Annotated in this window: 92 protein-coding genes and 2 pseudogenes (2 of these 94 running past the window's edge); 39 read left to right on the forward strand and 55 right to left on the reverse strand. The window is 72.4% G+C overall.

What is annotated here, in order from left to right:
- The 3 genes in view from B4N89_RS31110 to B4N89_RS31120 are tightly spaced (each overlapping or abutting the next) and all read right to left on the reverse strand, a layout consistent with a single transcriptional unit that may run on beyond the window.
- On the reverse strand, positions 1 to 3,175 hold the 5' portion of the coding sequence (locus B4N89_RS31110) for a non-ribosomal peptide synthetase (RefSeq protein WP_078979827.1). It extends 149 nt beyond the left edge of the window; only the first 3,175 of its 3,324 coding nucleotides appear in the window; the start codon lies at positions 3,173 to 3,175; the stop codon falls past the left edge of the window.
- On the reverse strand, positions 3,172 to 6,381 hold the full coding sequence (locus B4N89_RS31115) for a non-ribosomal peptide synthetase (RefSeq protein ID WP_078979828.1): 3,210 nt from the start codon (positions 6,379 to 6,381) through the stop codon (positions 3,172 to 3,174). The genes B4N89_RS31110 and B4N89_RS31115 overlap by 4 nt, the downstream gene beginning before the upstream one ends.
- A complete protein-coding gene (locus B4N89_RS31120; protein WP_235619013.1) occupies positions 6,381 to 9,605 on the reverse strand; it encodes a class I adenylate-forming enzyme family protein in 3,225 nt (1,074 codons plus the stop codon). The genes B4N89_RS31115 and B4N89_RS31120 overlap by 1 nt, the downstream gene beginning before the upstream one ends.
- Before the next feature lie 554 nt (positions 9,606 to 10,159).
- Between B4N89_RS31120 and B4N89_RS31130 the strand changes: the two genes are divergently transcribed.
- Both B4N89_RS31130 and B4N89_RS31135 read left to right on the forward strand, forming a co-directional pair.
- Positions 10,160 to 10,363 carry a DUF6229 family protein gene (locus B4N89_RS31130; RefSeq protein WP_078979831.1) on the forward strand — a complete coding sequence of 68 codons (204 nt, stop codon included), beginning with the start codon at positions 10,160 to 10,162 and terminating at the stop codon, positions 10,361 to 10,363.
- Positions 10,364 to 10,452: 89 nt separating this feature from the next.
- Positions 10,453 to 13,365 carry a type 2 lanthipeptide synthetase LanM family protein gene (locus tag B4N89_RS31135; RefSeq protein ID WP_078980626.1) on the forward strand — a complete coding sequence of 971 codons (2,913 nt, stop codon included), beginning with the start codon at positions 10,453 to 10,455 and terminating at the stop codon, positions 13,363 to 13,365.
- A gap of 28 nt (positions 13,366 to 13,393) precedes the next feature.
- Here the strand turns inward: B4N89_RS31135 and B4N89_RS31140 are convergent, their stop codons facing one another.
- The 5 genes from B4N89_RS31140 to B4N89_RS31160 form a co-directional block, all read right to left on the reverse strand.
- Positions 13,394 to 15,283 carry an ABC transporter ATP-binding protein gene (locus tag B4N89_RS31140; RefSeq protein ID WP_101897384.1) on the reverse strand — a complete coding sequence of 630 codons (1,890 nt, stop codon included), beginning with the start codon at positions 15,281 to 15,283 and terminating at the stop codon, positions 13,394 to 13,396.
- A 152-nt stretch (positions 15,284 to 15,435) separates the two neighbouring features.
- On the reverse strand, positions 15,436 to 18,381 hold the full coding sequence (locus B4N89_RS31145) for a helix-turn-helix transcriptional regulator (RefSeq protein ID WP_414646435.1): 2,946 nt from the start codon (positions 18,379 to 18,381) through the stop codon (positions 15,436 to 15,438).
- 332 nt (positions 18,382 to 18,713) lie between these two features.
- Positions 18,714 to 19,529 (reverse strand): chitosanase, encoded by an 816-nt coding sequence (locus B4N89_RS31150; protein WP_201261071.1) that lies wholly within the window; start codon positions 19,527 to 19,529, stop codon positions 18,714 to 18,716.
- Positions 19,530 to 19,740: 211 nt separating this feature from the next.
- Positions 19,741 to 20,034, reverse strand: a complete 294-nt coding sequence (locus tag B4N89_RS48070) for a hypothetical protein (protein WP_101897385.1) — start codon at positions 20,032 to 20,034, stop codon at positions 19,741 to 19,743.
- Entirely contained in the window at positions 20,031 to 20,336 is a 306-nt protein-coding gene (locus tag B4N89_RS31160; RefSeq protein WP_078979836.1) for a hypothetical protein, read from the reverse strand. Before B4N89_RS31160 ends, B4N89_RS48070 begins: the two co-directional genes overlap by 4 nt.
- Positions 20,337 to 20,623: 287 nt before the next feature.
- Here B4N89_RS31160 and B4N89_RS50105 point away from each other — a divergent pair, with 287 nt between their 5' ends.
- Positions 20,624 to 20,791: a hypothetical protein gene (locus B4N89_RS50105; protein ID WP_161500886.1), complete on the forward strand. Its 168-nt coding sequence runs from the start codon at positions 20,624 to 20,626 to the stop codon at positions 20,789 to 20,791.
- A 127-nt stretch (positions 20,792 to 20,918) separates the two neighbouring features.
- On the opposite strand, the gene B4N89_RS31165 is transcribed toward B4N89_RS50105, so the two are convergent.
- Positions 20,919 to 22,142, reverse strand: coding sequence for a cytochrome P450 (locus B4N89_RS31165; RefSeq protein ID WP_078979837.1), 1,224 nt, complete (start codon positions 22,140 to 22,142; stop codon positions 20,919 to 20,921).
- 317 nt (positions 22,143 to 22,459) lie between these two features.
- On the opposite strand from B4N89_RS31165, the gene B4N89_RS31170 reads away from it, so the two are divergent.
- Positions 22,460 to 23,017 carry a hypothetical protein gene (locus B4N89_RS31170; protein WP_078979838.1) on the forward strand — a complete coding sequence of 186 codons (558 nt, stop codon included), beginning with the start codon at positions 22,460 to 22,462 and terminating at the stop codon, positions 23,015 to 23,017.
- A 53-nt stretch (positions 23,018 to 23,070) separates the two neighbouring features.
- Here the strand turns inward: B4N89_RS31170 and B4N89_RS51790 are convergent, their stop codons facing one another.
- The 6 genes from B4N89_RS51790 to B4N89_RS31195 all read right to left on the reverse strand — a co-directional run bounded on the left by B4N89_RS51790 (position 23,071) and on the right by B4N89_RS31195 (position 29,567).
- Positions 23,071 to 23,406: a hypothetical protein gene (locus B4N89_RS51790; protein ID WP_235619014.1), complete on the reverse strand. Its 336-nt coding sequence runs from the start codon at positions 23,404 to 23,406 to the stop codon at positions 23,071 to 23,073.
- 60 nt (positions 23,407 to 23,466) lie between these two features.
- On the reverse strand, positions 23,467 to 24,054 hold the full coding sequence (locus tag B4N89_RS51795) for a hypothetical protein (RefSeq protein WP_235619015.1): 588 nt from the start codon (positions 24,052 to 24,054) through the stop codon (positions 23,467 to 23,469).
- A 413-nt stretch (positions 24,055 to 24,467) separates the two neighbouring features.
- Entirely contained in the window at positions 24,468 to 25,553 is a 1,086-nt protein-coding gene (locus B4N89_RS31180; RefSeq protein ID WP_078979839.1) for a helix-turn-helix domain-containing protein, read from the reverse strand.
- A gap of 80 nt (positions 25,554 to 25,633) precedes the next feature.
- The gene (locus B4N89_RS31185; RefSeq protein ID WP_078979840.1) at positions 25,634 to 26,626 is read right to left on the reverse strand and encodes a quinone oxidoreductase family protein; all 993 of its coding nucleotides are present in this window, start codon (positions 26,624 to 26,626) and stop codon (positions 25,634 to 25,636) included.
- Positions 26,627 to 26,726: 100 nt separating this feature from the next.
- Entirely contained in the window at positions 26,727 to 27,815 is a 1,089-nt protein-coding gene (locus B4N89_RS31190) for a winged helix DNA-binding domain-containing protein (protein ID WP_235619016.1), read from the reverse strand.
- Between the two features lie 477 nt (positions 27,816 to 28,292).
- Positions 28,293 to 29,567: an ROK family transcriptional regulator gene (locus B4N89_RS31195; protein ID WP_235619017.1), complete on the reverse strand. Its 1,275-nt coding sequence runs from the start codon at positions 29,565 to 29,567 to the stop codon at positions 28,293 to 28,295.
- A 200-nt stretch (positions 29,568 to 29,767) separates the two neighbouring features.
- On the opposite strand from B4N89_RS31195, the pseudogene B4N89_RS31200 reads away from it, so the two are divergent.
- Positions 29,768 to 31,200, forward strand: a pseudogene (locus B4N89_RS31200) (carboxylesterase/lipase family protein).
- 155 nt (positions 31,201 to 31,355) lie between these two features.
- Here the strand turns inward: B4N89_RS31200 and B4N89_RS31205 are convergent.
- A complete protein-coding gene (locus B4N89_RS31205) occupies positions 31,356 to 32,135 on the reverse strand; it encodes an SDR family oxidoreductase (protein WP_078979841.1) in 780 nt (259 codons plus the stop codon).
- Between the two features lie 174 nt (positions 32,136 to 32,309).
- On the opposite strand from B4N89_RS31205, the gene B4N89_RS31210 reads away from it, so the two are divergent.
- On the forward strand, positions 32,310 to 32,921 hold the full coding sequence (locus B4N89_RS31210; protein ID WP_078979842.1) for an isochorismatase family protein: 612 nt from the start codon (positions 32,310 to 32,312) through the stop codon (positions 32,919 to 32,921).
- Between the two features lie 49 nt (positions 32,922 to 32,970).
- Here B4N89_RS31210 and B4N89_RS31215 read toward each other — a convergent pair whose 3' ends face one another.
- Positions 32,971 to 34,956, reverse strand: coding sequence for an AfsR/SARP family transcriptional regulator (locus tag B4N89_RS31215; RefSeq protein WP_078979843.1), 1,986 nt, complete (start codon positions 34,954 to 34,956; stop codon positions 32,971 to 32,973).
- A gap of 109 nt (positions 34,957 to 35,065) precedes the next feature.
- Here B4N89_RS31215 and B4N89_RS31220 point away from each other — a divergent pair, with 109 nt between their 5' ends.
- Positions 35,066 to 36,133 carry an NADP-dependent oxidoreductase gene (locus tag B4N89_RS31220; RefSeq protein ID WP_078979844.1) on the forward strand — a complete coding sequence of 356 codons (1,068 nt, stop codon included), beginning with the start codon at positions 35,066 to 35,068 and terminating at the stop codon, positions 36,131 to 36,133.
- A gap of 66 nt (positions 36,134 to 36,199) precedes the next feature.
- Here the strand turns inward: B4N89_RS31220 and B4N89_RS31225 are convergent, their stop codons facing one another.
- From B4N89_RS31225 to B4N89_RS31255, 7 genes are all read right to left on the reverse strand, one after another.
- Entirely contained in the window at positions 36,200 to 37,006 is an 807-nt protein-coding gene (locus tag B4N89_RS31225; RefSeq protein ID WP_143658152.1) for a hypothetical protein, read from the reverse strand.
- 62 nt (positions 37,007 to 37,068) lie between these two features.
- Positions 37,069 to 39,192: a right-handed parallel beta-helix repeat-containing protein gene (locus B4N89_RS31230; protein ID WP_078979846.1), complete on the reverse strand. Its 2,124-nt coding sequence runs from the start codon at positions 39,190 to 39,192 to the stop codon at positions 37,069 to 37,071.
- 175 nt (positions 39,193 to 39,367) lie between these two features.
- Positions 39,368 to 40,348, reverse strand: coding sequence for a hydroxyacid dehydrogenase (locus B4N89_RS31235; RefSeq protein WP_078980629.1), 981 nt, complete (start codon positions 40,346 to 40,348; stop codon positions 39,368 to 39,370).
- A gap of 71 nt (positions 40,349 to 40,419) precedes the next feature.
- On the reverse strand, positions 40,420 to 41,244 hold the full coding sequence (locus B4N89_RS31240; RefSeq protein WP_078980630.1) for a carbohydrate ABC transporter permease: 825 nt from the start codon (positions 41,242 to 41,244) through the stop codon (positions 40,420 to 40,422).
- 128 nt (positions 41,245 to 41,372) lie between these two features.
- Positions 41,373 to 42,278, reverse strand: a complete 906-nt coding sequence (locus tag B4N89_RS31245) for a carbohydrate ABC transporter permease (protein ID WP_078979847.1) — start codon at positions 42,276 to 42,278, stop codon at positions 41,373 to 41,375.
- 222 nt (positions 42,279 to 42,500) lie between these two features.
- The gene (locus tag B4N89_RS31250; protein WP_078979848.1) at positions 42,501 to 43,835 is read right to left on the reverse strand and encodes an ABC transporter substrate-binding protein; all 1,335 of its coding nucleotides are present in this window, start codon (positions 43,833 to 43,835) and stop codon (positions 42,501 to 42,503) included.
- A 119-nt stretch (positions 43,836 to 43,954) separates the two neighbouring features.
- Positions 43,955 to 45,139 carry a substrate-binding domain-containing protein gene (locus B4N89_RS31255; RefSeq protein ID WP_078979849.1) on the reverse strand — a complete coding sequence of 395 codons (1,185 nt, stop codon included), beginning with the start codon at positions 45,137 to 45,139 and terminating at the stop codon, positions 43,955 to 43,957.
- A gap of 249 nt (positions 45,140 to 45,388) precedes the next feature.
- On the opposite strand from B4N89_RS31255, the gene B4N89_RS31260 reads away from it, so the two are divergent.
- Positions 45,389 to 47,329 carry a DUF2264 domain-containing protein gene (locus B4N89_RS31260; RefSeq protein ID WP_078980631.1) on the forward strand — a complete coding sequence of 647 codons (1,941 nt, stop codon included), beginning with the start codon at positions 45,389 to 45,391 and terminating at the stop codon, positions 47,327 to 47,329.
- A 13-nt stretch (positions 47,330 to 47,342) separates the two neighbouring features.
- On the opposite strand, the gene B4N89_RS31265 is transcribed toward B4N89_RS31260, so the two are convergent.
- From B4N89_RS31265 to B4N89_RS31275, 3 genes are all read right to left on the reverse strand, one after another.
- Complete coding sequence (locus B4N89_RS31265; RefSeq protein ID WP_078979850.1) at positions 47,343 to 48,011, reverse strand: class I SAM-dependent methyltransferase; 669 nt, start codon at positions 48,009 to 48,011, stop codon at positions 47,343 to 47,345.
- Between the two features lie 220 nt (positions 48,012 to 48,231).
- Positions 48,232 to 48,822 (reverse strand): lytic polysaccharide monooxygenase auxiliary activity family 9 protein, encoded by a 591-nt coding sequence (locus B4N89_RS31270; protein ID WP_078979851.1) that lies wholly within the window; start codon positions 48,820 to 48,822, stop codon positions 48,232 to 48,234.
- Positions 48,823 to 49,048: 226 nt separating this feature from the next.
- Positions 49,049 to 49,777 (reverse strand): FadR/GntR family transcriptional regulator, encoded by a 729-nt coding sequence (locus tag B4N89_RS31275; RefSeq protein ID WP_078979852.1) that lies wholly within the window; start codon positions 49,775 to 49,777, stop codon positions 49,049 to 49,051.
- 153 nt (positions 49,778 to 49,930) lie between these two features.
- Here B4N89_RS31275 and B4N89_RS31280 point away from each other — a divergent pair, with 153 nt between their 5' ends.
- From B4N89_RS31280 to argS, 4 genes are all read left to right on the forward strand, one after another.
- Positions 49,931 to 50,485, forward strand: coding sequence for a gluconokinase (locus B4N89_RS31280; protein WP_078979853.1), 555 nt, complete (start codon positions 49,931 to 49,933; stop codon positions 50,483 to 50,485).
- A complete protein-coding gene (locus B4N89_RS31285) occupies positions 50,482 to 51,879 on the forward strand; it encodes a gluconate:H+ symporter (RefSeq protein WP_078979854.1) in 1,398 nt (465 codons plus the stop codon). The genes B4N89_RS31280 and B4N89_RS31285 overlap by 4 nt, the downstream gene beginning before the upstream one ends.
- A gap of 105 nt (positions 51,880 to 51,984) precedes the next feature.
- Positions 51,985 to 52,593: a TetR family transcriptional regulator C-terminal domain-containing protein gene (locus tag B4N89_RS31290; protein ID WP_078979855.1), complete on the forward strand. Its 609-nt coding sequence runs from the start codon at positions 51,985 to 51,987 to the stop codon at positions 52,591 to 52,593.
- 67 nt (positions 52,594 to 52,660) lie between these two features.
- Positions 52,661 to 54,382, forward strand: a complete 1,722-nt coding sequence (argS, locus tag B4N89_RS31295) for an arginine--tRNA ligase (RefSeq protein WP_078979856.1) — start codon at positions 52,661 to 52,663, stop codon at positions 54,380 to 54,382.
- Positions 54,383 to 54,501: 119 nt separating this feature from the next.
- Here the strand turns inward: argS and B4N89_RS31300 are convergent, their stop codons facing one another.
- Complete coding sequence (locus B4N89_RS31300; protein WP_078979857.1) at positions 54,502 to 55,320, reverse strand: hypothetical protein; 819 nt, start codon at positions 55,318 to 55,320, stop codon at positions 54,502 to 54,504.
- A 4-nt stretch (positions 55,321 to 55,324) separates the two neighbouring features.
- Positions 55,325 to 55,999, reverse strand: coding sequence for a papain-like cysteine protease family protein (locus tag B4N89_RS31305; RefSeq protein ID WP_078979858.1), 675 nt, complete (start codon positions 55,997 to 55,999; stop codon positions 55,325 to 55,327).
- A 237-nt stretch (positions 56,000 to 56,236) separates the two neighbouring features.
- Here B4N89_RS31305 and B4N89_RS31310 point away from each other — a divergent pair, with 237 nt between their 5' ends.
- Entirely contained in the window at positions 56,237 to 57,172 is a 936-nt protein-coding gene (locus B4N89_RS31310) for a hypothetical protein (RefSeq protein WP_078979859.1), read from the forward strand.
- A 30-nt stretch (positions 57,173 to 57,202) separates the two neighbouring features.
- Here B4N89_RS31310 and B4N89_RS31315 read toward each other — a convergent pair whose 3' ends face one another.
- Complete coding sequence (locus B4N89_RS31315) at positions 57,203 to 58,153, reverse strand: DUF6114 domain-containing protein (RefSeq protein ID WP_101897388.1); 951 nt, start codon at positions 58,151 to 58,153, stop codon at positions 57,203 to 57,205.
- A 63-nt stretch (positions 58,154 to 58,216) separates the two neighbouring features.
- The gene (locus B4N89_RS31320) at positions 58,217 to 58,873 is read right to left on the reverse strand and encodes a DUF6230 family protein (RefSeq protein ID WP_235619018.1); all 657 of its coding nucleotides are present in this window, start codon (positions 58,871 to 58,873) and stop codon (positions 58,217 to 58,219) included.
- A gap of 375 nt (positions 58,874 to 59,248) precedes the next feature.
- Here B4N89_RS31320 and B4N89_RS31325 point away from each other — a divergent pair, with 375 nt between their 5' ends.
- Positions 59,249 to 59,449, forward strand: a complete 201-nt coding sequence (locus tag B4N89_RS31325; RefSeq protein ID WP_078979861.1) for a hypothetical protein — start codon at positions 59,249 to 59,251, stop codon at positions 59,447 to 59,449.
- A 61-nt stretch (positions 59,450 to 59,510) separates the two neighbouring features.
- On the opposite strand, the gene B4N89_RS31330 is transcribed toward B4N89_RS31325, so the two are convergent.
- Positions 59,511 to 60,440, reverse strand: a complete 930-nt coding sequence (locus B4N89_RS31330; RefSeq protein ID WP_235619019.1) for a TIGR03619 family F420-dependent LLM class oxidoreductase — start codon at positions 60,438 to 60,440, stop codon at positions 59,511 to 59,513.
- 51 nt (positions 60,441 to 60,491) lie between these two features.
- Complete coding sequence (locus B4N89_RS31335) at positions 60,492 to 62,207, reverse strand: amidohydrolase (RefSeq protein WP_078979862.1); 1,716 nt, start codon at positions 62,205 to 62,207, stop codon at positions 60,492 to 60,494.
- A gap of 154 nt (positions 62,208 to 62,361) precedes the next feature.
- Between B4N89_RS31335 and B4N89_RS31340 the strand changes: the two genes are divergently transcribed.
- Positions 62,362 to 63,054 (forward strand): type 1 glutamine amidotransferase, encoded by a 693-nt coding sequence (locus B4N89_RS31340; protein ID WP_235619020.1) that lies wholly within the window; start codon positions 62,362 to 62,364, stop codon positions 63,052 to 63,054.
- 110 nt (positions 63,055 to 63,164) lie between these two features.
- Here the strand turns inward: B4N89_RS31340 and B4N89_RS31345 are convergent, their stop codons facing one another.
- Genes B4N89_RS31345 through B4N89_RS31365 form a run of 5 tightly spaced genes read right to left on the reverse strand, consistent with a single transcriptional unit; the run spans position 63,165 to position 68,609 of the window.
- The gene (locus tag B4N89_RS31345; protein ID WP_078979863.1) at positions 63,165 to 64,460 is read right to left on the reverse strand and encodes an MFS transporter; all 1,296 of its coding nucleotides are present in this window, start codon (positions 64,458 to 64,460) and stop codon (positions 63,165 to 63,167) included.
- A gap of 9 nt (positions 64,461 to 64,469) precedes the next feature.
- A complete protein-coding gene (locus B4N89_RS31350) occupies positions 64,470 to 65,024 on the reverse strand; it encodes a GNAT family N-acetyltransferase (protein ID WP_235619021.1) in 555 nt (184 codons plus the stop codon).
- A gap of 12 nt (positions 65,025 to 65,036) precedes the next feature.
- Entirely contained in the window at positions 65,037 to 66,221 is a 1,185-nt protein-coding gene (locus tag B4N89_RS31355) for a type III PLP-dependent enzyme (RefSeq protein ID WP_201261038.1), read from the reverse strand.
- A gap of 19 nt (positions 66,222 to 66,240) precedes the next feature.
- Entirely contained in the window at positions 66,241 to 67,554 is a 1,314-nt protein-coding gene (locus tag B4N89_RS31360; protein WP_078979866.1) for a DUF6271 family protein, read from the reverse strand.
- On the reverse strand, positions 67,536 to 68,609 hold the full coding sequence (locus B4N89_RS31365) for a phytanoyl-CoA dioxygenase family protein (protein WP_078979867.1): 1,074 nt from the start codon (positions 68,607 to 68,609) through the stop codon (positions 67,536 to 67,538). Before B4N89_RS31365 ends, B4N89_RS31360 begins: the two co-directional genes overlap by 19 nt.
- A 1,067-nt stretch (positions 68,610 to 69,676) precedes the next feature.
- Between B4N89_RS31365 and B4N89_RS31370 the strand changes: the two genes are divergently transcribed.
- Positions 69,677 to 70,363 (forward strand): hypothetical protein, encoded by a 687-nt coding sequence (locus B4N89_RS31370; protein ID WP_078979868.1) that lies wholly within the window; start codon positions 69,677 to 69,679, stop codon positions 70,361 to 70,363.
- A complete protein-coding gene (locus B4N89_RS31375) occupies positions 70,360 to 71,268 on the forward strand; it encodes a hypothetical protein (RefSeq protein WP_143658153.1) in 909 nt (302 codons plus the stop codon). The genes B4N89_RS31370 and B4N89_RS31375 overlap by 4 nt, the downstream gene beginning before the upstream one ends.
- A 109-nt stretch (positions 71,269 to 71,377) precedes the next feature.
- Here the strand turns inward: B4N89_RS31375 and B4N89_RS31380 are convergent, their stop codons facing one another.
- The 3 genes and pseudogenes from B4N89_RS31380 to B4N89_RS31390 all read right to left on the reverse strand — a co-directional run.
- Positions 71,378 to 72,229, reverse strand: a complete 852-nt coding sequence (locus B4N89_RS31380) for a fumarylacetoacetate hydrolase family protein (protein ID WP_078979870.1) — start codon at positions 72,227 to 72,229, stop codon at positions 71,378 to 71,380.
- Entirely contained in the window at positions 72,226 to 73,182 is a 957-nt protein-coding gene (locus B4N89_RS31385) for a catechol 1,2-dioxygenase (protein ID WP_078979871.1), read from the reverse strand. Before B4N89_RS31385 ends, B4N89_RS31380 begins: the two co-directional genes overlap by 4 nt.
- Positions 73,178 to 74,645 (reverse strand): annotated as a pseudogene (locus B4N89_RS31390) (aldehyde dehydrogenase); the annotation flags it as partial. The gene B4N89_RS31385 and the pseudogene B4N89_RS31390, both read right to left, overlap by 5 nt.
- 157 nt (positions 74,646 to 74,802) lie before the next feature.
- Here B4N89_RS31390 and B4N89_RS31395 point away from each other — a divergent pair.
- Together B4N89_RS31395 and B4N89_RS31400 are read left to right on the forward strand one after the other, a co-directional pair.
- Positions 74,803 to 76,320, forward strand: coding sequence for an aldehyde dehydrogenase (locus B4N89_RS31395; RefSeq protein WP_078979873.1), 1,518 nt, complete (start codon positions 74,803 to 74,805; stop codon positions 76,318 to 76,320).
- Positions 76,321 to 76,435: 115 nt separating this feature from the next.
- Positions 76,436 to 77,125, forward strand: coding sequence for a gamma-glutamyl-gamma-aminobutyrate hydrolase family protein (locus tag B4N89_RS31400; protein WP_078979874.1), 690 nt, complete (start codon positions 76,436 to 76,438; stop codon positions 77,123 to 77,125).
- A 31-nt stretch (positions 77,126 to 77,156) separates the two neighbouring features.
- On the opposite strand, the gene B4N89_RS31405 is transcribed toward B4N89_RS31400, so the two are convergent.
- Complete coding sequence (locus B4N89_RS31405; RefSeq protein WP_078979875.1) at positions 77,157 to 77,534, reverse strand: DUF4259 domain-containing protein; 378 nt, start codon at positions 77,532 to 77,534, stop codon at positions 77,157 to 77,159.
- 89 nt (positions 77,535 to 77,623) lie between these two features.
- A complete protein-coding gene (locus tag B4N89_RS31410; RefSeq protein ID WP_078980635.1) occupies positions 77,624 to 78,196 on the reverse strand; it encodes a MarR family winged helix-turn-helix transcriptional regulator in 573 nt (190 codons plus the stop codon).
- 177 nt (positions 78,197 to 78,373) lie between these two features.
- Here B4N89_RS31410 and B4N89_RS31415 point away from each other — a divergent pair, with 177 nt between their 5' ends.
- Positions 78,374 to 79,837, forward strand: coding sequence for an APC family permease (locus B4N89_RS31415; protein ID WP_078979876.1), 1,464 nt, complete (start codon positions 78,374 to 78,376; stop codon positions 79,835 to 79,837).
- Positions 79,838 to 79,900: 63 nt separating this feature from the next.
- On the opposite strand, the gene B4N89_RS31420 is transcribed toward B4N89_RS31415, so the two are convergent.
- Positions 79,901 to 80,734, reverse strand: a complete 834-nt coding sequence (locus B4N89_RS31420) for an acetoacetate decarboxylase family protein (RefSeq protein ID WP_078979877.1) — start codon at positions 80,732 to 80,734, stop codon at positions 79,901 to 79,903.
- A 194-nt stretch (positions 80,735 to 80,928) separates the two neighbouring features.
- Here B4N89_RS31420 and B4N89_RS31425 point away from each other — a divergent pair, with 194 nt between their 5' ends.
- From B4N89_RS31425 to B4N89_RS48075, 6 genes are all read left to right on the forward strand, one after another.
- On the forward strand, positions 80,929 to 82,287 hold the full coding sequence (locus B4N89_RS31425) for a glutamine synthetase family protein (protein WP_078980636.1): 1,359 nt from the start codon (positions 80,929 to 80,931) through the stop codon (positions 82,285 to 82,287).
- Between the two features lie 48 nt (positions 82,288 to 82,335).
- Entirely contained in the window at positions 82,336 to 83,583 is a 1,248-nt protein-coding gene (locus tag B4N89_RS31430) for a cytochrome P450 (protein WP_078980637.1), read from the forward strand.
- 393 nt (positions 83,584 to 83,976) lie between these two features.
- Entirely contained in the window at positions 83,977 to 84,156 is a 180-nt protein-coding gene (locus tag B4N89_RS31435; RefSeq protein WP_078979878.1) for a hypothetical protein, read from the forward strand.
- Between the two features lie 112 nt (positions 84,157 to 84,268).
- Positions 84,269 to 87,469 (forward strand): lantibiotic dehydratase, encoded by a 3,201-nt coding sequence (locus tag B4N89_RS31440; protein WP_101897390.1) that lies wholly within the window; start codon positions 84,269 to 84,271, stop codon positions 87,467 to 87,469.
- A complete protein-coding gene (locus B4N89_RS31445; protein WP_078979879.1) occupies positions 87,459 to 88,841 on the forward strand; it encodes a lanthionine synthetase C family protein in 1,383 nt (460 codons plus the stop codon). The genes B4N89_RS31440 and B4N89_RS31445 overlap by 11 nt, the downstream gene beginning before the upstream one ends.
- A gap of 91 nt (positions 88,842 to 88,932) precedes the next feature.
- Positions 88,933 to 89,988 (forward strand): PI-PLC domain-containing protein, encoded by a 1,056-nt coding sequence (locus B4N89_RS48075; protein WP_101897391.1) that lies wholly within the window; start codon positions 88,933 to 88,935, stop codon positions 89,986 to 89,988.
- A gap of 270 nt (positions 89,989 to 90,258) precedes the next feature.
- On the opposite strand, the gene B4N89_RS31455 is transcribed toward B4N89_RS48075, so the two are convergent.
- The 4 genes from B4N89_RS31455 to B4N89_RS31470 all read right to left on the reverse strand — a co-directional run bounded on the left by B4N89_RS31455 (position 90,259) and on the right by B4N89_RS31470 (position 94,896).
- Positions 90,259 to 90,957, reverse strand: a complete 699-nt coding sequence (locus B4N89_RS31455) for an HU family DNA-binding protein (RefSeq protein WP_078979881.1) — start codon at positions 90,955 to 90,957, stop codon at positions 90,259 to 90,261.
- A gap of 1,779 nt (positions 90,958 to 92,736) precedes the next feature.
- Positions 92,737 to 93,339, reverse strand: coding sequence for a TetR/AcrR family transcriptional regulator (locus tag B4N89_RS31460; protein WP_078979882.1), 603 nt, complete (start codon positions 93,337 to 93,339; stop codon positions 92,737 to 92,739).
- A gap of 52 nt (positions 93,340 to 93,391) precedes the next feature.
- Positions 93,392 to 94,354, reverse strand: coding sequence for a quinone oxidoreductase family protein (locus B4N89_RS31465; RefSeq protein ID WP_078979883.1), 963 nt, complete (start codon positions 94,352 to 94,354; stop codon positions 93,392 to 93,394).
- Positions 94,355 to 94,500: 146 nt separating this feature from the next.
- Complete coding sequence (locus tag B4N89_RS31470) at positions 94,501 to 94,896, reverse strand: MmcQ/YjbR family DNA-binding protein (RefSeq protein ID WP_078980639.1); 396 nt, start codon at positions 94,894 to 94,896, stop codon at positions 94,501 to 94,503.
- Between the two features lie 153 nt (positions 94,897 to 95,049).
- On the opposite strand from B4N89_RS31470, the gene B4N89_RS31475 reads away from it, so the two are divergent.
- The 5 genes from B4N89_RS31475 (at position 95,050) to B4N89_RS31495 (ending at position 100,563) form a co-directional block, all read left to right on the forward strand.
- Positions 95,050 to 95,577 carry a gamma carbonic anhydrase family protein gene (locus B4N89_RS31475; RefSeq protein WP_078979884.1) on the forward strand — a complete coding sequence of 176 codons (528 nt, stop codon included), beginning with the start codon at positions 95,050 to 95,052 and terminating at the stop codon, positions 95,575 to 95,577.
- Positions 95,578 to 96,118: 541 nt separating this feature from the next.
- Complete coding sequence (locus tag B4N89_RS31480; RefSeq protein WP_235619022.1) at positions 96,119 to 97,315, forward strand: globin domain-containing protein; 1,197 nt, start codon at positions 96,119 to 96,121, stop codon at positions 97,313 to 97,315.
- 195 nt (positions 97,316 to 97,510) lie between these two features.
- Entirely contained in the window at positions 97,511 to 99,433 is a 1,923-nt protein-coding gene (locus tag B4N89_RS53430; protein ID WP_078979885.1) for a nitric oxide synthase oxygenase, read from the forward strand.
- Positions 99,430 to 100,203 carry an SDR family NAD(P)-dependent oxidoreductase gene (locus B4N89_RS31490; protein WP_078979886.1) on the forward strand — a complete coding sequence of 258 codons (774 nt, stop codon included), beginning with the start codon at positions 99,430 to 99,432 and terminating at the stop codon, positions 100,201 to 100,203. Before B4N89_RS53430 ends, B4N89_RS31490 begins: the two co-directional genes overlap by 4 nt.
- A 150-nt stretch (positions 100,204 to 100,353) precedes the next feature.
- Positions 100,354 to 100,563, forward strand: coding sequence for a cold-shock protein (locus B4N89_RS31495; RefSeq protein WP_078979887.1), 210 nt, complete (start codon positions 100,354 to 100,356; stop codon positions 100,561 to 100,563).
- Positions 100,564 to 100,694: 131 nt separating this feature from the next.
- Here B4N89_RS31495 and B4N89_RS31500 read toward each other — a convergent pair whose 3' ends face one another.
- Both B4N89_RS31500 and B4N89_RS31505 read right to left on the reverse strand, forming a co-directional pair.
- Positions 100,695 to 101,189 carry a PaaI family thioesterase gene (locus B4N89_RS31500; protein WP_078979888.1) on the reverse strand — a complete coding sequence of 165 codons (495 nt, stop codon included), beginning with the start codon at positions 101,187 to 101,189 and terminating at the stop codon, positions 100,695 to 100,697.
- 96 nt (positions 101,190 to 101,285) lie between these two features.
- Entirely contained in the window at positions 101,286 to 101,669 is a 384-nt protein-coding gene (locus B4N89_RS31505) for a hypothetical protein (protein WP_078979889.1), read from the reverse strand.
- A 232-nt stretch (positions 101,670 to 101,901) separates the two neighbouring features.
- On the opposite strand from B4N89_RS31505, the gene B4N89_RS31510 reads away from it, so the two are divergent.
- From B4N89_RS31510 to B4N89_RS31520, 3 genes are all read left to right on the forward strand, one after another.
- Positions 101,902 to 102,606, forward strand: a complete 705-nt coding sequence (locus tag B4N89_RS31510; protein WP_201261039.1) for a hypothetical protein — start codon at positions 101,902 to 101,904, stop codon at positions 102,604 to 102,606.
- A 145-nt stretch (positions 102,607 to 102,751) separates the two neighbouring features.
- Positions 102,752 to 103,510: a class I SAM-dependent methyltransferase gene (locus B4N89_RS31515; RefSeq protein ID WP_078979891.1), complete on the forward strand. Its 759-nt coding sequence runs from the start codon at positions 102,752 to 102,754 to the stop codon at positions 103,508 to 103,510.
- A 127-nt stretch (positions 103,511 to 103,637) separates the two neighbouring features.
- Complete coding sequence (locus tag B4N89_RS31520; RefSeq protein WP_078979892.1) at positions 103,638 to 103,844, forward strand: hypothetical protein; 207 nt, start codon at positions 103,638 to 103,640, stop codon at positions 103,842 to 103,844.
- Positions 103,845 to 103,852: 8 nt separating this feature from the next.
- Here B4N89_RS31520 and B4N89_RS31525 read toward each other — a convergent pair whose 3' ends face one another.
- Entirely contained in the window at positions 103,853 to 104,425 is a 573-nt protein-coding gene (locus B4N89_RS31525) for a hypothetical protein (protein WP_078979893.1), read from the reverse strand.
- Between the two features lie 837 nt (positions 104,426 to 105,262).
- Here B4N89_RS31525 and B4N89_RS31530 point away from each other — a divergent pair.
- A complete protein-coding gene (locus B4N89_RS31530) occupies positions 105,263 to 106,165 on the forward strand; it encodes an alpha/beta hydrolase family protein (RefSeq protein ID WP_235619023.1) in 903 nt (300 codons plus the stop codon).
- A gap of 42 nt (positions 106,166 to 106,207) precedes the next feature.
- Here the strand turns inward: B4N89_RS31530 and B4N89_RS50110 are convergent, their stop codons facing one another.
- From B4N89_RS50110 to B4N89_RS31545, 3 genes are all read right to left on the reverse strand, one after another.
- Positions 106,208 to 107,104: a DUF3152 domain-containing protein gene (locus tag B4N89_RS50110; protein WP_078979894.1), complete on the reverse strand. Its 897-nt coding sequence runs from the start codon at positions 107,102 to 107,104 to the stop codon at positions 106,208 to 106,210.
- An 11-nt stretch (positions 107,105 to 107,115) separates the two neighbouring features.
- The gene (locus B4N89_RS50115) at positions 107,116 to 108,045 is read right to left on the reverse strand and encodes a hypothetical protein (RefSeq protein WP_078979895.1); all 930 of its coding nucleotides are present in this window, start codon (positions 108,043 to 108,045) and stop codon (positions 107,116 to 107,118) included.
- A gap of 102 nt (positions 108,046 to 108,147) precedes the next feature.
- Complete coding sequence (locus B4N89_RS31545) at positions 108,148 to 108,660, reverse strand: SigE family RNA polymerase sigma factor (RefSeq protein WP_078979896.1); 513 nt, start codon at positions 108,658 to 108,660, stop codon at positions 108,148 to 108,150.
- A gap of 270 nt (positions 108,661 to 108,930) precedes the next feature.
- On the opposite strand from B4N89_RS31545, the gene B4N89_RS31550 reads away from it, so the two are divergent.
- A complete protein-coding gene (locus B4N89_RS31550; RefSeq protein WP_235619024.1) occupies positions 108,931 to 109,497 on the forward strand; it encodes an NADPH-dependent FMN reductase in 567 nt (188 codons plus the stop codon).
- A gap of 288 nt (positions 109,498 to 109,785) precedes the next feature.
- The gene (locus B4N89_RS31555) at positions 109,786 to 110,292 is read left to right on the forward strand and encodes a cupin domain-containing protein (protein WP_078980641.1); all 507 of its coding nucleotides are present in this window, start codon (positions 109,786 to 109,788) and stop codon (positions 110,290 to 110,292) included.
- Between the two features lie 87 nt (positions 110,293 to 110,379).
- Here B4N89_RS31555 and B4N89_RS31560 read toward each other — a convergent pair whose 3' ends face one another.
- Complete coding sequence (locus tag B4N89_RS31560; RefSeq protein WP_078979898.1) at positions 110,380 to 110,811, reverse strand: DUF2000 domain-containing protein; 432 nt, start codon at positions 110,809 to 110,811, stop codon at positions 110,380 to 110,382.
- Between the two features lie 50 nt (positions 110,812 to 110,861).
- Between B4N89_RS31560 and B4N89_RS31565 the strand changes: the two genes are divergently transcribed.
- Positions 110,862 to 111,764, forward strand: coding sequence for a helix-turn-helix domain-containing protein (locus B4N89_RS31565; protein WP_078979899.1), 903 nt, complete (start codon positions 110,862 to 110,864; stop codon positions 111,762 to 111,764).
- A gap of 122 nt (positions 111,765 to 111,886) precedes the next feature.
- Positions 111,887 to 115,343: the 5' portion of a hypothetical protein gene (locus B4N89_RS31570; protein WP_078979900.1), read on the forward strand. Its footprint extends 1,049 nt past the window's final position; 3,457 of the gene's 4,506 nt are visible here — the first part of the coding sequence; the start codon lies at positions 111,887 to 111,889; the stop codon falls past the right edge of the window.

Raw genomic sequence — 115,343 nt, forward strand, 5'->3', positions numbered from 1 at the left:
CCGCGAGTTCGATCGCCGCGCCGATTCGGGCCACCGCCCGGGTGGCCAGCAACGAGTGGCCGCCCAGGGCGAAGAAGTCGTCCAGCGCGCCGACCCGGGACACCCCGAGCACCTCGCCGAACGTCTGCGCGACCAGCTCCTCGGCGCTGCCGCGCGGCGCCACGAAGACGGCCTCGGGCGTACCGGGTTGCTCGGGCGCGGGCAGCGCGGCCCGGTCCAGCTTGCCGTTCGCGGTCAGCGGCAGCCGGTCCAGGGTCACGAACGCCGCGGGCACCAGATAGGCCGGCAGCGTACGGCCCAGCGCGGCCCGCAACTCGGCCGCGTCGGGCACGGGCATCGACCCGCCCGCCTCCGGCACCACGTAGGCGACCAAACGTCGATCGCCCCGCTCGTCCCGGACTTCCACCACCGCCTGGCCGATGTCGGGCCGCGCCGCCAGGGCCGCCTCGATCTCGCCGAGTTCGATCCGGTAGCCGCGCAGCTTGACCTGGTGGTCGTCGCGACCCAGAAACTCCAGGGTCCCGTCCGGTCGTTGCCGGGCCCGATCGCCGGTGCGGTAGAGCCGGGCGCCGGGCGGCCCGTAGGGGTCGGGCACGAAGTGGCGCGCGGTCAGGGCAGGGCGGCCGAGGTAGCCGCGCGCCAACCCGGCACCGCCGATGCACAGTTCACCGGCGACCCCGATCGGTACCGGTTCCAGGTGTCGATCCAGCACGTGCACGCGGGTGTCCGCGAGCGGGCGGCCGATCGGCGGCCGGGAACCGTCCCAGGTCCCGGCTGCGCCCCCGGCCAGGTCCGCCGCGGTGGCGATCACCGTGGCCTCGGTCGGACCGTACGTGTTGACCACCTCGACCCGCTCACCGAACACCTCGTGCCATCGCCGCATCGAGGCGGCGTCGGCCTGATCGCCGCCCAGGATCAGCAGCCGCAGAGCCTGCGGCCAGGCCAACCCCGGGGTTTGGGCCACGAGTTCGTGCCAATACGACGTCGGCAGGTCGAGCACGGTCAGCGTGCGCCCGGCCGCGGTGCCGAAGAAGTCCGGCAGCAGTCCGTCGGCGGGGGCGAGCACGAGCGTGGCGCCGCCGAGCAGGCTCGGATACAGCTCCTCGACGTGCGTATCGAAGCCGAACGAGGCGAACTGCAACACCCGGTCGCCCGGCCCGCTCCGATACCGCCCGCGCATCCAGGCCACCCGACCGGCCAGCGCCTCCCGGGTGATCGGGGTGCCCTTGGGCCGGCCGGTGGAGCCGGAGGTGTAGATGATGTAGGCCAGATGGTCGGGACCGGCGATCCGGGCGGGCGGCTCCGCTTCGGTATCGCCGCTCGGGGCCGCGTCGACCCCGTCGAGGAGCACCACCGGCACCTCGCCGCCCGCGAACCGGTCGGCGAATCGCGCACGGCACAGCACCCGTTCCGCCCCGCCGTCGGCCAGCATCCACTCGATCCGTTCGGCCGGCAACGTCGGATCGATCGGCAGATACGCGCCGCCCGCCTTGAGCACGGCCAGCAGTGCGACGACCGTCTCGATCGAGCGTTCGGCGCATACCGCGACCACCGTGTCCGGTCCGGTGCCGGCCCGGCGCAACACCCGGGCCAGCCGGTTCGCGCGGACGTCGAGGTCGGCGTAGTCGACCCGGGTGTCGCCCGACTCGACGGCGATCGCATGCGGGGTGCGCAGCGCCTGAACCTCGAAGGCCACGACCGGATCCGGGCATTCGCCGCCGGTCGGTCCCACCGCGCCCGCCAGCACCCGGACGCGTTCCGCCGCCGACAGCAGCGGCAGCCGGGACAGCGGCGCGTCCGGATGCGCGACCGCGCCCGCGAGCAGGGTCTCGAAGCAGCGGGCCAGTCGGGCGATGCTCTCGGGGGCGAAGCGGTCGGTGTTGTAGACGAACTCGGTGACCAGCTCGTCCCCTTCCGGCCAGACCTCGAGGGCCAGATCGAACTTCGCCTGGCGGAACCCCGATTCGAAACCCTCGGCGACGACGCCGGCCAGGCGCAGTCCGGCCCCGGCCGGTGGGCGCAGGGTCAGCATGGTCTGGAACACCGGTGGGCTGTCCGGATCCCGGTCCACATCGAGTGCGCCGAGCAGCCGCTCGAACGGTACGTCCTGATGCTCGTACGCCTGGAGGGCCACCGCGCGGGTGCGGGCCAGGAAGTCGCGGAACGACGGGTCGCCGGCCGTACTGCCGCGCAGGACCAACGTGTTGAGGAAGTAGCCGACCAGCGGCTCGTAGTCCTCCTCGTCCCGACCCGCCAGCGGCGAGCCGACGCAGACGTCCTCCTGGTCGCAGTAGCGCGCGAGCAGGGTCTGGTATCCGGCGAGCAGGGTCATGTAGAGGGTGACCCGCTCGTGCCGGGCGAGTTGTTCGATTCCGGTGCGCAGCGAGGCCGGCAGGTGGTGGGTGACCGTACCGCCGTGTCCGGACTCGGTGTCGGCGCCGCTGCCCCGCGGTCGATCGACCGGCAGATCCAGGGTCGGCGCGCCGGCGAGTTGTCGGGTCCAGTAGGTCAGTCGCTCCTCGAAGCCGGGCTCATCGAGGAGTTCGTGTTGGCGCTGTACATAGTCGCCGTAGCCCAGCGGCAGCGGGGTCAGCGGCGAAGGGCGGCCCTCGGTGAACGCCGCGTAGAGCGCCGCCATTTCCTCGTCGATCACGTTCATCGACCAGCCGTCGGCGACGATGTGGTGCAGGGCCAGGCACAACACGTGGTCCCGGCCGGCGGAGTCCAGGTGCAGCAGGCTCGCCGTGAACAGCGGGCCCCGGGCCAGGTCGAACGCACGGTTGGTGCGTTCGGCGACCAGGTCGCGCGCGAGTCGTTCGCGATCGGCCGGGGCGCCGTCCACCTGCACCCGCTCCAGGACGAATGTTCCGGGCGTGCCGATCACCTGGACCGGTACGCCGTCCTCGTCGGGGAAGGTCGCGCGCAGACTGTCGTGCCGGTCGACCAGCTCGGACAGGGCGCGGTCGAGGGCGGCGGCGTCGAGCGGGCCGCGCAGGCGGTGGACCTGGAACATGTTGAATGCCGCGTCGCCGGGATTGATCCGGTCGAGCAGCCACAGCCGTTCCTGGCCGGCGGACAGCGGGATGCGCCGCGAGGGGCGGGACGCGGACGGGTCGGCGGGCCGGTCCTGCGGCGACAACGGGTGCGGGTCGTGGCTTCGGGTGGGGTTGTTCATGGCCGCCGCTCGCTTCGCATCGCGGATACCGCGCTGGTGAGTCCGGAAATGGTCGGGGTTTCGAAGAACACGTGCAGCGGTACGTCGACGCCGAGGCGTTTGCGGATGCGCGCGCCGATCCGGGTGACGGTGAGCGAGTGGCCGCCCAGGTCGAACAGGTCCTCGTCCGGACGGATGTCGTCCAAGCCGAGCACTTCGCGCCAGATCGCGGTGATCTCGGCGGCGGGTCCGGTGTCGGCGGGGGTGTCCGCCTCGTCGGCCGGGTCCGGTTCGACCGCCCGCAGGCGCGGCGGCGCGGGCAGCGCGGCCCGGTCCAGCTTGCCGTTGGGGGTCAGCGGCAGGCGCTCCAGCGGCACGTAGACGCCGGGCACCAGGGCCCGAGGCAGCGTCGCGGCCAGATGCACGCGCAGTTCGGCCGCGCTCGGCGTGGCGGCGCCGCGCGGGATCAGGTAGGCGACCAGGAGCGGCCCGTCGGCACCATCCTCGCGCACCGTCACGGCAGCCGCCGCGATGCCCGTGTGGGCAAGCAAAGCATTCTCGATCTCGCCGAGTTCGACCCGATGGCCGAGGATCTTGACCTGGTGGTCGTCCCGGCCCAGGAACTCGATCCGGCCGTCGTCGCGATACCGGGCCAGGTCGCCGGTGCGGTAGAGGCGGGCGCCCGGCGGGCCGTACGGGTCGGGCCCGAAGCGGTCGGCGGTGACCGCGGGCAACCGGCGGTAGCCTCGGGCCAGTCCGTCGCCGCCGATGTACAGGTCGCCGGCGACGCCGACCGGGACGGGGGCCAGGTGCCGGTCCAGGACGTACATCCGGGTGTTGGCGATCGGGCGGCCGATGGTCACCTCGTCGTCGTCCGGGCCGATCTCAGCGGTGCTGGACCACACCGTGGTCTCGGTCGGCCCGTACGCGTTCACCAGGCGGCGGGCCCGGCGGCGCAACTCCCGCGCGAGCGGCACCGGCAGCGGTTCGCCGCCGGTGACGGCGAACACCGCCGGCTCCTCGAAGCCCGCGTCGAGCAGCATGCGCCAGCCGGACGGGGTGGCCTGGACATGGGTCACCCCTCGATCCCGGATCAACCGGAGCAGCGCCCGGCCGTCCCGGGTCTCCCCGTCCTCGGCGAGCACGAGCCGCCCGCCGGTGATCAGCGGCACGTACAGCTCGACCGCCGAGATGTCGAAGGACGCCGAGGTCAACCCGAGCCACACCGAGTCGGCGGCGCAGGCCAGGACGTCCCGCATCGAGGCGAGGAGGTTGCTCAGCGCGCGGTGTTCGATCTCCACGCCCTTCGGGCGCCCGGTGGAGCCGGACGTGGCCAGCACGTAGGCGAGTTCGTCGGGTGTCGGCGGGGATGCGGCGATCGGGTCGGCACCGGCCGGGTCGATCTCCGCCGTCCCGGCGAGGTCGCCGGCCCCGTCGATGCCGTCGCCGCCGTCGTTGCCGTCGATCCCGTCGATCAGCAGCGCCTGGTCGGCGCGTCCGGGGAAGCGACCGAGCAGATCGTGTTCGGTCAACAGGGCGTCGGCGGCGCAGTCTTCGAGCACCATCGCCAGTCGGGCCGACGGGTATTCCGGGTCCAGCGGCAGATACGCGGCGCCCGCCCGCAGCACCCCGAGGAGCGCGGTGGGCAGCGCGGCCGTGCGGCGCACGCAGACCGCGACCAGGTCGCCTCGACCGATCCCGGCGCCCCGCAACCGCCGGGCCACCGCGTCGACGGCCGCGTCGAGTCGGGCATAGGTGATCCGGGTCGAGCCGCACTCCACCGCGACCGACTCGGGGGTACGGGCGGCCTGAGCCGCGAACTGCCCCGACAGCGTCGCGTGTTCGGTTTGTCGGGCGGTGTCGTTCCAGTCCCGCACCATACGTTCGCGCTCGTCGGCGCTCTGCAGGGCGAGGCGGGACAGCGGGGTGTCCGGGTCCGCGACGATCGCCCGCAGCAGGGTCCGGTAGTGGCCCGCGATCACCGTCGCGGCGCCCTCGTCGAGGGCGTCGGTGGCGTAGTGCAGGTGCAGCGCGAGTCGGTTCGGGTCGTCCAGGCACTGCATGTGCAGGTCGCCGCGTGCGGCGTGGTTGAACACGGTCCAGTCGATCGACACGGGCAGGCCCGCGAAGTCGGGCACCGAGGTACGGCGGCGATAGCTCATGGACACGGGTGCCAGCGCCAGGCGCGGGGTCAGGCCGGGAACGACCCGGCCCAGCGGCACGTCGCGGACCGGGTACAGATCGCGCAGATCCGCCCGCAGCGCCTGGACGAAGGCACGGAACGTCAGGTCGGCCGACGGCGTGGTGTGGACGGGGAGTTCGTTGACGTAGGGACCCACCCGGTCGCGGCTGTGCGCGGTGCGGGTGCCCAGGTCGATGGCGACCGTGGCCCGTTCGTTGCCGTAGCGCCACAGCTGGGTGTGCAGTGCGCCCAGGAGCAGCGCGAAGGTACTCACGCCGAGGAGTTCGGCGGTGGCGGCGACGGCCACGCGCAGTTCGTCGTCGACGGGGATCGGGACGGATCCGCCGGTGCCGCCGTCGAGCGCGCCGCGGCGGCGTCCGGGCAGGGTGACGGCGGGTGGTACACGTTCCTCGCCGGCGAAGCGGATCTCGGCGAGGCCGACCCGGCGCTCGGCCTGGGCCGCCTCGCGGGCGATCCGCTCGGCGTCCTCCGACTCCTCCAGGTCCGGCAGATCCGGCTCGACGCCGGTGCCGAACGCGGCGTAGTGCGCGGCCAGATCGCGGACGAGGATGTCCTTGGAGCCGCCGTCGAAGGCGAGGTGGTGGGCGACCACGAGCAGGGTCCGGTGCCCGGGGCCCGCGTCGACCAGGGTGAAGCGCACCAGCGGCCCGGCCTGCGGGTCGAACGGGCGCAGTGTCTCGCGACGCAGCGACTCGGCTGCCAGGTCCGCGCGTCGCTCGTCGGGCGTCTCGGTCAGGTCCTCGATCACCAGGTGCGGAACGGTGTCGGCGGGGACCAGCCACGGCTCCCCGTCGAGTTCGCGCAGCGCGCTGCCCAGGACCGGGTGTCGCACCACGACCGCGGCACAGGCGTGCGCGAGCGCGGTCCGGTCGAGGTCGCCGGTGAACCGGATGCTCAGCGGCATGTGGTGCGCGGTGCCCGTGGGTACCGCGAGTTCGGTGAACCGGATGCCGTGTTGCGCCGGGGACACCGGGGCTCGGCACGGGGATTCCGGCGGCAGGGGTACCGGTCGGGTGGTGCGCATCAGCGGCCCTTCTGGGAGGCGGTGGGTGCGTGCACCAGCGCGGCGGTGTCCCCGAACACCGGCGCCTGGGGGTGGTCGAGCGCGAACTCGCAGGCGTCTACGAAGGCCTGGGCCAGGTCCTCGACGACGGGCCGGGCGAACGCGCGGTCGTTGTAGAGCAGCCAGCCGGCGATGCTGCCGTCGGGCTGTTCGGTCAGGGCCAGTTCGGGCACGCCCAGGTCCGGGCGGCCGTCCGGCGTGGGCCATTCGGCGTCCAACTGACGGGGCAGCTCGAAGGGTTCGGAGAGCAGGCCCAGGAAGTGCGCCTGGTTGCTCCAACTCTCGTAGCGCACCCAGGCCGCGTCCGGAAAGCGCGGGTAGAACTCGGCGAACGGGTAGCACTGGTGCTCGGTCGCGGCCAGCGCGGCGGTGCGGACCCGGTCGAGCAGGCCGTCGTACGACGGGTCGCCGTCCAGGTCGACCCGGATCAGCAGGGATTGCACGAGGCAGCCGATCAGGTTCTCGCTGCCGGGTCGGGTCCGGCCGGGTACGGGCGACATCACCACGATGTCCCGGATACCGGACGCCCGCGCCAGCACGCCCGTCCAGCACGCGGTGGCCACCATGAACGGTGTGGCGCCCCGTTCGCGGGCGACCGTGCGCAACCGCTCGACCAGGTCGGCGGCAAGCCCGAAACGCACCGAACCGCTGTGCAGCAGGCCGGTGACCGCGCGCCCGGGGAACGGGTCGAGCGCGGCGGGCGCCCCGGCCAGGGCCGCTTCCCAGAACGGACGGGTGCGCGGCCATTGCGCGCGGGCCCAGCTCAGGTGTTCCGAGCAGGTCGGCATGGGCGGTGGCAGCGGAGCGGGCCGACCGGTGTGCAAGGCCGAGTACACGAGCGCGAGTTCGCGCAGGAGTACGCCCATCGACCAGCCGTCGAACACCATGTGGTGCACCGCGAGGATCAGCACGTGGTCCTCGGGGTCGAGTTCGATCAGCAGGGCGCGCACGAGGGGTCCTTGTGCGAGGTCCCAGTGGTGCTCGCGTTCGGCGCCCGCGTGCTCGCGGGCGAACCGTTCGCGGTCGGCGTGCGTGGCGCCTTCGGCGCGGACGCGCCGCACCTCGGGTGGCAGTTCGGCGAGTACGAGGGCGTCGGCGGTGCCGTCGGCGTAGTGGAAGACGGTGCGCAGCGCCTCGTGTCGGCGCACCACCTCGCCCAGGGCCGCCTCCAGGGTGTCCGGGTCGAGGGTGTCGGTGATCCGGATGCCCACGCTGACCGGGCCGACGTCGCGCGGCTGGTCGGTGGCGTACATCCAGACGAAGAAGTTCTCCTGCTGGGAGCTGAGCGGCATGCGCGCCACCGGCTCCCCGGCCGACTCGGCGCTCGCGGACCCCGGTGGCGGACACATCGGCTCCACCGGCGTGCCCATGGCTTTCGCGTCCGTCCGGTCGGGTTCGGGGCGTGCCCGCGCGGTGTCGATCCAGGTCGCCTGGGCGGCCAGTTCGGGTCGGTCGAAGGCGAGCGATACCGGCACGTCGAGGGCGAACAGACGGGTCGCGGCGGCGGCCAGCCGGGTCGCCTTGAACGAATCCCCGCCCAGGGCGAAGAAGTCGTCGTCGGGGCCGGCGGCGGGCGTGCCCAGCACCTCCTGCCACAGGCCGCCGACGGCGGATTCCGTCGCGGTCCGCGGCACACTCGGCCGCGCGGCGTCGTCCCCGGCCATCCGGGCTCGTAGCTCCGCCTTGACCACCTTGCCCGCCGGGTTGCGGGGCAGGGTGTCCAGGCACAGGAATCGGGTCGGGATCTCGTGTCGGGCCAGGCGTTCGCGCAGGAACGCCCGAAGGTCGTCGGCCGAGACCTCGTCCCGCAGGACCAGCGCGGCGGCGACCATCGTGCCCATCACGGCGTGCGGGACGCCGAACACGGCGGCCTCGGCGACGGCCGGATGTTCGTACAGCGCTGCCTCCACAGCGAGTGTGGCGACCTTGTTCGCGCCGGACTTGATCAGGTCGCTTTCCCGGTCGATCAGGTACAGGTAGCCGTCGGCGTCGAGTCGGCCGATGTCGCCCATCCGGATCCAGCCGTCGGTGAACACCCCGGCGTCGGCGCTCGGGTCGCGGTAGTAGGCGCGCGAGGTGGTGGGCGAGTGGAGCCAGATCTCGCCGGCCTCGCCGGTCGGTACGGGTTCGCCGTCCGGGCCGACGATGCGCAGGTCGTCATGGCCGGTGCCGCGCCCGACCGAGGTCGGCCGGTCGGGATCGAAGACCATGGTGGTCTGGGCCGGGGCCGCCTCGGTGGAGGTGTAGGAGTTGACGATCACGGCGTCGGGGAAGATCTCGGTCAGGGCCAGTGCGGTGGCCGGCGGCAGTGCGGCGGCGGTCGAGCCGAAGAGTTGCACCGAGTCGAGGTCGTACCGGGTCCAGGCCCGCGAGTTGACCAGGTCGGTCGCCATCGCCGGCACGGTGAACACGGTGCCGACGCGGTGGGCGGCGATCAGCGCGCAGAACTCCTCGGCGTCGAACGTCGGGGCGCACAGCGCGGTCGGCTCGGCGGTGAGCGCGTTGAGCAACATGGTCTGTCCGGCGTTGGTGCCGATCGGGAACGCGTGCAGGAAGTGCTTCGAGTGCGCCAACTGCCTTCGTCGGGGCGATGGTTCGAAGCCGTGGGTGAGGTTGGCGTGGGTGGCGCCGACGCCCTTGGGGGTGCCGGTGGTGCCGGAGGTGTAGAGGATCTGCGCGAGGTCGTCGGGATGCGGCTCGGCGGGGGCCGAGGGTTCGGCGGGCTCCGGGGGTTCGTGCGGATCCACGGGATCCGGCGCCGGGGGCGCGGCCGGATTCGAGCGGGCCCTCGTGTCCGCGGCGGCTTCGAGGGTCGCCGAAATCGCGGTCCAGGCGCCGGTGTTCGGTGGCTCGATGTCGACGCCGTGCAGGACGCCGGCCGCCGCGCAGTGCGTGAGCATGGCCTGCACGGCGGTGGCCGGCAGGCGTTCGGGCAGCGGTACGGCGACCGCGCCGGCCCGCTGGACCGCGCAGTAGGCGACCGCGTAGTCGGCCCATTCGCGACCGGCGAAGATCAGCGCGACCCGATCCCCGGCGCGTACCCCCCGCTGGTGCAACTCGAAGGCCAGGGCGACGGATCGGCGCCACCAGTCGGTGAAGGTCAGTGCGGTCCCGGACCGGCCCGGGACCAGGATCGCGACGCGATGCGGGTCGAGGTCCGCGCGGGCTGCCAACAGGCCCGGCACGGTGTATCGATCCTCGGGACGCCCCGAACCGGATAACCCGGGCCGGACGTCGGGGGCGGTCACGGCGCGCCCCGCTTCGACGTCGCCGGGCACGGACGTGGTTGAGCTCTGCGCATGGTTCTTCTCCGGGGTAGGAGTGCAAAGTTCGGTACGCCGACGGAGCAGTGTCGGCTCACGCTCGAAATAGGCGGAATTGCCGTACGGGAACCACCGACGAGCCATGGAGCGATGACCGTCGGCGACGTGCCAAGAGTGTCAATGGACTAGACCAATGACAAGAGCCGTTCCGAATCCCGGACCACGTTCGCGGTGGAAAACCGGCCGGTCGCAGCGTCGAGGGGGCGCATCGACCACCATCGGTCGCCCGCCCGACCGCGCGCGAACCACTCGATTACGGCCTGGGAGTGGAGAATTCGCCTCGTCGCGCGGAAGTCTGTCGCGGACGACATTCGGACGCTAACGTGTGCCTGCCGCACTTCCCTCACCCAGGGTCGATGATCGCTGAACCCGGTGTACCCGCCGGTAATCATCGGCATCGGCGGAAAGGTATCGTCATGCGCACTGCATCGAATGCCACGCGGAACACCGTCGTCGACGCCTGGCGCTCCGGCGCCGAAACGACCGACGGCATGGAAAACCCCGCCGGTTCGCTCTACATCGGCGGATCCGCCACGGAACAGGGCCTCACCGAGATCGACGTCGCGGCGATCAGCTGCGGCACCGCCTGTTCGTGGTCGCGCACCCGCGCCTGTTGCTGACCGAAGCTCACCGGCCCGCCGTCCGGCGCCGATCGTTGCGTCGATCGGTGTCGGGCGGCGGGTCCGTCTCGATGGGTGGCGATCCGCAGATGGCGATTCCGGTCCGGCCGCGTCCCGTGGTGAGCTACGACGACGCGGGTGAGTTCGACACCGCGTTCGAGCCGCTGATCGGCCCCGCCCTGAACCGCTTTCGGCGCCGATTGCGCGCCGTGCCGGACCCGCTGTCGACCACCGAGCGGGAGATCCTGCTGCGCGCCGCCCGACGCGCCCTGCTGGAGACCGTGCGCCCCAAGGCCAACCGACTGCTGCTGCTGGAACTGCACGCGGCCCGGATGTCCGGCCGGCTCACCCGCGCGACCAGCGAGCAACGCTGGCTCGAATTCCTCGAACACGCCGCCGAGCCCGGGTTCTGGAGCGAACTCGACGTCGACTATCCCGCGTTCGCACCGCGGCTGGACCGGGTGATCCGCAATCGGTGCACGGCGCTGCTCACTCTGGCCCGCCGCATCGCCGCCGATCGCGACCGGCTCACCGACCTGCTCGGCACACGCCCCGGCGAACTCGTCGAGATCGGCACGGACGCGGGCGACTCGCACCGCGGCGGCCGTACCGTGGCCCTGCTCCGCTTCGAGGCCGGCCGCGTGGTGTACAAACCCCGCGCACTCGACGTGGACGTCGCCCTCGCCACCACCGTGGACACCCTCCTGGCGCACGTCCCGCGCGAGGAACGCATCGCGGTCCCCCGGGTATTGCTCGGTGGCGAGTACGGCTGGGCCGAATACGTCGAACACCGCTACTGCGCCGACGCCGCCGAACGGTCCCGTTTCTACCGCGGCCTCGGCGAATGGATGTGCGTCGTGCAACTGCTGGGCGGCACCGACCTGCACTCGGAGAACGTGATCGCGTGCGGCCCCGTCCCGTGGGTGGTGGACTGCGAGACCCTGTTCAGCCCCGAACCCCGGGTCGGCGCGAGCGGACTCGGCGATGCCTTCGACACCGCCGCCGCCTCGGTCCGGCGCACCGTGCTGCGCACCGGCCTGTTGCCGATGCGCCTGGGCCAACTCGCGCTGCAGGGCGTGGACATGTCCGCGGTCGGTGCCCTTCCCGACCAGCAACCGCGCGTCCCGGTGCCGGTGATCACCGGCGCCGGCACCGATCTGGCCCGGCTCACGATGGAGCCCGCCGACGTCGCCGGATCGGCCAACCTGCCCGCCCCCGACGCCGATCCGCTCGCCCATCAGGACGACATCGTGCACGGCTATCGCGACCTGCGCGCCCGCCTGGACGGACGCGACGCGGCCGGGCGACTGCGGCCGATGCTCGACGTGTTCGCCGGTTGTGAGCTGCGGGTGGTGTTGCGCCCCACCCAGGTCTACGTCGAGATCGCCCGGATGCTCTGGCATCCCGCGTCGCTGCACGAGGAGGGCCCGGCCGTCGAGCGCGCGCGGGATGTGCTGATCCGCCAGGCGAAGGCGCTGCACGGCGCCCCCGACACGCCCGAGGTGGTCGGCGCGGAGGTCGCCGATCTCCTCGACGGCGACATCCCGTTCTTCGGCGTCCGGCCCGAGCGGGGGCGGATGACCGGACCACGCGGCACCGAATGGGGCGATCCCGCACACCTGATCGACGAGAGCCTCGACCGCTGGCGGGCCGGAGACCCGGAGTTCGAGGAGGTGATGATCCGCTCCTCGCTGCTCGGCGTCTACCGCGACCGCAGCGCGATGCCCGAGGGGGAACGACACCGCGAGGTGCGAGTACGACACGACGAGCGGGAGGAGCGCCGGCGCGCCCTCGCCGCCGAAGCGGCGCGCGACCTGTGCGCCCGGGCCGTGGTCGGCGCGGACGGGACGGCCACCTGGATCGGGCCGGTGTACACCGACAGCGGCTTCAACGTACGCCCGTTCGCCGCCGACCTGTACAGCGGACAGGCCGGCGTCGCACTGGCCCTGCGCGCGTATCTGACCGAGTCCCGCGCGGGCCGGGTGCCGATCGTGGACGGGCTGCCGGCGCTCACCGAGGGGGCGATCCGGGCACTGGCGGCCATGGAGGACGCGGTACCCACCGCCCGGATCGGCGCGTTCGACGGGATCGGCGCGGCGGTCCGCACCTGGCTGGCCCTGCACACCGCGTCGGGCCGGCCGACCGACCTGGACCGGGCGATCCGACACGCCGAGCGCGCACCGGGCCTGCTGGCCGAGGACACCATCCTCGACCTGGCCGGCGGCGCCGCCGGATCGATCGTGCCGATGCTCGCCCTGGCCGACCGTACCGGCGACCGCCGTTGGCGCGACGTCGCCGAATCCGCCGCGGAACTGCTCGGGCGACGCGCGGTCGTCGAGGAGGACTCCCTCGGCCGACGCACCGCCCGCTGGCCGACCGTACTCTTCCCCGACGGCATCGGCGGCTTCGCGCACGGCGCCGCGGGCATCGCCTGGGCCCTGACCCGACTGGGCTTGGCCGCGAGCCGGCCGAAGTGGTTCGAACTCGCGGATCTGGCATGGGCGTTCCAGGAAGCCCTGTACGACCCGAAGGTGCGCGGCTGGCTCGACGGCCGACAGCGGGACGAGGTCCTGTTCCTCGACTCGTGGTGCCACGGCAGCACCGGCATCGGCCTGGCCGGTTGGGACCTGTACCGGCGCACCGGCGCCCCCGAGCAGCTCGACCGGGCCCTGCGCGCGGCGGCCGCGACCTGGCGCACCGGCTTCGGCTGGGACTACACGCTGTGCCACGGCGACCTGGGCTCGTGGGAACTCCTGGACACCCTGCTGCGCGGCGCCCCCGAGCAGCTTCGATCCCATCTGCGGAACGCCCCCACCCGCGAGCGGCTGGACGCGCTCCTGCTCACCGGGCTCGAAACCTACGGCCCGCACACCCCGTCCACTCGGCACACCACCACGGCATCCCTGCTCCCGGGCAGCGCGGGCGCCCTGCACCAACTCCTGCGCATGCACCCGACGAGCGCGGACCGCCCGTCGTCACTGCTGCTCCTGGACGAACTCTGAGCATTGGTGCGCGAGTTGCCTCGGCCCGTCAATCCGCGTAGGCCGATGCCTGGATGCGGTACAGCTCGGCGTACTCGCCGTTCTCGCGGATCAGTTGGTCGTGGGTGCCGTGCTCGACCACCTCGCCGGCGCGCAGGACGACGATCCGGTCGCACTCGCGGACCGAGGCCAGCCGGTGGCTGATCAGCACCACCGTACGACCGGCCGCGAGCCGCCGGATGTTGGCGTAGACCGCATGCTCCGCGCGGGCGTCCAGGGCCGCGGTGGGTTCGTCGGCGATCAGCAGGCGGGCGTCCCGGTAGAAGCCGCGCGCGATCCCGATCCGCTGCCACTGGCCACCGGACAGGTCCACCCCGGCCCGGAACTTCTTCGACAACAACGTGTCGTAGCCGTAAGGGAGCCGCGAGATCAGGCCGTCCGCCCCCGCGTCCCGAGCCGCCCGGATCAGCGCCATATCATCCGCGTCCGGCCGATCGGCACGCCCGAGCACGATGTTGCCGCGCGCCGTCAGCGGCCACCGGGTGGGCTGTTGCATCACCAGCGCCACCTGCTCACGGACCCCCACCGGGTCGACCATGGCCAGGTCGGTGCCGTCCCAGTGCACGGTGCCCTTGTCCGGCCGATGCAACGCGGCCAACAGCAGGGCGAGCGTGGTCTTGCCGGACCCGTTCTCCCCGACCAGGGCCACCGTCTCACCCCGCCGAATCACCAGATCCACCCCGCGCAGGGCCGGGCCGGCGCTGCCGGGATACGCGAAGTAGACGTCCCGCAAACGGATTTCGGCGAACCCGTCCGGCACCTCGCACTCCGCCGGCGGACGGGCCCGGTCGGCCGCCTCGGCCAGGAACGTGGAATAGTCGGTGATGTACAGGGACTTCTCGTAGAGCCGGTCCACCGCCACCATCAGCGTGGCCAGCGAACCGCTCGCGGTACGCACCGCCAACACCGCCGTACCGGCCACCGCGAGCGGCACGACCTCGGCGCGCACCAGCAGTCCCAGCGCCACGTAGGTGGCCCCCAGGGCCAGGCCGGACAACGTGCGCCCGACCACCCCCACCCGCACCTGGGCGTAGCCCACCCGCACCTCGGCCCGCTCGACCAGCCGGGCCAGGCGCCGGTATTCGGCCAACAACGGCCGCTCGGCGGTCCCGGCCCGCACTTCCGCCGCCGCCTCCCGGGCGGTGAGCAGGTCGGCGAACAACCACAGTCGCCGATACAGCGTCATGCGCTGAACCATGCCCTCGAACCCGATCCGGGCCGAGCGCAGCGCCGCCCACCCCTGCGGCGCGATCGACAGCGCCAACAGCGGCAGCAGTACCGGATGCAGCCCGGTCACCACGCCGATGCCGACCAGCAAACCGACCAGGGCGCCGAGCAGTTCGACCGCGTGCGCGAGGGCCAGTTGTGCGTGGTCGATGCCGCGGTCGCGCGCCCGGGCGAGTGCGTCGTGCCAATCGGCGTCGTCGAACGCGGCCAACTCGGCACCGACCGCCGCCGCGTGCAACCGCTCCTCGGCGACCCGACGAATCCCCGGCGACAGGCGGGCCTGGGTCGCCGCCACCACCGTCTCCAACCCGGCGCGGGCCGAGGTCGCGACCACCACGGCGATCACCGCCGGCACCGCGTCGCCGACCCGGTCCGCCGCCGGCCCCGAGGCGAACAGCGCCGACAAGGCGCGCGACGTCGCCAGCAGGGCCAGCGCGGTGGCCACCCCGGCGGCGGCCTGGGCACATACCAACACCACCGCCGCACGCCCACTGGCCGCCCACGCCAGGCGCCACACCTGCGCCAGTGCGACCGGCAACCGGGTGACCATGCGACCCAGCCCCGCGTTCGCCGCCTCCCCGTCGAAGGGCGTGTCGTAGCCCTCGCCCAGCTCGTCGAACTCGCCCAACTCCGGTGGCACATGCCCCGCCATCCTCGAACCCCTCCCGGCCGACAAGTGGGGTATGCCCGGGGCGAAGGCACGCTACGGGTGCCAAAGGGAGCGCACGGGTGGCGGCAGGGGCGCCAAGACAGTCCCGCAAAACCCGCACCGGGCAGCCACCGCAACCCGGCACCGGGCCGGGCCTAGTCCGGGATCAACCCGCCGCGCCGCGCCAGGGCAACCGCCTCCGTGCGGCGGGAGGCGCCGACCTTGGCCATGATGTTGGACACGTGCACACTCGCGGTCTTGGCGCTGATGAACAACTCCTCGCCGATCTGCCGATTGCTCAGCCCGCGCGCCAGCAACTCCAACACCTCACGCTCACGCGCCGTCAGCGTCACCTCGTCGGCCGGCGCCGCCGCCGAACCGGCCAGTCGCCCGCGCCGCACCATGGCGTCCACCGCGTCGCGCAGCGGTACCGCCCGCAGCCGCTCCGCGGTCTCCCGCACCCGCTGCGCCAAGGCGGTCGCCTCCTCCCGCCGGTCTGCGGCCACCAGGGCCTGGGCCAGCCGGAGTTCGCTGCGCGCCTGCTCGAACACGTTGCCGTAGCCGTACGCCTCGGCGGTCTTCTCCCACAACGCGACGTCGACCTCGCCGCGCACCCGCGACCACTCGGCCTCGGCGCGCGACAACCACGCGACGCTCTCGGGCCCGGTGCGCGGGAAGCGCCGATTGGGCCAGGACATCGTGGTGCGGGCCCGCTCGATGAACTGCTCCGCCCGCGCCACCTCCCGGGCCGCCGCCTCGGTGTCCCCCGCCGCCCGCAGCTCGGTCGCGGTGTCGCCGATCGCGGACAGGGCCAGGGCGGAGATCCGGATGCCCGCGTCGGGATAGGGGTTGCGGTCCTCGGACAACACGTCGAGCGCGCGCCGCGCCCATTCGGCCGCCGCCGTGGAATCCCCGCGCCAGGCCGCCTCGTCGGTGAGTACCAGGCTGCCGATCAGGGTGCCCATCCAGTTGAACGGCCGCTCCTCGAACAGGGCGCGGGCTCGCTCCGCGACGCCCGGCTCACCCCGGCCCAGCGGGACGTACAGCGCCGCCTCCGCGACGTGCCGGAACGCGGACGGCACCGTCTCGGGCACCACTTCCAGCGCCTCGTCCCAGCGGCCGAGGGTGTACAGGAGCTGGGCGCGCAGATACTGCATGTCCAGCGGATAGGGCGAGGTGGATCTGGTGGTGCGGCGGGCCAGTTCCAGGCCCTCGTCCAGCCAGCCCAGGCTCTCCGCGAGTCGACCGGACTCGAAGCTGCCCATGGCCAGGTTGAACAGCGCCCGCAACTCGATGGTGGTGTTCCCCGACTTGTGCGCCAAGTCGCGCGCCTGGCTCAGCCGTTCGCGTCCCTCGAAGGCCTGGCGGCTGCCCCATTCCAGTCCGGTCAGCGAGATGATCGCGTCGGCGAGCGCGTCGTCGGTGCCCAACTCCTCGGCGGCGGCCAGTAGTTGGTGGCCGAGTCGACGCGCGGTCTCGTCGTCGTTGAGGTAGTAGGCGGCCTGGATGTGGGTGGCCGCCGCCCACAACCACGTGCGTGAGGGCGGGTCGGCGGGGATCATCGCGAGCGCCTGGCTGCTGTACTCGAACGCGGCGTGCAGGTTGTCCACGTTCATCAGGCTGGAGGCGAGCGTGTAGCGCACGGTGACGGCGAGGTCGACGTCGGCGTGTTCGCCGACCCGATCCAGCGCGCTGCGCGCGAAGGCGACGGCCCGATGCGCCTCGCCGGCCCGTACGGCGGCGGCCGAGGCGCGCATCATCAGCGTCACGTCGTCGCTGTCCACCAGCTCGCGGGCGTTCGGCACCGCGTCCCACACCTCGAGGGCCGCTTCGAGGCGGCGCATCTCCTCGGCGGGCGCGCCCATCCGGGCGGCGGAGTCGGCGGCCTCGACGGAGGCGCTGAGCGCCCCGGGCAGGTCGTGACCGGCCCGGTGGTGGTGGGCGCGCTCGGCCGAGCTGCCCGCCCGCCGGTCCGGTTCGCCGAGCAGCCGGGCGAACACGGCGTGGAGCCGGACCCGCTCGCCCGGAAGCAGGTCCGCGTACGCCGCCTCCCGGGTCAGCGCATGCCGGAACGCGTACGTATCGCCCTCGCCGGCGACGAGCAGGTGCCGACCGACCGCCTCGCGCAGCGCGGTCTCCAACTCGTCGTCGGGCAGCTCGACGGCGTCCCGGAGCAGCCCGTGCTCGACCCGGCGCCCGGCCACGGCCGCGGTCCGGAGCACCCGCTGGGCCACGCTCGACATCTGCTCGATCCGGGTGAGCAGCACCTCGGCCAGGCCGCTGGGCACGCCGCCGTCGATGTCGTCGGTGGCGGCCCGCAGCTCCTGCGCGTAGAACGCATTGCCTTCGGCGCGCTCGACGATGGCCCGGACGGTGTCCTCGGGCAGCGGGTCGGCGGCCAGACCGCGGACGAGGCGGGCCACGTCGTCGTCGTCCATCGGCCGCAGGTCGAGCCGCCCGACGGACGGCAGGCGTACCAGTTCGGCGAGCAGCGGGCGCAGCGGGTGGCGGCGGTGCAGGTCGTCGGAGCGGTAGGACGCGAGTACGGTCAGCCGCTGGTAGCCGGCCGCCCCCGGGCGCTGCGGCAGGAGCCGGCTGAGCAAAAAGCGCAGCAGGTCGCGGGTGGACTGGTCGGCCCAGTGCAGGTCCTCGATCACCAACAACACCGGCGCCTGCTCGGCCAGATCCCCCAGCAGCCCGGCGACGTCCTCCAGGAGCCGCAGCCGCACCCCGGAATCCGGTATCTCGCCGGCGTGCTCCCTGCCCCCGCCGGCCCGCAACAACCGCTCCACGGCCGGATGCGCGGCCAGCACGTCGGCATGGCGCTCGTCGGCCTCCAGCCGCCGCAACACCTCGACGAACGGCAGATAGGGCAGCCCGACGTCGCCGAGGTCCACGCAGTGCCCGGTCAACACGGTCATCCCGGCGCCGGCCGCCCGAGCCGCCGCCTCCGCCAGCAACCGCGTCTTCCCCACGCCGGCGTCCCCGGCCACGAGCACGGCACAGGGGTCTCCGCTCCGCCCACGCCCCAGCGCCTCCTCGAGCCGAGCAACCTCCTCGTCCCGCCCCACCAAAGCCGCATCCCAGCCCACATCCGTCACCGGGCCATCTTCACACGCCCCACCCACAGGAACCCCCGGCCGGGCCCGGTCGCGGCTCCGGTGGTCACCTCATCCACGACCACAGCCGCGTTCCTGGCACTCCCGTCACCAGGCTCGGCGCTCCCCTCACCGGGGTGGGTCGGGATCACGGAGAGCCCCGGGGAGGAAGAACGGCGACAACTGTCCGGTTGAGTCCGGTGGGGTGTCGCCGCCCATGGCGGGGCGGCCACGCCGGAGCGGGCATGCCGAAGGCCGCCGCGGGAGGGCGGCGGCCTTGCGGTGCGTGGGAGGAGTCGGGGTCCCGGGCCGGGGGGAACCGGGACCTCGGTGGGTCAGCTCTTGATCGAGTAGCTGTCCCCGTAGACCTTCCAGTTCAGCGGCGGGTTGAGGTCGAGGTTGCCGGCCTTGAGGAAGACACGCTGTTCGGTGTCGACCCGGCTGGTGTCGCTGTGCGCGTCCTCGTGCTTCATGGCGACCTTGCGGGCGTCGAGGAAGGCGTTGAGGTAGGTGGTCTCGTTGCCGCCCTGGGCCGGCGGCTTGGCCTTCTTCAGGGCGTTGGCGCGGATCGAGCTGAAGCTGTCCCGGTCGCCACCGTCGCCGTGCATGACGATGGCGTCGTAGTACATGAACTGGCCCAGCGCGCCCAGGCCGTCCGACTTGCCGCGGTTGACCGCCGGGTTGAAGTACACCCGGTCCCGTTCGTCGTCCTGCGCCTTGCGGAAGTCGGCGTCGCCGGCCGCGGTGGCCCAGGCCTTCTCGAACGAACTGCCCAGCCCGGAATGCGAGTCCGAGCCGTTGACCTTGCGCAGCGCGGGCAGGAACTTGGCCAGCACGTTGCCGGGCTTGCGCGCGGTGTACAGCTCGACCAGGTCGAGCATGTCGCCCGTGCCGGAACAGAAGCCGATGATGCCGGCCGTGTAGCCGCGGCCGTCGTCGATGTCCTCGATGTACTTGTACTGCGCCTTCCAATCCAGGGAGGAGTTCTCCGCGCTGGACACCAGTTGCATCGCGATGTCCTTCTTGTGCGGGTCGTCCAGGTCGACGCGCGCGGCGGCCGTGGCCGAGGCGATCGAACCCGACGATGCCGCACCGGTGGTCGCCGCGTGGGCCAGCGGCCCCGGTACGGCGATCAGCAGGCCGGTGGCCACAAGCAGGGTCAGGCGCTTGCGGCTGCGTCCGAGGTGAGCGTGCACGTGCGTCTCCGTTCCGGCCGATGACGGCCATGTTCGGGGGGCTTGGCGTGCCGGCTGGAATCCTTTGTTAGGAAAGTTTCCTAACTAGGACGAGTCACATTGAAGCACTGCGGGGTTCCGTCGCCAAGAGGTAGAGCCCATCTCGGCCAAACTCGCCCACCACGATTCACCGTCCCGTCACCAGGATTTGAGGATCCATCAGGTGTGCGGCAGCGCTCGCGCGCCGGCGTCGTCCAGCACCACGACGCGCCCCGACCGATCCCACACCGTGATCGACCCGCGTGTTCGCGGAGCCGATGGTGTCGGGGTCCGTACCGGGGAAGTCCAGCAGCGCCAGGGGGATTTCGGACGCATCCGGGCGGACCTCCACCGGACCCGAATCCGGCACGACCGGATGGGCCGCGCCCGAAGCCGACACCCGGCCGAAGGTGCGCGGGACGTACCTCGCGGCGGTGATCACCCTCGGCGGCGGGGAATCCGCCGGCACTGCGGTCGCTCCCGCAGGGTCCAACCGGGCATATCCCAGCGCCACTTGGCAAAACACGTCGGCCCGTCGGCGTCGTTGGGCCCGGCGACCGGCGCCGCACACGAGGTCGCGGTGCGCGCCACGGCCGCGATCAGCCCCAAGGCGGCGTCCTCGCGCCGGATGACCCGCGGACGCGGCGCCGTGGCGTCGAGCAGCGCGGCGGCCGACGCCGCCCGCGCCGCGAGCGGGTCCTCTCGCACGTCCACCCCGGCACCGGCCGGCGCCGAAACGATCACGGCCGGAGGCTATTGAGCGAACTCCCCTCTCCACTCCCGGATTTCGGGGCGGCCGGGGCGCCGGTCGAATCCGCCGACGAATTCGGGAACCGATCGGGGTCGGCACGCGTGAATGTAGTGGACGTCACCAGGCCGCCCCACCCCCTGTGCGAGCCGGTGAACCAGGCCGAACCGGCGCATTCCGAACAGGGTTTGGTCAACTTGCCCTGAATGGGTTGGGATGCCGTTTGCCAATCGATTGGGCTCCCGTGGCAGCCAACCACACCGTCACGTGACAGCATCGGGGCATGGACGAGCATCAGCGACAGCCCGAGGCCGAGCCCGAGTGGCTCGACAACGACGACTTCGAGCGACTCCTGGCCGAGGTTCTGCCGGAGCTGGAGCCCGCGGTGCCGCCGGGCCGAGGCAAGCGGATCCACGAGCGCGCCGCCCACGGGGACTCCGCGGCCGGATGAACCGACCCGCGTGACCCCACTCGAATCGATCCATGTCGCCCAGCGCGACCGCACGTTGGCACAGACCCCCGCGACGCCCCGGCCGCCCGTCGGCCGGGGCGTCGCCCCGTTGTCGGTCGTCGGCCGATCACCCGCCCACGGCAACCGGGAGTTCCCCGTATCCGCGCAGCAGCAGGCGGTCGTCCCGGACCGCTCCCGGCGCCTGCGCCAGTGCGGGGAAGCGGGCCAGGAGGCGCGGGAAGGCCACCGTCGCTTCCAGCCGGGCCAACATCGCGCCGACGCAGTAGTGGATCCCGGCGCCGAAGCTCAGCGGCGCGATCTCGGCCCGCCACGGATCGAACCGCTGCGGCTCGGGGAAGCGCACCGGGTCACGATTGGCCGCGCCGATCAGCAGCAGCACCTCGCCGAACCTGGGCACCGCCACGCCCTCGATCTCCAGGCCGTCGCGGAGCGCGATCCGCGAGGTGAGCTGGACGGGCGAGTCGTACCGCAGCACCTCCTCGACGAAGTCGCCCGGCGGCAATGTCCCCTCGGTCAGCGCGGTACGCGCGCCGTCGTGCCCGAACAGCAGTGCCAGGCCGTTGCCGAGCAGATTCGTGGTGGTCTCGAACCCGGCCACCAGGAGCAGCACGAGGTTGGCGATCAGCTCGGCGTCGGTGATCCCGCCGTCCGGGTCCGCGTCGCGCCGCGCGACCAGCGCGCCGACCAGGTCCGCACTCGGATGCGCCCGCCGCCGGGCGACCAACTCCTCGAAGTAGCCCTGTAGTTCCACGGCAGCGCGGTCCGCGGCGGTCAGGTCGCGCTCGACGGTCATGAACTCGATGGCCGTCATGAGGTCGTGCGCCGACCCCCGGAACCGATGTCGATCCGCCTCGGGCACACCGAGCAGTTCGCAGATCACCCCGACCGGCAGCGGGAAGGCGAACCGGTCCATGAAGTCGACCGGTTCGCCACCGCGGCCGGCCTCGGCCAGGTCGTCCAGGAGCCGGTCCACCGCCCGCTCGACGGCCGGCCGCATGGCGGCGATCCGGCGGGGTGTGAACACGGCCGCGATCGGGGCGCGCATCCGGGTGTGCGCGGGCAGGTTGGTCTGCAGGATCGAGCGGCCGAACAGTTCCAGCGACGGGGGTTCGGGAGAATCGCCGTACATCGTGGCGGTCAGCTCGCGGTCGATCACGCCGAAGTCCCGGTCGCGCAGCACGCGGTCGACGGCGGCGTACCCGGTGACCAGGACGAGCATGTCGCTCACCCGCGCCACCGGGCCCAGCCGGTGGGCCTGTTCGTACAGCGGATAGGGATCCGCCCGGGTCTCGGGCGCGCCGAGCAGTTCGACGATCGCGGTCGCGTCCACGTGATTGCCTCTCGTCCCCGTCCGACGGTCGGCCCGAACAATCGGCGCCGGCCACCTGTCACCCCGTCAACCTTCACCACGGCTTGCGGAGTTCCCCGTTCCGCGCCTTCGGCACGCGAGCGGCGCGAGCGGCGTGGCCCGCGCAACCCCGCGCAACTCCACACGACCCCCATGAGGAGACCGGGCGTCGGCACGTGGGAGCAGACGGACTGCACACCGAGCATCAGTACAGGGCGTGATGCTCCGGTTGCTGTGGGTGAGATTCCGGGCGACCGTGGAGGAACACCCCCGTTTTCCAATGGAAGGGTCCATCAGTCATGCGCAATGCCCGGATCGTCGCCGCCGCCACCGGCCTTTCTCTCCTCATGGGTGCCGGGGCGGCGGTGGCCGTCACCGAGATCGGCACCGCCTCGGCGACACCGCGCACCATCACCGCGCCGCCCGAGGCCGTATCCGCAGCGGACGCGGCGACCAGGATGATCGACCAGTTGGGCGCGGTCGGTGCGGTGACCAAGGCGGTCGGCGACCTGGCCTCGGCCGCCACGGCCGCCCCGCCCGACGCGGCGAAGGTCAAGGAAGCGACCTCCTCCCTGGAGGACGTGGCCAAGGCGCTGCTGGGCAAGCTCCCGACCGCGCCCGCCGCGCTTCCGGTGCGCGGAGGGTCGTCGGCCGCGCCGCTGTCGCCGGCCGACGCGGTGACCGCGCTGCTCAAGGACGGCCAGGACCTGCGCAAGGCGGTCGAGGCGCCCGTCGCGGCTGCCCCGACCACTGCGGACCCCGACGTGCCGACCGCGCTCGCCAACATCGCCAAGGACCTCCTCGGCCTGGTCACAAGCGTGACGACCGCGCTCGGGGGCGGCGCGCTCCCGGCGTAGTCCGCGCTCGCGACCCCGGTCGCGGCACCGCCCTCACGACGGGGTCCGGTCGATCACCGACCGGGCCCCGTCGGCCGTTCCGGAGCGGACGGCCCGGCGAGGGTGTCCGGTGCTCGGCGATCGTGCGGCGCCCGGTGACCGTTCGGCGCCCACCGCCGTACGGCCACCGCCGCCGCCGGCGTGGCCGCCGCCGGCCAGGCCCACAACAACCCCGGACCGACCGCGAACAGCGCCATCAGCACCGCGGGCGACGCCGCGGTGCCGAGCCCGGAGGACAACTGGAAGCGGGACAGCACGCGGCCGACGCGATGGGCGGGCGTGGTGGCCACGATCAGGGCGACGGCGCTGCCGGTGTACATGATTTCGCCGGCTGTGTAGAGCACCGACACCAGCGCGATGGCCGCTGCCCCGCCGTTGCCGCCCAGGCCGCCGGCCGCCCAGAAGCCCAGTTAGGACATGCCGAGCACGAGCCCCGCGCCGGCCAGGGTCGAGTGCCTGGGGTATCGGGACAGGCGGACCACCACGGCGATCCGGGTGGCGACCACGAGGACCGTGTTGCCCACGAAGAGGCCGGCGGACCAGGCCGGCGACGCGTGCAGGTGGGTGACCAGCACCGCGGGCAGCGCCACCTCCAGGACGTTGAAGCAGAACGCGTACGGAAGGTTGGCCACGTCGAGCGCGGTGATCCGCGACCCGCCGCCGGCACGCGACTGCGGCTCGGTCGGCCCGGTGGTGCCCCGATCCCCCGACCGGCCCGTCGCGGTCACCCGCAGCGAGCGGACCAGGAACGCGGCGACGGCATAGCCGAGGCCGGTCACCACCGCGAGTATCCGCAGTGCCCCCGTACCCCCGGCCATCGTCACCGTGGCGATCAGTGCGCCGGCACCCAGGCCCGCGTTGCGCAACGACCGTCCGGCGGCGAGCGCGGCGTCCCGATACCGCTCCTCGGCGACCGTACCGACCAGCGCCGCGTGCGCGGGTGCCCAGCACTGGTTGCCGTTGCCCAGGAACAGCGCGGCGACGGTGAACCCCCACACGGCGTAGCCACCCCATGCGGCGCTGCCGAGCAGTACGGCGACACCTGGATGCCGTACAGCAGCAGGAACGGGCGCAACATCCCGGTTCCCAGCGCGTCCACCCCGAGCCCGAACGTGTAGCGGGGGCCGGCCGGAGGTCCGCATCAGGGTGAGGCGCGTCGGGGCGGACGCGCTGTCGTCGGGGGTCGCGGGGGCCGGGGTCGTGGTCATGGCGACACCGTGGCCGGCACGCCCGTCGGCCGTCACGTCGATTGACGATCGTCGTCAATCGAGACCTGGTCGTGGTGGCGCCGGGTCGGCCTGCCGACCGCGCGGCCGGTACGTGATCCACGAATGCGTCACCGCGGCGACGGCGGCGCTCGGTACCGATCCGCTGACGGCCGTGCCGCGGTGAGGTGGGCGGCGGGTGCGGGTCAGCCCGCCGAGCGGACCCGGTGTACCGCCGGGGCGGTGGCCGGGGCCACGTATTCGGTGAAGAGTTTGGCGACGAGTTCGCCTCGACTGGCGACGCCGACCTTGCCCAGCACGGACTTGATGTGGTCGCGCACGGTGTGCGTGGAGATGTGCAGCCGGCGGGCGATCTCGTCGGTGGCCAGGCCGCTGGTGACCAGCCGGGTGACCTCCGTCTCGCGCACGGTCAGTTCGAACGTCTCGACGATGATCGTGGACACCTCGGACGCCGGGGCCGCCTCGATCATCACGACGGTGAACGCGTCGTCGCCGCTCAGCCGGGACGCGTGGCACACCAGCCAGCGCCCGGCCCGGGTACGCACCCGGACCCGTCCCGTCCCGGCGGCGGCCAGAGTGGCGATCCAGATCGGCGTCGAGGCGTCGCCCGGTTCACCGGTCACGCTCGCGATCCGGGCGCGGGCCTGTTCGTTGGCCGAGACCAGGCGTCCGGCGCGGTCGAAGAGCAGTACGCCGGTGGCCTCCGCCGCCTCGGCGACCGCGTCGGACGTGACCTCCGCCGGCCGCAGGAACCCGCGCAGCCGCCCGGCGAGCGGCGCGGACAGGCCGGCGACCAGTTCGGTGTCGGCGGCGGTGAAGGCCGGCCGGTCCCGGTCGCGGAACAGGCTCACGCTGCCCCACGGCCGCCCGCCCACCCGCAACACCGCGCGCAGTTCGTCGCCGAAACGACGCGGACGCAGGTACGCGTCGTAGAGCGGGCCGAGTTCGGGCCGATCGCCGGTGCTCTCCCGCAACGCCGCCGCCGGGACGCGGGCGTCGACCAGGTCCCGGAACGCGTTGACCGTGTCCGGGTCCGACTCGCTGGTCCAGAACGCGGCGCAGCCCTCCTCGTCCAGGTTCTCCACCCGGATCGGCGCGGCGATCAGCCCGGTGAGCGGATCGGTGGCACGCCACACGGCGGCGTCGAAGGGAACCAGGCGGCGCAGCCGGGTGGACGCGCCGGCGAACAACGCGAGCGCGTCCGGCGCGTCGGCGGCGCGGGCGAGCAGTTCGTCGCGCTTCCAGGCGTCGGTGTCGGGGCGGCGGGTCATGGCGGGTCCGTCCTGGTCGAGGTCTGGCCGGGTCTAGGTCGGGTCGGGTCGAAAGTCTCCTCATTCGGTTTCTTCGGATTTCAATCAACCTCCGGGATCAGCAGAAGCTTCCCGGTCGTTCGGCGGCTCTCCAGGTCCTCGTGTGCTCGGCGGGCCTCGGACAGCGGGTAGCGGCCGCCCAGGTGCGGGCGCAGCGTGCCGTTCCCGGTGCGGGCCAGCACGTCGCGGGCGCGGAGCAGGAGTTCGTCCCGGTCGCGGACGTAGTCGGCGATCCCCGGTCGGGTCAGGTGCAGCGACCCGCCGGCGAGCAGTCGGCCGGTGTCGAAGTCGCGGACCGGGCCGCTGATCCCGCCGAGCAGCACCATCGTGCCGCGCGGACGCAGGCTCGCCAGGCCGGCGTCGAAGGTGGCCGCGCCGACGCCGTCGTAGACCGCGTCCACGCCCTGCCCGGCGGTCGCCTCGCGGATCCGGTCGGCGAATCCGGCGTAGTCGAGCACGAGGGCGGCGCCGGCGGCACGGGCTCGGGCGTGTTTGTCGGGTCCGGAGACGGTGGCGATCACGCGGGCGCCGCAGGCGACGGCGTATTGGGTGAGCAGGCCGCCCAGGCCGCCGGCGGCGGCGTGTACCAGGACGGTGTCGCCGGGGCGGATCCGGTAGGCGTCGTGGGTGAGGTAGTGCGCGGTCATCCCGTGCATCAGGACCGAGGCGGCGGTTTCCGCGTCGAGGCGGGGCGGGATCGGTACGAGGCGGTCGGCGCGGACCACGGCGCGCTGCGCGTAGGCGCCGTACGCGGTGGTCACCGAGCCGTCCATGGCCCAGGCGACCCGGTCGCCGACGGCGACGCCGGCCACGTCCGGGCCGATCTCCAGGACGGTGCCGGCGCCCTCGACGCCGGGGACGAACGGGGTGGGTACGGCGAACACGCCGCGGCGCTGGCTGACGTCGATGTAGTTGATCCCGCTCGCGGCGACCGCCACCAGGACCCGGCCCCGGGTGGGCCGCGGCGTGGGGTGGGTGTCGACGGTGCTCAGCACCTCGGGTCCGCCGTGGCGGGTGGCGATGACGGCCTGCATGCTGCGCGCTCCTCGGGTGGGCGGATTCCGACCCGATCGATCGTGCGCGGCGGGTGGGCGGGCGACCATCCCTCGGATGGGGGATGGCCGGCGCGCGTGATCACCCGTGGGTCAGGATCTCGACGTCGCGGACGGTGGGGTCGGCCGGCGCGGTGAATGTGCACAGCCGGGCCGCTTCGGCCGCGACCGCCTCGGCCGTTTCGGCGGACAGCGGGGCGAAGGGGGTCAGGCGCAAGCCGGTGGGGCGTACGGCCCAGGTGCCGGCAATGAACCCGTCGACGAGAAAGGTCGGCAGTACGAGCGAGTTGCCCGGCAGGACCCGGCGGCGGTACTCGTCGGGCAGGATCCGGGTCCGGTCGGCGTGGCCGAGTACGGCGTTGTCGAAGGCGGGCAGGAACCGGACCGGCGCGGGGTCGTCCTCGGCGGCGAGTTCCGCGTCGGGGAGGTCGTACAGGTCGCGCCCGTCCGCGTCGCGCAACACCCGCAGCGGCATGGCCTCGATCACCGCACGCAACCGCTTGAGCCCGGACCAGGCCTGTACGTCCGCCACACTCGCGGGGCCGAACGCGGCCAGGTAGCGCTCGACCAGCTCGCGGACGCCACGGGCGGGGTCCATCGCCCGGCCGGTCCAGACCGGCGCCAGGGCCATCGGCACCGACGGCCGGTTGCCCCAGCCGCCCCACACGCCGTTGGGCGTCGGGTGCACGATCGGCAACATGCGCTGCACCGCCGCCGCGAGCACGTACCCGGAACGCCCGGGATACCGCTCGCCCAGGAGCCGGCCGAGTTCGCGCCGCGCGAGCTGCCCGTCGGCCAGCAACTCCGCTCCCGTGGCGGCGAGTTCGGCGGGATCGAGACCGCGCGTCTCGGCCGCGTAGTAGCTCGCGCGCAGCTCGGTCCCGGGCGCGGGTTGGAAGTGCGGCCGAATCCAGGCGTAGTCCTCGGCGGCGGCGAGGTGCTGAGTGCCGCGCAAAAGCGGGCCGCGAACCACGTCCTTGTCCGTGTACAGCTCGGTCAACTCCGCGTGCCCAAACCCCGCGATGCGCGACCACAGGCCCACATAAGGCCAGTTGGGCTCCTGCGCCTGCATGGCGACCAGATGCCGGACAACCTGCGCGGCGGGCCGGCGACTGCGCTCGGCAAGGAACTGACGGGCGATCAGCGTCCGGTTGAGCACGCGGCGGGACACCGGGGGCGGGATGCGCCGGAAGGGGACTCCATGGCCACAAGCATGCGCAAGAATGCGGCAGACTCCGTTCCTGATTCCCGTCATCCGGATGCCTTCCGGGCCTTCCACGCAGGTGAGGCCGTCGACCGGGGTCAGCGGGCCGGGAGGCGAGACGGGCGTGTTGGTCGGGAAAAAGCGGCCAGTGGCGGCGGGCCGGGGTGGGGCCCGGGTCATGTCTGCCGGACTTACGTTCCCGAGTGGGTCGGGTAGTCGTCGGCGGGCGTTGCGCCTTTGGCTGCGGGTGGCCGATGCGGGGTCTGTCCGAGTCAGAGGTGGGCCGGGCCGGCCCCGGAGCCACAAGCCCATCGCACCCCGGAAACACCCCACCCGCCCCGGAAGGCGACCGGCAGACTCGGCTCGGCCCGCCCCCGCCGTCTGCGCCGGTCCGCCAACTCGCCTACGGCGGCGCGGGATTGGCCGACGTTGCCGGGGGTGCGGTCAGGGTTTTCGGGGGGTTGGATGGGGAACCTGGGTTGGGGTGTTCAAGGTGGTTTCTCGGCTGGTTTGCAGGGCGCCTCTCAGGGTGGCTTCCTCGGACAATCTGCCCGGGGTGATGGTGGGTTCCAGGTGGGGGGCGACGGCGCGGCGGCCGGACAGGGTCGTGTTGATGCCCTCTGTGAGCCAGGGGTGCCAGGTTGCCAGATAGCCGCCGAGGATCACCTCGGCGGGGTCGACCAGGCCGGTGATGGCCAGTACCGCCGCGCCGATCGCGCGGCCGGCGGCGGTGAGGGCTTCGGTGGCGGCCGGGTCGCCGGCTCGTAGGCGGTGGTCCAGTTCGGTCAGGGCCGCGTCGATGCCCTCCCGGGTGGCGATGTCGGCGAGGCCGGCGGCTGTGGTGAGTGGTTCGGGGCCGACGTACATGGCCAGGCAGCCGCGTGCGCCGCAGGGGCAGGCGGGGCCGTCGAAGGCGAGTGGGATGTGGCCCACCTCGCCCGCCAGGCCGTGTGTGCCGGTGTGGATTCGGCCGCCCACCACCAGGCCGCCGCCGACGCCGGTGTCGGCCTTGATGTACGCGACGGCGTAGGGGAGTTCGCCGCCCTGTTCGGCGCGGGCGTGGTACTCGGCCAGGGCCGCCACGTTCGCGTCGTTGACCAGATCCACCGGGCAGGCCAGGTCCGGCAGGTGCGCCGTCACCAGCGCTCGCAGGTCGGTCCTGGCCCAGCCGAAGTCGATCGCGGCGGCGACGGTGTGGCCGGGCCCGGTGACCGGCCCCGCCATGGCGATCACGACCCGCGCGAGGTGTGCGTCGGGCCGCGTGCGGACCACCTCCTCGGCCCGACGGATCGCGTCGGCGAGCACGGCGGCCAGCGGCTCGGGGTCGCCGAACGGCGCGCGGTGCGGGACGGACGCGCGGTGCACCACGTCCCCGTCCAGGTCGGCCGCCAGCACCTCGACCCGCTCCAGGGTCACCTGTACCGCGATGGTCACCACCCGCCCCGGCACCAGGCGCAACAACCGACGCGGCCGGCCCCGCCCGCCGGAGGAGGCCGAGCCGACCTCGGCCACCAGGCCGCGCCCGATCAGCTCGGCGGCCAGCGCGGTGACCGACGCGTGGACCAGGCCGGTGGCCGCCGCGACCTCGGTCCGCGCGCACGGTCCGTGGGCGGCGATCTCGCGCAGGACCAGTGCCAGGTTGTGGCGGCGCACGGCGGCGGTGTCGGTGGGGCTTGGGCCGGGCACGGGGCCGGGGTCGGGTGTGGCGGCGGTGTTCACGTCGTCGATTGTGCCCTGGCCTCTCCCCCGGTCGGGAGCTATTTATTTCAACTCTTGCAATATTTAGTGACCCGGGTCGATACTCACCGACAAGACCAGACCCGTCGGACGCCGACCACCCCGGCCCCGGCCCCCGCACCCTAGGATCGCCCGTGTCCCAGCAGCCCCTCGTCACCACCACCCTGGGCCCCGTCCGGGGTGTGTGGCAGGACCGGTCCGCCCGCTTCCTGGGCATCCCTTACGCCAAACCGCCCGTCGGCGACCTCCGCTTCGCCGCCCCGAGGTCCCGGAGCCCTGGATAGAGCCGCTGGCCGCCACCGCCTACGGGCCTACCGCCCAGCGGCGCGGCTTCGGCGAGGGGCCGACGATCATCCCCGAGCCGTCGATCCCGGGCGACGACGTACTCAACCTCAACGTGTTCACCCCCGACCCGAGCCCGGACGCCGCGCTCCCCGTACTGGTCTGGATCCACGGCGGCGGCTTCGTGGCCGGCTCCGCCGCCAGCCCCTGGTACGACGGCGGCAGCTTCAACCGCGACGGCGTGGTCCTGGTCTCGCTCGGCTACCGCCTCGGGATCGAGGGTTTCCTGCACCTGGCGGACGCGCCCGACAACCGGGGCGTACTGGACTGGATCGCCGCCCTGCGCTGGGTCCGCGACAACATCGCGGCCTTCGGCGGCGACCCCGCCAAGGTGACCGTCGCCGGCCAGTCGGCCGGGGGCGGCGCGGTGCAGACGCTGATGGCCACCCCGTCCGCGCACGAGTTGTTCCGGGCCGGCATCTCGGTCTCCGGCGCGGTGATGGACCCGCAGCGCCGCGCGGACGGCCTCGCCGTGGCCGAGCGCTTCACCGCCCGCACCGGCCTGCCCGCCACCGCCGCCGCGCTGCGCGACCTCTCGCACGAGGAGCTACAGCGCCTGCAGGACCTGGTCACCGCGCCCGAGGACGGCGCCGCGCCGCTGCCCGAACTGCTCCTCGCGCCGTTCGCCGACGGCGAGTTGATCCCCGAGGACGTGCACGGCGCGTTCCGGGACGGCTCGGCCTCACCGGTTCCGCTGATGCTCGGCGCGACCCACCACGAGTTCAACTTCGCCGCCGAACTCGGCATGGCGGACGCTCCGATCGAGGCCGCCGTCGGCGTACTCGGCTCGATCGGCCTGTCGCCCGAGGGCACCTCGGCCTACCTCGCGCTGCACGAGGGCTCGACCCCCGCCGGGATCATCGGCCAGGCGATCACCGACTCGCTGTTCCGGGCCGCCGCGTCGTCGATCGCCGAGGCGCGGGCGGGCCAGGGCCGGCCGACCTGGATGTACGCCTTCGAATGGCGCTCCACCGCCCCGATGTTCGGCGGCCAGGCGTTCCACTGTCTCGACCTGCCGTTCGCCTTCGACCTGCTCGGCGCCGAACGCGCGAAGGACGCGACCGGCCCCGACGCGCCCGTCGCGCTGGCCGAGGCGATGCACGGGGCCTGGGTGTCGTTCGTCCGCGACCTCGACCCGGGGCGGTCCTGGCCGCGCTACACCCGCTCGGGGTGCGAGACGATGGTGTGGGACACGACGCCCTACGTCGCCGGTGACACCCTGGCCGCCGAGCGCGAGATCTGGGCGACGCGCTCGCTTCCGACGACGGCCTGATCGGGGCCGGCCGAGGGCGGGCGGGTACGAGTGCCGACGGCGCCCGGCCCCGGGTGGGCATGCCCACCCGGGACGGCCGCCCGCGTATGCGGGTCACGCGGTCGCGCGAGCAGCCCGCACGGCGCTCACACGACGGCGGGCGACCCGCATGCCGCTCACGCCGACGTGCCGGCCAGCCAGTCGCGGTAGGTCGGGCCCACGAGGGTGGCGTGCGGGCCCGGGAGCAGGCCGCCGTTCTCGAACAGGCCGCGGTCCGGGTTGGCCGGGTCGCTCGTCTCCTCGACGCGGACGGTGTGGCCACGCCGCTCCAGCACCAGTTGCGCCACCTCGGCGAGGTTCTCCTCGCGCGGACCGGCGATCTCCGCGAACGGGGTACCCGCCGTCTCGGCGATCGGCCCGTCACCGGTGGCCAGTTCGACCAGGCCCTCCGCCACGGTCCGCGCGCCGATCAGCTGGGTACGCATCCTCGGCACGTGGCACACCTCGCCCCGTATCCCCCAGCTCGCCAGTTCCTCGACGAACTCGTGGAACTGCGCCGCGCGCAGGATCCGCACCGGCACCGGCCCGGCGAGTACGGCCTGCTCGTGGGCCAGCTTGGCCGCGTTGTAGCCCGCGACCGAGGCGTCGATCCCGATGATCGAGGCGACCACCATGCGCCGCACCCCGGCCTTGGCGCCCGCCTCCTGGAGGTTGCGCGCCGAGGTGGTGAAGAAGTCGGTGGCCTCCTGTTGGTCGGGTGAGGGTGTGCTGGACACGTCGATGACGCAGTCGACGCCCTCCAGCGCCTCGGGGAGCCCCGCACCGGTGATCACATCCACGCCGGCGGACCGCGAGATCGCGACCACGTCGTGCCCGCGCTCTCGGAGCACGTCGACCACGTGCCGCCCGGCCCGACCGGTGGCTCCGACGACCGCGATCCGCGAACGAGTCTCCATGGTGTTCTCCCTCTTCGTATCCGTCCCGGGGCCGCTCGGCCCCGAAGTGCTGCGACACCACGTTGACGATGCCGGGCGCCCCCGTGTGACACCCGGGAGCAACTTATTGCAGACCGGGTCGCGCCAGGTGCCCCGACCGGCAGCGCCGCAGATGACCAGGCAGGATGGGGTGGCATGACGCAGAACGTGGACGCCGTCTCGGCATTGATCATCGTGGACGTACAGGTGGCCTTCGTCACCGGTGAGGGTGCGGTCCCGGACGCCGCGCGGGTGGTGGATCGGGTCGGCGCCCTGCTCACCGAGGCGCGGGCGCGCGGGTCGCTCGTGGTGCATCTCCAAAACGATGGACCCGTCGGCGCGGACGACGAAACCGGCTCCCCGGGTTGGGAGTTGATGCTGCCGGTACGGCTCGGTCCCCGCGAGGTGGTGATCCGCAAGACCGAGGACGACGGCTTCGACGGTACGTCGCTGGCCGAGGTGCTGGCCACGGCGGATGTGGCCGGCGTCGCCGTGTGCGGCGTGATGTCCGAGATGTGCGTGGGAGCGACCGCGCGGGCCGCGCTGGAACGCGGCTACCGGGTGGTACTTCCACACGACGCGCACGCCACGTACGACATCCCGGCCGCGCCCGGGATCAGCGAGGCGGTACCGGCCGCGATGGTCTCGCGGGTGGCCGAATGGGCACTGGGCGACGAGGTCGAGATCGTCCCGCACGCCGAGGACGTCGTCTTCACCACCGCCGGCACGGGCACCGCTCGCCCCGAAAACGCGGAACACCCGGCATAGCGCGCCCGCCGGCACGGTATCCGCCGTCGCACCGTCGGGCGGCCGTACCTCAGATCAGGCCCGGTCGGCTCGCGAGTTCGCCGGCTTCCCGCATCCGGTCCAGCCCGTACGCCCGGACCGATTCGGCCAACCGGTAGCGGGGGCCGTCGGGTTCGATCGTCATCGCGACGAGGGAGCGGTCCACCAGGCGCGTCAGGGCGTCGACGGCATCGAGGTCGCCGTCGACCGCCCCGGCGACCTCGATCGCGTCGGCGAGCCGCCGGTCGCCCTCGGTCACCGACAGGCGGCGCAACGCGGCCTGTTCGGGTGGGGACAGCAGATCCCAGCTCCAGTCCAGCATGGCGCGCAGGGTGCGGTGTCGTGCCGGGCCGGCCCGCCGGCCCGAGGCCACGATCGCGAATCGATCGTCCAGGCGGGCGGCCACCTCCGCGACGCCGAGGCCGCGTACCCGGGCGGCGGCCAGTTCCAGTGCGAGCGGGATCCCGTCCAGACGACGGCAGATCGTGGCGACGGCGGCGGCGTTGCCGGCATCGAGACAAAAGCCCGGTACGGTCGCGGCGACCCGCTCGACGAACAGCTCCACGGCCGCGTGGCCCATCGGATCCTCCGGCGCAGACCCCGGCGAGGGCACCGGCAGGGGCGGAACGGGCCACAACCGCTCGCCCGGCACGGCCAACGGCTCCCGACCGGTGGCCAGAATCCGCAGACCTGGCACCGCACGCAGCAGCCCCTCGGCGACGGTGGCAACCGCGTCGACGACGTGCTCGCAGGTGTCCAACACCAGGAGCAGCCGCCGGGACGCCAACGCGGCGGCCAACGGGCGCAGTTCGCCGCCGGCTCCCGGGACCGTGCCCAACTCGCGGGCGATCGCCGCGGCGACGTCCCCCGGGGTGGCGGTGGCGCGGTCAAGCTCCACGAGGTCGACGAATCCGACCGCTTCGACACCTGGGAGGCCATCCGCGACCGGCGGTGGTGCGCCCCGGGCCGCCTCGACCGCCAGCGCGGTTTTGCCCACACCGCCCGGGCCGGTGAGGGTGACCAGCCGTTCCGTTGCCATCAACGCCCGCACCCGCGCCACCGCGTCGGCCCGGCCGACCAACGGCGTGAGCGCAACGGGCAACCCCAACGACACGGACGGGGCAGCGGCAAACGCGACGGGACCCGAGCCGGAGCCGGAGTCGGAGTCGGGCACAGCACCCGACCCCGCTGCCGAGTCCGGAACCCGTTCCGGCGCAGCGACCGGCCCCACGCGGGAATCCACCATCGCCGAACCCCGCGCAGTCGCCTGCAACCCGGGGTCCTGCCGGAGGATCCGCTCGTACAGCGCCGCCAACTCCGGCCCCGGATCCACGCCCAGTTCGTCCGCGAGCCGCTCGCGCAGTTCCGCGTACACCGCCAGGGCCTCGCTCTGCCGCCCGGCCAGGTACAGGGCGCGCATGTACACCGCACGCAGACGTTCGCACAGCGGGTGGCGGGTCACCAGGTCGCCGATCTCGTCGACCGGCGAGGGCTGTTCGCCCAGGTCGAGCCGGGCCAGCGCGTGCTCTCCCTGGGCGGTGATCCGTTCCTTGTCCAGCCGCACGGCCACCGAGCGGGCGAACTCCTCGTCGGCGACGTCGGCGTACGCCGGCCCTCGTCCCAGCGCCAACGCATCGGTCAGCAGTGTCTTCCGGACCTGCGCGTCCTCGGTGGTCCTGGCCCGCTCGACCAGGACCCGGAAGCGGCCCGCGTCCACCGCGTCGAGCGAGACGGCGAGGCGATATCCGGGCGGCTGCCACACCACAAGGTCCCGTCCACCCGGTTCGGCGGCCTCCAGGGCGCGGCGCAGTTGGGACACCCGGGTCTGCAGCGTGGCGACGGGGTTGCGCGGGAGTCGGCGGCCCCACAGGTCCTCGATCAGCCGGTCGGCAGGCACCGGTCGGCCCTCGTGGATCAGCAGATCCGCGAGCAGTGCGCGCACCTTCGCCTCCGGGATCGGCACCGACGCGCCGTCCTCCGTCCAGACGGCCAGCGGGCCGAGCACCCCGAATCGCACCCTCGCACGCTACCCCACCCCGACCTACAGCCGATCGGAAGGAAACCGGAAGCGCGGCCCGCCAATGTATGGACTGCCGCACCGACCGAGAGACAAGGAAGTTCCGGCGATGAACACGACGAACAACAGCACCGACAACCCCATCAACCTCAACAGCGACAACAGTTCCGACCACCCGCCCGTGAACCGGGAAATCCACCTGGTGTCACGCCCGGCGGGCGAACCGGAGGCCACGAACTTCGCACTGGTCGAGACGGAGATCCCGCAGCCCGCCGAAGGGCAGATCCTGGTCCGCAACAACTGGATGTCGGTGGACCCGTACATGCGCGGCCGGATGAACGACGACGCGTCCTACATCGTCCCGTTCGCGATCGGCGCCGTACTGGAGGGCCACGCGGTCGGCGAGGTGGTGGCCTCCCGCAGCGCGGAGATCGCCGTGGGCGCGACGGTGTCGCACTTCGCCGGGTGGCGGGAGTACGCGGTGATCGACGGCGCGGAGGCCACCGTCCTGGACGTCTCGGCCACCCGCCCGCAGGACCACCTCGGCGCGCTGGGACAGGTCGGCTTCACGGCCTACCTCGCGGTCGCCGAGACCGCTCCGGTACGCCAGGGCGACGTGGTCTTCGTCTCCGGCGCCGCCGGTGCGGTGGGCAGTCTGGCCGGGCAGATCGCCCGCAACCTCGGCGCGTCCCGGGTGATCGGATCGGCCGGCGGGCCCGAGAAGGGGCGGATCCTGACGGACGTGTTCGGCTTCGACGCCGCGATCGACTACCGGGCCGGTTCGATCGCGGAGCAGTTGGCGGAGGCGGCGCCGGAGGGCGTCGACGTGTACGTGGACAACGTCGGCGGAGACCACCTGGAGGCCGCGATCGGGGCGATGCGGATGCACGGGCGGGCCGCCATCGTCGGCATGATCAGCGGCTACAACGCCACCGAACCGGTTCCGGGCCCGAGCAACCTCTATGACCTGGTACTTCGGCAACTGACCCTGAAGGGCCTCCTGGTCGTCGACCACTACGACAAGTTCCCGGCATACCTCGCGCAGGCGACGAAGTGGCTCGCGGAAGGCAGCCTGCGCACCCGGGAAACGATCGTGCACGGCATCGACCGGGCCCCGGAAGCCTTCCTCGGCATGCTGCGCGGTGCCAACACCGGCAAAATGCTCGTCCGCCTGTAACCGCACCGCCGACGGAGTCGAAGCGGGGCTCCGCTTCGCGGCGGCCGGGGCCGCAGGGCCGAACTCCTACTCCGCCTGGTGGACCACCGGATCCGCGCTCGTGCCCGGGAGGACCCGGGCCGCCGTGATGCGATGGGTCAGTTCGGTGTCGAATGCCGTTGTCGTCAGGTCGCGGCGGATGCGTTCGCGGGCCTCGTCGAAGGGCGGGGGGCTCGTCGACGGGTCCGCCCTACCGAGGAGTTCGGTGTAGCGAGCGCGCAACCGGGCCTCCGATACGTCCACTTCGAGGGTGCCTGCCAGTGCCGCCGACCACTCGGCCGTCTCGGTGCGGGCGAAGCCCTCCTCGTCGTAGCGCGGTACCCCCGGCATCGGGCGTCCGGACGAACGTGCCGCCTCTCGCCGGGCGTTCTCCGTGTCCAGGCGGGTACGGAAGCCCGCCTCGCTCGGGTCGGTCGACAGTCCGGCCTCGCACGCCCACCGGCGCAGCACGATATCCGCGACCGCCGCCCGCAGCGACCGCTCGACCAGTACCTCGTGCGGCGTGCGGCCGGCGACCGGCGTGGCCCAGTAGGCGGTTCGGCCACCGTGCATCGGGAACTCGGCCACCACCTCCGCCCGCAGCCGCGTCGCCGCCCGCCGCAGGTGGGCCGCCGTCACCGGGACGCCGTCCACGGTCGCGACCACGGCGGCCGGATCGACGGGGGCGGCGGGCGGGGTCGCCGCAGCCGATCCCGCCCGCCCGGTGGCCGCCGAGAACGGGTCGAGGAGAAGCACCGCCAGTGCCCCGACCACGCCGAGCGCGGCGACGCCGAGCGCGACACGTGCCGCCACCCGGCGCCGCGCGGCGGAACCGGCGCCCGGAGCGCCCTCCACCGCCCGGCGCCTCACGGCGGAACCGGCCCTCGGTGCCCCCGCGGCCCGTTCTCGGCCGGGCATCAGACGACCTTCACGTCGAACACGTGCAGGCCGGGCCCGGCGATCGGGCTGCCCGTCGGCAGGGTCACCGACGCCACCGTTCGGCCGGGGTCGATGGCGAGGGAGGCGACTCGTACCGTGACGTCCTCCTCGGAGCGGGCCGATGCCGGTGTGCGGTAGTCGGTCTGCGGCTTGTGGTGGTAGGCGGCCCGTACCGCGACCTGGTCGCTCGGGCCGGCGGTGGTGCTCCACCAGTCGCCGAGGGTCAGGGTCGCGGTCGTGGTGGTGCCGTCGGTGTAGGTGACGGTGGTCGTGCCGCTCTGGGCGCCGTACGCGCCCGCGCCCAGCACCACCAGGCGGCTGCCGTGGCCGCTCAGCGCGATCCGCTGGCCGGCGGCCTTGACGTTGTCCGGCAGGCCGTAGGCGCGCGGATGCCAGGTGAACTCGGCCCCGCCGGCGGAAACTCGGGCGCCCCGGGCGTAGCCGGCCGCCGCCAGCGCCTGGCCGGAGTAGCTGCGGCCGGACAGTCCGAAGCCGCCGACGTCGGGATTGGCGTCGTCACCGACGCCGACGTTGTTGTACGCGGCGGCGATCGAGGGGTACAGCGGCGGCGCGGCCACCGCCGGGCCGTTGTACGCACCCCGGTTGACCCCCGTCCCATCCGAAGGGACGGCGTTGCCGAAGTAGTCGCTCGTGCCCAGGCCGGGAACGGCAACTCCCGTGCCCAGTGCGGGAGAGCCCGCGAGCAGCGCGTAACCGGCCGCGTCGGTGCGGCCGGTCGCCGTACCCGGTGCGGCCAACCTCGGGTCGGTGGTCACGGCGGAGGTGTCGCCGGTGGGCGCGGCAAATCCGCCGTGGTAGACGTTGGCCCGATAGGCGACACCCGTGCCGATGGGCAGCGCACCCTGACCGGCGACGAAGACGTTGTTGGCGACGAGGGTGTTCGCACCGGGGCCGTTGGGGAGTTCGACGTCGAGCTTCTTGCTCGGGCAGAAGAAGGTGTTGTTGTACATCCGCAGCGGACTGGTGTTGTCCCCCGAGGCGTTGGCTCTGATCCGGCAGTCGTCCTGGGCGATGTTGAAGCGCAGCACCTGGGTGGCGTGGAAGTTGCCGAAGGAGGTGCAGTTCTGGCAACCCAGGTAGAAACCGCCGCCGTTGTCGTGCGAGTAGTTGAACTGGTAGGTGCAGGATCCGGTGATCGCGCCGTCGCAGTCCCAGGCGGTGGAGTCGAAGATCGACGGCCGCTGACGGGTGACCTCGTTGTATTGGAACACCGGGTCGCGCGAGTTGATCGGCCACATGCCGGCGAAGTTGCCGTTCACATAGGGGTACTTGCCGCCTCCGCCGTCGTCGAAGAGGTTGTATTCGACGAGCGGCGCGTCCGAGCCGTGCACCACGATGCCGTCGCCGCCGACGCTGCGGATGGTGTTCGCCCGAATCAGTACGTCGCGGTGGAAGTCGGCGGGCTTGACCGAGATCTTGATGCCGCCACCACCGGTGTCGTGGACCTGGTTGTCGGCGATGGTGATGCCCTCGATCGGGCCGGCGGTCGGTTTGCCGAGCACGACGATGCCGGCCGACGCGGAGAACCAGCCCGCGTTGGCGCCCGTCTTGTCGCTCCAGCCGGCGACGTCGGAAACCTCCAGGTCGCGCAGCACGATCCCGTACTTGCGGTCCGGGGTGGTGGTGTCGACCTGAACCCCGGTACGCAGCGCCTGGGTCGGCGCCGGATTGGTCACGTGCAGGCCCTGTACGGTCCACCAGCTCTGGTCGACCAGGCGGAGGGTGGCGGGGCCGCCGGTACCTTGCACGATCGGGCGTGGGCCTTCGCCGTAGGCGCCGATCGTGACGGGGTCGCCGGGGGCGCCGTTGCCCCTGGGTTGCAGCGTGCCGACGCAGACGGTACCGGCGCGGAGCAGGATGCGGTCGCCGCCGGCGTAGGTACGGGAGTTGACGGCGCTCAGGTCGCCGAGCGGGTCGTCGGGGCTGCCGGCGCCGTCGGGTCGGCCCACACCGCAGTCGACGTAGGTCGTGGTGGGGCCGGTCGTCGCGGCGCCGGCGGTCGGGGCGAGGGCGGCCAGGCCGGCCAGGCTCGCCATGAGGGTTGTCGCCAAAGTGGCGGCGATCGGTCTGAAGCCGTGCATGTGACCTCCGGTCGAGGGGGCCTTGCAAGTGCGTCCGGCGGGGGCCGGAAGGTGTGGCTCGGGTTGGCTTGTCGGGTGGCCTCAAACGCCGGCCGGGCTGAAAGGTGGCTCCAGACGCCGACCGGGCTGAGGGTGGGCTCGAACAGGGTTTGGGTGTCGGGTGGGTGGGACGGGGTCAGGCTGAGCGGGTCAGGCTGGCTGGTTCCACCTCGTGGGCGAAGGGTTCGCCCCTGGTGTAGCGGTCCAGTTCGTCGAGGGCCGAGGCGACCATGCGGCGGAGTTCGCCGCCGAGGGAGCCTGCGATGTGCGGCGTCAGCAGCACGTTGGGCAGGTCGTAGAGCGGGGACGCGGGCGGGAGGACGTCGGGTTCCGTGACGTCGATGACCGCGTCGAGGCGGCCTGCGACCAGCTCTTCCGTGAGGGCTTCCTGGTCCACCAGCGAGCCGCGGGCGGTATTGATCAAGGTGGCGCCGTCCCGCATCAGGGCCAGCCGGCGGCGGTCCAACAGGTGCCGGGTGGATTCCAGTTCGGGTGCGTGCACGCTGACCACGTCGGATCGGCGCATCAGTTCGTCCAGGTCCACCCGTCGCGCGCCGAGCGCCTCGGCCTGATCGGTGGTCACGTACGGGTCGTGCAGCAGCAGTTCGAAGTCGAACGGGCGCAGCAGTTCGAGCACGCGCCGGCCGATCCGGGACGCGCCCACGATCCCGATGGTGCGCCGGTAGTTGCCGAATCCGGGGAACCGGGCGTCCCAGTCGACCAGGCGCCGCTCCGCGCGGTAGGCGTCCCGGATCCGCAGCACTCGCTTGTTGGCGAACAGCACGGCGGCGACCGTGTATTCGGCCACCGGCAGCGCGTTGGCCGCCGCGCCGGAGGAGACGATCAGGCCGCGGGCCCAGGCCGCGTCGGTCAGGTGGTGCTTGACCGATCCCGCCGCGTGCACCACGGCACGCAGCCTCGGCGCACGGGCCAAAACCGCCTCGTCCAGGGGCGCGCTGCCCCAGCAGGTGAACAGCACCTCGGCCTCGGCCAGCGCGGCGGCCGCGTCGGGGGCGGCGAAGTCGGCCGCGATCAGGTCCAGGTCGACCTCGGCGAGCGCGGCCAGTCGGGTCCGGGCCTCGTCGTCCAGGATGCGGGCGGCCACGGCCGGGTCCATCGCGAGCAATACCCTCGGTCGCCGCCGTTCCGGGCCGCCGAGTCGGGTGGTGGTGGTACTCGTGCCGTCGGTCACTTGACGCTCCCCGCGGACAGCCCCGAACGCCAGTGGCGCTGGAGCGAGACGAAGGCGACGACCAGCGGGACGACGGCCATCAGGGATCCGGTGATCACCAGCGGGTAGAACTCGGGCGACGCGTGCGCGTTGGTGTTCCACGAGTACAGGCCCAGGCTCACCGGGTAGAGCTTTTGGTCGGAGAGCATCACCAGGGGCAGGAAGAAGTTGTTCCAGATCGCGGTGAACTGGAACAGGAAGATGGTCACGAAGCCCGGCATCATCATCGGCAGGGCCACCGAGCGGAAGGTGCGGATCTCGCCGGCGCCGTCCATCCGGGCCGCTTCCAATACCTCTCCGGGGATGTATCCGGCGCTGAACACCCGCGCCAGGTAGACCCCGAAGGGGTTGACGATCACCGGGATGAACACCGCCCAGAAGGTGTTGACCAAACCCACCTTGGAGGCGAGCAGGTACAGCGGCAGAGCCACCGCGGTGGTGGGCACGAGTACGCCGAGCAGCACGCCGCCGAACAACTTCTCCTTCCCGGGGAAGTCGAACTTGTCGAACGCGTAGCCGGCCAACACGCTCACGAACGAGCCCAGGGCGGCGCCGACGCCCGCGTACAGCAGGCTGTTGAGGTACCAGCGCCAGTAGATCCCGTCGCTCTCGTTGTTCACCGCCTTGACGTTCTCGGTGAAGTGGAATCCGTCGAACGCGAAGCCGTCGCCGCCGAACAGGCCGCCCATGTCCTTGGTCGCGGCGATCAGCAACCAGGCCAGCGGCAGCAGCATGTAGAGGGTGGCCAGGACCAGGGCCCCGTTGACCGCCATCTTGGACATCAGCGCCTGGGTGGCGCGGCCCTTGGCGCGTGGGCGGCGGGCCGGTCGATCTGTGCGGGCGGGAGTCGGCGCGGGCGTGTCGGCCGCGACGCCGCCCGAGTGCTCGCCCGAGTGCTGCACGGTGGTGCTCATGCGGTCCTCCGTCCGGACGACAGGCGGGTGACGCCGAACGACAGCGCCGCGGCGAACACGGCCAGCAGCACCGAGGCGGCGGCGGCCAAGCCGAAGTCGTTGGCGCGGAAGGCGGCCGAGTAGGCGTACATGTTGGGCGTCCAGGAGCTGCCGACGGCCGGATTGGCGTCGCTGAGGATGGACGGCTCGGTGAACAGTTGCAGCGAGCCGATGATGGTGAACAACATCGTCATGGCGACGGCGGCGCGGATCATCGGGATCTTCACCGACACCGCGATGCGCACCGGCCCGGCCCCGTCGACGGTGGCCGCCTCGACCACCTCGCGCGGGATCGCCTGGAGCGCGGCGTAGAAGATGATCATGTTGTAGCCGATCCACTCCCACGTGGCGATGTTGACGATCGAGAACAGCGCGGTGTCCGAGGCCAGGAAGTCCCAGTGCAGACCGCCGGATTCGAGCAGGTCGATGATCGGGCTCAGACCGGGGGTGTACAGGTAGACCCAGATCAGCGCGGCGATGATGCCGGGCACCGCGTGCGGCAGGAACAGCGCGAGTTGGAAGAACCTGCGGGCCCGGGCCAGCGCCGAGTCGAGCAGCAGCGCCAGCACGAGTGCGGCGCCGACCATGATCGGGATGTACAGCAGGCAGTACAGGCCGATCGCGATGAAACCGTCGCGGAACTTGTCGTCGCCGAGCGCGTCGGCGTAGTTGCCGAGGCCGGTGAACACCCGTCTGGTGCCGCCGAAGCCCAGGCCCGAGGTCTTCTCGGTGAACAGGCTGAGCCAGATCGCGTACCCGATCGGCACGATCATGGTGGCGATGAACAGCACGTAGAACGGGGTCAGGAACAGGGCGGCGGTGGTCTTCCGGCGCCGGCGGCCGGCGCGCAGGGATGTGTTCATGGAGTGGAACTGCTTCCTGGTGGCGGTCCCCCGACGCGCGACGGCGCGGCGCGTGTCGGGGGCCTGCGGATCTCGGATCCGGAATCGTCGTCGCCGGGCGGGCCCGGCGCGAGGCGTCGACGGTCGGTCGGGCGGCGGACCGGATTCGGCCGGGTGCCCGACCGCGACTCGGTCGGCTGCTCGACGGGGATTCCGTCGGCCGCTCGAACGCGGTTCGGTCGGCTACTTGACCGAGATGCCGCGCTTCTTCAGTTCCTCGACGGTGGTCTTCTGGGCCTCCTCCAGGGCGCCCACGATGGTGCCGCCGCTGGAGAGCTTGCCGAACTGGTCCTTGAGGATGGTGTTCGTCTGCGTCATCGACGGACCCCACGTCCAACCGGCGCCGACCTTGCCGGCCGCGTCGGTGAACAGCGGGTAGATGTCCTGCTTGCCGAAGTAGCCGGTGTCGAAGAACTGCGAGGCGGTGGGCACCAGTTCGGTGGCGGCCGGGTAGGCGCTGGAGGTGCCGGAGGCGATCCGCGCGGAGATGCCCTCCTTGGTGGTGGTCATCCACTCGATGAAGGTGAGCGCGGCCTTGCTCTTCTTGCTGTCCTTGCTCACCGCGAAGGTCGAGCCGCCCAGCATGGCGTTGGAAGGGGTGCCCCAGTCGGGCAGCGGCGCGACGGCCCACTTGCCGGCCAGGTCGGGCTGGCTGCTCTTGAGCACGCCCGCGCTCCACGAGGCGCCGACGATGCCCACGGTGCCGCCGCTCTTGAGGTCGGCGTTCCACTGCTGGCTGAACGAGGGCTGCACGCGCACCAGGTCGTCGGAGACCAGCTTGTTCCAGTACTCGCCGACCTTGCGCGAGTTGGGGTCGGTGAGCGAGACCTTCCAGGACTCGCCCTCGGTGCCGAACCACGCGCCGCCGGCCTGCCAGGTCAGGCCGGCCATGGTGCTGGGGTCGTCGGGGTAGAAGGTGCCGATCCGGGCGTTCGGGTCGGCCTTCTTGACCTGCTCGGCGGCGGCCCGGTACTCGTCCCAGGTCTTGGGCACCGCGATGTTGTGGTCGGTGAAGAAGTCCTTGCGGTAGTACAGCGCCATCGGCGCGGCGTCCAGCGGCACCGCCCAGGTCTTGCCGCCCAGTTCGGTCAGCTTGTTGACCGACGCGGGGAACTTCGACTTCAGTCCGGACACCTTCGAGGTGATGTCCTGCACCGCGCCCTGGCTGACGAAGTCGGGCAGTTGCGGGTACTCGATGGTCAGCACGTCGGGGGCGTTGCCCGCCTTGACCGCGTTGGACATCTTCGCGTAGCCGCCCGCGTTGCCGGACGGGATCTGCTCGTACTTGACCTGGATGTCGGGGTGCGACTTGTTGAACGCGTCCACCACCTCCTGGGTGCCCTTGGTCCAGGACCAGAAGCTCAGCTCCTGCTTCTGCCCCGGGGCACCGCCCGCGGCGGGACCGGCGCCCGTGTCCTTCTTCTTGTCGTCGTCGCCACCGCCGCAGGCCGTGACGAGGCTCAGGGCAGTGACTATGCCGACGAGAGCCGTGCCGAGTCGGATGGATGTGCGCTGCATGGATGCTCCTGGGTCGAACCTGCATCGAAGGCGATAGCGAGCATCATTCGTTCAGGAGCGAACAGCGTCAAGAGCAAATGAACAATCGATGAAAAACGAAACTCGCAATGATCGTTCGATCACACAGGGGTTCGGTCGGTTTCGTTTGTTCGCGAGGGGGCGGCCGGGGTCGGTACGCCGGACAGGATCGCTCCGGCCGGCTCGGTCGGCGCGTCCGGGTCGGCCGGCTCGGTGGTCGCCCGCAGCCGCAGCCTCGGCACCAGCGAGATGTGCCGGGGCGCCCGCCCCTCGTCGCCGTCGGCGAGCCGCGCGGCCAGCAGTTCGACGGCGATCCGGCCGACCTCGTGCTTGGCCGGCGCGATCGCGCTCAGCGGCGGGTCGGCGAGCGCGGCCACCTCGTCGTCGTAGGCGATCAGCGCCAGGTCGCCGGGCACGTCCAGGCCGGCCGCCCGCAGCCGGGACACCAGCAGCAGCGCGTCCTGGTCGTTGTGCACAAGGGCAGCGGTGGCGGCGCCGGTACGGGCCGCCTCGATCACCCGCGTCACCGCCCGGTCGAAGCCGTCCGCGTCCTCGCCCGGATGTGGCGTCTCCACCCCGGCCGGATCCGGCGGAGTCAGCCCGAGCGCGGCCATCGCGGCGGTGTACCCGGCATGCACGGCGGGCGTGGTCGGGCTGCCCAACCGGGCCACCAGCAGGATGCGTTCGTGGCCGAGCGTACCCAGCCGGCGCACCGCCTGGGCGGCGCCGAGCGCATGGTCCGAGGCCACCCGGTCCAGGTGCTCGAGGCCGGAGCCGATCTCGGCGCGGCGCTCCACCAGGACCACGGGCACCGGCAGGCGCCCCATCCACGCGTCCTCGCCGCCCGGACCCGGCGCGCGCGAGGGGGTCAGCAGCAGCCCGTCGACGCCGCCGCGCAGGAGTTGGTCGACCTGGTCGCGGTCCTCGGCGGGCAGATAGCGCGAGATGCCCAGCACGAGCCGGCCGCCGATCGCCTCGACCGCGTCCCGGGCGCCGCGCACCACCTCCGGGAAGTAGTAGGTGGCGGACGGGACGAGCATGCCGATCGTCGGGCCCTCGTGCCCATTCGCGGGAGGCCGGCCGGGGGTGGGCGCGGCCGGACGCGCGTGCGGCAGCGTGGCGCCGCCGTGTACCCGCGCGAGCAGCCCGCTCGCCACGAGGGCGGTGACGTCGCGCCGCACGGTGACCAGGGAAACGCCCAGCTCCTCGGCGATCTCCACCACCTTGACGCTGCCCCGCTCGCGGGCCGTCCTGAGAATGAGTTCCTGCCGCTGTTCCGCCAACACCGTGGACGTCGTCCTTCCGAGTCGCGCACGCCTGCGCCCGGCGTGCCCCCCTGGCGTCCGGCTGCTGTCCGGCCGCCGCCTCAGCCTAGGGCATCGCCATTCGATTTTGATTGAAAAGGATCGTTCGATCAAACCGACTCTTGACCTGATCGATCGACCCCACCTAGCGTGTCGACGGCCGAACGGGTCGAACGGGTCGATCGGTCGGCGAGCACGCCGGACACCCCAGCCGCCGAGTCGAGGAGATCCGTGAACACACCGCACCCCTTCGTGCTCCCGCCGGAGGACCGCACGCTGAGCCCGTACACCGGCTGGACGCGCGCGCACTGGGAAGCGGTGGCCGACGGCCTGCTCGCGGCGGTGCGCCCGTACCGCTCCCCCGGCCGCGCGCTGATCACCCTGCCGGGCCGCACCAGCTGGTCGGGCGCACGCTCCGACGGCCTGGAGGGCTACGCCCGCACCTTCCTGCTCGCGGCGCTGCGCGCGGCCGGCGCGGCGGCCTCCGGCCGGCCCGTCCCGGCCGGACTGCTCGAGCCGTACGCCGACGGTCTGCGCGCGGGAACCGCCGCACCGGGCACGGCGGATCCGGAGTCCTGGCCGGCCGTGGTCGACCGCGGCCAGGCGATGGTGGAGGCCGCGTCGGTGGCGCTGGCCCTGCACCTGACGAAGGCGCACCTGTGGGACCGGCTGGACGAGCCCACCCGGGAGCGGGCCGCCGACTGGCTGGCCGGCGCGCTGCGGCACGAGCCGGTGGACAACAACTGGTGGCTCTTCCCGGTCGCGGTCGGCACGTTCCTTCAGGCGGCCGACCGGTACCCCGAACAGGCCCGCGCGGCGATCGAGCGCGGTCTGACCCGGATCGAGGACTGGTACGTCGGCGACGGCTGGTACACCGACGGCGCGGGCCGCTACTTCGACCACTACAACGGCTGGGCCCTGCACCTGTACCCGCTGCTGTGCGCGGTGGTGGCGGGCGAGCCGGTCGACGCGGTCCGGCGCGAGCGGCTGCGCACGTTCCTGACCGGCTACGGCCGCCTCTTCGACCGCGCCGGCGCGCCGCTGCACCAGGGGCGCTCGCTGACCTACCGGTTCGCCGCGGCGGCACCGCTGTGGCTGGGCGCGCTGGTGGACGCCACGCCCCACTGCCCCGGCACCACGCGGCGGCTGGCGAGCGGCGTGCTGCGGCACTTCCTCGATCGTGGCGCGGCGGGCCCGGACGGGCTGCTGTCCCTGGGCTGGTACGGCCCCGACCCGGCGACCGTGCAGTCCTATTCGGGCTCGGCGTCGCCGTACTGGGCGGCCAAGGGCTTCGTCGGCCTGCTGCTGCCCGAGGACCACGAGGTGTGGACCGCGCGCGAGTGCGCCGGGCCGGCCGAGACGGAGAGCGCCGAGACCGGCTTCGGGCTGCCCGGGCCGGGCCTGCTCGTCCACTCCGGCGGGGGCACGGCACGGCTGCTCAACCACGGCGCCGACCACCAGCCGGCCGCGCCGAGCGACGGACTCGCCCCCGACGATCCGCTGTACGCCCGCCTGTCCTACTCCGCGGCGACCGGCCCCACCCGTGCCGGCGACCTCGCGGACAACCACCTGGGCCTGGTCGTGGACGGTCGGATCACCGAGCGCGGCCGGGTCGAGCCGCTGGGCGCCGGGTCGGACTGGGCGGCCTCGGCACACGTACCCACGCTCGCCGGGAAGCCGGTACCGGACACCCGGGTCGTGTCGGTCGCCGTGGTGCGCGGTGCGTACGAGGTGCGCGTGCACCGGGTCCGGGCGCCGGCCGGCACGGCGGTGCGCGAGACGGGGTGGGCACCGGCGGCGGCGTCCGGCGCGGGCCTGCGCTCCTCGGTGGACGGGGTGCGGGCACGGGTGCACACCGACGCCGTACACGCCGCCCTCACCGGTCTGCTGGGCTGGGACCGGGCCACGATCCACCCGGCGCCGCACGGGACGGCGTTCGGCGAGGCGGCCGAGGTGCCCGCGCTCGACGGCGTCGCGACGGCCCGCCCGCTGGTCACCGCGCTGGCCCTGACCCGGGCCGACACCCCGCCCGGTCCGGCGCCGCGCGCGACGGAGACGGCGTCGGGCGCGGACGCCGAGTGGGGTGTGGACATCGGGTGGGGCGACGGCACCGTCGGCCGGGTCCGGGTGGCCGCGTCGGGCGAGTGCTCGGTCACCCACGAACCGGCCTGACGGCCGGGGAGGTTCAGCTCTTCGGCAGGCGGCGCACCATCAGCGTGTTGTCGACGCGGGTGACCGGCCGGCCCTCGGGGTCGTTCTGGACGCGCTCGTGCTCCTCGCTGCGCAGCACCTCCCATTCCCCGTCCGGGAGTTCGAGCGAGGCCAACACCTGGTCGGGTGTGGGGAGCGCCATGTCGGGCGTCGGGGCGGTCTCCCACGGCGGCAGTCCGCAGTGCCCGACGACCAGCAGCGCCCCGCCCGGGGCGACGGCCGCGACCGCCTTGCGCAGGATGCGATCGCGGTCGATGCCGGCGTGCGAGTGCAGGAAGTGCGCCGAGATCAGGTCGAAGTCGCCCTCGGGGAAGGTCTCGTCCAGGTTGTGCCACTGCCAGTCGACGAGGTCGGCGACCTGCGCCTCCTCGGCGTGGACGGCGGCCCGCTCCAGGGCGATCCGGGATACGTCGACGCCGGTCACCCGCCAGCCGCGCTCGGCCAGCCAGATCGCGTCGGCCCCCTCGCCGCAGCCCAGGTCCAGGGCGCGGCCGGGCGGCAGGTCGGCGGTCTCGCGGACCAGCGCGGCGTTCGGCTTGCCGCTCCAGATCCGCTCCTTCTCCGCGTAGCGCGCGTCCCACGACTCGGCGGGCGTGAGCGGGGCGGTCGACGGCTCGGCGGTCGAGGGCTTGTCGTCGGTCATCGCGGACGTCCTCCAGGGCGATGGCGGTGTGCCCGGTCGGCGGGACCGGGCGGGCGGCGCGTGGTCCGTCGCCCGAGCGCATGGTCCGCCCGACGGGGGTCGCGTGACAAACCTTGTTGCCGAGTCGGCAAACGGGGCCCGCCGGAGGAGGACACCGCGAACGCGCGTGGGCCGGTGGGCCGCCGAATCGCGGCGACCCACCGGCGCGTTCACGATCCGATCAGAACGTCACATCCGTGCACTGGTAGAAGGCGTTGCCGGTGTCCGCGATGTCCCAGACCGCGAGGACCACGGCCCGGCCGCTGCGCCCGCCGGGGACCGTGCCGGTGTGCGAGACGACGGAACCCGGCTGTACGCCGTTGTAGGGGACGGTCAGGAAGGGGGTGCTCTCCAACTGGGCCCGGGTGATCTTCTGGCTGGGCGACCAGCTCGCCTTGGTGATGAAGTAGCGGAACGACGTGGTGGCGTGCCGCGCGGTGAGCTTCCAGGTGAAGGTCTTGCTCGCGCCGGAGGCCAGCTGGGAGGTCGGCCACGCGCCGCCACGCGGGTCGTCCAGTTCGGCGAAGCGGCTGTTGCCGCCCGCACACAGGGTGCCGTCGGCGGGACCGCGGGTGGGGAAACCCTTGGGACCCTCGACGCTCTGCGGCTCCCACTGGATCTCGCCGCAGTTGGTGACGGTGCCGTTGGCGCAGTACGCGGCTCGGCTGGGCGGGCTGGTGACCCACCCGTGGCCGCTGGCGGTGCCGGCCAGGATCAGGGGAACCGAGACGGCCGGTACGGCCATCGCCGTCAGGATGGTCCTTGTACGCATGGAACTCTCCTTGGGGACGAGTGAATGCGAAGGACGTTCGAACGGTCCGGGTCCGCGTCGCACGCCTCATTTCACCGCGTGTTCACATCCGTATTACGTTCTTCAAGTTAAGAGGTCCAGACCAATCGGTCAATGGTTCGCACGCCGAGGTGGGCAACGAAGACCCTTTTGATACAGGGTGGTTGGTGATCTTCGGGGGGATATCGGGAGGTTGGTGCTCCCGACGTCAGCCGCGTCCGGCCGGTTGCCCGGACTCCGGTGCCAGCACCTCGAGTTCGGCCATCGCCCCGACGGTGATCTCCCGGGTCAGCCGCTCGGCGGCGGCCGCGTCGCCCTCGCGGATCGCCTCGGCGACCCGGACGTGCAGCGACACGGCCGGCGGGTCCGGGTCGGGGAACATCACGTGGTGGTGGGTGCGTCCGCTCAGCACCTCGGCCACCACGTCGCCCAGGCGGGCGAACATCTCGTTGCCGGAGGCGGTCAGGATCTCCCGGTGGAAGGCGATGTCGTGCACGAGGTACGCCGCCAACTGCCGGCCGCGCGAGGTGGAGACCATGCCGAGCGCGTGCTCCGTCAACGCGGCGCACTGGGCCGGCGTGGCGAACCGGGCGGCCAGCGCGGCGGCGACGGGTTCGATCGCCGAGCGCAGTTCGGTCAACGACCGCAGTTGACGCGGGCGGTCGGCGCCGGCCAGGCGCCAGCGGATCACGTACGGGTCGAAGACGTTCCACTGCTCGGGCGGGCGGACGGTGACCCCCACCCGCCGCCGCGACTCGACCAGCTGCATGGATTCCAGCACCCGTACGGCCTCGCGGACCACGGTGCGGGAGACCTCGAAGCGCTCTTCCAGCTCGTCGGTACGGAGCACCGTGCCCGCCGGGTGGGCGCCGGCCGCGATGGCGGGCCCGAGGGATTCCAGCACCTTCATATGCAAGCCCCGGCCCTCGTTCTCCATGGCGTCACCCTACTGGGCGGGGCCTCGCATGCCGATGAGATTATGTATGACTTAATTGCCTCGAAGGCTTGATTAAGTACTACCTATAGGTTTGGGTATGGGACGGCGCCCGCGCACGAGCCGGGCCGGCCGGGTCGAGACAGCGAGGTATCGATGAGCGCACCCCACGTCGTGGTCGTCATGGGTGTGTCCGGCACGGGCAAGTCCACCGTCGGTCGCCTCCTGGCCGCCGAACTGCGGGTGCCCTACGCGGACGCGGACGACTTCCACCCGCCCGCCAACATCGCCAAGATGTCGGCCGGGATCCCGCTGGACGACGCGGACCGCGCGCCCTGGTTGGACGCCATCGGCGCCTGGCTCGCCGCACACGCCGACACCGGAGGCGTGGTCGGCTGCTCGGCCCTGAAGCGGGCCTACCGCGACCGGCTGCGCCGCGCCGCGCCCGACGCGATCACCGTCCACCTCGCCGGCGACCGCGCGCTGATCGCCGAGCGGCTGCACGAGCGCACCGGCCACTTCATGCCGGAGACGCTGCTCGACTCGCAGTTCGCCGACCTGCAACCGCTGGAGCCGGACGAAGCGGGTGTCTCCCTCGACATCACGCCCGGCCCGTCCACCCTCACCGCCCGGGCCGTGGCCGCGCTGCGCCGCCTGGAGACACCACGCAATCCGGACACGCACCGGAATCGGAATCAGGGAACCCCATGAGCACCATCGACCTGCCGGCGCTGGCCGCGGCTCCGGCCGCGCCGATCACCTCGGCCGGACACGCCCAACTGGGCCTCGCCGTCCTGGTCGGCATCGGCGTCATCGTCCTGCTGATCGGCAGCCTCAAGCTGCACGCCTTCCTCGCCCTCACCATCGGCTCGCTCGTCCTCGGCGCGGTCGCCGCCGCGCCGATGGACAAGACGATCACGAGCTTCACCTCCGGGCTCGGCTCCACCGTCGCGGGCGTGGGCGTACTGATCGCGCTCGGCGCGATCCTGGGCAAACTCCTCGCCGACTCCGGCGGCGCCGACCAGATCGTGGACACCATCCTGGCCAGGGCGAGCGATCGCACCATGCCGTGGGCGATGGCGCTGATCGCGGGCATCATCGGGCTGCCGCTGTTCTTCGAGGTCGGCGTGGTCCTGCTGATCCCGGTGGTGCTGCTCGTGGCCAAGCGCGGCAACCACTCGCTGATGCGGGTCGGCATCCCCGCCCTGGCCGGCCTGTCCGTCATGCACGGCCTGGTCCCGCCGCACCCCGGGCCGCTCGCCGCGATCGACGCGATCGACGCCGACCTGGGCGTGGTGCTCGCGCTCGGCGTGGTGGTCGCCATCCCGACGCTGGCCATCGCCGGCCCGCTGTTCGGCCGCTACGCCGCCCGCTGGGTGGACATCGCGCCGCCCGAGCAGTTGACCCCGGAGCGGCCCTCGGAGGAGTTGGAGCGCCGGCCGAGCTTCGCCGCCACCGTGTCCACCGTGCTGTTGCCCGTCGTGCTGATGCTCGGCAAGGCCCTGGTCGACATCGTCGTGGACGATCCCGCCGACCGGGTCCAGCGGGTCGCCGACGTGGTCGGCTCGCCGCTGATCGCGCTGCTGTCCGCGGTGCTCGTGGCGATGTTCACCCTCGGCCGGGCGGCCGGATTCCGCCGCGACCGGCTCGCGACCACCGTCGAGAAGGCACTGCTGCCGATCGCCGGGATCCTGCTCATCGTGGGCGCGGGCGGCGGCTTCAAGCAGACCCTGGTCGACGTCGGCGTGGGCCGGATGATCCTGGACATCTCCGAGGACTGGTCCATCTCGCCGCTGCTGCTGGCCTGGCTGATCGCGGTCGCCATCCGCCTGGCCACCGGATCCGCGACGGTGGCCACCATCTCGGCGGCCGGCCTGGTGGCACCGCTGGCGGCGGACATGAGCACGACGCACACCGCCCTGCTCGTCCTGGCCGTGGGCGCCGGGTCGCTGTTCTTCAGCCACCTCAACGACGCCGGATTCTGGTTGGTCAAGGAGTACTTCGGGATGAGTGTCGGTCAGACGATCAAGACCTGGTCGCTGATGGAGACGATCATCTCGGTGGTCGGGGGCGGCTTCGTACTGCTGTTGTCGCTGGTGTTGTAGCCGGCGGCATAACCTGCCAAAGGTCTGGACCAATCGCTCGATGGGCGCCGCCGCGCCCGGCTCCGGGTCCGCCACAATCGCCCGGTCAGGCCGTAGGCTGCCGGTATGTCGGGTCCCCGGGATGCAGCTCGTGACGAGGACCGGGTGCGCGCCGCCGCCTTCCGGCTGGTGGTCGCGGGCGGCGGCGCGGCGGTCGCGCCCGAACTGGTGGCCGCCGAACTCGAACCCCCCGTGGCCGACCTCGGCCTCGCCGACGCCGACGACGTCCTGCTCGCCGCCGTGCACTGGTCGCACCGACGCATCGCCCGGCGCTTCTTCGACCTGACCGCCGGCCGCTTCGGCCTGGCCGCGCTGCGCGAGGGACTGGCCGATCTGCTCCCGCTCGACGCGGACCGGGTCGACGAAACCGTCCTGGAACTGGCCGTCTGGCACCGGGCCCGGGTCTGCGCCAAGGTCGCCGAGAACAACCGGCGCGAACGCGGGGACCTGAGCGTGATCGTGCGCGGCGTGCTGGCCGACGCCCGCGACGACGGCGAACTCGTCGACGGCGTCGACGTGGACACCGCCGCCGCCGGCCTGCTCGCGCTGATCGACGGATTGAGCGTGCACGTCCTGCTCTACCCCGAGCGCATGTCGGCCGAGACCGCCGCCCGTACGCTCACCGCCGAACTGGACCGCATCACCCGTCCCGCCCCGCCCGCCGAGGGCCGCTGAACAGCCGGGTGCGCCGGCGCCGGAAATCCAGGTGAACGAGGGGCGCCGGGTCGGCTAGCTTCCGGGCATGGTCAATCCGGAGAAGCTGCTCATCGAGCGGCTGGCCCCGGCGTTCGCACAGGTCGCGGGGACACCCGTCGATCCGTCGATTCGCCGCGGCCGGCACGCGGACTTCCAGTGCGACGGGGCCCTGGGTCTGGGTCGACGACTGAGCCGCGACGCGCGTGAGGTCGCGGCCGACGTACTCCGGCGGGCCCGACTCGACGACCTGTGCCCGACGGCCCGCGTCGCCGGACCCGGCTTCATCGAACTCGACCTCGACCCCGTCCGACTCGGCACACTGCTCGCCGGCATCGCCGCCGATCCCCGGCTCGGCGTGCCCCGTACCGACCGCCCCGAGACCGTCCTCGTCGACTACTCCGGCCCCAACACCGCCAAGGAGATGCACGTCGGCCACCTGCGCTCGACCATCATCGGCGACGCGGCAGTGCGGATCCTGGAGTGGCAGGGCCACACCGTGCTCCGGCGCAACCATCTCGGCGACTGGGGCACCCCGTTCGGCATGCTCATCGAGCACCTGCTCGACGTCGGCGAGGCCGAGGCCGCGCACGAGTTGTCGGTCGGCGACCTGACCGGCTTCTACCAGTCCGCCCGCCGCGCGTTCGACGCCGACGAGGCGTTCCGGGAGCGCTCGCGCAAGCGGGTGGTCGCACTCCAGGCGGGCGACCCGACGACGCTGCGTCTGTGGCACGTGCTGGTCGCCGGGTCCAAGGCGTACTTCACCGCCGTCTACACCCGTCTGGGCGTGCGGCTCACCGAGGAGGACTTCTTCGGCGAGAGCCACTACAACGACCGACTCCCTTCCGTGCTCGCGGAGTTGGCCGAGGCCGGGCTGTTGCGTGAGAGCGGGGGCGCGCAGTGTGTCTTCCCCGACGGCTTCACCAACCGCGAGGGCGAGCCGCTGCCGCTGATCGTGCGCAAGAGCGACGGCGGCTTCAACTACGCCGCCACCGACCTGGCCGCCCTTCGGCAGCGCGTGCGCGAGGCGGGCGCGACCCGGCTGCTGTACGTGATCGGCGCGCCGCAGCGCGAGCACCTGGAGATGGTCTTCGCGACCGCGCGGTCCATGGGCTGGCTCGCCTCGCCCACTCGGGTCGAACACGTCGACTTCGGCTACGTGTTGGGCGACGACGGCCGGATCCTGCGGACCCGGGCGGGCGCGTCGATCAAGCTGGGGGACCTGCTCGACGAGGCGGTGACCCGGGCGCGAGCGGTGATCGCCGGGAGCCCGGACCTGGACGCGGACACCCGGGCGGCGGTGGCCCGCGCGGTGGGCATCGGCGCGGTCAAGTACGGCGATCTGTCGGCGGATCGGCGCAAGGACTACCGCTTCGACTACGACCGTATGCTCGCCTTCGACGGCAACACCGCGCCGTATCTCCAATACGCCCGGGTCCGGAGCCTGTCGATCCTGCGCCGAGCCGGCGTCGAGACGCCGGGCGTCGGCGTCGTCCCGATCCTGGGCGAGCCGGCCGAGCGGGAGTTGGCCCTGCGCCTGCTCGCGCTTCCCGAGGTGATCCAGGAGGTGGGCGCGTCACTGGAGTTCCACCGGCTCACACGGTACCTGTTCGGCCTGGCCGGCGCGTTCACCACGTTCTTCGAAAGGTGTCCGGTACTGCGCGCGGACTCCGGGATCCGCGACTCCCGGCTGGCCCTGTGCGACCTCACCGCCCGCACCCTGGCCCTCGGTCTGGACCTGCTCGGCATCGAGGCGCCCGACCGGATGTAGCGCACGCAGCGCGAAAGGGCCTTCCCGGCAGGGGAGTCGGCGGGGGTGGAGACCCGACTCACCGACGCCGGGAAGGCCCTGCTCACGCCGCCGGCAACCGCACCGGCGTCGGCCCGGGTTCAGGAACGGCGCCGCCGCACCCGCACCACGGCGCCGCCCACACCCGCCACGCCGAGCAACCCGGCCGCGGCGAACGCGGTGGGCGCCACGCCGAACGGGTCGCCGCCGGCACCGGACCGCCCCGCGCCCGGGTCGGTGGGCCCGAAGCCGCCCGCCAACCCCTTCGCGTCGTAGCCGGACCCGGGCAACTTGTCGGCGTACGCCCGGTGTACCCGCCGCTGGTAGGCCGCGACGGTGGTCCCGCCCGCGCCGATCGCGTGCTCGGCGTCGGCGTTGAGCGGCGACACCCGGTCGCCGGCCTGTACGTACCAGGCGTTGATCTGCGGCTCGCGGAAGACCACCCCGCCGGGCGCCAACCGTGCCCCGGCGGCGACGTAGCGGGCCTCGTCGTCACCCTCGGCGATGTTGACCACCTGCGGGCCCTGCGCGGTGTCGGCCGTCCAGACCGACGCCCGGCGGCCGTCCGCGGCGACCGCCGTGCCGGCCAGGAACTCCCGCCGGGCGATCGGTACCGCCGTCGCGCCCGGTCGGGCCGCGACGAACTCCGGGGACAACGTGTACACGGCGACCACGTCGCCGTCGATCCTGGGTGCCGCGTTCGGCGCCGCGAGCGCGCCGTCCCGGGCGAAGAACCTGGCCAGCGTGTCCATCGTGCCCGGCGCGGCGACCGCGTCCCGGGCCGCGCCCACGCTCGCCGCGTCCGGCGCCGGCGGCGCGGGAACGGATGCGGCGTGCGCGGCCTGGGGGGTGAGCGTCAGGGTGAGCGCCGCGGCCAGGGTGCCGGCCGCGAACAGACGCTTGATGGGGCCTGTGGTCATGGCGTCACGCTCCGATCCGGTAGAGCGAGTGGGTCCAGGAGAACTCGTTGTTGTCCACGTACCAGTTGTGCGACGCCCAGTTGTAGCGGGTGCTCGACGGCCACGGGTCGCCCCAGTAGACCCAGCTCTGCGCGGTGTCGTAGCCGTAGATCACGTGCATGTGCCCACCGCCGGACGACCATTGGATCCGGGTCTCGATCGGCCGGTTGGCGTTGATCTCGGTCTGTACGGTGCTGTACTGGAGCCAGCCGTTCACATAGGAGCCGGAGTTGATCCCGGCCCAGCGCAGTGCGTTCTGCACGTTGCCCAGATTGGCCTGGGAGTTGGGGCATTCGGTGTTCTGCGATCGGCCGAATGCCGCGTTGCAGAACTGGTTCTGGTTGTAGCCGCGGCCGTACCAGGTCGCGATCGTGTTGCCGGCTCCCGCCCAGCACCAGTTGCTCTTCTGCTGGGCCTGCATGGTGATGTTCAGCCGCTTGGCGCCGAGCGCGACCGGCGCCGCGACGTCGGTCGCGACGGAGGCCGTGGCGGAGCCGGAGCCGGAGCCGGCGGCGGGGGCGGAGGCGGAGGCCGCCGACGGGACCGCGAACAATGCGGAGAGCAGGGCGACCACGGCGAGGGTCACCGCGGCACCGCGCCGACCGGACGCGGGGCCCGTACCTGGGGACGTTCGAGTCATGGCGTTCCTTCCGTAACGGAGGGACGGGGGGTGGAACGTGGCGCGCGTCCGGACGCTGCAAGGTGGAGCATCGGGTGTTGTCGCGGTGTCTTTCAAGACGCTTCAATGCGGGGTGAAGCGGTGGTGTGAACGCCTCGACCGGCGTGTGAACGACGTGCGACCGGTCGACCGGGACACCTCGGCCGGGACCGCCGGCCCCGACCGGACGGCCGTGAACGTTCACAAGGGAGGCGAGCGATGTCGCGGACCGATACCCGACCCGATCCGGTCGAGGCGGAACTGGCGAGGGCGTTGCGCGCGGGCCCGTTCCATCTGGCGCTGCGCGCGGCGCTGGCCGCGCGCGGACTTGCCCTGCACCGTGTGCAGCACCGGCTGGCCCAGCGCGGCGTACACGTCGGAGTCACCAGTCTCAGCTACTGGCAGCAGGGCGCCCGGCGCCCGCGGCGCGCCGAATCGTTGCGCGCCGTAAGGGCGTTGGAGGAGGTTCTGGAGTTGCCGCCGCGTGCGCTGACCAGGCTGCTCGAACCGCCGACCGGCGAGCGCACCGCGTCGCGGCCGTACCGCGCGGTGGTCGAGGAGTCCGGCTCGCTGGGCCGGTTGCTCACCGATCTGGAGTCGCCGGCCGACGGCGGACTGCACACCGTCTGCCAGTTGGAGCGGGTCCGGGTCGGCCCGGCCCGCGAACTCCAGGGCCGTGCCTCGCAACACGTGGTGCGCGCACACCGCGACGGGGTGGACCGCTATCTCGCCATCCACGTCGGCGACCCGGGCTGCGCGCCCGAGCGGGTACGGGTGCGGGCGAACGAGAACTGCCGGGTGGGCCGGGTGCGGTGGAGCGCCGATTCGGCGGTCCTGGTCGCGGAGTTGTTGTTCGACGCGCGGCTGCGGGCCGGTGACACCTACGTGTTCGGCTACGGCTTCGAGGACGGCACGGGCGGACCGAGCAAGGAGTACACCCGCGGCTTCACCTTCCCCTGCGGGCAGTACGTCCTCCAGGTGCGCTTCGACCCCGCCGCACTGCCGGTGCACTGCCGCCGCTTCACGCAGAGCACGGCGACCGCACCGCGCACCGACCGACGCGACCTGACCCTGAACGGCCGCCACTGCATCGTCCATCTGGCCGAACAGGACGTCGGCCCGGGCCTGCTCGGCATCGGCTGGGACTGGACCTGAGCGGCGGCCGACCGCGACGGGCGGGCCCGTTCAGGTGAGCTTCAGGTCCGTGGTGATCCGGTCGGTGCGGACCAGTGCCTGTTCGGCGCGGACGTCGGTCATGAACACGAACGGCGGGATGATCGGCGGCAGTGGCAGGCCGTCGGCGGCGAAGTCGAGGCAGAGCAGGCCCTCGATACAGCCGTGCAGCCTGGTCAGGTAGATCCGCACGTGCCCGTCCAGGTCGAGGCGGGTGGTGTCGATCCGCATCCCCGGTCCGGCGCCGTCCCGGGTGGACAGCCGGTAGTCGCGCAGACGGGCCGAGTCCATGGTCAACACCAGTACGCGCAGCGGCCCGCGCGCGGTGTCGAGGGTGGTCACCCCGGCCAGGGCGAAGCCGACCGGGGCGAAGAAGCTCGCGGTGATCGTCGGGGGTGTGGCGCCGACGACGATCCGCTCGGCCGGCGGCGCGGCGGTGGTGCCGGTCGTGGTGGCGGCGGGCGCCACCGCTCCGGCCCGGCTCTCGCCCGGGCCGAGGACGGACGCGACGAGCAGCAGGGGCAACAACACGGCCATCGCCGCCGTCTCCGCCTCTGCCGCCCGCTTCGCCTCCCGCACCCGGTTCGGCCGCCACGCGACGCCCATCGCGCTGCCGAGCACGCCGAGCAGCATGCCGAGCAGGAAGCCGCCGAGGTTGGCCGCCACGAACGACGATATCGATACGATCATCGCGAAGATCCCGACGAAGTGCCGGTGTCGGGCCGCGAACCACATGAACAGCCCGGCGACGATCAGGATCACCCCGATCGCCAGGCTCGCGATGCCGGCGATGCCCAGGCTGATCATCACCGGCAGCGGGGACAGCGGGACGGCCAGGATCTCCAGGCCGCCCGCGATCAGGTACATCCCGCTCCAGAACGGCCGGGTGCGCCGCCATCGGCGCACCACCCGCCGCTCGGCCCGAAACGGCAGGTACCGGTCCAACCTCGATCTGGGCTCCATGTCGTTGCGTCCTCCGGAGGTGACGTGCGAGCGCGAGCGGCGGCCGCGGCCGTGGAATCGGGATCAGAAGCAGCCGGCGCCGTCGAGGCTCACCCCGACGCGCAGGCCCCGGAGGTTGAACGTGCCGCCGGTGGCCGACCACGCGTGCGATCGCACGCCGGCCACCGAGACGTCGCCCGCCTGGAGGCCGAACGTGCCGCGTTCGCCCTGCGCACCGGGCACCTTGTCCAGGGTGGACGCGTCGCGGCCGATCTCCACGGTGCCGAACTGCGCGTCGCCGACCAGGTCTTCGGCGCTGATGATCAGGTTCTTCGCGGTCACCGCGCCCGCGTCGCCGCCGGCGGTGAGCTTGAAGGTGATCGTCCCCAGCGGCGTCTTGACCTTGGCCGACTGGCAGATGTCGCTCAGCGTCGCGTCGCCGACGGCGAGCATGGAGACCGGGTGTCCCTTGCCGTCGAGTGAGGTATTGGTGCTCACGTAGGACGACAGGCCGGCGCTGCTCAGCTTGCCCGAACTCACCTGGAAACTGGTCCCGGACACCGCGAACGAGGCGGCCAGGGCGCCCTGTGCCATGGCCAGGGTGAGGACGCCGACCACGCCGAGACCCACCGCGCCGAGCGCCGCCGCGCGCCGCCAACTCGTGCCGCCCTCGTCGGTCTGCGCCGAGGGGCCGCCCGTACCGAGGTCGAGTTCCGATGCCGAGCCGTTTCGTGCGGACACTGTGTTCCCCTCTCGTGGGACCGGGCCGTTCACGAGTCGCCGAGACAACGCGTACGCACGCGAGTGGGCCGGGACGCGTCGCGGGTCATCGGGCGGGGCAAGCGGGGCGGGGCCGGATTTCGGTGCCGCGGGCGATGCCGTGGGACGCGGAGCGGAGCTGCCTTCGACGCTGTGCGTATATACCGTGCCGGGGCCGAGAGTAGGCGCTGTTTTGAATATAAGTCAACGGACTTTCGGGAACTTTCCGGCGTCGTCCACACGCGCCGAACGGGCCGCGCTCCGGGGTTCGGCGCGATCGGCGCAATACGCGGTGTCCGTTTTGTGCAGACCGGGTACTACCACCGATCTCCGATATCACGGCGAGAGAAGTGTGCGATGGAGATCGGTACGAAGGTCAGGGCGATCACGGCGCTCGGCGGCGGACTTCGTCAGGAAGTGCCCGAGAACGCGGAGGGCTGGGTGGTGGCCAAACTGTTCGGCGGCGACATCGAGGTCGCCTTCACCCTCCCGGGCCTGCTCGGCGGCACCCGCACGGTCAACGTCCCCGTGGACCCGATCCACGTGGCGCCGCTCTGAGCGGTCCGACGCGCGAAGACCCGCCCGGCGTGTGCGCGAACCCGCCTCGTGCGCGCGGGGCTCACATCGTCGCGACCCGCCGGACGATGTCCCGGCACAGCGCGCCCACTTCGGCCCGGTCGTCGGTGTACTGGGAGGGCTTGACGCAGATCGTGCCGAAGCCGCGCGCCAGTTGGCCGGGGATGGACTCCAGGGCGAGCGCGATCGGTGCCGGACTGTGCGCGTCCGGGAAGGTGGGCCGGATCCCGCCGACCATCTCCAGGGCGTCCGCATCGCGGCCGGCCGCGGTCAACGCGGCGCGCAGGTCGGTCAGTTCGGCGTCGGTGGGCCGGCCGAGCGGATGGAAGCCGTGGCCGTACCGGACCAACCGGCGCAGCAGCGCGGGATGTACCGAGCTGCCGCCGATCCACAGACGCGGGCCGGATTTCCGGTAGGGCTTGGGCACCAGGTAGGCGTCCTCGAAGCGGTAGTCCTCGCCGGCGAAGGAGGCCGGGGTGTCCCGCCACAACACCTCCCAGGCGGCCAGGTGTTCGTCCAGGAGCCGGCCGCGGCGCTGGAACGAGACGCCGAGCGCGGCGTATTCGGGCGGATGCCAACTCACGATCGGCTGCACCACCAGGCGGCCCTCGGCCAGCAGATCGAGGGTGGCCAGTTGCTGGGCCAGCGCGAGCGGGTGGCGCAGCGGCGCGATCACGCCGGCCGCGATCAGGCGCAGTCGGGTGGTCCGTGCGGCGATGGCGGCGAGCAGGAGCAGCGAGTTCGGCCACGGCGTCGCCGGGTCCTGGTTGCCGGGCAGGGCGTACTCGCGCGGGTTCGCCATCAGCCCGTCGATGTCCGAGCCGGGGCCGAGCACGATGTGTTCGCTGACCATGACGCCGTCGAACCCGGCGTCCTCGGCCTCCACCGCCATGCGGACGAGGGCGGGCAGGTCACGGGGGTCGGTCAGGGTCCAGTTCTCGCTGAGCACGAGGATCATGCGGGGCGCGGGCATGGCGGTCCTTACGTCGGGCATCGGGCGTCGGCTCGGGTTGGGCGGGTCCGGTCAGGCCGAGTACACGATCCGGCCGTCGAAAACAGTGAGCGCAACCGGTAGTTCGGCGATCTCGTGCGGCGTCGCCGTGGTGAGGTCGCCGGCCAGGACGCAGATGTCGGCGACCTTGCCCACCTCCAGGGAGCCCTTCCAGTCCTCGGCGAAGTCCTGGCGCGCGGCGTTGATCGTGTACGCGCGCACCGCCGTGGCCAGGTCCACACACTGCTCGGGGCCGCTGGGTTTGCCGGTCGCCTTCGACTCGCGCAGCATCATCGCGGACACCCCTCGGCGCCAGTCGGGGTGGGTGATCGGCGCGTCGGAACTCGCGGTGACCGCGATGCCGGCCTGCACCGCGCTGCGCACCGGCCACTGGTAGGCGGAGCGTTCGGGGCCGACCACGCCGTCCATCAGGTCGGCGATCGTCCACTTGATCGCCGGGTTCATGTTCACGCCCCAGCCGTGCTCGGCGAGGGTGCGCAGGCTGCGCGGGGTGCAGAAGTCGCCGTGGATGACGTAGTGCCGCTCGTCCTCGCGCGGGTGCGCGTCGGCGGCCTCCGTGAACGCCTCGACGAGGGCGTCGATCGCCTGATCGCCGGTGACGTGCACGCCGATCTGGTGGCCCGCCGCGTGGGCGTGGCGCACGATGGTACGCAGTTCGCCCACGCGCAGCGCGTCGGTGGATCCGTGCATGCACAGGCAGCCGTTGCCGCCGCCGACGTACTCCTCGTGCATCCACGCGGTCCGGCTCGGCGGGATCCCGTCCGCGAAGACCTTCACCCCGAGCACCCGCAGGAGCCGGGGGTCCAGGTCGCCGATGCCCTCGGGCAGCGGTGCGGAGAGGCGTTCGGGCAGGACGTCGGCGGCCTCGCCCATCGCCAACGGCAGCAGCAACACGCTGACCCGGGCGTCGAGTTCGCCGCTTCGCGCCAGGTCGGCGTAGACCGCCAGGGTCTCCGCGCCGGCCGCGCCCAGGAAGAGCGAGCCGCCGCCGGGGCCCAGGCCCGGCTCGGTGAAGCTGGTGATGCCCTCGGCGTGACAGATGGCCACCGCCGCGCGGATCGCCCGTTCCCGATCGGCCCGGGTCATCGGCGGTACGGCCGCGTTGACCAGGTTCTGCGCGCCCTCGCGGAGCAGGCCGGTGGGTTCGCCGTCGGGGTCGAGTTCGATGATGCCGCCGGGCGGGGCGACGGTGTGCCGGTCGATGCCCGCCAGTTCGAGGGCGCGGCTGTTCAGCCAGGCGGTGTGTCCGGTGAACTCGTAGAGCAGGACCGGGCGATCGCTCACCACGGCGTCCAGGTCCCGGCGATGCGGCGTGCGTGGACCGGCGCCGCCGGCCGCCGGCGGTGCGCACTCGGCCAGGTAGCCGACGTCCCAGCCGTTCCCGATCACCCAGGCGTCCGGCGGCAGGGTCGCCGCGTGTCGGGCGACGGCGGCCGTGATGTCGGCGATCGAGCCGACGGCGGGATGGGACACGTCGACCGCGAGCGGCGGACGAGTGGCGCCGAACGCGCACGCGTGCAGATGCGAGTCGTCGATGCCGGGCAGCGCACTGCGGCCGGCCAGGTCGATCACCGTCGTCTCGGGGCCGATCAGCGGCCGGATCTCGGCGTCCGAGCCGACCGCGACGATCCGGCCGGCCCGGACGGCGAGCGCCTCGGCGATGGTGAACGCGGCATCGACGGTGAGTACGCGACCGTTGATCAGGACAAGATCGGCGCCGACCGACATGGGGGTCTCCTAACGGCGGTTGCGCGGCGACGGGCCGGCGGTGGTCCGTCGGCGACATCGGGGGTCCGCACCCGATATTATTTGAGGCCAAACGATATGGATCGAACCCGGCCGCCACAAGACCTCGGGCCGGATTGACGGAAGGAGGGCTCCGGTGCGGGCCTTGATCGTGCGCCACGACCACCTCTCACACGCCGGATTCGTCGGGCTGCGACTGGCCGAGCGCGGCTTCGAGTCGCACGACGTGACCGTGGTCCCCGACGAACGTTTCCACTCCCCCGACGTCCGGTACGCCTTCCCGGGCCCGACCGACTTCGACGTGATCGTGGTGCTCGGCGCGCCGTGGTCGGTCTACGACACCGCGACGATAGGCACCTGGGTGGGCAACGAACTCGACCTGCTGCGCGAGGCGGTCGCGGCGGACGTCCCGGTCCTGGGCATCTGCTTCGGCGCCCAGGCGCTGAGCGCGGCGCTCGGCGGTACGGTCGAGCGGGCCACGGAGTACGAACTCGGGTGGCACCGGGTGGAGACCGACGAGCCGAACCTGATCGCCGCCGGACCCTGGTACCAGTGGCACTTCGACCGCTTCACCGTCCCGCCGGGCGGCCGGGAGATCGCCCGCTCGACGGTCGGGCCCCAGGCGTACGTCGTCGGCCGGTCGATGGGCGTGCAGTTCCACCCGGAGGTCACCCCGGACATCGCGGCCGCGTGGCTGGCCCACGGCGGTGCCGCGCAGGCCGCCGAACTCGGCCTGGACGTCGAGGACTTGCGGCGCAGCGAGCTGGGTGCGCGGCAGCGGGCCGCCGCGCTGGTGGACGTGTTCCTGACGGAGGTCGCCAAGCTGTGAACAACGCACACCCCGGCTGGGGGAAGCCCCGTCGCCCGCCTTCTCGTAAGCGGGTGACGGGGCTTCCGTCCGTGTCGTGGCTCGGCGGCCACGGACCGGGCCCGCGTGGGCTACGCGGGCGCGTCGGTGAGCGGGGTGCGGTCGGCGGGGGCGGCAGCCGGGGCGGGCTCGGCGGCGTTCGGGTCGGCGTCGGTGGCGGTGGCGGTGGCGGTGCTGGTATCTGTGTCGGTCACGCTCGTCCAGTGGATCCGCGTCGCGCAGACGGAGACCAGGAGGGCCGAGACGGCGACCGCGCCCATCCCCCACACGAGGCTGCTGCCGCTCGCGATAAAGCCGATCAGGGCCGGCCCGGCCAGCAGGCCGGTGGTACCCATCGCGGCGACCAGGGCCAGCGCGTCCGAACCCGCGCGCGCCGCCGCGACGTATACACACGGGGTGACCGCGGCGACGCCCAGGCCGACGCACGCGAAGCCGAGCAGCGCCGGCACCACGCCGCCGGCCAGGAGCGCGACCGCCAACCCGGCACCGGCCAGCACGCTTCCGGCCCGGACGATCCGCCCGTCGCCCCAGCGGGTGCGCCACCCGTCGGCGAAGACCCGGGCGAGCACCATCATCACCGACACCACGGCGATACCCAGCGGCGCCACCTCGGCCGACGCGTGCGCGACGTCCTTCATGTACAGCGCCGACCAGTCGTTCATCGCGCCCTCGGTCACCGTGCCGAAGGCCATCGCGCAGCCCATCCAGACGGTGATCCGCGACGGCATGCTCAACCGGCGCCGACCTGCGGGCGCCGGCTCGTCGGCGGCCGGCTCCGGTGCGGCCTTCGGCGCCGCCTCGTCCTCGGTCAACAGCCCGGGCCGGGCGTAGCCGATCAGCAGCGCCAGCAGTACGGCGGCCACCGCGAAGTGCGCGGCCAACGTCGAGGTGATCGCGTTCATCCCCGAGGCGAGCAGGGCGGCGCACAACGACCCGCCGCTGAACGTGGCGTGCAGCTTGGCCATCGCCGTGCGCTGGTACCGCACTTCGAGCGCGGCGCCCTGCGCGTTCATCGCGACGTTCAGGCAGCCGACCGCCACCCCGTCGAGGCAGATGATCAGCAGCGCCACGGGGTAGTTCGGCGCCACCGCCAAGGCGAGCAGCAGAACACCCAGGGCGAGTGCGGACAGCAGCGCGAGCAGGCGCGAGCCCAGGCGCCGGGTCAGGATCGCGACGAGCGGGAACGAGGCCGCGGCCCCGGCTCCGCAGGCCATCAGCAGCAGACCGACCTCGGCCTCGCCCAGGTCGAGCCTGCTCTTGATCGCGGGCAGCCGCGACGCCCAGGTGGCGTACTGGAGTCCGAGAAAACAGAACAGTGCTGCGATCGCCACCTGTGCCCGGCGGAAATCATCGCGAACGCGAAACATGTGATCGGCCTACTTCGTCATCCGAGGGTGATCCGCGCGACGGATCGTCGAGGGGTTGCGCCGGTGCGGGCGGGGGTCCGCGGCGACCGGCATGGACATGTACACCGCGTCCGGGCCGTAGCTCGCCGGCAGTGCGATCTCGCGCAGGGCGTGGAACCCGTGCGCCGACCAGAACCCCTCGCTGCCGCCGACGGAGACGAGGGAGATGCGCTGGTATCGCTTGGCGCGCGCCGCGGTGGTCACCCGGCGCAGCAGTTCGCCCGCCAAACCGTCACCGCGGTGCGCCTCGCCGACCACCAGGTCGTGCAGGTGCAGATTGCGCGAGTGGAAGACCACCTCCTCCTCGCGGTCCAGATCCGGGTATTGCCCCACCGGGTAGGGCAACGACAGTACGTAACCCGCCAGTTGGCGGCCCACGTCGACCACGAAACAGGTGGCCGGCGAGGAACGGGCGCGCGAGCGGAGCGCGGCCCGTCCCTCCGACAGTGCGCCGTCGGCATAGGTGGCGGCTTCCAGCGCGACGATGTCGTCCCAGTCGCCTTCGGTGATGTGCCGAATACGCACGTCGAGGTCCATCTACACCAGGCCTTCCACGGATACGTCGACGCAGGTGTAGGGCAGCGGGGCGAACCCGTTGAAGCCCTGTGTGGTGTAGCTGGTGGCGTAGGCGCCGCTGGAGAGGATCCACACCGGATCCCCCGAGGCGACCGCCCTGGGCACCTGGACGAGGTCGCCGTCCGACCCGAAGGCGTCGTCGCTGTCGCAGGTGGGCCCGGCGACCGCGGCGGGCACGTACTCGGCGCCGCCGTGCGTGGGGAACACCAGGCGGTACTGGAGTTCGTCCATCTCGTACAGGCCGTTGAACTTGCCGCAGGTCAGGTACAACCAGGTGCGGCGTTGCCCGTCGGGCTGTTCGCGCGTGGTCAGGCGGGAGACCCGGGCCCGGATCGCGCCGTTGTCGGCGACGAAGTAGCGCCCCGGCTCCATCAGGAAGTCGAGCGGTACGGCGGACACCCGGCGCAGCCGCCGGATGCCCTCGCGGATGACCTCGAAGATCTTGTCCAGCGGGGGTTCCAGCGGTTGGCCGTGCCGGTCGAGGTAGCCCAGCGCAGGGAGTCCGCCGCCGAGGTTGACGTGGTCGGGGTGGATTCCGCGCCGATTCAGTGCCGCGAGGGTGTCCGCGATCCGGTCGAACGCCTCCTGCCAGCCCTCGGTGGTCATCTGCTGCGAGCCGACGTGGACGGACAGTCCGGCGGGGACCAGGCCCTCGGCGCGGGCTCGTTCCAGTATGCGCAGGGCGTCGGCGCCGGAGCAGCCGAACTTGCGGCTGAGCCCCCACAGCGCGCCCTCCCCGCTGGTGGCGAGGCGGCAGAAGACCCGGGAGCCGGGGGCGTGCGCGGCGATCGCGGCGACGTCCTCGATGCTGTCCGTGGCGAAGTCGCGGATGCCGAGCCGGTACGCGTCGGCGATGTTCCGGTCGGACTTGATGGTGTTGCCGTAGTGGATGCGGTCGACGGGTACGCCGGTCTCGATCGCCTGCGCGATCTCCTGCGGGCTGGCCGCGTCGAAGCCCGCCCCCTGGCGGGCGAGGCAGCCGAGCACCTCGTCCACGGGGCAGGCCTTCATCGCGAATCGCACGGCGATGTCGGGGAGTTCGCGGATCAGCGTGTCGTAGCGTTCTTCGATGCCCGCGAGATCGAAGACGACCAGGTCGTCGTCGGCGGTGGCCAGGGCGGCGCGCATGTGTGCGTTTACGTGCATGATGTCGGTCCGGGTCCCACTATCCGTGTGGTTCGTGGAGGCTTGTGGTCCGGCTCGCCCGGACCAGCGAATCCCATGTCTCGATCAGCAGCGCGAAGTCCTCGATGTCCTCCTGGACCTCGTCGAGCAGGCGGGGGCCGCGAGTGGCGAGCGTGTCGGCGAACTCGGCGTAGCGGCCGCCCAGCCGCCGGTAGGAGCGGTCCAGGCTGCGCAGTCGGTCGATGTTGTCCGTGCGGTCCGCCCGGGTGCTCTCGCGGGCGAGTTCGGCGATCACCGAGGGGCGTACGTGGCGTTCGTCGTCCAGGAGCGTGTCGCCGGCCGCCGCCATGCGGTCGTAGATGAACTCGAAGTAGAGCATCGAGAGGAAGAACTTGGTCAACCGGGTCTGGTAGGCCGCGAATCCGGGGTCGGTGCGGCGTTCCGCGGTGTAGAAGTTCACGATGTTGCGGTTGTGCAGGACGCCGGGCAGTGCGGCGTCGTGGATCAGGTGCAGGAGGAAGTAGTCGCTGCCGATGGTGTCGGTGGCCGGCGGCAGCGGTACCCGCTCGTACACCGCGTGGTCGAACGCGACGTTGCACATGTCCACCCGCATCGGGTCGACGACGGTCAGGAGCGAGTGGTCCGCGACGAACGGCGCGGTGCCCGCGCCCGTGAACGACTCGTCGACCAGTTCCCGTTTGCGCTCGTCGGACCAGCCGGGCGGGGCCCACAGGCCGACCACGTCGTAGTACACCTCGGGGTCGAGGCGGCGGATCTCGCCGATGTCGACCGAGAGTTCGCCGACGAACGAGCTGCCGACCAGGACCACGGGTTCGGCGGCGAGGGCCGGGTCGAGGATGGTCTGCGACACGCCGGCGCTCGCCTCGCGCGCCGGTCGGCCGAGCGACATCAGCTCGTGGTGGATCGGGAAGACCGGTGTGCCGTCCAGCGTTTGGTAGGCGCTGTCCGAGTCCCGGCGGTGCATCGATCGGCAGCCGAGGGCGGCGGCGATCAGGAACGCGCGGTTGGTGCAGGCGCCGTAGGAGACCCGGTCCGGGAGCATCAGGTCGAGCAGCAGGTCCGGCTTGGGAGCGTCGGCGCGGGCGACGACCGCCCGCAGGAAGGCGCGCTGTTCACTCTCGTCGAGGTGGTGCACGACCACGTGCGGTGTCGCCGGCAGGGCGGCGACCGCCTGCCGGTGTTCGCTCAGCGTCGCCGGGTCGGAGGAGTCGAGGATCAGCAGGTGCACCTCGACGTCGAAGTGCCCGGCCGCGTGGGCCGCCTCGGCGGCGATCGCCGAAATCGTCGTCGCGCAGGCCCTGTTGGTGGGAAGGGTCAGGCAGATTGCGTGCATTGCGCTTCTCCGGTCGATGGTGCGGGTGTGTGCCCGCTCCAGGATTCGAGGCCCAGGAGCTTCCTGCCGAGGTCGTTCAGCGTCGCCGTCTCGTACCTGAGCGATTCGTGCTTGCGGGCGTCGCCGACCAGCGTCTTGTTCCAGTCGGGGGTGCGCAGGTGCCGCCAGGAGTCGACCCGGGATTCGGTCAGTTCCCGGTTGCTTTCGAGCGCGGGCATCATGGACAGGTACTGGACCGCGCGCACGCCGCGCTCGGAGCTGTTCCGGGCCACGCCGTGGGCGAGCAGTCCGTTCCAGATCAGCAGGTCGCCGGCCGCCAACTGCGGTCGTACGACCGGGTATTCGGCGCGATCGGCGTGCGGCCGGATCGGGTCGCGGTCCTCGGGTTGGCCGGACTTCCAATGCTCGAACCGGCGGAACAGCTCCGGCGAACACTGGAAACCGCCGTGGTCCGGACGGGTGTCGTCGAGCGCGATGATGCCCTGCACCCGCTGCGGGGGCGTCGCGAGGGTGGTGTCGACGTCCCAGTGCAGCTCGATGTCGAAGCCCTTGTCCGTGGGCGCGATGTGCGCGCGGTCCCGGTCGCGGATGTTGGGCGGGTTCAGGTTGAGCCGGTCCAGGGTCACCCACAGCTCCTCGCAGTCCCACACGTCGACGAACGCGTCGTAGACGCGGGCGGACTGGCGGCTGTCCCAGATGAGTTGGTGGTGATAGGCCTCGACGAAGCCGTAGATGTGCAACTCCTGATCGAGCGCGGAGCGGAACTGCCGGTCGTCCGCGTACCAGCTCTCGGGGTCGTTCGGGTCGAGCCCCTGGAAGTCCCAGGCGAATTCGAGGAGTCGCGCGGCGGCCTCGGCCGGGATGGCCTCCTTGACGACGACGTACCCGTAGGTCTGCCAGAAGTCGAAGTCGGCTTCGGTGAGCACCCGCAGGGGTCGGGTCTTCTTCAGGTCGCGCAGCGGTGTCGGGGCCAGGTAGGTCTCGCCGATCGAACTGAAGTAGGGGATCTCGGACGCGGCTCGGTACGGGTATGGGTCGGATTCGGGCGTCGGCATACGATCCCTCCAAGGCTCGAACAGGGCTCGATGATCTGGTCGGTATGGGGGCGTGGGGCATCGCGGTTCGGGCCGGCGAACCGGCGCGTCGGCGCGAGCGCCCCGCCCCGGCCGTCGCCGTCCGGGATCGACCGGGCGAGTCGAGGCACGGGCGGCGGTCGGCCGCTCCCGGGCATGGCGAAGTCGTGGCCGGGAAAGGGCGGTTCGCTCGTCGTCGGGCGGGCGCGGCTGCGCGCGCGCTCGCCCGGCCTGCGGGTCGCCTCGATCCGACCGAGGGCAGGACACATCGCAACCTCGCCTGCCTGCACGTGCCGCGAGGACCTGCCGGTCGCGGAACGTGTGTCGGGTGAGGCCGCCGATGTGGTGCCGTGTGCGGTGCTCGGGAGTTCGGCTGTGGGAGTCAGCCGTCAAAGATCGGCCGAGGGAGGTCGGCCGGGGGGTGTGGCGGTACAGGGGTGGTGGTCCGGGGAGGCCGTGATCCCCGACGAAGCCTCGATCGGGATTCCTACCTCCTCGTATCCGGTGCCGCACATCGATCGCGGACACCCAAAGCGAACGCGAGATGCCTCACCGACCGGCCGCGCTGCCACGCTGCGGCCATGCCGGGACACACACCTCTCCAATCCCCGTACCTCTAGGTTGGTCTAGACCAACTTTCAGTGTCAACCCCCACGATGATCCTTTTTGCAACGGCGCGTCTCCGCATGATCACGCAGGCGGAGCACGAACAACCGGCGCCCGACGGGGCGTTCGCCCGCCGTTCGGCATCGGTTGCCCGGGAGTTCGCTCACCACGTCGGCAACCGCCGCGTCGAATGCGCCCGCGCGGACGAGAATCGGCCGGCCCGACGTCGCCCCGTGACAGTCGGTCGCTCGTCTGGAACCGGCGGGACGAGGGCAGGGCGCACACATCTCGACCCTCGCGCGCCCTCCACAAACGTCGCCGCACGCCTGTCCGCAACCAGGCGCCCCCAACTTGTTGTTCGGAAAGCTCGTCGCCGGGCACTCGGTTACGCAGGGTTCGGACGCCGAACCCGCAGTCCGCCCCCTCCACCGTTGGGAACCGCCATGGGTGACCCGTACTTCCTCACCATTCAGAACAACTCCGGCCAGCCGAGGCTGACGTTCGCGGTGTTCGCGAAGCTGGACATCGGCACCGAGCCGGTGGCCTCCGACCCGTTCTGCGCGGCGTGGATCGTGCGCCGGATCGACGACGGCAACAGCTACGACTTCAAGTGGCAACTGGACTACTCCGTGGTCTTCGACACGAAGGGGTGCGACAGCGGGGTCACGTGGGAGGGGCACGGCGGACTCCCCATGGATCCCAAGGACTCCAAAAAGAGCCTGGCGAACTTCGCCTACGACGGCGACTACAACTTCGCCTACGGTTTCAACGACAAGCCCAGCGACTACAACCTCTATGTCGTCGACGACCCCGACATCCCGCCGTTCAACGAGCAGCCCGTCTCGGTGGGCCTGTCCATCGCGCTGCACGACGGGGCGAGCGGCGCGTTCGTCCCGGAGCCCGCGGTCGCCACGGACGGCGGCCCGAACCTGAAGCACACCTTCATCCTCCACCCGACCTACTACGTCGCGGCCGGAACCTTCGTGAAGGGCCAGATGGCGGATGTCTCCACGGTCACCTCGTACTACAAGATCGAATACACGGACGGTGTCAACGACATCATCGTGACGTTGGACAACGAGAACCAGTGGAGCCAAAAGCCGCAGGTCCCCTCGGCGACCCGGCGATGACGGCGTCCGACACCCGGCGACCGCCGCCCCGAGTGCCGTCCGACACGGTCACGTCCCTGTGGTACGTGCCGTACACGAGCGGTGCTTGGGGCACGGCCGCCAGGATCGGGAGCATCCCCTCGGCCCCGTACCCGGCCCTGGCCGGCTTCCCGACCCAGAACGCGCTGTACTGCCTGCATCCCGACGCCGGGGACGCGAGCATGCGGTGGACGGTCTACAACGGCGACGTCTGGTCCGGCGACCACGGCGACGACGAGACCCCCCACCACCTGTACGGCTCGGCCGTGGCGGCCTTCGGCGACCGCCTGTACTGCGTACACAGCAGACCCGACGACACGGGTCCGCTGTACTGCACCAGCACCGCGGAGGGCCGCAGGTGGACCCCGGACCGACAGATCGCCTCCGGCACTTCCGGCGCGGTCGCCCTGACGGCAGGCGCCGAACACCTGTACGCCTTCCATGCCCCGGGCTCGGGTCTTCAGGAGCAACACTTCGACGGAACGCGCTGGAGCGATCCGACGACGGTCGCCGACGGCTTCTCCGGATTCACCCCCGCGGCGGCGACCTATCGGGGCGTGCCACACTGCGTGGTGCTCGCTCAGGACCCGAACGGCGACCAGAGCCTGCTGTGGACGTCGCTGGTCGGGGGGAGATGGGCGACCCCCACCCGGATTCCCGGCACCACATACGACGCCCTGCCGGCCCTCGGCGTCTCGAACGACGACAGGCTCGTCTGTGTCTACTGCGCGTACGACGGCGACAACCAGTTGTGGTGGACCGAATACGACGGCGCCAAATGGTGGGACCAACCACGGAAGATGAACCTGACCGCCCACAACTCCAGCGCGACCCTGGCCGGTTACGACGGAATCCTCTACCTCGTATACAACCCCCTGACCGGGTAGGCGGAACCCACCGGCATTCCGCCGAGACCGCGGAACAGCCCGCCTGGTCCCACCAGGCGGGCTGTTCCGCTCGAAAAAAGGGCGGTGGGCCGGGTGGCCGGCGGGTGGCTCACCGTCTGGGGGCGCGGATTCCGCGCAGCTCCCAGTCGCCGCCGAGGGCGGTGGAGCGCACCTCTTCGGACTCGGTGGGCTGTGCGCCGCAGTCGGTACGGACGGGGGTCGGGCCGGTGACGATGTGGTTGGCCAGTCGACCCAGACCCTCCGCCTCGACCTCGACCACATCGCCCGGCTGTACGGGGCGCGAGCCGGCCGGGGTGCCGGACAGGAGCACGTCGCCGGGATCGAGCGTGATCGTGCGGGCGATGTCGGCGACGAGGTAGTGCATGTCCCACTCCATCTCGTCGGTGGAACCCTCCTGCGCCACCACGCCGTTGACGTAGGTGCGCAGCGCCTTGCCGCGGAAGTCCCAGCCCTCGACCAGGCCGGGGCCGAGCGGGCACAGCGTGTCGGAGCCCTTGACCCGCAACATCGAGCCGGCGTCGGTGTCCCGGAAGTCGTGCAGCCCGTAGTCGTTGGCGAGGGTGTACCCGCGGATGTACGCGCCCGCGTCGGCGGGGGCGATGTTGCGGCAGGTGCGGCCGATCACGATCGCGATCTCGCCCTCGTAGTTGAGGTATTTGCACCCGGCCGGGCGAACCACCGCGCCGCCGTGCGCGTTCAGCGACGACGTCGGCTTGTGGAAGTAGGTCGGCGCGGGCGGCAGCGAGGTGCCGAACTCCTCGACCCTGCTGCGGTGGTTCAGGTGCACCGCGACGATCTTGCCCGGTGCGACCGGCGGCAGGTGGTGCGCGTCGGCGGCATCGATCCGTCGGCCGTCGGCGGCGACCAGTTCGGCCCCCTCGCGGACGACCTCGACGACGGCGCCGTCGAGCAGGATGCGGCGGTACTCGGTGGTGGTCATTCGGCTCGTCCTCGGGAGGTGTGGGAGTCGGCGACTCGGGTTTGGGGGGCGGCGAGCCGTGGGGTGTGTGCGTCGGACGCCGTCCAACCGCCCGCCGGTCGGTCGAACCAGACGTGTGCCTGCCCGGTGCCGGTGGCGTTCTCGTAGTCGCCGACCAGCCGCCCCGGCGCGGTGCAGCGCTCTTCGCCGAGCGCGCCGAGCATCATAAGGTAGTGCCCGAAGCGGGCCTCGGGCTTGTAGCGCAGGAAGTCCGGCATGCCGGCGAGTACGCTCGCGTGGTCCCCGCGCTCCATCCAGGCGATGCGCTGCTCGTCGGCGGCGCGCGCCTGCGGGGTGCGCACGTGGACCGGGTCGGATGCCTCGTGGTCGCGCAGTTCGCGCAGGCTCCAGAACGTGTGCGAGAACGCGCCGGACGCGATCAGGAGCACCCTGCGATCGGTGACCGCGATGCCGTCGGCGAGCGCCCGGCCGAGCCGCAGGTTGTCCTCGACGTCGGCGGTCTGGCAACAACCGATGCCCAGCCAGCGTTTGCCGGGCACACCCAGGTGGTGCCACAGATTGACCGTGGCGTAGTGGATCGGCAGGAACGGATCCTCGATCGGGGTGATCCACGTGCCGTGCTTGGCCGCGAACCCGGCGGTGGCGTGGGCCAGTTCCGGGTCACCGGGGAAAGCGTAGGGGATCTGCCGCATGCCGCGCGGCAGTTCCTCCGAGGTGTACAGCCCGGCGCGGTGCGCCTGGGCGGCGATGACGAACTCGACGGTGGTCGCCCAGTGCGAGTCGAAGACCACGACGGTGTCGTAGTCGAGCCGTTCGAACACCTCGGCGCGCAGCCGGGCCAGAGCCGGGACCAGGCTGATCTCCCGTCCCTCGTTCAACTCGCGCCGCACGTCCGGGGGCAGCATGATGGTGGGCGAGTGGGCCAGGATGCCCGCGCCGACGATCTCTCCCATGGTCAGTGCCATCCGTTCGGCGAGGTCACGGTGTTCTTGACATCGCAGTAGAAGTCGAAGCTCCAGGTCCCGCCTTCGCGGCCGACGCCCGACTGCCGCGCACCGCCGAAGGGCGCCCGCAGGTCGCGGACGAAGAAGCAGTTGACCCACACCGTGCCCGCGACGAGCCGTGCGCCGACCCGGCGGGCACGCTCGCGACTGCCCGTCACCAACGTCGCGGCCAGCCCGAACCGGGTGTCGTTGGCGAGGGTGATCGCCTCGTCCTCGGTGGTGAAGGTCTGGAGGGTCAGCACCGGGCCGAAGACCTCCTCCCGGACGATCTCGGCGTCTTGGGCGACATCGGTGAGCAGCGTCGGGCGGTAGTACAGCCCGCCCAGGTCGGTGTGGGGGCCGCCGCCGAGCAGGGCCTTGGCGCCGGCGTCGAGCGCGCGGCGGACGAAGCCGTCGACTCGGGCGAGGTGCTCCGGGTGGATGTTGGGTCCCATGTCGGTGGCCGGATCGCGCGGGTCGCCCTGGACCAGGGTGCGGGCCTTCGCCAGGAACCGCGTGGTGAACTCGTCGACCACGGCGGCGTCGACGAGCAGTCGGGTGGCCGCCAGGCAGACCTGGCCGGCGTTGTCGTACTGCTCGACGGCCAGGTCCACGGCCAGGTCGAGGTCGGCGTCGGCGAACACCAACAGCGGGGATTTGCCACCGAGTTCGAGGCTGACCGGGGTGAGGTTGGCGGCCGCGGCGGCGCCGATGTGCCGGGCGGTGGGGACCGAGCCGGTGAAGCTGATCCGGCGCACGTCCGGGTGTGCGGTCAGCGCGGCGCCGACCTCCTCGCCGTACCCCTGGACCACGTTGAACACACCCGCCGGCAGGCCCGCCTCGGCGGTGATGTCGGCCAGGAGCGACGCGGTCAGCGGGGTCCACTCGGCGGCCTTGAGCACGACGGTGTTGCCGGCCGCGAGCGCCGGGGCGACCTTCCAGGTGGCCAGCATCAGCGGCGCGTTCCACGGCGTGATCAGCACGCACGGCCCGGCCGGGTCCCACGAGACCCGGTTCTCGTGGCCCCTGGTGTCGAAGTCGTCGTGTCCGAGCGAGTCGGTCAGCCAGTCGGCGAAGAAGCGGAAGTTGTGCGCGACCCGCGGCATCACCCCGCGCAGGTGCGAGCGAAGCAGCGCGCCGTTGTCCGTGGTCTCGACGATCGCCAGTTCGGCGAGCCGGGCCTCGACGCCGTCGGCGACGGCGTGCAGCAGCCGGGCCCGCTCGGCGGGCGGTGTGGCGGCCCAGCCGGGGAAGGCGGCACGGGCGGCGGTCACGGCCGCGTCGGCCTCGGCGCGCCCGCCCCGGGCGATCTCGCCGAGCACGGCGCCGTCGATCGGCGAGACGTCGGTGAAGGTGTCCGCGGACCCGACCCGCTCGCCACCGATCCAGTGCCGGGTGTCGACGGTGACGCCCGCGACGGTGACCTCGGTCATGGCTACCCCTCTAAGTCGTTTGATCCCAAACAATTTAGCCGGCGCCGAACACGACGGTCAAGCCCCCTCCCGGGGGGCGTTCCGCTGTATCGTTTGCCCCCAAACAACTACTCCGAGAGCCCTCGCGCGGCCGACCTCCCCGACGAAAGCGGACACCATGACGGAGCGCCCCCACCCGAACGAGCCGACCGACCCGCCGCACCCCACACACCACGACTGGCTGCGGCGCGCCGACCGCCTGCGTCCCGTGACGGTCCATCACATCGACGGCGAGGACCATCCCGGCGGCGGCGACACCTTCACCGTGATCGCCCCGCGCGACGGCACCCCCCTCGCCGAACCCGCCCGCGCCGGGCAGCGCGAGGTCGACCTCGCCGTCGCCGCCGCCCGCCGCGCCTTCGACGCCGGGCCCTGGCCCCGACTCGCCCCGGCCGAACGCGGCCGGGCGCTGATCCGGCTCGCCGACGCCGTCGAGGCCCACCGCGCCGACCTCGCGCTGACCGTCTCGCTGGAGATGGGCAAGCCGATCACCGAGGCGTACGACATCGAACTGCGCGCGGTGGCGGCCACCTTCCGCTGGTACGGCGAGGTCGCCGTCAAGCTGGTCGACGAGGCGCCGCAGACCCCCGCCGATGCCCTGGCCCTGGTCACCCGCGAACCGGTGGGCGTGGTCGCGGCGGTCGTCCCGTGGAACTTCCCGCTCACCATGGCCGCCTGGAAGGTCGCCCCCGCACTGGCGGCCGGCTGCACCGTCGTGCTCAAGCCGGCCGAGCAATCACCGCTGTCCGCCCTGCGCTTGGGCCGCCTCGCGAGCGAAGCCGGCCTGCCGCCGGGGGTGTTCAACGTGATCGCCGGCGAGGGCCCGACCGCCGGCCGCGCACTGGGTCTGCACCCGGACGTCGACGTGCTCGCGTTCACCGGCTCCACCGCCGTCGGCCGGCACTTCCTGCGCTACGCCGCCGACTCCAACCTCAAGCGGGTCTGGCTCGAACTGGGCGGGAAGTCCCCGTACATCGTGCTGCCCGACGCCGACATACCGGCCGCCGCGGCAAGCGCCGCCTGGGGCATCTTCTTCAACCAGGGCGAGATGTGTACCGCGCCGTCCCGACTGCTCGTGCACTCCTCGATCGCCGACGAGGTGGTGGACGCGGTGGTCGACCGGGCCCGCGCGCTGCGCGTCGGCGACCCGCTCGACCCGGCCACCACGATGGGCGCGCTGGTGACCGCCGAGCACCTGGCCCGGGTCGGGGAGCACATCGCCCGCGCCGACGCCGCCGGCGCCCGGCTGCGCACCGGCGGGGCCCGCCTCGATCGTCCGGGCCACTACCTGGAGCCGACCGTGTTCGACCGGGTCACCCCCGACATGGCGCTCGCGCGCGAGGAGGTTTTCGGCCCGGTGCTCGCGGTGCTCACGTTCGACACCGAGGACGAGGCGATCCGACTCGCCAACGCGACCGAGTACGGCCTCGCGGCAGGCGTGTGGACCACCGACCTCTCCGCCGCGCACCGCCTGTCCCGGGCGGTCCGCGCCGGCACGGTCTGGGTCAACTGCTACGAGGAGGGCGGCCTCAACGTCCCGTTCGGCGGCGTCAAACAATCGGGCCACGGCCGGGACAAGTCGCTGCACGCGCTCGACAAGTACACCGATCTCAAGACCACCTGGATCCGCGTGTGACGCCGCCGCCGGCCGGCAACTCGCGCGATCCTCAAGGCTGTTGGCCCCGAGCGGCCGGACCGCCGACCCCGTCCCCGCAACGCGCCACCGCCCCACCGCACCTTCGGAGACCCCCGTGCCCCGCCCCCTGATCGCCCTCCCCTGCCGGTTCGCCGCCACCACGTCCGCCCTGCGCTACGCCGCCGAGGTCACCGCCCGCGCCCTCGCCGAGGCGGTGTACCGGGCGGGTGGCGAGCCGTTCATGATGCACCCGGCCGAACCCGCCGGTGCCGCGGGCCGGTTGGCCCGCGCCGACGCCCTGCTGCTGCCCGGCGGCGGCGACCTGGCGCCGAGCACCTACGGCGCGGACACGACGCACGACGAGGTGTACGACGTCGACGCCGATCAGGACGCCTTCGACCTCGCCGCCGCCCGCCACGCGCTGGCCGTGGGCCTGCCCACCCTCGCCGTCTGTCGCGGCCTCCAGGTGGTCAACGTGGCGCTGGGCGGCACGCTGTCCCAGGACATGCCCGTCCACCACCGCCACGTCGTGCACTCTGTGGCGCTGACCCCCGACTCGACCACCGCCCGCGCCGCCGGCGCCGTGGACCTGGCCGTCTCCTGCTACCACCACCAGGCGGTCGACCGCCCGGCGCCCGGCCTCCGGATCACCGGCACCGCCGCCGACGGCGTCATCGAGGCGGTCGAACTCGTCGACCCGGCAGGCTGGTTCGTCGCGGTCCAGTGGCACCCCGAGGACACCGCCGATACCGACCCGGCACAGCAGGCCCTGTTCGACGCCCTGGTCGAGGCGGCCACGAAGTGACCACCCGCACCACGACACGGCGCGCGGCGTGCTACCGGGCGGCCTCGGTACACGCCCGCACCATGCGGTCGAACGTGGCGACCAGGATCGCCCGTCGCTCCCGCTTCCACTCCTCCGACGGCCCCAGACCGTCGATGGTGCGCTCCCAGACGCCCACGAAGGTCTCCTTCCACCCCTCGACCACCTCGGCGGCGGGCATGTGGTCGGCGACATAGCCCGCGTCGTACAGCGCGCACACCAGTTCCAGGTTGCAGGGGATCGCCACGCCCCAGTACTCGTCCGGCTCCAGCTGCACCGGATCGTCCGCCGCCATCACCTCGGCGACCTCGTCGACGAGCCGATCCACGATCATCGTCAAGTGCTCATGGGCGGGATCGCTGTCGAAGTTGCCACTGCCCCACGTACCCACGTTTCCTCCTCGTCCGGACCCACCCGCTCGACGCGGCGCACCGAGCGAAGCAGACCCGTCCGACATCCCCCCCGACCCCGCGATCCCGCCTAGCCCTTCGGGCGCCGCCCCCCGCGCCTCGGCTTCGGTTCGCCGCCGGCCAGGAGTTCCTGGCGGCGTTCCTCTCCCTTGGCCTCCACCTGCGCCACGATGCGACGCAGGCCGTCGGCCAGGGTGAGGCATTCGTCCGGGGTCAGGTCGTCGGCGACGAAGGCCTCCTCGGCGTTGAAGGCCGGGAAGACCCGGGCCATCAACTCTTCGCCGGCCGGGGTCAGCGAGAGCAGCACGAGCCGGCCGTCGGTGGCGTGCGCGGCCCGGTGGAGCAGCCCGCGCGTCTCCAGCGTGCGGGCCACGCCGGTGAGCGTGCCCTTGGAGATGCCCGCCTCCTCGGCGACGTGCCGGGTCTCGCTCTCGCCCCAGATCCACACCTCCCACAACACCGTGAACGCGGTCCAGGTGAGTTCGGCGTCGCGCAGCACCGAGTTCTCCAGGTGCTGGCGCACCGCGGCGGCCGCCCGGTAGATGTTCGACACCGCGGCCATCTGCTCGCGCCGCAGCGGGATGTCGCCCAGCCGGGCCCGAACGGCCTTCTCCGTCTCGGTGATGGACCGCTTGCCGACCAACGTGCCCCGCCTCATCTCGTCGTGCGCGTATCCGACCCCGGCCGGATACGCCCTGTGCACCGTGAAATCTAGCCCTTGTGAGGACCTGTTTGCATCCGTACGATCGGCGGCACCCACAGATCGTACGGGTCCAAACGAAATGGTTCCCGCCCGTTCCCACCCTCGGAGGCGCCGGACATGGCAGTCGGACAAGCGTCGACGAACGACTCCGCCAACCCCGACCCGGACGTGTCCTCGCGCGGTTCGCTCGGTGTCGCGCACATCGTCTTCTTCGTGGTGGCGGCCTCCGCCCCTCTCACCGTCGCCGCCGGCGGCATCCCGCAGAGCCTCGCGGTCACCGAGACGTCCGGCATACCGGCGGCCTACCTCGTCCTCGCCGCCCTGCTCGCCGTGTTCAGCGTCGGCTACGCGGCGATGAGCCGGCGGATCACCGGCGCGGGCGCGTTCTACGCCTACGTGGCCCAGGGCCTGGGCCGGGTGGCCGGCCTCGGCGCCGCGTTCGTCGCGCTGATCTCGTACAACGCCATGCAGATCGGCATCTACGGCCTGTTCGGGTTCACCACGGCCGACTTCCTGGACGCCAAGTTCGGCCGGCACGTCGACTGGTGGGTGATCGTCCTGGCCGGCATCGCGGTCGTCGGCATCCTGGGCTATCTGCGCATCGACCTCAACGCGCGGGTGCTGGCCGCCCTGCTGATCGCCGAGACGATCACCGTACTGGTCTTCGACATCGGGGCGTTCGGCCACGCTCCCGAGGGCGTGTCGCTGCACCCCTTCTCCTGGGACGCGCTGACCACCGGCTCGATGGGCGCGGCCTTCTGCTTCGTGATGGCCTCCTTCACCGGCTTCGAGTCGGCCGCGATCTACGGCGAGGAGTGCAAGGATCCCCGGCGCACCGTGGCCCGCTCGACCTACATCTCGGTCGGTGTGATCGGCGTGCTGTACGCGATCACCGCCTGGGCGCTGATCAGCGGGGCGGGTACCGACAAGGCGGTCGCGGCGGCGGCCGAGCACGGGCCGAACCTGATCTTCGTGCTCGGCGGCGACCGGATCGGCTCGGGGTTCGCCGACGTGGCCCAGGTGTTCCTGATCACCAGCCTGTTCGCCGCGCTGCTGTCCTTCCACAACGCGGTCGCCCGCTACTTCTTCGCGCTCGGCCGCGAGGGTGTGCTGCCGACCCCGCTGGGCCGCACCCACCCGCGCAACGACTCCCCGCACCTGGGATCGGCCACCCAGACCGTGCTCGCCGCCGCCGTGGTGCTCGTGTTCGCCGTGCTCGACCGCGACCCGATGGCGACGCTGTTCAACTGGTTCACCAACCTGGGCGCGCTGGGCGTGATGTTGCTTCTGGTGCTGACCTCGCTCGCGGTGATCGCCTTCTTCCTGCGGCACGGCGCCGACGGCGAGAACGTGTGGAGCCGGTTGCTCGCGCCCGCCGTCGCCGCGGTGCTGCTCGCGGGAGTGTTCGTCGCCGCCCTGGACAACTTCGGCGTGCTCCTCGGCGTCGACTCGGGCTCCGCGCTGCGCTGGGTGCTGCCCGCGCTGGTGCTCGGCGCGGGGGTGGTCGGCGCGCTGTTCGCGCTGTACCTGCGCGCGGCCCGACCGCACGTCTACGCGGGCATCGGGCGGGGTCGCGGCTGACCGCGGATATCCGAAGGACCCTGCCGGTCGGCAGGGTCCTGTACGCGTGTACTCCCGCCCGGCCTACACCGCGCCCGAGGCGCCCGACACCCCCGACGTGCCGCTCGCCAGCAGCGTGCCGCCGTTCCAGACCACGCCGACCTGGCGGTAGTAGGCGCCGATCGGCTCGACCGGCTCCAGCCGGGCCAGTTCCTCCGTGGGCGCCTCGAACAGGGTCAGCTCCGCGTCGCCGGCCCACGCCTGCCCGCCCTCGGCGGACTCGGCGCCGGTGACCACCAGTTCGTCCAGGGCCAACCCCCCGCCCGGTTCGATCGACGGCAACCACCGGTGGTGCGCCATCGGATGCCCGTTGACGAAGCCGTTGGTCGGCGCGGGCTCGCGCAGCGTCACCACCACCTCGGCCAGGCGCCGATCGGCGGCGGCGAGGGTGGCACCGAACCTCGCGCCCGCCTCGATCCGCGGCGCCGGGCCGAACGGGTGCGGGCGGGTCTGGTGGATCGAGCCCAGCTTCTTCGGATAGCCCTGGTGCAGCCCGCGTGCGATGGCGAAGTCCTTGTCCACCCATATGTACACGCAGCGCGAGTAGATCACCCCCGCGTAGCGGCAGCGCACCACCACGAAGCACTCCCGGTACTGCGCGCGCACCGGGTCCAGCAGTTCGTCCCGCCCGTCCGAGCAGGACTGCCAGTCGGCCCAGATCAGCGCGACCGCGCCGGGATCCTCGTCGGCGAGTTCGAGTTGCGGAGGCAGCAGTTCGGCGACCCGGGCCGGGTCGGTGCGGTATTCGACGGTGAGCAGGTCGCCGGAGTAGTGCCACGGAGGTGCGGGGATCAGCGACGACCGGCCCGTGCCGGTCTTGGGGTGGAAGAAACCGTGTACACCGCGTACGCCGGTCATGGCGCCTCCCTCTGCGAGCCCGAAACCGAGCCGAATCGATCGTTTGGGTCCGTACGATATGCCTCCCGCTCCGCGTTGTCACGTGCGCGAAAGGCGTGCCCAACCCCTTGTGCGACACCCGCGACGTCCATATGGTTTGGGCTCAAACGAATTGGCTCGTGCCGCCGCCGTCCATCCCGTGCGAGGAGAATCCGGTGAATCCATCCGAGTCGGACCGGGTCCACGCCGTCGTCGCCGACCTGCGGGCGCGCGGTATCGATGTGGTCCGGGTCGCCTATCCGGACCTGATCGGCACCGATCGTGGTCGCGACGTGCTGGTGGACCACCTGCCCTCGGTACAGGCCCACGGACTGGCCTTTTGCCGCGCGGTCTTCCACACCACGCCCCGAGGCGAGACCGTCGCGGTCACCGGCGGCATGGACGCGGGACTGCCGGACGTCTGCGTGTACCCGGACCTGGACACGCTGGTCGACATCCCGTGGGAGCCGGGCGTGGCGTGGTGTCTGGGCGAGACCGTGGACCCGGCGACCGGGCGGCCGGCCGCCGAGGCGCCGCGCTCGCTGCTGCGCGAGGTGCTGCGTCGCATGGCGGACGAGACCGGGCTGCGGCCGGTGGTCGGGCCCGAGTTGGAGTACTTCCTGTGCGAGCCGGACCCGGACGGACGGGGCGGGTGGCGGCGGTACGGCGACGCGCCGGGCAACGTCTACGTCGCGGGCCGGCGCGGCGACCCCGACGGCCACCTGCTGCGCACCCTGCGCCACCTCGGGAAGCTGGGCATCGGCGCCACCACCGGCAACCACGAGTTCTGCTCGGGCCAGTTCGAGATCAACCTGCACCACTCGGACGCGCTCGACGCCGCCGATCGGGCCTTCCGCTTCAAGGCATCGGTCAAGGAACTGGCCCGCCTGGAGGGCAGGTTGGCCACGTTCATGGCCAAACCCTTCGCGGACGAGGGCGGTTCCGGGTTCCATCTACACCTGAGCTGCGTGGACCCGGTCGGGGCCAACGCGTTCGACGACCCCGACGGGGCGCACGGCCTGTCCACGGTCGCGCACCACGCCATCGCCGGCGTACTCGCGCACGCCCCCGCGCTGGCCGCGCTGCTGAACCCGACGGTCAACTCGTACAAACGATTCGGCCCGGACACGCTCGCGCCGTGGCTGATCGACTGGGGCCTGGACAACCGCAGCGCGATGGCCCGGATACCGCCCGAGCGCGGCGCGGGCGCGCGCCTGGAGATCCGCCTCGGCGACGCGAGCGCCAACCCGTATCTCGCCGTCGCCGGGCTGCTCGCCGCGGTACATCTGGGCCTGCGCGACAAGGCGATGCCGCCGCCTCCGCTGGAGGGGTACGGCTACGACGCCGCCAAGGCACCGACCCTGCCCGCGACGCTGACCGAGGCGCTCGACGCCTTCGCGGCCGACGACGCGCTCACCGCGCTGCTCGGCGCGGAGTTCACCGACGCCTTCCTCACCTACAAGCGCGACGAGGTCGCCCGCTTCCACCGGCACGTCACCGACTGGGAGTTCACCGAGTACGCCTACCACCTCTGAGGAGCCTCCGTGCGCACCCCCACCACCGCCGCGCCGACGCCCGAGCCGATGCCGCTGGACGAGATCGACCTCGCGGACAACGACCGTTTCCTCGACGGCGAGACGCCGTGGCGCATGTTCCACACGCTGCGCCGCGAGGATCCCGTGCACTGGCAGCCCGAACCGGCGCCGAACAGCGGCTTCTGGGCGCTGACCCGGCACTCCGACATCGTCGCGGTCGACCGCGACCCGCAGACCTTCACCTCCACGCGCTTCACCAACCTGGAGGAGGTCGACGACTCGCAGATCGCCATCCGCCGCTCGCTCCTGGAGAGCGACGGCCTGCGCCACGGCGCCCTGCGCAGACTGCTGCAGAAGCAGTTCACGCCGCGCGCGATCGCCGACTACGGCACGTTCCTGCGCGGACTGACCGCCCGTACCCTCGACAACGCGCTGGCCAAGGGCACGTTCGACTTCGTGCACGAGGTCTCCGCCGACTTCCCGATCAACGTGTTGGCCAGGATGCTGGACGTGCCGGGCGAGGACACCGAGAAGCTGATCGACTGGGGCAACCGGATCATCGGCAACACCGACCCGGACTACACGGACGTACTGCTGGACAGCGCGGACAGCGAGCGGTATCGCGACCTGCCCTTCCGTAGCCCGGCCTCGCTGGAAGTCTTCGCGTACGGTCGCGAGTTGGCCGAACGACGCCGGGGCGGTGAAGGCACGGACCTGGTCAGCCGGCTGGTCAACCAGGCCCCCTCCGACGGTGTGCCGCTGTCGCGGCACGACTTCGACAACTACTTCCTGCTCCTGGTCGTGGCCGGCAACGAGACCACGCGACACGCGATCTCGCACACGATGCTGGCCCTGCTGCGCAACCCGACACAGCTGGAGCTGCTGCGCGACAACCTCGCGCTGATGCCGAACGCCGTCGAGGAGTTCCTGCGCTGGTCCTCGCCCGTCTACCACTTCCGCCGCACCGCGACCCGGGACGCCGAGATCGGCGGCAGGCGCATCCGCGAGGGCGACAAGGTGGTGATGTGGTTCGCCTCGGGCAACCGGGACGAGGCGGTGTTCGAGAACCCGTACGACCTCGACATCACCCGACGCCGCGTCGACCACCTCACCTTCGGCAAGGGCGGCCCGCACATCTGCCTCGGCAACGCCCTGGCCCGCCTGGAGATGCGGATCATGTTCGAGGAACTGCTCCCCCGGATCGCGGACATCCGCCCGGCGGGCGAGATCCGCCGGGTCCGCTCGAACTTCGTCAACGGCATCAAGGAACTCCCGGTGACGGTGACGTTGGCCTGAGCACCGACATTCGTTATGCCCGATCGCCCGAAAGAGGCGTCGCCGGCGAATTGTCGAGAGCCGTCGGCAAGCCGTGACAGCAATTGCCACGCGGAATATTCTCGGTGCAGAAGGTGTCGCTGAAATTGGTTAACAACGATTCACCTGAAATCGCCGTCCACGCCGACCCACCCCCTTGCGACAGGCGCCGAACGGCCCGCACCGCCTCGGCATCCTTGCAGGGTAGGAGCCTGATCGCGCATTTGGCAGGGAGATTTCGAGCCGGCACACATGGCCGGTAATCGTTCTTGTTCGGCCGCCTATCGCCGGCTTAGCGTCCTCCCCGAGATCAAACAGGTCTCAACGAATCGGCAGACTCACCGAAGTCCGCCGACCGATTTCGCGGGAGTTGTCATGACCGACAGGATTCTGCTCGAAGAAACCACCGAGACGCGCGACTTCGTCGATCTGGACCTCGACGTCCGTATCGCGGAAGGCGAGCTGCGGGCCGCCGACTTCGGCAAGGACTGCCCCGTCACGTACTCCCCGAACGCCACGTCCGGCGTGCAGTCGCGGTGTATCCCCTGCTGCTGATCGATCGTTACCGCTGATCGGTCCTTCCGGGGGCGGGCGTGTTCGCCCGCCCCCGGTTGTCGGTTTCCCGGCGCGAGCCGGTCCACACGGGTGATGGGGTCGGTGCGAGACGGTGCGACACTCCGAACACGAGCACGGGCGCGGCGACGGTCCGCACGAGGGATACGACGACGCGCGAGGCGACGAGGACACCTATCGGCCGGCCGGCCCGATCTTCGTGCGGATGGCGAGTGTGCCGTGCGCCGAGCCGGAGCCGGACGCCGTGACATCGAGCGCGGATCCGGCCGACGCCGAGACCCCGGCGGCCCTGCGGCGGGCCACCGCCGACCCGCTGTTCCGCGAAGCCCTCGGCATCGCCGGCGGCAGCCTGTCCGCGGCCCTCGATCGCCTCGACGCGGGCATCGACCCCGGCCCCAAGCGGCTCAGGGGCATGGCCATGTCGGTGTCCCGGTACGCGTTGCGGATGTCCGGCCGACCGACCCCGTTCGGCCTGTTCGCGGGCGTGGCCACCGGCCGGTTCGGACCGAACGCGCGCGTGGTCGTGCGCGGCCACGCTGCCAAGGCCGTGCGCCTGGACGCCGAACGACTGCACGAGCGGGTCCAGGCGTGGCTGGCCCTGCCCGAGGTCCGTAGTCGCGTCGACGTGGTGCTCAACGACCTGAGCCGGGTCCGGGACGGCCGACTGATCCTGCCCGGCCCCACACGCGAGTTGTCGGTGCGGCACAGCGCACTGGTCGAGCACGTCTGCGCGACGGTGACCCACCCCGTCCCGTACGAGAGCGTGCTAGATCGCACCGCCGAGGCGTTCCCCGACGCGCCCCGCGACCGGCTCGACGCGGCCGTCGCGCAGTTGTTGCGGTACGGCTTCCTGATCAGCTCGATCACCCCACACCGACTGGACGACGCCCTGTTCGATCGCATCGCCGGCGCGATCGAGGAACTACCCGAGGCGGCCGCGACGTTTCGGGCGACGCGGATCGCCGTACGCGAGTACGAGAAGGTCCCACCCGGCGAAGGCGGCGACGCCTGGCGGCGGTTGACCGCCCTGCTCGACCCGGACGCCGACACGGACCACCCCCCGGCCCAGGTCGACCTGCGGATGGATGCCGACATCGTCCTGCCGACCGCGGTGGGCGACGAGGCGGCCGCCTACGCGGACGCGATGTGGGCGCTGTCCGACGCGTGGGTCACCCACCTCCACATGCGCGACTACCGCGATCGTTTCCTCGATCGATACGGCACCACCCGGCTCGTGCCGTTGGCCGAACTCGTGGACCCGCACCGCGGTTTGGGTTTCCCGTCCGGCTACGAGGCGGCCCGCGCGGGCGGCGGGCCGGCGCCCGACGACTACCGGGCCGACCGCGACCGGCGGGTGCTGACCGCCGAGTTGGTCCAGGAGGCGCTGCTGGGCGACGATCGCGAACTACGGCTGACCCCCGACCTGATCGAGCGGCTGGCCGCCACCATGCGGCCCGAGGGCGACGTACCCGCGCCGCCGCCGAACTCGCTGGAGCTGAACCTCCAACTCCTGGCCGACGACACGGCCGCGCTCGACGAGGGCCGCTTCCGCCTGATCGGCTCCGCCCAGGCGGGCTCGTGGTTGGCCGGTGCCATGACCGGCCGCTTCGCCGAACTCACGGACATGACAGAGGAGTTGGCAGGTCTGGTGGCGGCTGCGGCGGATCCGGGCACGGTGCCGGCGCAGATCTCGTTCGCGCCCACCGGTCGCCGCGCGCTGAACATGTCCCAGGTACCCGAACTGCTGCCGTACCGGATCCCGGTCGGAATCCACGCCGACCGAAACGATCCCCACTGCCTGGACTGGCGCGAACTGCTGGTGGGCCTCGATCCGATCGGCCTGACGTTGCTCATGCCCGACACCGGCCGTCGCGTGTTGCCGGTGGTGCCACACATGGTGGCTCTGGACCACTGGGCGCCCGAGGTGGTCCGGCTGATGGTGGACATCGCCTTCGGTCGATCCCGGACCTGGACCGGATGGGACTGGGCCGGCCTCGAGGTACTGCCGCAACTGCCGAGGGTGACCCACGGCCGAGTGGTCGCCGCACCCCGACGCTGGATCCCGTCCCGCGCGATGCGCGCCTCGGTCGGCGAGCCACGCGAGTTCGATCGCGCGCTGCGCGAATGGAGCGATCGCTACGAAGTGCCGGATCGGGTGCAGCTGGTCGACGGGGACCGCGCGCACGGCCTCGATCTGGACAGCGCGTGGCACCGCACGCTGCTGCGCCACGAGATGCGCCGGAGTCGGATCGCCCTCCTGGAGGACCTGACCGAGCGGGGCCGAGGGTGCGGCTGGGCGGCGGGACACCGCACCGAACTGGTCGTCCCTCTCGTCCGCCGCCGACCGACCCGGACGACCCGCCCGGACGTCCCGGCAGTTCCCGCGCGGATCCCGGCCCCCCTGCCGGATCGCTACCATCTCCCGGGCGAGGACTGGCTGTTCGTCAAGCTGTACGCGATACCCGGCACACACGACGAACTGCTGCGGACACACCTGCCCACGCTCCTCGACACCGTCGGCGGGCACATCGACCGGTGGTTCTTCATCCGCTACCTGGACCCCCGGCCGCACGTTCGCGTCCGCCTGCACGGCGATCCGGCACGACTGCGCGAGGTCGTCCTGCCCGAACTCGCCAGGCGGGTGCGGGTGATGCGCGAACGAGGCGCGATCCGCTCGATGGCACTCGATGTGTACGAGCCCGAGACGGACCGGTACGCGGGGCCGGACGCACTCGTCGCGGCGGAACGCCTGTTCACCCTCGACAGCAGGTCGGCGCTGGCCCAACTGGGCATGCGGGCGCGCGGCGGGCTCGCGGTGCCGAACGAGGTGCTGATCGCGGTCAACCACGCGTTGCTCCTGGAGAGCCTGGGCGACTGGGACTGGTGCTCCTGGGTCGTGTCCGCCTTCGTCAAGGGTCCCGCCCAAACCGTGTTCCGCCGGCATCGCCCCCTGGTTCGGGAACTGATCCGCCCCGGCCGCACGGCGGCGGCGGTCGAACAGCGGTTGGGCGTATCGGCCCTGGCCGACATGTGGACCCGGCCGGCCGAGGGACGCGCCTACGGGAGGACCGTACTGTCCGACAGCGGTCGGCGACCCGCGAACGCCCGGCACGAGAACGCGCTGCTCGGCCTGCTGCACATGCAACACAACCGACTGCTCGGCATCGACCGGGCGAGCGAGGGTCGCGGCTACGCGATCCTGCGCGGCATCGCGAGCGACCATCTGGGCCGACTCGCACACCCGCCGCGCCAGTGGCCCACGGATGTCGAGGGAGACCGCCGCGATGACGGATGAGCGCAGGACCGACGTGGTCACCCCGACGAGGGGCGCCGGCGAACCTCCCCATGCCGAACGTGCGCGCGCGACCGTGGCCCGCGTACTGGATCGGCTCGCCGATCCGGCCGCCGTGGCCGACGACACCATCGCGATCGCGGCGCGGTCCTGGGCCCCCGAGTGCGCGTCGCCGTGGAGCGAGTTGTCGTTGTCCAGCGGCTGCCCCGGGGTGTCCTTGGCGTTCGGCGGCACCACCCCGCGCGGCCCGGAGCACACCGTCCGCGCGCATGCCTACCTGAAGCGGGCGATGGAGGTGATGGCCCGCGAGGACTTCCCCACCGGCGGCATGTTCGACGGCCCCGGCGCGGTCGCGGTCGCCACGCTGGTCGCACACGAGGCGACCGGCGGGTACGTGTCGGCCCTGGCCCGGCTCGACGACCATCGACGGCGGGTGATCCGGGCCACGCTGCCGCGCCCGCGCACCCATGTGCCACTCGTCTCGAACGCCGAGTTCGAGACGGTTCGCGGACTGAGCGGCATGGGCCGGTACCTGCTGGCGCGCGTCGACGGCGGGAGCGGTACGGACGCCGGTATCGACGAGGTGCGGATGGTGCTGTCGTACCTGGTCGGCCTCACCGAGGGGGAGATCACCCATCGCGGGCGCCGGGTGCCGCGCTGGTGGGCGTCGGGCGCGCCGAAGATCGGACAGGAGGCCGACTTCCCCGCCGGCCACCTCAACCTGGGCCTTTCACACGGCGTGGCGGGACCGCTGGCCCTGCTCGCGTCGGCCTGGCGAGCGGGGGTGCGGGTCCCGGGGCACCAGGCAGCGATGGAAAGCCTGGTGGCGCTGCTCGTCCGCTGCGCCGTCCCGACCGGCGAGGCACTGTGGTGGCCGCCGTCCTACAGCCTGGACCAGTGGGCGGCGGGGTCGCCCGGGCCCGATCCGAGGTTCCCGCGACCGTCGTGGTGTTACGGCGTACCCGGGGTGTCCCGGGCGATCCAGTTGGCCGCGCTGGCCCTCGATCGACCCGACTGGCACGAACTGACCCGGCGTTCGCTGATCGGCCTGTTGGCGACCCCGATCTCGGAGTGGGGTGTCGAGGACTCGGCGCTGTGTCACGGCCGGGCCGGGTTGCTGCACCTGCTCGGCCTGCTCGGCGAACACGTGGACGACGCGCGACTGCCGGTCGTCCGGGACGAGTTGGCCGCGCTGATCCTGGACGGATACGACGACGAGCACCGTTTCGGCTTCCGCGTGGCGATGACCGACGCGGCGGTGGGCGCGGACATACCGTCGTTCCTGGAGGGCGCGGCGGGTGTCGCGCTCGCGTTGGACGCGTATGCGGAAGGGCGGGCGAGGGCGGGCTGGGATCGGGTGTTGATGGTGGCCTGACGCACGGCTCGGGGCAATCGGCGGCAAGGGGTACCGGCCGGCCGGTTCGCGGGGGTCACATCGTGGGCGATTCCGGGTACGTTCCCGGACCATGGACTCTTCCGGCGGCGTCTCGGCCGCCTCTCTGGGATCTCCGGAACACCGCGGCACGCGCGGCGGGGCGCGCTCGATCGGCCGACCCGGACTCGGGCTGCTCGTCGTGGTGTTCGCCCTCCTGGTCGCCCTCCTCCCCGCCACCTCCTCCGCGGCACCCCTCACCGCCGCGGCGCAACGCTGGGGCAACGCCCGGCTGGATCAGGTGGGTTCGCTGACCACGCACAACTCGTTCACCAACTACGAGGACTCCCGATGGTCCTCGGTCAACCAATCCGAGTCGGTGCGCGACCAGTTGGCCGGCGGTGTGCGCGGACTGATGCTCGACACGCACTGGTACGAGCACAGCACCGCGCTGTGCGTGATCAGCTTCGGCAGCGACTGCTATCCGAGCGACGTCTATCTGTGCCACGGCGACTGCAAGGCATTCGCGGGAGTGACGTACGCACTGCCCCGGCAGAGCTTCGCGGGCACGATGCAGACCGTCGTGGACTTCCTGACCGCGAATCCGCTGGAGGTGGTGACCGTCTTCCTGGAGGACTACGTCGACACCGAGCAACTGCGCGGCTCGCTCGGCCGGGTGCGCGGACTGTCGGATCTGCTGTTCCGCCCGGACACCGCCGGGGTGCGCGACAACGGCTGGCCGAGGGTGGCGGACCTGGTCACCGCGAACAAGCGGCTGTTGATGTTCTCCGACCGGTCGGACAAGACGAGCCTCGGGGTGATGTACGACAAGGCGTGGACCGTGCAGAACCACTGGAGCCTGGGCGACCTGGGCAACGACCTCGCCTGTACGAGCCGCTGGTCGGACGTGCCGTTGGACCGGACCGAACCGGGCTTTCGCCGGTTGTTCGTGATGAGCCACTTCCGCAACGTGCCGACGGTGGGCACCGCGGCCCTGGACAACGGGGCCAAGCTCGGAAATCGAATCGCACAGCAGTGCGAACAGGCGGCGGGCCGAGCCCCGAACTTCGTCGCGGTCGACTTCCATCGCCTGTCGGACGGGAGCGGCCGGACACCGGCGTCGATCGTCGCCGAGTTGAACCGGCGGTAGCCGGGGCCGGGGCCCGCGTCGCGGCGGCGGGTGGGCCACGGCCGGGCTCGGGGCGGAATCGGCCCGGCGACCGCGGCGCGCCCCCCGGTCGAGAGTGATCGACCACACCGGGTGCCGCGACGGGTGGTCGACGAGATGGTGCTTCGGCGGGTCGCCCCGCCGGAGCGTGCGCGTATCGGGAAATGGGCCACCGTGCCGCCGCGGCGTGGCGGGCCCGGTCGGACCGCCCCGTGTGGGCGGTCCGACCATCGCATCCGACCGGGTTGGTCCTCAGACGCGGTTGGCGGTACGAGCGCCGGTCGCGCGCTTGGCCGCGGTCCCCTTGCGACCGGACGCGCCGCGCGTCGGCGGCTTGGCGGCCTTCTTGGCGCTGGTCTTCGCCGGGGTCGCCTTGGCCGTGGTCTTCTTGGCGGTCGTCTTCTTGGCCGTCGTCTTCTTGGCGGTGGTCTTCTTCGCCGCGGTGGTCTTGGCCGCCGGGGTAGCGCGGGTGGTGGCCTTCTTCGCGGTGGTCTTGCGCGCCGAGGAGGCGGCCGGCGCGGCGGCGCGCGTCGTGGCCTTCTTGGCGGTCTTCTTGGCGGTGGTCTTCTTCGCGGTGGTCTTCTTGGCCGCGGCCTTCTTGCCCGCGACGGTGGTGCCGCCGGACACGGTGCCCGGGGACGCCTTCTTGATCGCGGTCTCGCCCTTGGTCAGCTTCTTGGTGCCGCCGGTGAGGTCCTTGAAGCCCTGGCCCGGGCGGAAGCGCGGCACCGACGTCTTCTTGACCCGAACCCGTTCGCCCGTCTGGGGGTTACGGGCGTAGCGAGCGGCCCGGTCGACCTTCTCGAACGACCCGAAGCCGGTGACCGAGACCCGGTCGCCCGCGACGACGGAACGAATGATGGTGTCCAAAACCGCGTCGACCGCTTCCTCGGCCGCAGCCCGGCCGCCGAGCTTGTCGGCGATGGCTTCGACGAGTTGTGCCTTGTTCATGAGACGCCTTTCGTGGTGCGGGGGTACCGATCGCTGTCGACCGGCCGGACCATCCGACCGATCGGGTCGAACGCCGTTGCGCCAGTACCCATTTCCAGAACTGTAACTCTCCGTCACACGAGGGGCATTTCGAACTGCGGTAACGACGCGCTCGAAACACCCCCTTGGATCAACGACGAGGACCCCACACGGAGATCGGTTCGGCACCGACCAAATCCGCGTATCCGGTCCCGACGTTCGCCGCCCGAGGACCGTTTTCCCCTTGTGGGACAAGGCCCGAGGCCGCGCGAGGGCTCCCGGATCCGGCGCGCGAAACACCCCTTCGGCCCCCTGTCGGGGGTCCGGTAATCGGGAAATACGCGCCGACTCGCGGCCCGTCGAAACCGATTTCCCGCCCCGGCGCGCCAACGCCCGCCGGCGCGGGGGTCGGAACTCGGTTCCCCGGCGCTGCGAAAGCCCATCGCCGCCACGAACTCGGGACAGCGCGCGCATCCGTGGACCGGATCCGCTCCGGGACGGGGCCCGGACCCGGCGCCCAACACGGGGCGTCGGCCGGGCCGAAGGCGTGCTCACGGGCCGAAGTCGGGACATCGGACGGCCCCACGACGGGAGGGGAACCGGTGGCGGAGAGGCCGCGAGCGCACGCCGATCCGGGGCGCGCAACGGCGCATGGGCGGCCGGGGAGGTCATTCGTCGGCCCGCGGACGGGCCCACGCGCGAGACAGAGTCACTCGAAGCGCCCCGGCAGACCCCGGGGACGGGCGCTGGACTCCAGGCCCGTGGAGGGCGATTCAGGGCGGTCCAGGGCGAACCGGATCCCGGAGCGGGCGGATCCCCGGCGCACGAGGGCACGCCGAGCCGGATTCTCGACCCCCTGCGCCGAATCGGGCCGATCGTCCCCGGAACCCACCACGAAACACCGCGGATCAGCGTGTCCGAGGCGCGAATCCCGATGCCACGGAGGGCGCGTAGAGCCGCGGACCCGGCCCGACGGGGCACGCGGCCGGGGCGGTCCCGCAGCCGGCCCGGGCTCCATCCGGCGCCCCGGCCACGGCGGCGCGACCCCGTGAACCCGCAGCTCACCGCACCCGGCGTCACTCCGATGTCACGAAACAGGCGCTCCCGCCGGAGGATCGCCGAACGCCTGCCCTCGAACCGCACGGCGCCGTCGCGCCGCACTCCGACCGGTCGACGGCCCTCGGAGACTCACCCTCAGTCACCTTCGCTCCCGATCCGTATCGCCTCGCCCCACCCGTTCCGGAGATCCGACTTCGACACGCCGAAATTGCGGTTGGCGGGCCTGGGAAAGCGAACGAATGAGCGAGAAATCGAACGGGCCGGGGGCGATCCGCACCCCGACCGGGGCGAGGCGCAGCGTCCTCGACCCACGCTCGGAACGCCGCAGACGGGCGGATGACTCTCCACCGCCGCCCCCACGCTCCTCCGTGATCGCCCACGGCCGCGCGGCCCGAACCGATATCCGCCTGATACGTGCGGCCACCGTCGACGAGGCGGGCCGCCCCGGAGGCGACGTCGACGACCGCGACCACCCGGCAACTCGACGTGGCAATCGCCCAGTTGACCGAACCGGATCCGAACCGGCATGCGCGTCGGGCCGGTTGACGGCCGTCGCGGCCCGAAGTCCTCGCCGAAGCCCGCCAACCGCCGACCGCCCCGCGGGAGGGCACGGGATCCCCCGCTGCCACAGTGCCGATGACGGTGGATCACCCAAACGTCCCGCCCTTGCCCCGTCCGTCGAGCCTCCCACCGGGCCCGTCCTCATCGGTCCCGGTGATCCCCGTTGCGCAGGTGGGCGATGCCCAGGTCGAGCGCGGCCTCCAGGTGGGTGGTGGCGCCCGTGGTCAGCAGGATCAGCACCCCGCCCTGGATGCCGGCCAACAGCGCGGCGGCCTCGCGGTCGGCGTCCAGCGCGGGGGCGATCTCGCCGCCGTCCTGCATGTGCCGGATGCCCTCGGCCAGCTGCCCCTGCCACCGGTCGAGCAGTTCGCCGGCGACGCTCCGGCCGGCGTCGGTGGCCGTGCCCAGTCGGGACAGCGCCACGTGCAGGGGGCAGTCGACGCCCTGCGCGCGGTACCGGGCGAGGACCTTGTCCCGCCACCGGTACCAGGCGTCCCAGGAGGTGAGCGCGCCCAGCTCCGGCTGCTGGTCGTCGATCACCCGGGCCGCCTCGTGCCGGGCCACCGCGAGGAGCAGTTCGTCCTTCCCGTCCGGGAAGTAGTGGAAGAGCTGGCTCTTGCTGGTCGCGGTGCGGGCCATGACGTCCTCCAGCCGCAGCCCGAACACGCCCTCGGCCCGGATCTGCTCGGCGGCGCCCTCGATGATGCGCCGCCTGGTCGCGGCGCCCTTGCGGGTCAACGGCACGTGTCCTCCCGATGCGGTCGGTTTCCGGCGAACCGGGGCGGGCCCGGGCGGGTCACGGCAGGAGCAGCAGCTTGCCGGTGGTGCGGCGCGACTCGAGGTCCGCGTGGGCGCGGGCCGCGTCCGCGAGGGCGTAGCGGCCGGTGACGCGGGGGGTGAGGCGTCCGTCCAGGACCAGATCGAAGACCTCGCCGGTGCGCCGGAGCAGTGCCGCACGGGTGTCGACGTGGTGATGCACCACGGGATACGTCAGCAGGATGCTGTTCGGCAGGTCGGTGGGCCGCAGGGTCGGGACGCCCATGAACGGGCCGTAGTACGCGTGCACCCCGTGCGACCGCAGCGCCAGCTGGGAGGACCGGAAGGTGTCGGCGCCGCCGCCGTCGTAGACGACGTCGGCCCCCCGTCCGCCGGTCAGCTCCCTGATCCGGTCCTCGAAGCCGCCGCCGGAGTGGATCAGCACGTGGTCGGCGCCGGCCTCCTTCGCCGTGGGGACCTTGTCCTCGCGCGAGACCAGGCCGATCACCCGGCCGCCGCGCGCCTTGACCATCTGCGTGAGCAGCAGGCCGACGCCGCCCGCCGCCGCGTGCACCACGGCGGTGTCGCCCGGCGCGATCGGGTGGGTCTCGGTGCTCAGGTGGCTCGCGGTCAGGCCCTGCATCATCACGGCGGCGGCCGTCTCGTCGTCGATCCCGTCGGGCACCTTGACCAGCGACTGCGCCGGTACGACGAGGAGTTCGGCGTAGCTGCCCGGGTGGTAGAACCAGGCCACCCGATCGCCCTCGGCCAGGTCCCGGACGCCCTCGCCGAGCCCGGCGACGCGGCCCATGCCTTCGGCACCGAGGATCGCCGGCGCGGCCCAGCCGGGGCCACCCTGGTTGCGGGCGCCGATGTCCATGTAGTTCACGCCGGCGGCGCCCAGGCGCACCAGCACCTCGCCGGGGCCGGGGGACGGGTCGGGCAGTTCGGTCCAGCGCATGACCTCGGGGCCGCCGTGCTCTTCGATGCGGATCGCATGCATGGGTGAAACCTCTCCGGCAGTCCGCGCGAGCGGGCACCTCGTGGGGGAATGCCGGCAACCGTAGGTCGGCAAAAATGGACCGGCAAGTCCAAACCGGTGCCCCTGCCGGCCGGTCGCCCAGCGCTCGTCCCGGATCGGCGGCGCCGCTACCCGTCCTCGCGATTCCGCTCCCGCTGCCCCGGCCAGTCGAGCCTGAGCCGTTGCAGTCGCGGCAGCGAGGCGACCACCAGGTCGTAGGAGTCCTCGATCAGGTCCCGCACCATCGCCTCCGGCAACGAGCCGTCCAGGGTCACCGTGTTCCAATGCCGCTTGTTGAGGTGGTAGCCGGGCACGATCGCCGGATGATCGCTGCGCAGCCGAACCGCCAGGTCCGGATCACACTTCAGGCTGACCCGCAGCGGCGGCGTGTCGGTCAGCGTGGACAGCGCGAAGATCTTCCCGCCGACCTTGAAGGTCGACACATCCGGATTCCGTCCGAACGGAAACTCCTCGACTGCCCCGTTGAAGCCGAGGCACACCCCTCGAAGCCGCCCCGCACTCATCCCCGCCAACCGCCGCGCATCAGCCATCCCGCCAGTATGCCCAGGCCGGCGGCCGTCGAACGGCCTGCCCGACGACGGCCGGTCGACGGCCGCAGGGCGCGGCTACAGTGCCAGGGTTGCGGATCGGGTGGGTCCGCGTGTCGAAGGAGGACCATGTCCAACCCGCTGATCGCCGCCGTGGGCGGACGCGTTCCGCAGGTCGACCCCGCCGCGTTCGTCGCGGTGAACGCGACCGTGGTCGGCGCCGTCACCCTCGCCGCCGGGTCGAGCGTCTGGTACGGCGCGGTGTTGCGCGGTGACGCCGAGTCGATCGCCGTGGGTCCCGAAACCAATATCCAGGACAACTGCACCGTGCACAGCGACCCCGATTTCCCCACGGTGATCGGCGCGCGGGTGTCCGTGGGCCACAACGCGGTACTGCACGGCTGCACGATCGAGGACGACGTCCTGGTCGGGATGAACTCCACCGTCCTCAACGGCGCGCACGTCGGCGCCGGCGCCCTGATCGCCGCCGGCGCGGTGGTCCCGCAGGGCATGCGGGTGCCGCCGGGCGTGCTGGTCGCCGGTGTACCGGGCCGGATCCGGCGCGAACTCACCGAGGAGGAGCGCGCCGGCATCAAGGCCAACGGCGTCGGTTACCGGTTCCTGGCGCAGGCCCACGACGAGATCACCCCGCTCTGACCCCACCCGCATCGCCGACGGACCGCGCCCCTCGCATCGACCCGGGGCGCGGTCCGTGCGCGTATGCGGACTTTCCGGGCGGGCGACGGTGCTTCGCCGAGCCGATTCCCCCGGCGTCGCGGCCCGGCCGACAACCGTCGGGGGCGGCCGCTCGCGCGATGCGTCCGCGACGCGCGTAGACACGATTCGACGGGTTCCACCGACCTCCTCGGCGACGCCGTCGGCCGCCCGGGGCTTCCGACGGCGGTTCCGCGCGCCCTCCCACGCCGCGCTCCGCCGGCCGGAATTGCACTCCCACCTGGGGGTTTACCACTCCCATACGTGTACGTACGGCTGCGGAGAGTGTGGGTGGATTACCTATCAATCGCCGCATAAAAGACTTCTGTTGCTCCAGACCCGGAACCGGGCCCCCGACTTGACGGCGGGACGATGATCCGATGATCGTGTTCCGGCCGCCGGTGTTCCGCGATCGACTCGCGACGGACTCGCGACGGAACCGGCCGAGCAACCCTCTTGTGGAAGGGCTACCGATGGGCCGATTTTGGAATCCAACGACGCAGACCACATCCGACATAACGACGCCGACTTCATCCGGCACAACCTCGCGGTCGTCGCTCCTCGGGCCGCCGACGTCACGTCCCACTTCTACGCGCTGCTGTTCCTGCGGCGGCCCGAACTGCGCGACCTGTTCCCCCCGGCGATGGACGTCCAGCGCGATCGCCTGCTGCACGCACTGATCCGTATCGTCGGCGATCTGGACGACGCTCCCGCGCTGCACGGCTACCTCGGCCAACTCGGACGCGACCATCGCAAGTTCGACGTGATCGCCGAACACTACGACCTGGTCGGGGAATGCCTGGTCGCCGCCCTCGCCCGCTACAGCGGCGAAACCTGGAACGACGCGGTACAGGCGGCCTGGGTACGCGCATACGGCGCGACGGCCAAGATCATGATCGGCGCCGCCGACGAGGACGCCCGGACCAACCCACCGCACTGGGCCGCCGAGATCGTCTCGCACCACAAGGCCGCCGACGACATCGCGGTGGTCACCGTCCGCCCCGACGTCCCGTTCCCGTACCGGGCGGGCCAGTACACGTTCCTGGAAACCCCGTGGTGGCCGCGGGTGTGGCGGGCGTACTCGATCGCCAACGCGCCCGACCCCCGGGGCCTGCTCACCTTCCACGTGCGCTCGGTGCCGGCCGGCTGGGTCAGCAACGCCCTGGTCCACAAGGCCAAGCCGGGCGACCGGATCAAACTCGGCGCCGCCATGGGCGAGATGGTCGTCGACCACCTGGCACCCAACCCGATGTTGTGCGTCGCGGGCGGCACGGGCCTCGCGCCGCTGAAGGCGATGGTGGAGGAACTGGCCTACTACGGCACCGATCGGTTCGTCGACCTGTTCTACGGCGCCAGCGCGCACAGCGGCCTGTACGGCTTGGAGGACCTGCTGCGCCTGTCGCAGAAGGTGTCCTGGCTGCGGGTCAGACCCGCGCTCGACGATCTGACCCTGGCCGGGATCAGCGGAGGGATCTCGGAAGTGGTCGGCGAGTACGGGCCGCGCTTCGACTGCGACGCGTATCTCAGCGGACCGCCCGCGATGGTGCTCGACAGCGCCCGGGTGCTGCGCCGACTGGGCCTGAACGGAAGCCAGATCCACCACGATCCGGTCGTCGGCGCGTACGCCGCCGAGGCCGAGGTCGACGTACCGACCCCCGTCGCCGTCGACGCGCCCGGCTGATCCACGAAGCGTCCCCGCCGTCTCGTACCCCGCCCAGACCCGAAACAGGCTCCCGCGACCCCTCGTCGCGCCGCCGAGCCGGTTCCCAGGAGAACGTTGACCGAACACGGCAGCACCCGAATCCGCGAGGATCAGCCGTCACCCGTCGTGTCGCATCCCGAAGTTCCGTCACCGTCCGACGAAGTCGGCTGCCCCATGGGCGGATTCCCCGCCACGGCGGCATCGCAGCCCGCCCCGCCACCGCTGATCCACTCCCCGCGCCCCCACGGCGCCGTCGATCCCGAACGCGCCCGCTCCTTCCTGGAGCGTTTCCTCCGCGAGACCAAGTCCCCCGTGGATCCCACGAGTCGATGGCGCGAGATCGCCGAGCAGATCCGGGACACCGGTACCTACACCCACACCTCCGCCGAACTCACCTGGGGCGCCCGGGTCGCCTGGCGCAATTCGGCCCGCTGCATCGGCCGGCTGTACTGGAACAGCCTGGCCGTGCGCGACCGCCGGCACGTGAGCCGGCCCGACGAGGTCGCCGCGCAGTGCGCCGGGCACCTGCGCGAGACCTGGCGCGGCGGCCGAATCCGCCCGACCCTCACGGTGTTCGCGCCCGACACCCCCACCGGTCCGCGGGTACGGATCTGGAACGAGCAGTTGATCCGCTACGCCGGCTACCGTCGTGCGGACGGCACCCGGGTGGGCGACGGCCGCAATCTCGGCATCACCGACCTCGCCCATGAACTCGGCTGGCGCGGCGAGGGCACCGCGTTCGATCCGCTGCCGCTGATCATCGAGGGCAGGGACGGCCGGCTGCGGCCGTACGCACTGCCCCCGGACGCCATTCGCGAGATCGCGCTGTCCCACCCCGAACACCCGGGCTTCGCCGACCTGGGGCTGCGCTGGCACGCGGTCCCGGCGATCTCCAACATGCGCCTGGAGATCGGCGGCGTCTCCTACAGCGCGGCGCCGTTCAATGGCTGGTACATGGGCACCGAGATCGGCGCCCGCAACCTGGTCGACGCCGATCGCTACGACGCGCTGCCGGCGATCGCCGCGTTGTTCGCGCTGGACACCTCCAGCGAGCGCACGCTGTGGCGGGATCGGGCCCTGATCGAGCTCAACCGGGCCGTACTGCACTCCTTCGACACGGCGGGCGCGACCATCACCGACCACCACACCGAATCCGCCCGCTTCCTGCGCCACGTCGAGCGGGAGGCCGAGGCCGGCCGAGGCTGCCCCGCGGACTGGAGTTGGATCGTGCCGCCGGTCTCGGGCGCACTGACCCCGGTGTACCACCGCTACTACGACGCCCACGACGAACACACCCTGACCCCGGCGTACGTCCTCGACGAGGCGGCGACCCGGCGGGCGGCGGGCGAGGTCGGGGGCTCGGGTGGTGATCCACAGTTATGTCTCATCGGGACAATAGGGTGTTACGCTGCTGATATGAGCATCGACGACCCCGAGTCCGACGGCCGTCGGCAACGCACCCGGCGCAGTCGGGAGGCGATGTCCGACGCGGCCGTCGAGTTGCTGCTCGCGCACGGTCTCGACGGAGTCACCGTCGAGGCCGTCGCCGAGCGCGCCGGGGTCACGCGCCGCACGTTCAGTCGGCACTTCGCCGGCAAGGAGGACGCGATCCTCGCCGAGTTCCGGGAGAACACCGCCCGGATCAACGACGCGCTGCGCGCCCGTCCCGAGGCCGAACCGCCGCTGCTCGCCTATCGCACCGCGGTGGCCGACTGGCTGGCGATCGAGTACACGTCGGGCGACGCCCGGCTCGCCCGGCACCTGGAATTGTTCCGCCGGGTCGACGGCGAGCCCGCGCTGTTCGGCGCCTACCAGCGGATCCGGATCGAGGCCGAGGCCGAGTCCGTGCGGGTGATCGCGGCCCGTCTGGGCGTCGACCCCGACCACGACCCGCGCCCCGCGGTGGTCGTCGGGGCCGGTGCCGGCACCCTGGTCGCCGCGTTGCGGGCCTGGGCCCGGGCCGGCGATCCGGGCGCACTGCCCGCGCTCGCCGCGCGCTTCTTCGATGCCCTGGTCGGCACGCTCGCCGACCCGACGGGGGACGTCCATCCCACATCAGGCAACACCCGTTCCACAAAGGTCGTGAACCACCCATGAGCACCACCACTCCCGAGTACGCCGTCGAGTTCGCCGGCAAGGTCGCCCTCGTCACCGGCGCAGCCTCCGGCATCGGCCTGGCCATCGCCCACCGGCTCGCCGCCGGCGGCGCCGCGGTCGTCCTCGCCGACTTCAACGAGGCCGGCGCCCGGGAGGCCGCCGACGCCCTGTCCGCCGACGGCACCCGGGCCGCGGCGGTCGCGGTGGACGTGACCGACCCGGACTCGGTCGAGGCCGCCGTACGCTTCACCGTCGAGACCTTCGGCGCACTGCACCTGGCCGTCAACAACGCGGGCATCGCCGGGCCGAGCGACCCCACCGGCGCGTACGACGTCGCGGCGTGGGACCGGGTGATCGCCACCGACCTGTCCGGGGTCTTCTATTCGATGCGTCACGAACTGCCCGCGATCCTGGCCGCCGGCGGTGGGGCCGTGGTCAACATGTCGTCGATCCTGGGCACCAACGGCTTCGCCGGTCAGGCCGCCTACGTCGCCGCCAAGCACGGGGTGATCGGCCTGACCAAGACCGCCGCCGTCGAATACGCCGAACACGGCGTGCGGATCAACGCGGTCGGCCCCGGGTTCATCGAGACCCCGCTCCTGCGCGACAGCGACGAGGAGCAGCACTCGCTCCTGGTCTCGCTGCACCCCCAGGGCCGCCTGGGTACCGCCGAGGAGGTCGCCGAACTGACCGCGTTCCTGCTGTCCGACCGGGCCTCGTTCGTCCAGGGGAGCTACCACCTCGTGGACGGCGGTTACTCGGCCCGCTGAGCCGGTCCGGGCCGGCCGCCCGCGTCCGCCGCCCGCGTCCGCCGCGTGTTTCGCCGCCGGCCGGGCGGGAAATCTCGGGGGCCGCAGTCGCGACGAGGCTCCGGCGGACGCGCCCGTCGCGCGTCGTGGCATCAGATGAAGGAATGAACGATGGCAACAGGCAAGGTGAAGTGGTTCAACGCGGACAAGGGCTTCGGCTTCATCGAGCAGGATGACAACGGTCCGGACGTCTTCGTCCACTTCTCCGCCATCCAGGGCACCGGCTTCAAGCAGTTGGAGGAGAACGACAGGGTGGAGTACGACGTCACCCAGGGTCCCAAGGGTCCCCAGGCGGAGAACGTCACCGTCGTCCGCGACTGAGTCGCGGTCGCGCGCGAGCACACACACCGCTCGACCACCACGGACACCGGGGCATCGCCGGGACCACGGTCCCGCCGGTGCCCCGGCCGCGTTTCGCCCGGGCACCGCGTTCGACCCGGAAAGCGCTCGGGTCAGGGCGTCGGCAGGTCGAACAGCATGCACGTGCTGGTGGCGTGGGCCAGGAGGCGGTCGTTCGCGTCGTACAGGCCGGCCTCGGCGAGGGCGGTGCGCCGGCCCCGGGTGAGCACGGTGCCGATCGCCCGGACCTTGCCCGTGTCCACCGTCATCGGCCGCAGGAACCGGGTGGAGAGGTCGAGCGAGGTGTAGCCGACGCCCTTGGCGAGGGTGGTGTGCACGGCGCAGCCGGCGGCCGAGTCGAGCAGGGTGGCGTAGAGGCCGCCGTGCACGCTGCCGATCGGGTTGTAGTGCTCCTCGCCCGGGACGACGGCGAACACGGCCCGCCCCTCCTCGACCTCCTCCAGGGTGAAGGCGAGGTTGGCCGCGATCGGCGGTCCGGGCAGTCGTCCGGCCACCATCTCGCGCAGGAAGTCCAGACCGGACATGGTGCCCACGGCGTCCGCGGAAAGCTTCGGGTCCTGCCAGGTGAACGTGCGCGACCGAGTCATGTGCTTTCCGATCTTCTTCCCGACGACGAGGGCGAGGGCGGCGGCGCCGCATCCGACGACGAGACGCGTCGACGGCCACGACGATGCCGGGAACCTCTACGACGATGATGATCCAAGCCCTCGGCGGCGCTTCGCTCGACCCCGGGCAACGGCCGTCCCGACGAAGCAGGCCGCGGCGAGGGCGGCGGTGACCACGGCGGCGAGCAGCCAGAGGTCGATCGTGCCCTGGTGGTCGTTCCACGGGTGCGGCGGGACCGGCGAGCCGTCGCCGTAGGTGCTCGTGTCGCGCAGGGACCCGGCCACCCGGGCGCCGAACCGGACCACGACCGCGGCCACCGCGCACAGCACACTCGCCCCGGCCGCCGCGGCGGGCGCCGCGTACCGGACGCCGTGCGGCCGCGGGCGCGGCGGCTTTTGTGGCGGCCGCCACGTCGGATGCGGGTGGTTCGGGTACGCGGTGCGGTCGATCACGGTCGCCATCCTGGCCCCTCGGCCGGACGGGGGCCTGAGTACGCGTACTCGGTTTCCCGCCGAACCGCGCCCGGAACACCGCCGCGATCCCCCGGTGTTGCGGTGACGCTGTGCACGGTCGCGGCGACTCGCCGGTATCTTTCTGTTTCATGATCGTCTCGATGGTCGCGCGCTGCACCCGTCCCGTCGTTCGTCCGTCCATCCGTCCCACGACGACCCATGCATCCAGGGGGAATCCCGTATGAAGCGTTGGCCCGCCGCCCTTGTCCTCGCGTTCGGCATCACCATCGGCGCCGGCGGCGCCCAGGGCGCGGTCGCCGCGTCCGCGCACAGCCCGTCCTGCGTGGCCGACGCCTCGCCCGGGCACACGCGCCGGCATCTGCCGGTGGCGGAGGTCTTCGTGACCGACAACACCGCCGTGATCAGCGATCCGAACGATCCCCGGCTGCGGACGCGGCTGAACCGCTTCGCCTGCGAGGTGCGCGCGACGATCCGCGCGCACGGTGCCGACCCGGACAAGTCCTCGTTGCTCGACGGGGTGTTCTGGTCCGACGAGGCGCAGAACATCACGTACGAGCGCTCGCGTGAGTTCGACGTCGACGGCCTCGATGCCGCGCGGCTCAACCACATCGCCGACGTGCTGCGCAAGCGCTACGACCAGGAGTCGGTGCTCACCTTCGAGTACCTGCGCGCCGACTCCCCGCGTGTGGACGCGATCGAGGTCGAGGTGCCGGACGTGAGCGTGCGGCGGCTGCACGACGGATTGGCCGCCGACCCGGAGGCGCGCGAGCGCCTCTTCGGCGGCTCGGTCACGGTGCGCGGCGGCAAGCTGATCCTGGTCGCCGACCGCGCGGACGCGGCCTTGGTCGAGCGCTTCGTCGGCACCCTGGGCGGCGATTGGTCGCGGGCCACGATCCACTACGGGGACCGGGAGTTCGTCGGCTGAGGCGACGACCGGGCTGTGCGGTGCGGGATGGCGACGGTGGGCTTCGTCGCCATCCCGCACCGGCCGCGCGCGGCCGGTTTTGCCGCGACGGGTCGGGGGCGGAAAGCGTTTGCCGGATGCCTCGCGGCGCGGTATTGATGCGGATATGTCACGCACCTTTGCAGACCTGACGGCCGAGGCCGAGTCGGTGTCCGTGGCCGGCTGGGACTTCTCCTGGCTTGCCGGACGGGCCACCGAGTCCCGCCCCTCGTGGGGGTATCAGCGGCTGATGGGCGAACGTCTGGCCGGTGTGTCCGCCGCCCTCGACATCCAGACCGGCGGCGGGGAGGTGTTGGCCGGTGTACCGAAGTTGCCGCCCACCATGGTCGCCACCGAGTCGTGGCCGCCGAACGTGGCCAAGGCCACCGCGTTGCTGCACCCGCTCGGCGCGGTGGTGGTCGCCCACGCCGACGAGCCACCGCTGCCGTTCGCCGACGCCGCCTTCGACCTGGTCACCAGCCGCCATCCGGCGACGATCCGGTGGCCGGAGATCGCCCGCGTGTTGCGACCCGGCGGCACCTATCTGGCCCAGCATGTCGGCCCGGCCTCGGTGTTCGAGTTGATCGAATACTTCCTGGGTCCGCAGCCCGAGGCACGCGAGGGTCGACACCCGGACACCGAGAGCGCCGACGCGCGGGCCGCCGGTCTGGAGGTCGTCGATCTACGGATGGAACGGCTGCGGATGGAGTTCTTCGACGTCGGCGCGGTCGTCTACTTCCTGCGCAAGGTGATCTGGCTGGTGCCCGGCTTCACCGTGGACGCCTACCGGGATCGGCTCCACGACCTGCACGAACTCATCGAACGAGACGGACCGTTCGTCGCGCACTCGACCCGGGTGCTGTTCGAGGCGCGACGGCCCGGCTGAGCCGGGGGGAACGCGCGGGCTCCGCGCCGGGGACGAGCGCCGGGGTACGCCGGGGCGGCCCGTGCCCGCGCAGGCCCGGACGGGTGACATGGCGTAGCCCCCGGCCGATCCCGGCGTTGAGCACGGTATGACCCAGACTCGACGCATCCTCGCCGCCGTGGTCCTGGCGACGGGCGCCGCCGCACTCGCCACCCCCATCGCGAACGCGGGCACCCCGTCCCCGGACATCGCCCTCACCACCCCGGACAGCACGGCCTCTGCCGCCGACGGCGTCGACCCACAGCAGGCCCTGGGCACCGCCATGGCCTCCCTCGTCGGCGGCCTCGCCCACTGACCCCACGGTCATCGGCCGACGAGCCGCCCCGGGGCCGGGGGCTCACCCGGGCCCGAGGCCGCTTCGGGAAACAACGCGTCCAGGCGGGCGACCAGTTCGGCGTCCGGGAGGACCGCGCGGCGCGCGTCGGCGGCGATCGGGCAGGACGACATCACCCGCACGCCGTGGCGCAGGCCGTCGTCGTACCCGAACATCACGACGTAGTCCGCCTGGCGACCTGCCCCGGGGCAGGCGAGTCCGCCGGTGGGCAGGGCGGGTTGAGCCCGCAGCGCCCGGGCGTACTCGGCCGGATCCGGGAGGGCGCGCGTGCCGGCCAGGTCCGTGCGATGCCGCGCCTGTCGGTCGTCACGGGGATAGCGGCACACCACGGCGGAGCGCGGCGTACCGGGGACGAACGGGTCCGCCGGGGCGGCGTGGTTGGGCAGTCGCCGGTCGGGGGTGGTCGGGTCGACCCATCGGGGGCAGCCCTCCACGTCCACGGGGGCGGGCGGCGGCGCGGGGTCGACGCTCGCCGAAAACCGTGCGGGCGCGTCCCCGGCGGCATTGAGCAGCGCGGTCCCGCCGACGCCGACCGCGATCACGGCAACCGCCGGCGCGGCCCACCGGCGACGTCGGGAAACGCGCGGCGGACTCGGCCGATCGGCACGCGGCTTCTCCCCCATGACAGCACCCTGACACACGGCCCGGCGCGCGTGCGAAGGGGACCAACCGGCTTTCGGCATCGCCGGGTTGACCCCCGACACCCGGTATGCCCGCCGTCGAGAGCGCTACGCCCCGAACCGGGCCGGTGACCATGGGTGAGCGGCGCGGGTGCACAACCGGGCCGTCGGCCCCGTGTGCCGGAAGGGCCGCAAGCGGTGCGAAGCCGGTGCGAAAGCCCGAAGACACCGGTCCACGTGGCGACCGGCGCGAGGCGCGCCCGTCGACCGGACGGCCCGGGTCGTTTCGCCGGGTGGCGAAACATTCGGTGGGGCCGGGCCCGGCGGTCAGTCCGTAGCGCATGTCGATGATCGGTTTGCCCCGGCAGTTCGTACGCACTCGGCGGTTCACCTCGGGTCTGCCCACCGCGTTCACCGTGTCCGGCGACGGTGCGTCGGTGCTGTTCCTGCGCAGTCGTTCCGGGGAGGATCCGGTGGGCTGCCTGTGGTGTCTGGACCTCGACACCGCCACGGAGCGACTGCTCCTGGATCCCGCCCGCTCGGCGACCGCGGCCGGCCGGTCCGGGATCGCCGCCTACGCCGGCGACGACGCGGCTCGGCTCGCCGCGTTCGTACTGCCGGACGGCTTGTGGGTGGTCGACGTGCCGACCGGGCGTGCGCGTCGGCTGCCCGTCGAGGGGCCGGTCGCCGACCCCCGCCCCGTACCGACCGGGCGCCGGCGCCGAACGGCTCGACGGGGAGGTCGGCGTCCATACCGCCGTGCGCCGCGCCGGCACGCTCGTGCACACGGCCCGGACCCCCGATCGCCCCGGCGCCCGCACGCGCGTGCTGCGTGCGGATCGGCCCGCCGTGCCGATCCGCTCGTATGCGGCCGAGCCGGTCCTGCGGCTGCGCGCGGCCCGGATCACCACCACCGAACGCGGCCTGCACAGCCAGGTGTTGCTGCCGTCGTGGCATCGCGCGGGCGACCCGCCGCTGCCGGTGCTCGTCGACCCGTACGGCGGCCCGGCCCTTCAGCGGGTCACCGCCCAGCAGGGCCCGATGGCCTTCGTCTCCCAGTGGTTCGCCGAACAGGGATTCGCCGTGCTGATCACCGACGGCAGCGGGACGCCGGGGCGCGGTCCGGCCTGGAAGCGCGAGGTGGCCGGCGGCATCCTGGGCCCGGTGCTCGCCGACCAGGTCGCCGCCTTGACCGAAGTCGTGCGACAGCGCGGCGAGTTGGACGCCTCCACGGTCGCCGTGCGGGGTTGGTCGTTCGGCGCGACACTGGCCCTGGCCGCGATCCTGCGCCGCCCGGACGTCTTCCACGCCGCGATCGCCGGCGGCGCCGTCACCGACCAGCGCCTGTACGACACGCATTGGCGCGAACGTTTCCTCGGCCGTCCCGACGAGCACCCCGAACGCTACGCCGCCTGCTCGCCGCTGACCTCGGCCGCCGAGTTGCGCCGACCGCTGTTGCTGATCCACGGACTCGCCGACGACAACGTCTGGCCGGCCAACATGGTGCGGTTGTCCGGCGAACTGCTCGCCGCCGGACGGCCGCACGAGGTGCTGCCGCTGATCCGTACCGGTCACGCGCCCACGGACGAGAACCTGTTCGAGAGGTTGCCGGCCCATCAACTCGATTTTCTGCGACGGCATTTGCGGCTCCCGCCGCGCTGAGTACCGGGGACGCGGTCGTGGCGCCCAGGGTGTGCGGGCACGTCAATCGGCGGCGTTCGGGTACGGCCAGGGGTTGGCCTCGCACAGTCTGCCGTTGTCCGCCACCCGGGACTTGGTTTGCTGCATCATCACCGGTGCCAGGCCGCCGGCGGCACACCCGGTGCTGTGTCGGTGGCCCATGCGGTGGCCCACCTCGTGGTTGATCAGCATGTGGCGGTAGCCGAGGAGGTCGTCCCCGTACGCGGTCGAACCCTGGGCCCAGCGCCAGCCGTTGATCATCACCCAGGGTGTGCCGTTGGCATTGCAGGACACGTTGGACCTGCTGGTGTCGCCCACGATCGGCGAGCAGATCCGATGCAGGGTGCCGGGACTGGCCAACCGCACCACGAACGACGCGGCGCCGTCGGTGCGGGCGAAGGCGAGCCCGTCCCGGGACCAGCTTCGCGGATCGTCGAGGGTGCGCTGCACCAGGTCGGCGAACAGCGCGCCGTCCAGGGGGAGTCCCTGCTCGATCTCCACCCGATAGGCGACCCGCCGTCCCGGACGCGACGCCGCCGCCTCGCCGGGCACGGGAACGAACGTGCCGCCGAGCCGCAGTTCGGGGTCCAGGGCGAACGGCACGCTCGCCTGCGCCTCGGGATCCGGCGAGGCGGACGTCCGTACCGGCAAATCCCGTTGCGCCGACGGCTCGTCCGGTCCCGGGGTGGCCTCGGGCGGACGCCCGGTCGGTGCGTCGAGCCGGGTGGCGCCGGCGTCGACGATCGGCGCGCCACCGCCGGAGCCGTGCGGCATCAACGTGATCAGGAGCGCTACGGCGGTCACCGCCCCGGCCACGACCCAGGCGCGGGTCACCAGCCGCCGGCGGGCGTCCGAGCGGGCCCGCGCCCTGGCACGCGCGCGGCTCCCGGCCGGGGGGCGGAACTTCGAACGACGGCCCATGGTGCGCCCGCTCACCCCGTCCCCGGTTCGGCCGCCCGCAACTGCCGGGAGATGTCCGACCAGCGCGGGTCCCGCAGGATCGCCTGCGCCTGCTCGTCGGTCAACGGCATCGGTCGTTTCCCGTCCGGGGTCTCCACCCGGTCGAGCGGGCCGATGGCCCAGAACAGCCGGAAGACGGTCGGGCCCGACGGAATCCGGATGCCCTGCCCCCAGACCGCGCCGGCCCCGGTCGTGCGCACGGACTCCGACGCGAAGCGGCCGGCGTCCCGGAGCGGTCCGACGCACTTGAGGTGGTGCGTGCGCCCGTACTCGTCGATCCGGGCGGGTTCGGTGGGGGCGTCCGGGGCGCAGGCGGCCAGATCGCCCGAGCGCAGCGACATCGACACCCCGGCCGGTCCCTGGCCGTTGTCCCAGGTCAGCGCGGCCGAGATGCCGTACTCCGGCGAATACCCGGTCCGTACCGCCGACTTCGTCCCCTCCGGCGGCAGCAGGGCGACGAGCAGGTCCCCCAGTTGCCGCGCGATCACCTCCCGGGCCTTCGCGATCCGGACCTCGGCCGCGCGGGCCTCCCACCCGGGTCGCGACTCGGCCACACCGCTCGACGCGGGTGACATCGCCCGCCGCGAGTCGGCCTCGCCCGCGTCCGCGTCCGTGGCGATCGTGGCCGAGAGCACCCCGATCGTTGCCACCGCGGCCATCGACGCCACGACGGCGCCCGCGCGGATCCACACCCGCCGCCGGCCTCGGGCGGTGGCACGGGCCACCACCTCGGCCATCGGGCGGGCGTCCCGGCCGCCCAACTCGGCGTGCAGTTGCCGCCGGAAGGCCACCGCGAGTCCGGGGTCGACGTCGAGCACGACGTCGAGGTCGGTGTCCGCTCCGAGTGGGGACCCACGCCCCGACTCGGTCCCGGATCGTGGTGTCACCCGATCCGCCGTCATTGCCGCCTCCCGTTCCGGTCGACATCGGTTCCCGTATCGGTTCTCGTGTCGGCTTCCGTCTCGCCGTCGTTCCCGGTCCCGCTCGTCACCGCTCTCCTCCGCTCAGCCGATCAGGGGATTGACCTCGAGCGTTCCGCGCAACCGGGCCAGTGCGCGGGGGCCGGCGCTCTTGACCGCAGAGGTGGACATGCCGAGCATCTCGGCGACCGCCTCCACGCTGTGGTCCTCCCAATACCGCAGCACCACCACCGCCCGGTCCCTCGGCGGCAGCCGCATCAGCGCGCCGATCAGGGTCAGCCGTACGTCCGGGAGGTCGGCGTCGGCCGCCGCGTCGGGGCGGTGCTCCAGGCCCGCCGCGTCGATGCCGGGCAACTCGGTGGAACTGCGTCGGCGCCTGCGATCCAGGTAGGCGTTCAGGAGCACCCGCTTCGCGTACGCGTGCGGCTGGTCGGTGTGCTCTATGCGGCGCCAGGCCACGTACAGCTTCTCCAGGGCGATCTGGGTCAGGTCCTCGGCGAGATGCCAGTCGCCGCACAGCAGATACGCCGTCCGGCACAGGCGTTGCGCCGAGGACTCGGCGAACTCGGTGAACCCGTCGCGGCCCTGCCGTCCCATCCCGACCTCCCCTCCTGTCTCGTCCGTCCCTGATCCATACGCATCTCGAGGAGGGGCCGGATGCACGTGTCCTGCGTCACAGCGCAGGCGGGTCGGTCGGGGGCGCCCTCGCGGGGTCGCACGCGTGTCGCAATCGGTCCCCCAATTGGCATGTCGGGCCGGTCATACCGACATCGAACGGGCCATACGTTGGTCCGGCACCCGGGAACGGGCGCACCGTCGACCGATCCGGTCACCGAACCCGGCCACACCACCCGAAGGAGCCATCGCGTGCGCGACGTCAAGATCCTGGCCGTCTCCGGCAGCCTGCGCGCCGAGTCGCACAACACCCGACTGCTGCACGCCGCGCAGAAGTTCGCCCCGGGTGGGGTGGACATCGAGATCTACGAGGGCCTGCGCGAGATCCCCCCGTACGACATGGACCAGGACACCCCGGTCGATCGGCCCGCCGCGGCCGCGGATCTGCGTCGGCGGATCACCGAGGCGGACGGGTTGCTGATCGCCACGCCCGAGTTCAACTACTCGATCCCGGGCGTCCTGAAGAACGCGCTCGACTGGGCGAGCACCGACTGGAGCGGCACCGAGGGCCTGCCGCTGCTGCACAAGCCCACCGCGATCATGGGCGCCGCACCCACCAACTTCGGCTCCGTACGGGCCCAGTTGGCGCTGCGTCAGGTGTTCGTCTGGACGCACACCGACGTGGTGGTCAAGCCCGAGGTGATCGCGTTCCGGTCGCACGAGCGCTTCGACGAGGCGGGCAACCTCACCGACGAGACCACCATCGGCCTGCTCCGCGATCTGCTGGCCGCACTGCGGGACAAGATCGACGCGAAGTAGGCGTCCGGGACTCCTTTCGGGGGCGTGGGAGGGGTTTCGCCGTCACGGGGCGGCGAAACCCCTCTTTGCGTGTCCGGGGTTCACCAGGGTTCGTAATTGACCCATTGTTTCGATCCCGGAATGCACCATCCAGAGGGTCGAAAGCGACCGTAGATTGGTGTCAACGAACGGCGGGGCCGGGCGCCGAGGAGGCACCGAAGCACCCCCCACCGACCGTACGCGTCACCTCGATCGACACCGGTCGACCGATACACCGCTTTCCCGCACGCCCGTATGCAAGGAGCCACCATGTCCGCGAACACCTCGAACACCGCCGCCGCGACCGGCGAGGTCCCCGTCCTGGTCCGTACCCGGGACGCCGAGATCATCCAGGACGGTCCGACCAGCCTGATCACGCTGCTGGCCGACACCCCCGGGCTGACCGCGAACCTGGCGACGTTCAGCAAGGGCTCGCCGGGCGCGCCCGCGCACTTCCACACCCGGGCGAGCGAGATGTTCCACGTCACCGAGGGCACCATGCGCATCCTGCTCGGCGAGGAGATCGTGACACTGGAGACGGGGGACTTCCTCCTCGTGCCGCCGCACACCACGCACGCCTTCGCCCCGGCCCCGGACACCGAGGCCAAGATGCTGGTGGTCTTCACGCCCGGCATGGACCGCTTCGACTACTACCGCCTGCTGGAGCGGGTGCACCGCGGCGAGGCCGACTTCGCCGAACTGCGCGCGACGTCCGAGCGGTTCGACAACCACTACGTCGACAGCCCGGTATGGCGCGAGGCCATCGCCGGGAAGTGAACCCACACACCGACGCGGGACCCGGACCACCTCCCACATGGTCCGGGTCCCGCGTGTTTTCCGGCGACCCGGGTCCTTCGACCCGTGCTACGGGTGCATCGCGGCGCCCTTGCAGACCTTGTCCACCGCGTTGCGCGGCCCGTACACGGCGATGCCGACCAGGTCCAGATCGGCACGCGGCACCGCCCGCACCGCCGCGCGGTTGTCTTGGTCGTTGCCGGTGGCGAACAGATCCGAGGTGAACACCGCCACCTGCAGGCCCCGGCCGAGCGCGCGGGTGTGTGCCGTGGTCAGCATCTCCTTCCCGGCCTCGAAGACCAGTACCGGCTGACGGAACATCGGCAGGTACGCGGTGTCGTCGGCGTCCGTGTACGGCTCCCCGATCACCTCCGGTACCCGGGTGCCCAGACCGCCGACCAGGAACGCCGTCACGTTCGGTCGTTGCCAGGCGGCCAGGTCCTCGCGCAGCAGGACGGCGATCTTGGTGTCGAAACGGACGGGCGCGCTCTCGGATTCCATGCCCCGAAGTCTTCCGGGGCCCGCATCGGCCCGTCTTGTACGATCCTGACATGGTTGCCGGTGCGGAGCTCGTGGCGTGGCGGCCACCGGTGGCCGGCGTCACCGAGGTGCTGCACGCGCACATCACCGGCCACGCCTACCCGATGCACACGCACGCCGCGTGGACTTTGCTGATCGTCGACGACGGCGTGATCCGCTACGATCTGGATCGACACGAACACGGTGTGCTGCGACCGACCGTGAGCCTGCTGCCGCCGCACGTGCCGCACAACGGGGCCGCGGCCACGGCGGCCGGGTTCCACAAGCGGGTGTTGTATCTGGACTCCTCGCACCTGCCGCATTCGCTGATCGGCCCGGCCGTGGACCGACCGGTGTTCGACGATCCGGACCTGCGCCGCCGGCTGCACCGGCTGCACCTGTCGCTGACGTGCGCCGGCGAGGAGTTGGAGACCGAGAGCAGGCTCGCGTTCATCACCGAGCGGCTGCGCGTCCACCTGCGGGGCCGGGTCGGCGCCACCCCGGAGGTGCGCGATCCGGGCCTGGCCCGCCGGTTGCGGGACCTGCTGGACGAGCGTTACGTCGAGGGTGTCACGCTGCGCGAGGCGGCCGAGGTGCTGTTCGCGCATCCGACGCATCTGATCCGGGCCTTCGGCCGGGAGTTCGGGATGGGCCCGCACCAGTACCTGACCGGCCGTCGGGTCGACCTGGCGCGCACGCTCCTGCTCGACGGCATGCCGGCGCACACCGTCGCCGCCACCGCGGGATTTTATGATCAGGCGCATCTGAACCGGCACTTCAAGCGTGTACTGGGTACCAGCCCGGGCCGGTTCGCGCGGATCGGGGCCGGTGCGGTCGCGATGCGCGGGCGCTCGCCGGCGATCCCGACGAGCGCCCCGGGCGATCGCCGCCGACCTCGGCCCACGCCCCGGTCCGACACCCCTGCCGGCCCCTGACCGGTCCGCGACGGCCGATCGTCGGTGAGCCGTGGTGGGGTGGTCCTCGCGTTGCCCGCCCCGGAACCCGGGCCGGGACACGGCGGACGAGGGTGGGTCCGGCAGGCAAGGGGAGGCGAACAGTGACGCAGGGAGCCGCGCGGCGATCCGACCCGGCCGCGGAGGTGCTGCTCGGACTCGCGGTGGCGAGCGGCGAGCCGGGCGACGCGGGCCGGCTGCGGCATCGCCTCGGCGTGCCCGATCCGGCCTGGTTGGCCGATGCGGCGCTGCCGATCACCGCACGTCGTCGGGCGGTTCGCGATCCGGACGTGCCGGTGCGCCGCGCGGTGGCGCGCAACCCCCGGGCCACCCCGGCCGATCTGGCCGCGCTCCTGGAACGGCCCGACCCGGTCGTCGACCGCCTGGTCTACCGGCACGCCACCGCGCTGCCGTGGATGCGCCGGGAGATCCTCACCCCGGGCCGGCACCCGGATCCGAACGCCCTCGCGGTGTTGTGGGAGGAGATCCGCGCGTGTACCGAAGACCCGCCGGACCACCCGCACTTCGTCGGCGCGGCGGTGGTCTCCGGCATCCCGGCGCTGATCGAGCACGCGCTGCGCACCCAGGGCGCGCGGCTGTCCCGCGCCGAGCAACTGCGCGGCCTGCTCGGCCTGTTCGACGAGCCGGGGCGGCTGGGCGCGCTGCTCGGCGAGGTGCGGTTTCGACCCGGCGTGCCGTCCGAGCCCGGCAGCGCGCCCGGGCCCGACGTCGCCGACCTCGCCGCCGCCGCGCTCGCGTCCGGGGACGAGGGGCCGCTGCGGGCCGCGGTGCTCGCCGCGGAGGGCTCCGCCGGGCTGATCGCGGGGCTGCGGGCCGGCGAGCCGGAACCGACCTGGCGCCGGCACGTCGACTGGACCCGGCTGCCGGCCGCGCACCGCGCCGACCCGCTGCCCGAATCGGCCGCCGTCGCGCTGGCCGCCCGGCCGGACTGCCCCGAGGTGCTGCTCGCCGAGCTGTATCGGGCCCACCCGGCCGCGGTGGCGCACGTCGCGCGCCCCTCGGTCGCCCTCCTGGCGGCCGCGGTGCGGTTGCCGGGCCATGTCGAGGCCACCCGGATCGCCGCCGCTGCCGCCGCGTCCGGGCTGGTCGACGAACGACACGCCGCGCCGATACCGAGCCGCGTCGCTCCGGCCCGCGTCGCGGTGGCCGTGCTCGCCGAACTCCCGCCCGGCCGCGCGCTCGCCGAGCTGATCCACCGTCACCTGGGTTGCTCGGCCGACCGCTGGGCCGCCCTGCGCGGCGCGTTGTCCCGGCATCGGGGCACCCTGGCCGACCTGCTGGCCGGCATCGCCGACGGCTCCGTGCCCGGCCCCCGAAACGCCCCTCCCCCGGCCCTGTCCCGGCCCTACCGCTTCCTGCTCCACGCCGCCCCGGCGGAGGATCTACGCGCCCTGCTGCCGCACCTGCCCGACGAGTTGCTGCGCGACCTGCTCGGCCGCGGCCCGCTCCCCGAGCACGTCTTCGAGGCCGCCCTCGCCGGCCGCGATCCGAGGGTCTGCGCGGCCTTGGCGGCCAACTCGGGCCTGGATCCACGCCGATTGGGCCGGCTCGTCGGGCTGGACGAACCACGCGTGAACGCGGCGGTGTACCGCAACCACCACAGTCCGCTCACCCTGCGCCGCCGCATCGCCTCCGGTGCGCCGTGCACTCCCGGGCGGAGCGAACCGGTACCGCTGGACCCGGTGTTGCGCGCCGAGCTGCTCGACTGCGCGGACCGGCGCCGGCTCACCCCGCTGGTGGTCAGCGGTGACCCGGAGCTGGTGCACGCGGCGCTGTACGCGTTCCCCTCCGCCGACGCGCGGGCGTTCGCGTTCTCGAAGGTGCGGCAACGCGGCGGCCCCGACGCGGCCCGGCGCCTGGTGGGACTGATCGGCGGACTCGCGCCCGCGCCCCGGGCCGACGCCCTCCCGGACCACCTCGAATCCGGCGACGGCCCGGGCCGGTGGGGCGAGGTGCGGATCCCGTACGAGGACCCCGACGCACTGCCGGGCGTGCTGGCCGCCGCGCGCGGGCGCAACGCCACCCGCCGGCTCCTGGCTACGCTGGTGCACGAGCCGTACACGTACGACCTGCCGCGCCTGGTCGCCCGGCATCGCGAGGCGCCCTTCGCGCCCGAGTCGATCGACGAACTCCTGCGCCACGAGGACGCCGTCGGCGAACCGGCCCGCCTGCTGCGCCTCGCGGTGGTCAACCGGGCCTGCGGGACGACCGCCGAGGACCTGAACCGCGAGCCGATCGACCGGCTGCGCGCGGTGGCCTTTCGCCGCACCGACGCCGGCTGGGTGAACGACTGCGTCGAGCACGAACTGCTGGACCCGATACGCCTGGTGGACACCGCCCGCCCGGCCGGTGAGGTGTTGCGCGCGCTGCCCAAGCTGACCCGGGACGCCGTCGCCGCGCCGATCCGGGCCCGGATCGGCACGCTGGTGCGGACCCGTCTCGCCGGGCACGTCGAGGCGACCGTGATCGCGCTGGGCCTGCTCGACTCGTTCACCGGCACCGTCGGCGAGCTGATCGAGGTCGCCGCACAGGCCGCCGGACCGCCGCCCGGGCCCGAGCAACGCGCCGCCCACGACGCCGAGATCGCCGAGTCGGCCCGCGAACCGGCCGTGTCCACACCGGCGACGCGCACCCCTGAGCAGGTCGGGCCGATGTTGCCGACCCGGTGCGGGCGGCGCAGCACCCCGGACCGCGCCTGTGCGCTGGCCGCCGCGCATCTACTGCGGTCGATGGTGCCGGGCGCGCCGATCCCCACCGATCCGGCCGTGCTCACGGTGTTCGCGGAGACCCCGGAGGCGGATGTCCCCGGGCTGGCCCACCCGGACTGGTTGCGCGCGGCGTGCGCGGCGGCCCCGGTGGATCTGCCGCGCGAGCGGTTGGCCCGGCGCGATCCCGTCGGCTTCCGCGCCGGCGCCTCGGCCTCGGTACGCTACCGCGCCGGGCTCGTCGGCCCCGCGGACTTGATCGCCGACACCCCCGCCCGCGCGTTGAGCGCCGCGCGGCCGGGCGAGTTCTCCCAGCTCGCCCGGGCACCGCTGACCCGGGCGGTGCGCACGCTGCTCGCCGAACGCCTCGGCCACGACCCGCGCCGCTGGCTCGCCGCACTGGCGGTGATGGACAGCGACGGTGGCGAACTGCCGCTGCCCAAGCTGCTGGAGCGGGCCACCGCCGGCGCGCCGGAGCCGCCGGGAGACGGGCCGCCGCCGGTGCTCTCCGCCGCCGGGTCGGCCCTGCTCGTCTACGCCGACGTGCGGGTGCTGCGCACCGTCCTGCCGCTGCTGGCGCCCGGTGCGCCGAGCGTCCTGGCCCGGGACGCCGAACGGGGTCGGCATGTCACCGTCGACCTGGTCGAGTACGTGCTCGGCCTGACCGACGTCGAGCCCGCGCTGATCCTGGCCGAGGGCGAGGCTCGCTCGCCGCACACCCGACACGTGCGCGAACGCCTGCTCGCCCGGCGCGATCCGGCGCTGGACGATCGGCTGTACGGCGATGTGAAGCGGCGCGGCGACGTGGCCGAGCGGCGGCGGATCCTGGCCCGTG

Origin of the sequence: Embleya scabrispora (genome assembly GCF_002024165.1) — a bacterium.
Taxonomy (GTDB): Bacteria; Actinomycetota; Actinomycetes; order Streptomycetales; family Streptomycetaceae; genus Embleya; species Embleya scabrispora_A.

Excerpts from the sequence above, each read along its gene's own strand:
- B4N89_RS31285 (WP_078979854.1), top strand. The coding sequence starts at position 50,482 with ATGAGCACCATCGACCTGCCGGCGCTGGCCGCGGCTCCGGCCGCGCCG.
- B4N89_RS31415 (WP_078979876.1), top strand. The coding sequence starts at position 78,374 with ATGGCAGTCGGACAAGCGTCGACGAACGACTCCGCCAACCCCGACCCG.
- B4N89_RS31230 (WP_078979846.1), bottom strand. The coding sequence starts at position 39,192 with ATGCACGGCTTCAGACCGATCGCCGCCACTTTGGCGACAACCCTCATG.
- B4N89_RS31210 (WP_078979842.1), top strand. The coding sequence starts at position 32,310 with ATGACGCAGAACGTGGACGCCGTCTCGGCATTGATCATCGTGGACGTA.
- B4N89_RS31220 (WP_078979844.1), top strand. The coding sequence starts at position 35,066 with ATGAACACGACGAACAACAGCACCGACAACCCCATCAACCTCAACAGC.
- B4N89_RS31520 (WP_078979892.1), top strand. The coding sequence starts at position 103,638 with ATGACCCAGACTCGACGCATCCTCGCCGCCGTGGTCCTGGCGACGGGC.
- B4N89_RS31245 (WP_078979847.1), bottom strand. The coding sequence starts at position 42,278 with ATGAACACATCCCTGCGCGCCGGCCGCCGGCGCCGGAAGACCACCGCC.
- B4N89_RS31475 (WP_078979884.1), top strand. The coding sequence starts at position 95,050 with ATGTCCAACCCGCTGATCGCCGCCGTGGGCGGACGCGTTCCGCAGGTC.
- B4N89_RS31265 (WP_078979850.1), bottom strand. The coding sequence starts at position 48,011 with ATGACCGACGACAAGCCCTCGACCGCCGAGCCGTCGACCGCCCCGCTC.
- B4N89_RS31430 (WP_078980637.1), top strand. The coding sequence starts at position 82,336 with ATGCCGCTGGACGAGATCGACCTCGCGGACAACGACCGTTTCCTCGAC.
- B4N89_RS31505 (WP_078979889.1), bottom strand. The coding sequence starts at position 101,669 with ATGGCGACCGTGATCGACCGCACCGCGTACCCGAACCACCCGCATCCG.
- B4N89_RS31250 (WP_078979848.1), bottom strand. The coding sequence starts at position 43,835 with ATGCAGCGCACATCCATCCGACTCGGCACGGCTCTCGTCGGCATAGTC.
- B4N89_RS31315 (WP_101897388.1), bottom strand. The coding sequence starts at position 58,153 with ATGGAGCCCAGATCGAGGTTGGACCGGTACCTGCCGTTTCGGGCCGAG.
- B4N89_RS31335 (WP_078979862.1), bottom strand. The coding sequence starts at position 62,207 with ATGTCGGTCGGCGCCGATCTTGTCCTGATCAACGGTCGCGTACTCACC.
- B4N89_RS31280 (WP_078979853.1), top strand. The coding sequence starts at position 49,931 with ATGAGCGCACCCCACGTCGTGGTCGTCATGGGTGTGTCCGGCACGGGC.
- B4N89_RS31360 (WP_078979866.1), bottom strand. The coding sequence starts at position 67,554 with ATGCACGCAATCTGCCTGACCCTTCCCACCAACAGGGCCTGCGCGACG.
- B4N89_RS31465 (WP_078979883.1), bottom strand. The coding sequence starts at position 94,354 with ATGCATGCGATCCGCATCGAAGAGCACGGCGGCCCCGAGGTCATGCGC.
- B4N89_RS50115 (WP_078979895.1), bottom strand. The coding sequence starts at position 108,045 with ATGACGGCGGATCGGGTGACACCACGATCCGGGACCGAGTCGGGGCGT.
- B4N89_RS31205 (WP_078979841.1), bottom strand. The coding sequence starts at position 32,135 with ATGGAGACTCGTTCGCGGATCGCGGTCGTCGGAGCCACCGGTCGGGCC.
- argS (WP_078979856.1), top strand. The coding sequence starts at position 52,661 with ATGGTCAATCCGGAGAAGCTGCTCATCGAGCGGCTGGCCCCGGCGTTC.
- B4N89_RS31355 (WP_201261038.1), bottom strand. The coding sequence starts at position 66,221 with ATGCACGTAAACGCACACATGCGCGCCGCCCTGGCCACCGCCGACGAC.
- B4N89_RS31555 (WP_078980641.1), top strand. The coding sequence starts at position 109,786 with ATGTCCGCGAACACCTCGAACACCGCCGCCGCGACCGGCGAGGTCCCC.
- B4N89_RS31270 (WP_078979851.1), bottom strand. The coding sequence starts at position 48,822 with ATGCGTACAAGGACCATCCTGACGGCGATGGCCGTACCGGCCGTCTCG.
- B4N89_RS31240 (WP_078980630.1), bottom strand. The coding sequence starts at position 41,244 with ATGTCCAAGATGGCGGTCAACGGGGCCCTGGTCCTGGCCACCCTCTAC.
- B4N89_RS31180 (WP_078979839.1), bottom strand. The coding sequence starts at position 25,553 with ATGACCCGCCGCCCCGACACCGACGCCTGGAAGCGCGACGAACTGCTC.
- B4N89_RS48075 (WP_101897391.1), top strand. The coding sequence starts at position 88,933 with ATGGACTCTTCCGGCGGCGTCTCGGCCGCCTCTCTGGGATCTCCGGAA.
- B4N89_RS31135 (WP_078980626.1), top strand. The coding sequence starts at position 10,453 with ATGGCGATTCCGGTCCGGCCGCGTCCCGTGGTGAGCTACGACGACGCG.
- B4N89_RS31470 (WP_078980639.1), bottom strand. The coding sequence starts at position 94,896 with ATGAGTGCGGGGCGGCTTCGAGGGGTGTGCCTCGGCTTCAACGGGGCA.
- B4N89_RS31455 (WP_078979881.1), bottom strand. The coding sequence starts at position 90,957 with ATGAACAAGGCACAACTCGTCGAAGCCATCGCCGACAAGCTCGGCGGC.
- B4N89_RS31515 (WP_078979891.1), top strand. The coding sequence starts at position 102,752 with ATGTCACGCACCTTTGCAGACCTGACGGCCGAGGCCGAGTCGGTGTCC.
- B4N89_RS31375 (WP_143658153.1), top strand. The coding sequence starts at position 70,360 with ATGACGGCGTCCGACACCCGGCGACCGCCGCCCCGAGTGCCGTCCGAC.
- B4N89_RS31300 (WP_078979857.1), bottom strand. The coding sequence starts at position 55,320 with ATGACCACAGGCCCCATCAAGCGTCTGTTCGCGGCCGGCACCCTGGCC.
- B4N89_RS31345 (WP_078979863.1), bottom strand. The coding sequence starts at position 64,460 with ATGTTTCGCGTTCGCGATGATTTCCGCCGGGCACAGGTGGCGATCGCA.
- B4N89_RS31330 (WP_235619019.1), bottom strand. The coding sequence starts at position 60,440 with ATGCCCGCGCCCCGCATGATCCTCGTGCTCAGCGAGAACTGGACCCTG.
- B4N89_RS31560 (WP_078979898.1), bottom strand. The coding sequence starts at position 110,811 with ATGGAATCCGAGAGCGCGCCCGTCCGTTTCGACACCAAGATCGCCGTC.
- B4N89_RS31290 (WP_078979855.1), top strand. The coding sequence starts at position 51,985 with ATGTCGGGTCCCCGGGATGCAGCTCGTGACGAGGACCGGGTGCGCGCC.
- B4N89_RS31510 (WP_201261039.1), top strand. The coding sequence starts at position 101,902 with ATGAAGCGTTGGCCCGCCGCCCTTGTCCTCGCGTTCGGCATCACCATC.
- B4N89_RS31500 (WP_078979888.1), bottom strand. The coding sequence starts at position 101,189 with ATGACTCGGTCGCGCACGTTCACCTGGCAGGACCCGAAGCTTTCCGCG.
- B4N89_RS50110 (WP_078979894.1), bottom strand. The coding sequence starts at position 107,104 with ATGGGCCGTCGTTCGAAGTTCCGCCCCCCGGCCGGGAGCCGCGCGCGT.
- B4N89_RS31305 (WP_078979858.1), bottom strand. The coding sequence starts at position 55,999 with ATGACTCGAACGTCCCCAGGTACGGGCCCCGCGTCCGGTCGGCGCGGT.
- B4N89_RS31395 (WP_078979873.1), top strand. The coding sequence starts at position 74,803 with ATGACGGAGCGCCCCCACCCGAACGAGCCGACCGACCCGCCGCACCCC.
- B4N89_RS31495 (WP_078979887.1), top strand. The coding sequence starts at position 100,354 with ATGGCAACAGGCAAGGTGAAGTGGTTCAACGCGGACAAGGGCTTCGGC.
- B4N89_RS31545 (WP_078979896.1), bottom strand. The coding sequence starts at position 108,660 with ATGGGACGGCAGGGCCGCGACGGGTTCACCGAGTTCGCCGAGTCCTCG.
- B4N89_RS31310 (WP_078979859.1), top strand. The coding sequence starts at position 56,237 with ATGTCGCGGACCGATACCCGACCCGATCCGGTCGAGGCGGAACTGGCG.
- B4N89_RS31490 (WP_078979886.1), top strand. The coding sequence starts at position 99,430 with ATGAGCACCACCACTCCCGAGTACGCCGTCGAGTTCGCCGGCAAGGTC.
- B4N89_RS31365 (WP_078979867.1), bottom strand. The coding sequence starts at position 68,609 with ATGCCGACGCCCGAATCCGACCCATACCCGTACCGAGCCGCGTCCGAG.
- B4N89_RS31420 (WP_078979877.1), bottom strand. The coding sequence starts at position 80,734 with ATGACCGGCGTACGCGGTGTACACGGTTTCTTCCACCCCAAGACCGGC.
- B4N89_RS31140 (WP_101897384.1), bottom strand. The coding sequence starts at position 15,283 with ATGGCGGGGCATGTGCCACCGGAGTTGGGCGAGTTCGACGAGCTGGGC.
- B4N89_RS31130 (WP_078979831.1), top strand. The coding sequence starts at position 10,160 with ATGCGCACTGCATCGAATGCCACGCGGAACACCGTCGTCGACGCCTGG.
- B4N89_RS50105 (WP_161500886.1), top strand. The coding sequence starts at position 20,624 with ATGGACGAGCATCAGCGACAGCCCGAGGCCGAGCCCGAGTGGCTCGAC.
- B4N89_RS53430 (WP_078979885.1), top strand. The coding sequence starts at position 97,511 with ATGGGCGGATTCCCCGCCACGGCGGCATCGCAGCCCGCCCCGCCACCG.
- B4N89_RS31435 (WP_078979878.1), top strand. The coding sequence starts at position 83,977 with ATGACCGACAGGATTCTGCTCGAAGAAACCACCGAGACGCGCGACTTC.
- B4N89_RS31235 (WP_078980629.1), bottom strand. The coding sequence starts at position 40,348 with ATGGACCCGGCCGTGGCCGCCCGCATCCTGGACGACGAGGCCCGGACC.
- B4N89_RS31370 (WP_078979868.1), top strand. The coding sequence starts at position 69,677 with ATGGGTGACCCGTACTTCCTCACCATTCAGAACAACTCCGGCCAGCCG.
- B4N89_RS31380 (WP_078979870.1), bottom strand. The coding sequence starts at position 72,229 with ATGACCACCACCGAGTACCGCCGCATCCTGCTCGACGGCGCCGTCGTC.
- B4N89_RS31170 (WP_078979838.1), top strand. The coding sequence starts at position 22,460 with ATGCGCAATGCCCGGATCGTCGCCGCCGCCACCGGCCTTTCTCTCCTC.
- B4N89_RS31565 (WP_078979899.1), top strand. The coding sequence starts at position 110,862 with ATGGTTGCCGGTGCGGAGCTCGTGGCGTGGCGGCCACCGGTGGCCGGC.
- B4N89_RS31445 (WP_078979879.1), top strand. The coding sequence starts at position 87,459 with ATGACGGATGAGCGCAGGACCGACGTGGTCACCCCGACGAGGGGCGCC.
- B4N89_RS31185 (WP_078979840.1), bottom strand. The coding sequence starts at position 26,626 with ATGCAGGCCGTCATCGCCACCCGCCACGGCGGACCCGAGGTGCTGAGC.
- B4N89_RS31275 (WP_078979852.1), bottom strand. The coding sequence starts at position 49,777 with ATGGAGAACGAGGGCCGGGGCTTGCATATGAAGGTGCTGGAATCCCTC.
- B4N89_RS31385 (WP_078979871.1), bottom strand. The coding sequence starts at position 73,182 with ATGGGAGAGATCGTCGGCGCGGGCATCCTGGCCCACTCGCCCACCATC.
- B4N89_RS31325 (WP_078979861.1), top strand. The coding sequence starts at position 59,249 with ATGGAGATCGGTACGAAGGTCAGGGCGATCACGGCGCTCGGCGGCGGA.
- B4N89_RS31115 (WP_078979828.1), bottom strand. The coding sequence starts at position 6,381 with ATGCGCACCACCCGACCGGTACCCCTGCCGCCGGAATCCCCGTGCCGA.